92 protein-coding genes and 2 pseudogenes (1 of these 94 running past the window's edge) are annotated in these 115,343 nt (G+C 49.6%); 24 read left to right on the top strand and 70 right to left on the bottom strand.

The annotated features are described in order from the left end of the window. Together HII30_RS02030 and HII30_RS02035 are read left to right on the top strand one after the other, a co-directional pair. Positions 1 to 848, top strand: a pseudogene (locus tag HII30_RS02030) (IS30 family transposase); the annotation flags it as partial. Positions 849 to 983: 135 nt separating this feature from the next. Continuing rightward, a pseudogene (locus HII30_RS02035) lies at positions 984 to 1,130 on the top strand (IS30 family transposase); the annotation flags it as partial. A gap of 147 nt (positions 1,131 to 1,277) precedes the next feature. Here the strand turns inward: HII30_RS02035 and HII30_RS02040 are convergent. From HII30_RS02040 to HII30_RS02060, 5 genes are all read right to left on the bottom strand, one after another. Next, a complete protein-coding gene (locus tag HII30_RS02040; protein WP_169503277.1) occupies positions 1,278 to 2,009 on the bottom strand; it encodes a hypothetical protein in 732 nt (243 codons plus the stop codon). A 167-nt stretch (positions 2,010 to 2,176) separates the two neighbouring features. Next, on the bottom strand, positions 2,177 to 2,506 hold the full coding sequence (locus HII30_RS02045; protein WP_169503278.1) for a winged helix-turn-helix transcriptional regulator: 330 nt from the start codon (positions 2,504 to 2,506) through the stop codon (positions 2,177 to 2,179). A 191-nt stretch (positions 2,507 to 2,697) separates the two neighbouring features. Then, entirely contained in the window at positions 2,698 to 3,426 is a 729-nt protein-coding gene (locus HII30_RS02050) for a ThuA domain-containing protein (protein WP_169503279.1), read from the bottom strand. 45 nt (positions 3,427 to 3,471) lie between these two features. After that, positions 3,472 to 4,440 carry a sugar phosphate isomerase/epimerase family protein gene (locus tag HII30_RS02055; RefSeq protein WP_169503280.1) on the bottom strand — a complete coding sequence of 323 codons (969 nt, stop codon included), beginning with the start codon at positions 4,438 to 4,440 and terminating at the stop codon, positions 3,472 to 3,474. Between the two features lie 287 nt (positions 4,441 to 4,727). Then, positions 4,728 to 5,831 (bottom strand): Gfo/Idh/MocA family protein, encoded by a 1,104-nt coding sequence (locus HII30_RS02060; RefSeq protein ID WP_169503281.1) that lies wholly within the window; start codon positions 5,829 to 5,831, stop codon positions 4,728 to 4,730. Positions 5,832 to 5,968: 137 nt separating this feature from the next. Between HII30_RS02060 and HII30_RS02065 the strand changes: the two genes are divergently transcribed. Next, positions 5,969 to 6,793 carry an AraC family transcriptional regulator gene (locus HII30_RS02065; RefSeq protein WP_169503282.1) on the top strand — a complete coding sequence of 275 codons (825 nt, stop codon included), beginning with the start codon at positions 5,969 to 5,971 and terminating at the stop codon, positions 6,791 to 6,793. Between the two features lie 65 nt (positions 6,794 to 6,858). On the opposite strand, the gene HII30_RS02070 is transcribed toward HII30_RS02065, so the two are convergent. Further along, positions 6,859 to 7,173 carry a hypothetical protein gene (locus HII30_RS02070; protein WP_169503283.1) on the bottom strand — a complete coding sequence of 105 codons (315 nt, stop codon included), beginning with the start codon at positions 7,171 to 7,173 and terminating at the stop codon, positions 6,859 to 6,861. Positions 7,174 to 7,197: 24 nt separating this feature from the next. Then, entirely contained in the window at positions 7,198 to 7,896 is a 699-nt protein-coding gene (locus HII30_RS02075; protein WP_169503284.1) for a TerC family protein, read from the bottom strand. 376 nt (positions 7,897 to 8,272) lie between these two features. Here HII30_RS02075 and HII30_RS02080 point away from each other — a divergent pair, with 376 nt between their 5' ends. From HII30_RS02080 to HII30_RS02090, 3 genes are all read left to right on the top strand, one after another. Next, complete coding sequence (locus HII30_RS02080) at positions 8,273 to 8,797, top strand: VTT domain-containing protein (protein WP_169503285.1); 525 nt, start codon at positions 8,273 to 8,275, stop codon at positions 8,795 to 8,797. A gap of 98 nt (positions 8,798 to 8,895) precedes the next feature. Next, positions 8,896 to 9,864, top strand: a complete 969-nt coding sequence (gene msrA / locus HII30_RS02085) for a peptide-methionine (S)-S-oxide reductase MsrA (protein ID WP_169503286.1) — start codon at positions 8,896 to 8,898, stop codon at positions 9,862 to 9,864. A gap of 19 nt (positions 9,865 to 9,883) precedes the next feature. After that, the gene (locus tag HII30_RS02090; protein ID WP_169503287.1) at positions 9,884 to 10,075 is read left to right on the top strand and encodes a DUF2188 domain-containing protein; all 192 of its coding nucleotides are present in this window, start codon (positions 9,884 to 9,886) and stop codon (positions 10,073 to 10,075) included. 82 nt (positions 10,076 to 10,157) lie between these two features. On the opposite strand, the gene HII30_RS02095 is transcribed toward HII30_RS02090, so the two are convergent. Next, positions 10,158 to 10,841, bottom strand: a complete 684-nt coding sequence (locus HII30_RS02095) for a YitT family protein (protein ID WP_169503288.1) — start codon at positions 10,839 to 10,841, stop codon at positions 10,158 to 10,160. A gap of 458 nt (positions 10,842 to 11,299) precedes the next feature. On the opposite strand from HII30_RS02095, the gene hmpA reads away from it, so the two are divergent. After that, entirely contained in the window at positions 11,300 to 12,505 is a 1,206-nt protein-coding gene (gene hmpA / locus HII30_RS02100) for an NO-inducible flavohemoprotein (RefSeq protein WP_169503289.1), read from the top strand. Here hmpA and HII30_RS02105 read toward each other — a convergent pair. Beyond that, entirely contained in the window at positions 12,502 to 12,999 is a 498-nt protein-coding gene (locus HII30_RS02105) for a Crp/Fnr family transcriptional regulator (protein ID WP_211184388.1), read from the bottom strand. The genes hmpA and HII30_RS02105 overlap by 4 nt on opposite strands. Before the next feature lie 150 nt (positions 13,000 to 13,149). Here HII30_RS02105 and HII30_RS02110 point away from each other — a divergent pair, with 150 nt between their 5' ends. After that, entirely contained in the window at positions 13,150 to 13,542 is a 393-nt protein-coding gene (locus HII30_RS02110) for a YhjD family protein (protein WP_169503290.1), read from the top strand. Between the two features lie 44 nt (positions 13,543 to 13,586). On the opposite strand, the gene HII30_RS02115 is transcribed toward HII30_RS02110, so the two are convergent. The 7 genes from HII30_RS02115 to HII30_RS02145 all read right to left on the bottom strand — a co-directional run bounded on the left by HII30_RS02115 (position 13,587) and on the right by HII30_RS02145 (position 24,053). Next, complete coding sequence (locus HII30_RS02115; RefSeq protein ID WP_246245957.1) at positions 13,587 to 14,534, bottom strand: hypothetical protein; 948 nt, start codon at positions 14,532 to 14,534, stop codon at positions 13,587 to 13,589. 3 nt (positions 14,535 to 14,537) lie between these two features. Further along, entirely contained in the window at positions 14,538 to 15,899 is a 1,362-nt protein-coding gene (locus HII30_RS02120) for a nucleotide sugar dehydrogenase (RefSeq protein WP_169503291.1), read from the bottom strand. Positions 15,900 to 15,958: 59 nt separating this feature from the next. Continuing rightward, positions 15,959 to 16,756 carry a response regulator transcription factor gene (locus HII30_RS02125; protein ID WP_169503292.1) on the bottom strand — a complete coding sequence of 266 codons (798 nt, stop codon included), beginning with the start codon at positions 16,754 to 16,756 and terminating at the stop codon, positions 15,959 to 15,961. A 33-nt stretch (positions 16,757 to 16,789) separates the two neighbouring features. Then, a complete protein-coding gene (locus tag HII30_RS02130; protein WP_211184403.1) occupies positions 16,790 to 18,157 on the bottom strand; it encodes a glycosyltransferase family 2 protein in 1,368 nt (455 codons plus the stop codon). Positions 18,158 to 18,200: 43 nt separating this feature from the next. Next, on the bottom strand, positions 18,201 to 19,391 hold the full coding sequence (locus HII30_RS02135) for a HEAT repeat domain-containing protein (RefSeq protein WP_169503293.1): 1,191 nt from the start codon (positions 19,389 to 19,391) through the stop codon (positions 18,201 to 18,203). An 18-nt stretch (positions 19,392 to 19,409) separates the two neighbouring features. Further along, positions 19,410 to 21,683, bottom strand: a complete 2,274-nt coding sequence (locus HII30_RS02140; protein WP_169503294.1) for a hypothetical protein — start codon at positions 21,681 to 21,683, stop codon at positions 19,410 to 19,412. A 600-nt stretch (positions 21,684 to 22,283) separates the two neighbouring features. Beyond that, entirely contained in the window at positions 22,284 to 24,053 is a 1,770-nt protein-coding gene (locus tag HII30_RS02145; protein ID WP_169503295.1) for a glycoside hydrolase family 35 protein, read from the bottom strand. 199 nt (positions 24,054 to 24,252) lie between these two features. Between HII30_RS02145 and HII30_RS02150 the strand changes: the two genes are divergently transcribed. Beyond that, a complete protein-coding gene (locus HII30_RS02150; protein ID WP_169503296.1) occupies positions 24,253 to 25,119 on the top strand; it encodes an AraC family transcriptional regulator in 867 nt (288 codons plus the stop codon). A 111-nt stretch (positions 25,120 to 25,230) separates the two neighbouring features. Here HII30_RS02150 and HII30_RS02155 read toward each other — a convergent pair whose 3' ends face one another. Next, positions 25,231 to 26,250: a Gfo/Idh/MocA family protein gene (locus HII30_RS02155; protein WP_169503297.1), complete on the bottom strand. Its 1,020-nt coding sequence runs from the start codon at positions 26,248 to 26,250 to the stop codon at positions 25,231 to 25,233. 268 nt (positions 26,251 to 26,518) lie between these two features. Here HII30_RS02155 and HII30_RS02160 point away from each other — a divergent pair, with 268 nt between their 5' ends. The 4 genes from HII30_RS02160 to HII30_RS02175 all read left to right on the top strand — a co-directional run bounded on the left by HII30_RS02160 (position 26,519) and on the right by HII30_RS02175 (position 29,457). Beyond that, positions 26,519 to 27,082 carry a class I SAM-dependent methyltransferase gene (locus tag HII30_RS02160; RefSeq protein ID WP_169503298.1) on the top strand — a complete coding sequence of 188 codons (564 nt, stop codon included), beginning with the start codon at positions 26,519 to 26,521 and terminating at the stop codon, positions 27,080 to 27,082. Further along, positions 27,079 to 27,693 carry a VTT domain-containing protein gene (locus HII30_RS02165; RefSeq protein WP_169503299.1) on the top strand — a complete coding sequence of 205 codons (615 nt, stop codon included), beginning with the start codon at positions 27,079 to 27,081 and terminating at the stop codon, positions 27,691 to 27,693. Before HII30_RS02160 ends, HII30_RS02165 begins: the two co-directional genes overlap by 4 nt. After that, positions 27,693 to 28,388, top strand: a complete 696-nt coding sequence (locus HII30_RS02170) for a response regulator transcription factor (RefSeq protein WP_169503300.1) — start codon at positions 27,693 to 27,695, stop codon at positions 28,386 to 28,388. The genes HII30_RS02165 and HII30_RS02170 overlap by 1 nt, the downstream gene beginning before the upstream one ends. 181 nt (positions 28,389 to 28,569) lie before the next feature. Next, positions 28,570 to 29,457 carry a sensor histidine kinase gene (locus HII30_RS02175; protein ID WP_343045057.1) on the top strand — a complete coding sequence of 296 codons (888 nt, stop codon included), beginning with the start codon at positions 28,570 to 28,572 and terminating at the stop codon, positions 29,455 to 29,457. A gap of 90 nt (positions 29,458 to 29,547) precedes the next feature. Here HII30_RS02175 and HII30_RS02180 read toward each other — a convergent pair whose 3' ends face one another. From HII30_RS02180 to HII30_RS02200, 5 genes are all read right to left on the bottom strand, one after another. Beyond that, positions 29,548 to 30,630 carry a Gfo/Idh/MocA family protein gene (locus HII30_RS02180; protein ID WP_343045058.1) on the bottom strand — a complete coding sequence of 361 codons (1,083 nt, stop codon included), beginning with the start codon at positions 30,628 to 30,630 and terminating at the stop codon, positions 29,548 to 29,550. A gap of 27 nt (positions 30,631 to 30,657) precedes the next feature. Beyond that, positions 30,658 to 31,746, bottom strand: a complete 1,089-nt coding sequence (locus HII30_RS02185; RefSeq protein WP_169503303.1) for a Gfo/Idh/MocA family protein — start codon at positions 31,744 to 31,746, stop codon at positions 30,658 to 30,660. Continuing rightward, a complete protein-coding gene (locus HII30_RS02190; protein ID WP_246245960.1) occupies positions 31,739 to 32,659 on the bottom strand; it encodes a helix-turn-helix domain-containing protein in 921 nt (306 codons plus the stop codon). Before HII30_RS02190 ends, HII30_RS02185 begins: the two co-directional genes overlap by 8 nt. Before the next feature lie 49 nt (positions 32,660 to 32,708). After that, positions 32,709 to 33,710, bottom strand: coding sequence for a Gfo/Idh/MocA family protein (locus HII30_RS02195; RefSeq protein WP_169503305.1), 1,002 nt, complete (start codon positions 33,708 to 33,710; stop codon positions 32,709 to 32,711). A 171-nt stretch (positions 33,711 to 33,881) separates the two neighbouring features. After that, positions 33,882 to 34,202 (bottom strand): hypothetical protein, encoded by a 321-nt coding sequence (locus tag HII30_RS02200; protein WP_169503306.1) that lies wholly within the window; start codon positions 34,200 to 34,202, stop codon positions 33,882 to 33,884. Between HII30_RS02200 and HII30_RS02205 the strand changes: the two genes are divergently transcribed. After that, complete coding sequence (locus tag HII30_RS02205; protein WP_169503307.1) at positions 34,190 to 35,008, top strand: exosporium glycoprotein BclB-related protein; 819 nt, start codon at positions 34,190 to 34,192, stop codon at positions 35,006 to 35,008. The two genes, HII30_RS02200 and HII30_RS02205, sit on opposite strands and share 13 nt — an antisense overlap. Positions 35,009 to 35,112: 104 nt before the next feature. Here HII30_RS02205 and HII30_RS02210 read toward each other — a convergent pair whose 3' ends face one another. The 8 genes from HII30_RS02210 to HII30_RS02245 form a co-directional block, all read right to left on the bottom strand. After that, the gene (locus HII30_RS02210) at positions 35,113 to 37,080 is read right to left on the bottom strand and encodes a PTS fructose transporter subunit IIABC (protein ID WP_169503308.1); all 1,968 of its coding nucleotides are present in this window, start codon (positions 37,078 to 37,080) and stop codon (positions 35,113 to 35,115) included. Between the two features lie 29 nt (positions 37,081 to 37,109). Next, positions 37,110 to 38,024: a 1-phosphofructokinase gene (gene pfkB, locus HII30_RS02215; protein WP_169503309.1), complete on the bottom strand. Its 915-nt coding sequence runs from the start codon at positions 38,022 to 38,024 to the stop codon at positions 37,110 to 37,112. Then, positions 38,021 to 38,773, bottom strand: coding sequence for a DeoR/GlpR family DNA-binding transcription regulator (locus HII30_RS02220; protein WP_169503310.1), 753 nt, complete (start codon positions 38,771 to 38,773; stop codon positions 38,021 to 38,023). The genes pfkB and HII30_RS02220 overlap by 4 nt, the downstream gene beginning before the upstream one ends. Before the next feature lie 165 nt (positions 38,774 to 38,938). Beyond that, on the bottom strand, positions 38,939 to 40,651 hold the full coding sequence (locus tag HII30_RS02225) for a cellulase family glycosylhydrolase (protein ID WP_211184389.1): 1,713 nt from the start codon (positions 40,649 to 40,651) through the stop codon (positions 38,939 to 38,941). Positions 40,652 to 40,879: 228 nt separating this feature from the next. After that, positions 40,880 to 42,733, bottom strand: a complete 1,854-nt coding sequence (locus tag HII30_RS02230) for an ABC transporter ATP-binding protein (RefSeq protein ID WP_169503311.1) — start codon at positions 42,731 to 42,733, stop codon at positions 40,880 to 40,882. Next, complete coding sequence (locus tag HII30_RS02235; RefSeq protein WP_169503312.1) at positions 42,717 to 44,492, bottom strand: ABC transporter ATP-binding protein; 1,776 nt, start codon at positions 44,490 to 44,492, stop codon at positions 42,717 to 42,719. The genes HII30_RS02230 and HII30_RS02235 overlap by 17 nt, the downstream gene beginning before the upstream one ends. Before the next feature lie 163 nt (positions 44,493 to 44,655). After that, on the bottom strand, positions 44,656 to 45,597 hold the full coding sequence (locus tag HII30_RS02240; RefSeq protein WP_169503313.1) for an ADP-ribosylglycohydrolase family protein: 942 nt from the start codon (positions 45,595 to 45,597) through the stop codon (positions 44,656 to 44,658). Positions 45,598 to 45,693: 96 nt separating this feature from the next. Then, positions 45,694 to 47,178 (bottom strand): alpha-L-fucosidase, encoded by a 1,485-nt coding sequence (locus tag HII30_RS02245; protein WP_169503314.1) that lies wholly within the window; start codon positions 47,176 to 47,178, stop codon positions 45,694 to 45,696. A gap of 125 nt (positions 47,179 to 47,303) precedes the next feature. Between HII30_RS02245 and HII30_RS02250 the strand changes: the two genes are divergently transcribed. From HII30_RS02250 to HII30_RS02265, 4 genes are all read left to right on the top strand, one after another. Further along, the gene (locus HII30_RS02250) at positions 47,304 to 48,149 is read left to right on the top strand and encodes an AraC family transcriptional regulator (RefSeq protein ID WP_169503315.1); all 846 of its coding nucleotides are present in this window, start codon (positions 47,304 to 47,306) and stop codon (positions 48,147 to 48,149) included. 604 nt (positions 48,150 to 48,753) lie between these two features. Continuing rightward, positions 48,754 to 49,116, top strand: a complete 363-nt coding sequence (locus HII30_RS02255) for a YhjD family protein (RefSeq protein ID WP_169503316.1) — start codon at positions 48,754 to 48,756, stop codon at positions 49,114 to 49,116. A gap of 15 nt (positions 49,117 to 49,131) precedes the next feature. Next, complete coding sequence (locus tag HII30_RS02260; RefSeq protein ID WP_246245962.1) at positions 49,132 to 50,394, top strand: DNA polymerase IV; 1,263 nt, start codon at positions 49,132 to 49,134, stop codon at positions 50,392 to 50,394. Continuing rightward, positions 50,391 to 50,738: a YolD-like family protein gene (locus HII30_RS02265; RefSeq protein ID WP_169503318.1), complete on the top strand. Its 348-nt coding sequence runs from the start codon at positions 50,391 to 50,393 to the stop codon at positions 50,736 to 50,738. The genes HII30_RS02260 and HII30_RS02265 overlap by 4 nt, the downstream gene beginning before the upstream one ends. Before the next feature lie 133 nt (positions 50,739 to 50,871). Here HII30_RS02265 and HII30_RS02270 read toward each other — a convergent pair whose 3' ends face one another. The 15 genes from HII30_RS02270 to HII30_RS02340 form a co-directional block, all read right to left on the bottom strand. Then, positions 50,872 to 56,454, bottom strand: coding sequence for a pectinesterase family protein (locus HII30_RS02270; RefSeq protein WP_343045050.1), 5,583 nt, complete (start codon positions 56,452 to 56,454; stop codon positions 50,872 to 50,874). Positions 56,455 to 56,542: 88 nt separating this feature from the next. Next, positions 56,543 to 58,114, bottom strand: coding sequence for a glycoside hydrolase family 28 protein (locus tag HII30_RS02275; protein ID WP_169503320.1), 1,572 nt, complete (start codon positions 58,112 to 58,114; stop codon positions 56,543 to 56,545). 15 nt (positions 58,115 to 58,129) lie between these two features. Further along, positions 58,130 to 60,454, bottom strand: a complete 2,325-nt coding sequence (locus HII30_RS02280) for a glycoside hydrolase family 95 protein (RefSeq protein ID WP_169503321.1) — start codon at positions 60,452 to 60,454, stop codon at positions 58,130 to 58,132. Between the two features lie 188 nt (positions 60,455 to 60,642). Next, positions 60,643 to 62,025, bottom strand: coding sequence for an ABC transporter substrate-binding protein (locus tag HII30_RS02285; RefSeq protein ID WP_169503322.1), 1,383 nt, complete (start codon positions 62,023 to 62,025; stop codon positions 60,643 to 60,645). A gap of 132 nt (positions 62,026 to 62,157) precedes the next feature. Then, positions 62,158 to 64,512: a hypothetical protein gene (locus HII30_RS02290; RefSeq protein WP_169503323.1), complete on the bottom strand. Its 2,355-nt coding sequence runs from the start codon at positions 64,510 to 64,512 to the stop codon at positions 62,158 to 62,160. Between the two features lie 24 nt (positions 64,513 to 64,536). Then, on the bottom strand, positions 64,537 to 65,913 hold the full coding sequence (locus HII30_RS02295; protein ID WP_246245964.1) for a sensor histidine kinase: 1,377 nt from the start codon (positions 65,911 to 65,913) through the stop codon (positions 64,537 to 64,539). Then, complete coding sequence (locus HII30_RS02300) at positions 65,910 to 66,602, bottom strand: response regulator transcription factor (RefSeq protein ID WP_169503324.1); 693 nt, start codon at positions 66,600 to 66,602, stop codon at positions 65,910 to 65,912. Before HII30_RS02300 ends, HII30_RS02295 begins: the two co-directional genes overlap by 4 nt. A gap of 75 nt (positions 66,603 to 66,677) precedes the next feature. Further along, on the bottom strand, positions 66,678 to 67,646 hold the full coding sequence (locus HII30_RS02305) for a carbohydrate ABC transporter permease (protein ID WP_246245966.1): 969 nt from the start codon (positions 67,644 to 67,646) through the stop codon (positions 66,678 to 66,680). 21 nt (positions 67,647 to 67,667) lie between these two features. Continuing rightward, positions 67,668 to 68,534, bottom strand: a complete 867-nt coding sequence (locus HII30_RS02310) for a carbohydrate ABC transporter permease (protein ID WP_169503325.1) — start codon at positions 68,532 to 68,534, stop codon at positions 67,668 to 67,670. Further along, positions 68,521 to 70,782, bottom strand: a complete 2,262-nt coding sequence (locus HII30_RS02315) for a DUF5696 domain-containing protein (RefSeq protein ID WP_169503326.1) — start codon at positions 70,780 to 70,782, stop codon at positions 68,521 to 68,523. Before HII30_RS02315 ends, HII30_RS02310 begins: the two co-directional genes overlap by 14 nt. Continuing rightward, on the bottom strand, positions 70,779 to 72,938 hold the full coding sequence (locus HII30_RS02320) for a YIP1 family protein (RefSeq protein ID WP_246245968.1): 2,160 nt from the start codon (positions 72,936 to 72,938) through the stop codon (positions 70,779 to 70,781). The genes HII30_RS02315 and HII30_RS02320 overlap by 4 nt, the downstream gene beginning before the upstream one ends. 18 nt (positions 72,939 to 72,956) lie before the next feature. After that, a complete protein-coding gene (locus HII30_RS02325; protein ID WP_169503327.1) occupies positions 72,957 to 73,853 on the bottom strand; it encodes a carbohydrate ABC transporter permease in 897 nt (298 codons plus the stop codon). Next, positions 73,853 to 74,821 (bottom strand): carbohydrate ABC transporter permease, encoded by a 969-nt coding sequence (locus HII30_RS02330; protein WP_169503328.1) that lies wholly within the window; start codon positions 74,819 to 74,821, stop codon positions 73,853 to 73,855. Before HII30_RS02330 ends, HII30_RS02325 begins: the two co-directional genes overlap by 1 nt. Beyond that, positions 74,811 to 77,804, bottom strand: a complete 2,994-nt coding sequence (locus tag HII30_RS02335; protein WP_169503329.1) for an extracellular solute-binding protein — start codon at positions 77,802 to 77,804, stop codon at positions 74,811 to 74,813. The genes HII30_RS02330 and HII30_RS02335 overlap by 11 nt, the downstream gene beginning before the upstream one ends. A gap of 29 nt (positions 77,805 to 77,833) precedes the next feature. Next, positions 77,834 to 78,961: an ABC transporter ATP-binding protein gene (locus HII30_RS02340; RefSeq protein WP_169503330.1), complete on the bottom strand. Its 1,128-nt coding sequence runs from the start codon at positions 78,959 to 78,961 to the stop codon at positions 77,834 to 77,836. Between the two features lie 287 nt (positions 78,962 to 79,248). Between HII30_RS02340 and HII30_RS02345 the strand changes: the two genes are divergently transcribed. Next, the gene (locus HII30_RS02345) at positions 79,249 to 80,094 is read left to right on the top strand and encodes a helix-turn-helix transcriptional regulator (protein ID WP_169503331.1); all 846 of its coding nucleotides are present in this window, start codon (positions 79,249 to 79,251) and stop codon (positions 80,092 to 80,094) included. Positions 80,095 to 80,150: 56 nt separating this feature from the next. On the opposite strand, the gene HII30_RS02350 is transcribed toward HII30_RS02345, so the two are convergent. Together HII30_RS02350 and HII30_RS02355 are read right to left on the bottom strand one after the other, a co-directional pair. Next, complete coding sequence (locus HII30_RS02350) at positions 80,151 to 81,740, bottom strand: glycoside hydrolase family 43 protein (RefSeq protein WP_211184391.1); 1,590 nt, start codon at positions 81,738 to 81,740, stop codon at positions 80,151 to 80,153. Beyond that, entirely contained in the window at positions 81,740 to 82,861 is a 1,122-nt protein-coding gene (locus HII30_RS02355; protein ID WP_169503333.1) for a glycoside hydrolase family 88/105 protein, read from the bottom strand. Before HII30_RS02355 ends, HII30_RS02350 begins: the two co-directional genes overlap by 1 nt. A 282-nt stretch (positions 82,862 to 83,143) precedes the next feature. Here HII30_RS02355 and HII30_RS02360 point away from each other — a divergent pair, with 282 nt between their 5' ends. Together HII30_RS02360 and HII30_RS02365 are read left to right on the top strand one after the other, a co-directional pair. Beyond that, positions 83,144 to 84,073, top strand: coding sequence for a pectinesterase family protein (locus tag HII30_RS02360; protein ID WP_169503334.1), 930 nt, complete (start codon positions 83,144 to 83,146; stop codon positions 84,071 to 84,073). Between the two features lie 5 nt (positions 84,074 to 84,078). Further along, positions 84,079 to 85,503 (top strand): serine hydrolase domain-containing protein, encoded by a 1,425-nt coding sequence (locus HII30_RS02365; protein WP_169503335.1) that lies wholly within the window; start codon positions 84,079 to 84,081, stop codon positions 85,501 to 85,503. A gap of 78 nt (positions 85,504 to 85,581) precedes the next feature. On the opposite strand, the gene HII30_RS02370 is transcribed toward HII30_RS02365, so the two are convergent. The 7 genes from HII30_RS02370 to HII30_RS02400 form a co-directional block, all read right to left on the bottom strand. Then, entirely contained in the window at positions 85,582 to 87,078 is a 1,497-nt protein-coding gene (locus tag HII30_RS02370) for an extracellular solute-binding protein (RefSeq protein ID WP_169503336.1), read from the bottom strand. 68 nt (positions 87,079 to 87,146) lie between these two features. After that, a complete protein-coding gene (locus HII30_RS02375; protein WP_169503337.1) occupies positions 87,147 to 88,019 on the bottom strand; it encodes an ABC transporter permease subunit in 873 nt (290 codons plus the stop codon). 40 nt (positions 88,020 to 88,059) lie between these two features. Continuing rightward, the gene (locus HII30_RS02380) at positions 88,060 to 89,037 is read right to left on the bottom strand and encodes an ABC transporter permease (RefSeq protein ID WP_169503338.1); all 978 of its coding nucleotides are present in this window, start codon (positions 89,035 to 89,037) and stop codon (positions 88,060 to 88,062) included. 366 nt (positions 89,038 to 89,403) lie between these two features. Further along, entirely contained in the window at positions 89,404 to 91,596 is a 2,193-nt protein-coding gene (locus tag HII30_RS02385; RefSeq protein ID WP_246245970.1) for a helix-turn-helix domain-containing protein, read from the bottom strand. Positions 91,597 to 92,060: 464 nt separating this feature from the next. Beyond that, entirely contained in the window at positions 92,061 to 92,471 is a 411-nt protein-coding gene (locus tag HII30_RS02390; RefSeq protein ID WP_169503340.1) for a hypothetical protein, read from the bottom strand. Positions 92,472 to 92,494: 23 nt separating this feature from the next. Further along, complete coding sequence (locus HII30_RS02395) at positions 92,495 to 93,874, bottom strand: sensor histidine kinase (RefSeq protein ID WP_169503341.1); 1,380 nt, start codon at positions 93,872 to 93,874, stop codon at positions 92,495 to 92,497. After that, the gene (locus HII30_RS02400) at positions 93,871 to 94,545 is read right to left on the bottom strand and encodes a response regulator transcription factor (protein ID WP_169503342.1); all 675 of its coding nucleotides are present in this window, start codon (positions 94,543 to 94,545) and stop codon (positions 93,871 to 93,873) included. Before HII30_RS02400 ends, HII30_RS02395 begins: the two co-directional genes overlap by 4 nt. A gap of 158 nt (positions 94,546 to 94,703) precedes the next feature. On the opposite strand from HII30_RS02400, the gene HII30_RS02405 reads away from it, so the two are divergent. Further along, the gene (locus tag HII30_RS02405; protein ID WP_169503343.1) at positions 94,704 to 94,901 is read left to right on the top strand and encodes a hypothetical protein; all 198 of its coding nucleotides are present in this window, start codon (positions 94,704 to 94,706) and stop codon (positions 94,899 to 94,901) included. Between the two features lie 88 nt (positions 94,902 to 94,989). Here the strand turns inward: HII30_RS02405 and HII30_RS02410 are convergent, their stop codons facing one another. Beyond that, entirely contained in the window at positions 94,990 to 96,288 is a 1,299-nt protein-coding gene (locus HII30_RS02410; protein WP_169503344.1) for a solute carrier family 23 protein, read from the bottom strand. A gap of 152 nt (positions 96,289 to 96,440) precedes the next feature. Between HII30_RS02410 and HII30_RS02415 the strand changes: the two genes are divergently transcribed. Next, positions 96,441 to 97,118: an SOS response-associated peptidase gene (locus tag HII30_RS02415; protein WP_169503345.1), complete on the top strand. Its 678-nt coding sequence runs from the start codon at positions 96,441 to 96,443 to the stop codon at positions 97,116 to 97,118. A gap of 125 nt (positions 97,119 to 97,243) precedes the next feature. On the opposite strand, the gene HII30_RS02420 is transcribed toward HII30_RS02415, so the two are convergent. From HII30_RS02420 to HII30_RS02435, 4 genes are all read right to left on the bottom strand, one after another. After that, positions 97,244 to 97,531, bottom strand: a complete 288-nt coding sequence (locus HII30_RS02420) for a stage VI sporulation protein F (protein ID WP_169503676.1) — start codon at positions 97,529 to 97,531, stop codon at positions 97,244 to 97,246. A gap of 73 nt (positions 97,532 to 97,604) precedes the next feature. Then, positions 97,605 to 99,656 (bottom strand): ATP-dependent DNA helicase RecG, encoded by a 2,052-nt coding sequence (recG, locus tag HII30_RS02425; RefSeq protein WP_169503346.1) that lies wholly within the window; start codon positions 99,654 to 99,656, stop codon positions 97,605 to 97,607. Between the two features lie 13 nt (positions 99,657 to 99,669). Next, a complete protein-coding gene (locus HII30_RS02430; RefSeq protein ID WP_169503347.1) occupies positions 99,670 to 100,533 on the bottom strand; it encodes a DegV family protein in 864 nt (287 codons plus the stop codon). A gap of 48 nt (positions 100,534 to 100,581) precedes the next feature. Beyond that, a complete protein-coding gene (locus HII30_RS02435) occupies positions 100,582 to 102,363 on the bottom strand; it encodes a DAK2 domain-containing protein (RefSeq protein WP_169503348.1) in 1,782 nt (593 codons plus the stop codon). 321 nt (positions 102,364 to 102,684) lie between these two features. Between HII30_RS02435 and rpmB the strand changes: the two genes are divergently transcribed. Then, positions 102,685 to 102,873: a 50S ribosomal protein L28 gene (rpmB, locus tag HII30_RS02440; protein WP_046680294.1), complete on the top strand. Its 189-nt coding sequence runs from the start codon at positions 102,685 to 102,687 to the stop codon at positions 102,871 to 102,873. A gap of 264 nt (positions 102,874 to 103,137) precedes the next feature. Here rpmB and spoVM read toward each other — a convergent pair whose 3' ends face one another. The 11 genes from spoVM to coaBC all read right to left on the bottom strand — a co-directional run. Beyond that, positions 103,138 to 103,218, bottom strand: a complete 81-nt coding sequence (gene spoVM / locus HII30_RS02445) for a stage V sporulation protein SpoVM (protein ID WP_095263314.1) — start codon at positions 103,216 to 103,218, stop codon at positions 103,138 to 103,140. A gap of 162 nt (positions 103,219 to 103,380) precedes the next feature. Continuing rightward, positions 103,381 to 104,040 carry a ribulose-phosphate 3-epimerase gene (gene rpe, locus HII30_RS02450; protein ID WP_169503349.1) on the bottom strand — a complete coding sequence of 220 codons (660 nt, stop codon included), beginning with the start codon at positions 104,038 to 104,040 and terminating at the stop codon, positions 103,381 to 103,383. A gap of 3 nt (positions 104,041 to 104,043) precedes the next feature. Beyond that, positions 104,044 to 104,949, bottom strand: a complete 906-nt coding sequence (gene rsgA, locus HII30_RS02455; protein WP_169503350.1) for a ribosome small subunit-dependent GTPase A — start codon at positions 104,947 to 104,949, stop codon at positions 104,044 to 104,046. 17 nt (positions 104,950 to 104,966) lie between these two features. Next, positions 104,967 to 107,210 carry a Stk1 family PASTA domain-containing Ser/Thr kinase gene (gene pknB / locus HII30_RS02460; protein ID WP_169503351.1) on the bottom strand — a complete coding sequence of 748 codons (2,244 nt, stop codon included), beginning with the start codon at positions 107,208 to 107,210 and terminating at the stop codon, positions 104,967 to 104,969. Then, positions 107,197 to 107,982, bottom strand: coding sequence for a Stp1/IreP family PP2C-type Ser/Thr phosphatase (locus tag HII30_RS02465; protein WP_169503352.1), 786 nt, complete (start codon positions 107,980 to 107,982; stop codon positions 107,197 to 107,199). Before HII30_RS02465 ends, pknB begins: the two co-directional genes overlap by 14 nt. A gap of 7 nt (positions 107,983 to 107,989) precedes the next feature. Continuing rightward, positions 107,990 to 109,030, bottom strand: coding sequence for a dual-specificity RNA methyltransferase RlmN (gene rlmN / locus HII30_RS02470; protein ID WP_169503353.1), 1,041 nt, complete (start codon positions 109,028 to 109,030; stop codon positions 107,990 to 107,992). A 139-nt stretch (positions 109,031 to 109,169) separates the two neighbouring features. Next, the gene (gene rsmB / locus HII30_RS02475) at positions 109,170 to 110,495 is read right to left on the bottom strand and encodes a 16S rRNA (cytosine(967)-C(5))-methyltransferase RsmB (RefSeq protein ID WP_211184409.1); all 1,326 of its coding nucleotides are present in this window, start codon (positions 110,493 to 110,495) and stop codon (positions 109,170 to 109,172) included. A gap of 44 nt (positions 110,496 to 110,539) precedes the next feature. Next, positions 110,540 to 111,478, bottom strand: coding sequence for a methionyl-tRNA formyltransferase (fmt, locus tag HII30_RS02480; protein ID WP_169503355.1), 939 nt, complete (start codon positions 111,476 to 111,478; stop codon positions 110,540 to 110,542). Next, positions 111,475 to 111,972 (bottom strand): peptide deformylase, encoded by a 498-nt coding sequence (gene def / locus HII30_RS02485; RefSeq protein WP_169503356.1) that lies wholly within the window; start codon positions 111,970 to 111,972, stop codon positions 111,475 to 111,477. Before def ends, fmt begins: the two co-directional genes overlap by 4 nt. Before the next feature lie 41 nt (positions 111,973 to 112,013). Continuing rightward, on the bottom strand, positions 112,014 to 114,545 hold the full coding sequence (gene priA, locus HII30_RS02490) for a primosomal protein N' (RefSeq protein WP_169503357.1): 2,532 nt from the start codon (positions 114,543 to 114,545) through the stop codon (positions 112,014 to 112,016). Next, positions 114,545 to 115,343: the 3' portion of a bifunctional phosphopantothenoylcysteine decarboxylase/phosphopantothenate--cysteine ligase CoaBC gene (gene coaBC, locus HII30_RS02495; RefSeq protein WP_169503358.1), read on the bottom strand. 449 nt of this gene lie beyond the right edge of the window; only the last 799 of its 1,248 coding nucleotides appear in the window; its start codon lies off the right edge, out of view; it ends in the stop codon at positions 114,545 to 114,547. Before coaBC ends, priA begins: the two co-directional genes overlap by 1 nt.

Consider the following 115,343-nt stretch of genomic DNA (forward strand, 5'->3'; position numbering starts at 1 on the left):
TGAGTTACACTCATCTTAGCATAAACGAACGCAGCCAACTAGAACTATTGTTACGGTTGGGATGGTCGAACCGTGCCATCGGAAAAGAGTTGGGCCGGCATCATTCTGCCATCGCGAGAGAACGGATACGTGGAGGCGCAGATGGAACGTATAGGGCGGAGCAGGCCCAAACGGCTTACATGGAACGCCGGTTGTCTTGTAAACCTGCGGGAAAGCTGACTTCGGAGCTGGCTCAAGAGCTCGAAGCAAAGCTTGCGCTAACCTGGTCCCCGGAGCAAATCGCCGAAGAGCGCCGCATGAGCGGAAAGCCCTTCGTTTGCTTCAAGACGATCTATCGATGGTTGTATGCCGACCACATTGCCGCCGGTGAAGTAAAGGTATTGCGGCACAAAGGGAAGCGTCGTAGGCCCATGGAGACACGCGGACGCTTTCTCGTAGGGAATCCGATTAGCCAGCGACCCAAAGAGATCCGCAAGCGTGAGTCGTTTGGTCACTGGGAACTCGACACCGTGGTATCGAGCCGTGGGAACAGCCGCGCCTGTGCCGCAACGTTCGTCGAGCGTAAGACAAGGCTCTATGTTGCTGTTAAGATGCCGGACCGTACAGCGCATTCCATGGAGATCGCTTTTGGCGTTGTAGCCGGTCAGTACCCGTTGGGGACCTTTCAAACGGCTACGACAGACCGTGGGAAAGAGTTCGCTTGCTACAAGCAACTGGAAACTTTTCATGGCGTGGATGTCTACTTCGCCGATCCTTACTCGTCGTGGCAACGTGGCTCCAATGAAAACAGCAACGGACTTCTTCGGGAATTCTTCCCGAAGGGACATGATTTTGCAACGGTTAAAGATGCCGGACCGTACAGCGCATTCCATGGAGATCGCTTTTGGCGTTGTAGCCGGTCAGTACCCGTTGGGGACCTTTCAAACGGCTACTCGTCGTGGCAACGTGGCTCCAATGAAAACAGCAACGGACTTCTTCGGGAATTCTTCCCGAAGGGACATGATTTTGCAACGGTTACCGATGAAGAACTGGCTCATGCCCTCCATCTCATCAACAACCGCCCTAGGAAATGCCTCGGCTGGAAGTCTTCTCACCAATCGTTCATGGACGAGGTGTCGCGCTTAGCTTGACAATCTGTCACAACAAAAAAAACATGGCGGGGGATTATTCCCTGATTACACCATGTCTTCATATTTTGGAAAATTCCAAGTATTTTGGATGCAATAGCGGTCGTAAGAACACTTGCCATCGCAGCATTTATAAAGGTAACTCTCAAACTACACGATCTGGGCCTTCATATACGTTCGTTCACCTTTTGGCACTTTCAAATATGGACGCAATCCTGCAAATCCGCCTTCATTTACATGAACGCCCGTCATCCACACGCCAGATAATCTGCCGTTTTCGGCATCCATGACAAGGGGAGGTGCTGGGATCTTCTCTTGATAGAGAGGGATGCCGGAGGCCAGATGCTTGATCTTGAATTCCTTCCCCAGCTCCTTCAAAGGGTGCGGACTTAAATATGTAGGCACCAGATAGGTCGAAACCGTCTCCATCTCCTCATTTGTAAAGAAGGGCTCTCCGCCAAGAAACGGATGAAGCAGTGTTATCTTCTCAAACTGGGACCAGATAATCATCTGCAGCATTCTCCCTGCTGTCACCGGCTCCAGTCCCGGAGGCTGGCTGCTGTTATGAAAGGACAACATGTTCAACGGAGACGGAGGTTCATCTGACGGCATAGAGAGTTCCATACCTACACATTTCCAGCCATTTGGACCCTTGATCCACTTTTGGAAGATCATTTGTCTCTCCAGTTTCAAGTTATCATCAATGACGCCAGCGCATCGTTTTAGACCTGTCAGCGAAGTCCACATGGATTCCGGCATAAAGGTATTGAGCAGATGCATGGTTTTGTCAAAAATATGCTGAATGAGCACCGATGCTTTTTCCAGCTCAGCCGCTTCTTTTTGTTCGTACTGAATGTGAGGAACGCTCACCTTCTTGTCCACGTTAGTTCGCCTCCTCCACCCTGTTACAGGGCTGATGATTATTTATTGTATTCAAGCCTCTCATGAAGGTGCATGTCTGCCTTAAACTTACTGCCTTCGCTAACATTCCCGGTACAGCAAAGGCCCTGAAATTACATCATATGTAATTCAGGACCCAGCCGTTTCTTTTATTCACATTTGATCTTGACCCACTGCCCTGCCCATGCCGAAACCTCATTCATTACAGGCTGCAGTGCTCTACCTTTATCAGTCAGCTCGTATTCGATTCGCACAGGCGTTTCCGGATACACATGCCTTACTAAAATCCCTTCGCTCTCCAGATCCTTCATTCGTTCTGACAACATTTTATCACTCATCGACGGAATGAGATTTGAAATATCCTTGAATCGTTTCGGTCCGCTCATAAGGGATTGAATAATCAGTCCGTTCCAGCGTTTGCCCAACAGTGCAAAAGCCGTTTCAAAATAGGGACACAACCCGGTTTTTGCAGCTTCCATATGCTTTCACCTCTTCACAGAGCATCGCAGCATGATCAATGCTTACATTTAGTTAGTAAATATATAGTACCACACTTTCATACAACTGAAAACCTTTACTTCTTTTTTTTGACATCCTTATAGCTGCTCTTATTCTTTATTACACAAATACGGCTGCCTTGAAGGCAGCCGTATTATTGCTTACTAAGATATTACACAAGCACTTCCAACGAACGGAGAGGCTGACTGTTGCCGAATACAGGCTTTGCTGCATAGGCATTCGTCGCTGCCCAGTGAATCCCGTTCGAGATCACTTTCAGTATTTCCGGATTGTAGTATGTCGGATATGTTTCATGACCCGGACGGAAGTAAAAAATGTTTCCTTGACCGCGTTTGAAAGTACATCCGCTGCGGAATACTTCCCCGCCTTCGAAGTTGCTGACGAAGATCAGCTCATCGGGTGTCGGAATGTCGAAAAACTCACCATACATCTCTTCATGATCCAAAACAATCTGGCTGTTCACACCAGAGCATATTGGGTGGGAAGGATTCACAGACCACAAAATTTCCTGCTCTCCGACCTCACGCCATTTCAGATCACAGCTGGTACCCATTAACGCTTTGAATGGTTTGGAGAAGTGTCCCGAGTGCAGAACGATCAGACCCATGCCTTCCTGAACCCGTTTCACAACCTTGCTGACGACCGCATCATCGACACGGTCATGAGCCATATGCCCCCACCACAGCAGGACATCGGTCAGGTTCAGTACGGCATCCGTTAAACCATGTTCCTGTTCATCCAATGTCGCTGTTCGAATATGAAATTCCGGACTTTGCAGTCCGTCTGCAAGCGCCTTATGAATGCCTTCTGGATACACAGCCTTCACTTCGTCATGTATCTTCTCATGAACGAATTCATTCCAAATGGTTACATTAAGCATAATTGCTGAATCCCCCTAATTATTGCAAATCCGCCTGTTCAGCGGTTAGACCCACCACATCTCACCCAGCGGCTCTTCAATCAATACCTGCTGCAAGTTTGATACCGCTTTGGAGAAACCTTCTTCTACGGACATCAAACCGTCTTCATGTTCAATACTTACAACATAATCATATCCAACCAGACGCAGTGCACTCATCATATCAGCCCACTCTTTGACATCATGACCGTAGCCCACACTGCGGAACTGCCATGCGCGGTCCATCATGTTTGCATAAGACTGCATATCTGTAACACCGTGCTTATTCACGTTCACAGGATCAATGGTCGTATCTTTGGCGTGGAAGTGATGAATAGCTCCTTCACGGCCCAGAATATGAATCGCCTGAACCGGATCAATTCCCTGCCACCACATATGGCTCGGATCCAGATTGGCGCCAATGACTTCCCCTGCCGCTTCACGAAGACGAAGCAGTGTTGCCGGTGTGTGAACAGAGAAACCGCCATGCAGCTCAAGACCGACTTTTACGTTATGGTCAGCCGCAAACTTTCCCCATTCCGTCCAGTACGGAATGACTTTGTTTTCCCACTGCCAATCCAAAATTTCTTTATAATCATTAGGCCACGGAGCAACAGGCCAGTTCGGATATTTGGCATCTTCATGATCGCCCGGACACCCTGAAAATGTGTTAACAACCGGTACTTCGAGTTTTTGTGCAAGCTCTACCGTCTTCACATATGCATCATGGAATTCTTTAGCGATCTGTTTCTGAGGATGAAGCGGGTTACCGTGACAGCTCAATGCACTGATCATCAGTCCGCGGGATTCCACAGCATTCTTGAAGTTGTTCAATGCCGTTTCATTCTCCAGCAGTTCCGCCGGATTACAGTGTGCATTACCCGGATAGCCTCCGGTTCCGATCTCCACAGCTTTCAATCCTTTTGAAGCTACATAATCCAGTGCATCCTCCAGTTTACGGCCGCCAAGCAGCACCATAAATACTCCCAGTTTCATAGAAACCCTCCTGATTCGTTGTTTGGTAAGTACAAAGTGATATGACAATTGCTTCATGTTGCCTGAGTCTCTAACACTACATCACATTATCCGGCCCGATAACTACTTACGTACAGTGTCACCATTGCTTCACCACATCATGCGAGGAAATGAACTTCCGCACGCAGCTATCCTACTTCCGTGACAATCCGACAGCGAAACTAAACCGCTTCTTTATAATTGTAGCATCGTTCTCCATAGTAATAAAACCATATACACAGGCTTCAACCCCAAATTAGGCTGTAACCTTAATTTTTAACGGACTCAGCAAGTTTAGGTGCGGGAAGCTGACCGAAACGGTACGTGCTCTGCAGAACAATATGGCGCCCTTCGAGCGAAGACTGCTGAAATGATTGCATAATCTCCAGGACATGGTACGCCATCCGGGCACTCGCGCGATGATCGCGATTTTCAGATATGGCCTCTGCCATATCATTCACACCCAGTCCTCGTTCGTTCTTGCCGCACTCGAATACCGGATCAAGGGTCTTCCACTCCTGAGATCCGTGAGCACGGATTTTGACGTCACCGTTGAAATAGTTCGGATCCGACAAACTTAAAGTTCCCTGCGTCCCATAAATCTCAATCCACGGCAGTTCAGACCCGCCAAAAATATCAAAGCTCGTGATCATGCTGACAATTGCACCGTTTTCAAAATCAACCGTACCTGCCAAATGAGTGGGCGTCTGAACCGTAATCGGCTTCCCGCTGTTTGGTCCGGAACCAACATTACGGTCCGGGATTTGAATATTGGCGGAGGCGCTGACTCTGCGGGCAGGTCCTAACAATTCCACCAGCGCCGAGATGTAATACGGACCCATATCCATCATCGGTCCGCCGCCGGCAGCATAAAAGAAGTCCGGATTATGGTGCCATGATTCCGGACCTTTACCCATATTGAACGCGGTGGCAGCAATAGGACGGCCAATCAGGCCTTGATGTATCGCCTGTTTAGCGGTTTGTACCGCAGATCCCAGAAAAGTATCCGGCGCACATCCGGCGCGCAGCCCTCTTCTGTCCGCTACCGTCAATACCTGACTTCCCTCTTCCAAGGTAATCGCCAGCGGCTTCTCACTATATACGTGCTTGCCAGCCTCCAGGGCGGCGATATCGACATTGGCATGACTAGCCGGGATGGTTAAATTAATGACCAGTTCAATTTCCGGGCTGGCCAGAAGTTCTTCAACTGTATAAACATAAGGGATGTTATACTCATCGGCGCGCTCTTTAGCACGTTCCGGCACCAGATCCGCACAGGCCACAACTTCAACCCATTGGCTGTCTTTCAGATTCTGAAAGTAAATACCGCTAATGTTTCCACATCCGATAATTCCCGTTTTCATTTTCTGCATGGGTGTCACTCCTTGAGACATATGCTCGTTATTCTAGTTACATGGTATTCCGAATCATTTTCATTTAAAATGAAGTATATGATCAAAACATGAACTATCTGGTCATTATTTTCCTTAATTCAAAAGGGGACTTTCCTATGCAGGAGACTTTGAACAGCCGCGTGCTCTCCGCCAATTTCTCGTTTCATCGAAAGCCTTTTATCATGGCCAAGCCGAACGGATTTGACCACTATCTGCTTCGCCTTCAAACGGATGGCCGCTGCCGTGCAGTGATTGACGGAAAGCTTTCATTGATCGGTCCCGGTGATCTGCTCTTATTTAATCCCGGAAGGCCTTATGAGCTCAAGATCGAGGATGAAGTGAATGCTCAAGGTGAGAGCATGGTGGAAAGCGGTGATTATAATATTTTTTTTCGTGGCCGCTGGGTGGATGAGTGGTGGAATTCCCAGAAACGTCCAACCCGAATGCGTGTGCCGCTGGATGATCGTTATTTAGGGCTGTTCCGGCAGCTGGTATTGGAAAAGAGAAGGTTAACTCATACGTATCCGGAAATTTCGGAGTACACGCTGCGTATTTTGTGCCTGGAGATTGACCGGCTTCTGTCAGAGCAGCCCTCCACAACTCCCAAGGCATATCTTGCTCACCGTATGAAATATTATATTGAAGAGAACGCCTCCTCCCTGTTCAAGCTGGACGATGTCGCATCACATGTCGGTATCAGCGTATCCCGGGCCGTTCACTTGTTTAAAGAAACGTTCGGGACAAGTATCATGCAATACACATTGGACGTCCGCTTGGATATGGCCAGGGAACGAATCATCTTCAGCCCGATGTCACTGGAGGATGTGGCGGAAACCTCCGGATTTGCAAGCTACACCTATTTTCACCGGGTTTTCCGTTCCCGATTCGGTGTTTCTCCTAAACAGTTCCGTGCACAGAGCCGAACATCTGAACTGAACTGATGTATAGACAAAAATGAGGGCATTCCCGGTATTGAAAACCGTGAGAATGCCCTCATTATTGTAATTCATGTACGATTGTGATCCCGGCGAGTAATGGCTTCGGCCACGACTGCGCCCAGATCATCATTGCCGAACAGAGAAAGCACGCCGAGTACCGTCGTATCCGGGATGTCCCCCGCTTCCTCCTTCGGTACGGTCAGTTCCAGTACACGGTTCAGCCGTTCATTGGCGGACTGATCCGGGTAAGCCTCCATATACAAATCTGCAGGGCTCAGACCTTCGTTGACACACCACTGGGCAAAAACGAGAATCATCATATCTTCATCCTGCCTGTAGCTTTCCACGATCTGCTCTTCCATCGATTTGTCCGAAGATGACATGGCAATCCTCCTCCTCATCATGTATTATTGCATTTTTATGTGAACGGGATTGCGCTTGGCCTGCTCTTCGATCTTCTTCTTCATCCATGTGCCAAAACCGATAATGGCGATAACCACAATGATTTCAAAACCGTATTTCACGATTGAGTTGGCGAACCAGTCATGAATTAGCGGCTCATCCACCAGCATCTTGGTCGCGGTCCAGGCCAGAATAGCGGCACCAAATGTAATAACGATCGGAAAACGGTCGGTCAGCTTCAGAATCACCGTACTTCCCCACACCATAATCGGCACAGAGATGGCCAGGCCGATCACGACAAGCGCGAAATCCTCTCCCGCTGCACCGGCTACAGCCAGTACATTATCAAGTCCCATCATGGCGTCGGCAATGATGATCGTGCGGATTGCCGCCCACATCTGGCTGCCGGCAGATATTTCATGATCTTTGTTATCAACCAGCAGTTTGTAAGCGATCCACAGCAGGGCCAGCCCGCCGATCAGCCGGAGCCCCGGAATCATCAGCAGCTTCACGACCAGCAGTGTCGCTACAACACGAATAATAATGGCCCCTACGGTCCCCCACAATATAACTTTCTTCTGATCTTCTTTCTGCACATTACGGGCCGCCAAACCAATGACGATCGCATTGTCTCCTGCAAGAACCAGGTCAATGACAATAATGGACAGCAGCGCTGCCCAAAAGTCCGGTGACATAAAATCCATGCTTTCTTCCGCCTTCTTTCGTTAATCTGATATATTCTCATTTGTCCCGGCGTTCCATGAATCAATGAAAAACGCCGCCACCTTAAACAAGGTAAACGGCGCACTTTTTATAATCATATAAAAAGACCTTTACCTCATAAAAGTACCAGGCAAAGGTCTCGCTAGCAGCATGATGCTGCCCGTAAAGCCGGGGACTGGATCATAATCCCGTAATGACGACCTTACAGCGTTATAGCTACTCCCCTTTGGGAACTATTCGATTGGACACATTATATCACATGGTGCTCCGGGTGGCTAAACATTTTTACCCCCATCAAACTTTCATTTTTTTGTTATGATAGATCTGCGTCGCAGAACATCTCGAAAGGGTTTATACATGAAAACATGGCTGACTCCGATCCTATACCTCACCATATTGTGCTTGATGTACTACTATCGAATTGAAATCTTTAACTGGCTGGAGCAGGACACCTCACTTCTGCCCGTCTTGGCCTTGAGCACTTTATTCGCGGTGTTTCCCATTGTGCCTTACAAAGCAGTCATCGCGGTGCTGGGTTATGTTTACGGCGGAACAGGCGGCGCAGCAGCCGCCTGGTTCGGTACTACAGCTGCGGCCGTAATTGTATATGCAGCAGCATCCCTGTACAAAGAGCCTGGCAGACGTCTGCTTGCGCGTTACCGAATTCTGGACTCTTTTTCAAAAAAAGCGGAACGCCATCCCTTCATCACCATCCTGCTTGCCCGCATGATTCCTGTCATCCCCCAAATGGGTATCAATATTTATGCCGGCGTGACCTCTATGCCTTTCTGGCTCTACTTCGCTGCAACGGGCCTGGGCAAAATTCCGTCCCTCTTTCTGTATGCCTATCTGGGCAGCGCATTCGCCGGGAAGTTCCTTTGAAACAAAACCGGACATTCTGTTGCTTTTTTGGTCTGCGGGGTAAAATAAACTATAATAGTAGATATGCATATACTATACCCCGATGATGGAGGGATAACATGAATCAATCACAACCTTACACCACAGAACTGGCGACCTTTGCAGGCGGATGCTTCTGGTGCATGGTGTCTCCGTTTGATGAAATGCCCGGTATTGAAAAGATCGTCTCAGGATATACCGGCGGACATACACAAAATCCGACGTATGAAGAAGTCTGCTCGGATACTACCGGCCATTACGAAGCCGTACAGATTACATTTCAGCCGGACATTTTCCCATATGAAAAACTGCTGACACTTTTCTGGCAGCAGATTGATCCGACTGATCCGGGCGGCCAATTCCATGACCGCGGCGATTCATACCGTACTGCAATCTTTTATCATTCCGAACAGCAGCGGCAGCTGGCCGAGAAGTCCAAGCAGGAACTTGCCGCCAGCGGACGGTTTGATCAGCCGATTGTGACCGAAATTCTGCCGGCTGCGCCTTTCTATGAAGCTGAGGAGTACCATCAGGGCTATTACAAGAAAAATCCGGGCCACTACAAACGTTATCGCAAAGGCTCAGGACGCGAAGACTTTATCGAGAAAAACTGGTCTGCTAAAGTAGACAAAACCGAGCTCCGCAGCCGCCTGACTCCTATTCAATATGAAGTCACCCAGAACAGCGCTACCGAGCCTCCTTTCCAGAATGAATTCTGGGATCATCATGGTGAAGGCATTTATGTGGACATCGTCTCGGGTGAACCTCTGTTCAGCTCCCTGGACAAGTATGATGCCGGCTGCGGCTGGCCGAGCTTTACGCGTCCCATCCGGGAATATCATATTAAAGAGAAGACCGATCTCACTCACATGATGATCCGGACGGAGGTTCGAAGCAAACAAGGCGACTCTCATCTGGGACATGTGTTCGATGACGGCCCCGGTCCGGAAGGACTTCGCTACTGTATTAACTCCGCCTCGCTCCGGTTCGTTCCAAAAGAAGATATGGAGCAGGAAGGTTACGGAGAATTCCTACAGCTGTTTAAATAAAATCAGAGGAGGAACACTTATGCCTTGGACTAAAAATGACTACCCTGCATCTATGAAAAATCTTGAGCCCCGTGTTCGGAATAAAGCCGTTGAAATCGCCAACGCACTGCTGGATGAAGGCAGTGAAGAAGGCCGCGCGATTGCCATTGCGACAGCCAAAGCCGAGGAATGGGCTGAAAACCACCCCAAGGACGAAGATGATAAGTCATAACACTGCAGACGGGTGTTCCCTATGATTTCTTGTTCCGCCATAATAAAGAAGCTCGCCCTGACCCGGGCGAGCTTCTCGTATTTTATAAGGTCTGCCCTTTCACGGCAGAAGGCTGTGCAGCTCGGGGTGTCCGGCTGCGCGGCAGCGTAACAGGTTTCTTCTCAATTCGGAAGCTCGTCGTCAGCGTAATAACTTGGCCGGCGATGGAAACCGCAAGAATGGTATACAGGGTTTCAGCCATCGGAAGATAAAACAGTGACAGCAGCAGCACCACAGCATCCATCAGGAAGAATACCGTACCTACCTTGAGTCCGCTCCATTCACTGATCAAGACTGAAATCGCATCGTCTCCGCCTGTAGCCCCGCCGTACCGCAGTACAATTCCGGCACCGAATCCGGTTGCCAGACCCGATATGACAGCTGCAGCAAGCAGATTGTCGCTCAGATCGATCACCAGAGATGAATAACGTTCCATCATCGCATAGAATACCGTAAACATTCCCGCAGAAATCATTGTATTGATAATGAATTTACGGCCTTTGACAAACAAGGCAATGATCAATATCGGAATATCCAGCAGAATCATACTTAATGCGGGTGGAATATCCCACATATATTTGCCCAGCAGCGCCAGACCTACAAATCCACCCTCAGATAAATGGTTCTGAAAGTTAATATGGTAATAGGTGAAGGCAAGCAAAAACGTTCCGAACATCATAGCTGACATGGTAATAATCACTGAAATAATATCTTGTTTTGTCCTCATACAGGCTCCCTCTAATCGTAGTGAATGGGTCAAACACAGACCCAATCTCTACGTCAGGCAGCCCGGAGGAGATCATCCTTCGCATTCAAGCTTCCTTCCTTTCGTATGAGACGGTCTATGTCTTGTGACATGATGACACTGCTCTACGAAAGGCGCTATGTGTATGAGAGATCATAACGTTTCCAAATCGTCCTTTGGGGATTCGTCCTTCGGGGACACATGGTATCCTGATCCTTTCTATCTTAGATGGTACTTATGATATATTATAACACACTTACCTTGTTAACTAAACAGAATGGAATAATTTGTAAATCAAACCTCCTCTATTATCACTGTATGTTCACAAACCTGAAATATTCCCTGTGACGCAAATCACAATTTCCCTCTTCAGCCCTCATTATACTGATAGTGCAAGGATTAAACGCTTATCTATCCTGATCCAGAGAGGGTTGAAATTCATGTTAAAACAACAAACCATTCATTTGATTAAAAATACCATACCAGTGCTGGAAACTCATGGTGCCGAGATTACCCAAATATTTTACCGCAGGCTTTTCCAGCAGCACCCCGAGCTCTTGAACATCTTTAACCATGCCAATCAGCGTCAGGGCAAACAGCAGAATGCCTTGGCCAATGCCGTTTATGCAGCAGCCGTGCATATCGATCATCTGGAAAATATTCTTCCGGTCGTGAAACAGATCGCGCAGAAGCACCGTGCTCTTCAGGTCCGGCCTGAGCACTATCCTGTTGTCGGCCAAACTTTGCTGGATGCGATGAAAGAAGTGCTGGGCGATGCGGCATCCCCTGAAATTTTGGAGGCCTGGGCAGAAGCTTACGGAGTCATTGCAGACGTGTTTATCAATGTGGAAAAAGAACAATATGCTGCCGCCGAAGCTGCGCCTGGCGGCTGGGAAGGTTTCCGGCGCTTTGTCATTGAACGTAAGGTGGAGGAGAGCTGTGTAATTACTTCCTTTTATTTAATTCCGGAAGACGGCCTTCCGATCGCTTCCTATGAGCCGGGACAGTATATTACCCTGCGCGTGCAGCCTGACGGCCAGGATTACAAGCAGCTTCGGCATTATAGCCTTTCAGCGGCTCCTGGAAATCCCTATTATAAAATCAGTGTCAAGCGAGAAGATGCCGCATCGGGCAGACCGGCCGGGACCATTTCCACATGGCTGCACGACAACGCTGTACCTGGCACCGTGATAGAGGTCAGCGCACCCGCCGGGTCATTTGTGCTGGATGGTTCCTCTGATGCTCCGCTTGTTCTCATCAGCGGAGGCGTCGGCCTGACTCCGATGGTCAGCATGCTTGAAACCGCCCTGAACCGCCAGCCAGCTCGTTCTGTGACCTACATCCATGCCGCTGTAAACGGCCGTCATCATGCCATGAAGGAACATATCCAAGACTTGACAGCAAAGCACGCGCAGCTGTCTTCCTACTTCATCTATGAGTCCCCTCAGGCTGACGAGATTTGTGACCAGTCCGGCTATATCAACACGGACTTTCTGCAGCATCATACGAATCCTAACTCCGATTTTTATTTTTGCGGGCCACAGCCCTTTATGGCTTCCGTGTATCGGTCTTTGAAGCAGCTTGGCGTCACTGACCCACGGATCCGCTACGAGTTTTTCGGGCCGGCCGGTTCCCTGGAAGCTTAAATTTCCCGGAGCAGACGGTTGACGGTTTCACGGCGGACGCCAATCAGCTGACCGATTTCTTCCTGATTCAGCATCTCTGTTAACGGCATGCCTTGTGAATAATCATCCAGCCAGCTCATAAGCAGTCTCAGTCGCTCGACCGGCGTACCAACGGTAAGGTGGTCGAGCCGCTGCTGCATAAAACGCACCTTTTCCTGAAGCAGCGCAGCCACTTCCAGTGGTTTATCCGGATCCTCCTTCAACTGGCGGTACCATTCCCCGGCAGGGATCCGCTCGACCTCGCTACGGATGACAGCGGTTGCCGTCCCATGTATTTCCTTAGGGCTGATTAAGGAATGGTGGGGAACAATTTCCCCGGAGTATAAAATATTGAACAGCACGACATTGCCGTTCTTATGCAGCCTGGTCACCTTGAACAAACCGCTGCGGATATGATACAAAAACTCTCCTCGGTCTCCCTGACGGAACAAAACCTCTCCCTTATGCAGTATCAACAGTACTTCCCTCCCTTTACCTTCATGATATATAAGAAACAATGTACACAGCATAACTTCCTTCATTTCCTGCTTGTCAGCCGGTATCATCTTCCGTTAAGATGGGTAAATATAAGAACATATGTTTTTATACTGTAAGGAAGTGACATGATGAGTATGCGCCGTTTGACGCCCCCGCCCCCTTCTGATGAGGATGAACAGCTGATCACCTCTCATGTGGTGTTCATGATCATACAGCATATCCTGAAACGAAACATGGAGATCCTGCCGCCTCTGTCTCTTCATATGTCACGACTGTATCTTCTGGATCTTGCCGGGATCGAGAAAGAAACACGTGACCAGCTCTGGACGGTTCGTCAGCATTTGCGTGTCCATGGAATCCGTATCCTGAAACAAGAACGTGTACCGGAGGGTATCCTGATCTCCTTCCAATGCCGCGGCTATCACAGACATCAGACTGTGAATTGGGAAGAAGTCCGCAGAGGTCTGCTATGTTCTATCCGGGAAACACATGCTGCACCTTCCCTATCCCTGAAATTTTAACATGAAAAACAGCAGTACCCCAGGGCACTGCTGTTTCAAGAAATTCAGGAATGTTCCTTAACAGGTTTATCGTTAGACTGCCCCTGCTTGTCATCCAGAACATTCATTTTATGATGCCAAGCTTCATAGTGATGCACAGCCAGACCGGCAAATGAGGAATGGCCTGTTCCCAGTGATGCGGCCCGAAGGGCTTCCTCATTCACTTGGGACTGACTTTTGCCGTAAAACGTCAAATGCTCCCCTTCCTCTGTGTCCGCCAACTCCATTCCGATCCATACGGACGTTCCCAGCTCATCGGCCTGCTCCAGCTCCTGCCGGGCCAGCTCATACATCTGCTCGCCGTCATCCCGGTAAGACATAACAGCTACCGAATCGGTCCGCTCCTGTATCCAATAGCCGAAATTGCGGGAGCCGTCCGGTGATGGAACGTTGTCCAGCCAGAAAGGCACAGCAGCGCTGAAGTGCAGTTCCTGTCTGTCCGCCTCCTGACTCCAGATTTCCATGTTCTCGCTCCACTCCGTAACTACCTGCTGTTCTTCCCGTTCCCATCTCTTCAGCACATAAGGCTCCACATCAAGCTGGAGACCCTGGAACTGCTCATCAGGTGCCGCTGCAGCATTGTACTGCTCAACCCAGGACAAGATCCTTACACCTTTGTCCTGATGTTCAATGTAGGCCCATTCCGGCTGACCGTCCAGCGCATGCACCTGAATGCCAGCCTGATGTGCCAAAGCGTTAAAACGGCGGTAATCCTCTTCCCGAACTTCCGACTGGATTTGCAGAAAAATAGTGGTAACCCCTTCTTTCCTGCTGAATGCCACAATATCTTCAGGGTCGTTCTTGATAATTCCGGCATCCCAGAGCCAGGTTGCCTTATCCTGTTTCACGGATTTGGGGGACAGTGACCAGACAAGTCCCAGGATCGCAAGAATGACCACTGCTCCGATCATCCATCGAATTTTCCATGATGTATTTCTAATGATGCGCAGCAATGGTTATACCAGGACAGCCTCTCCAGGCTCCTTCACATGCTGTACAGAATGACCGATCTTGTAAATATGCGGCTCTGCAAACGAACGGAAGGCATTACGTGTATCCAGAATCGGTACGCCCAGGGATGCGATCCCGCTGTAGTCCAGAGAGCTGTGGTTCGTGACCAGCACCATGCAGTCATATTGACTGAACTGGGTCAGATCGTATTTCACACTATGAACGGTCTCCCCCTGCTTGTCCATAAAACTGTGGGCATGAGGATCATAATAGCTTATATTTGCTCCGTTTTCCTTGTACAGATCATAGATTTCTAGTCCCGGAGATTCGCGCAGATCACTGATATCCGGCTTGTACGACATGCCCAGGATGAGAATGTTGGAACGTTTAATCGATTTAGCATATTCATTCAGGATCGTGGCTGTTTTGTTAATGACGTAGTAAGGCATGTTGTCATTAGTAGACTGGGCCAGCTCAATAAATTTGCTGTAGAAGCGGAAACCCTTCGCTTTCCAGGACAGATACATCGGATCCAGCGGGATGCAGTGCCCGCCAATGCCAGGGCCTGGATAAAACGGCATAAACCCGAATGGTTTCGTGGCTGCGGCATCGATTACCTCCCAGACGTCAATGCCCATGCGGTCACACATCATGGCCATCTCGTTGACAAAAGCAATGTTTACACTCCGGAATGTGTTCTCCAGCAGCTTGGACATCTCTGCAACCTTCGGTGAGCTGACCGGAACTACATTATCGACATACTGTTTATACAGCGCCTCACCCAGATTGAGGCAAGCCTCCGTGGTACCGCCAATGACCTTCGGTGTATTACGGGTGTTATAGCGGACGTTCGACGGATCCACGCGCTCAGGAGAGAAGCACAGGAAGAAATCCTTGCCGGCCGTATAACCAAGCTTCTCGATTTCGGCCTGAATCAGTTCTTCTGTCGTACCTGGATACGTAGTGCTTTCCAATGTAATCAAGAGACGCGGTTTCATGAAACGTTTGACCTGATCCACGACCATCGTAATAAAGGACGTATCCGGATCCTGATTTTCACTCAGCGGTGTTGGAACACAGATGCTGATGGCATCGATCACGGCGATCATGCTGTAGTCTGTTGTCGGCTTAAACCGCCCTGTTGCAATGCAGCTTGCCAGTTCTTCGTCTGAGATATCGGAGATATAGGATTCTCCGCGGTAAATACGTTCGATTTTGTCAGAATCCAGATCGATGCCAACCACGGTGAAACCCTGTTTTACCATTTCCACAGCCAGGGGAAGGCCAACGTAGCCAAGTCCAACAACCCCCAATACTGCTTTCTTCTCTTCGATTGCATGCAACAGTGTTTCGTATTCGTGGTTCATGTCATCTACCTCCGTTATGTTAGTCGAATTATTCTATCGTTTCTTGCATTATTACAAAATTAATGAAGGCAGCGGCGGATGCGGGCATCCAGCTCTACCGGTGAAAAAGGCTTGGTTACATAATCGTCTACGCCATTCTGAAAACATTGGCTGATCGTCTGCTCCACGCGCTTTTCGCTCAGCACGACGATTTTAGGCGGTGCCTTTACGTCCAGCTGATGAATGTGATGGATAAAAGGAAGACCATCGATACCATACAGATTGATTTCTGTCAGGACCAGATCGGGTTCCCACATCGGAATCATCTTCAAGGCTTCCAGTCCGTCCACCGCTTCCAAGGTCTCGTATCCCTGCATCGCTAAGCGGATCTGCAAAAATTCACGGACCGACTCGTCATGATCCACGATCAGGATGCGGCTGGCGTTCTCGGCCTGGTCATCAGTAAAAATTTGAATATCTGTAGTCACACTGAGACGAGCCGACTCAGCCAATGTTTTCAGCATTTGGGAGGACGGTACCTGGGACACAGACGTTAATGTCATTTTCGGGTCTGCATCAGGCTTGATATCCAGCAGATGCTGTTTCAGAAGCAGGGATTGATAATGAGCTGCATCCAATGCCAGTCCTGGAAACAGAACAGCCAGCGTTTGCGTGGTCTCATCCTTCCGAATCTCGCTGTTCACACCGGATAGGGTTTGAAGAAACCGATTGACATGACCTTCAAGATCAGGCAGGTTACCGGCACAATAGAGATACAATAATCCGCATGTGCTGTTTGGAAGCTTCCGTACCTCTTGCTCAATAAGGCTGCGGATATCACCTTGCTGTTTCCTTTGTAACGTTGCAGTTGGAGACATGATTCATTCCACCTTTTTCACATATTTTATATTTCAGGCTGCCTTATTCTTGTCTTTCCAGCTCTGCCGAGTCATGGTTCCCCATGAATTGTTGTTCTGAAGATATTGGATATGCCCCTGCACCCGCCATAAGACGCCCAGCTGATGATAGCCGACAAATTTGAGGGCCGAGAAGAACAGCATTTTGACGAGATCGGACAGCTTGGTGTACCGGCGGAATGCCAGTTCCTCCAGGATCAGCGCGCCCACGCTGAGGAGATATCCACTGGCCAGATTGACCAATCCAAAAACAAGCAGAATGTGCCAGTTCGTCATATCCAGCAGGACATATCCGATCAGAGCCAGAAGGCCTGTGATTCTGAAGTAAGGGTTTAAAGCTTCAAAAATAACGTTATACGGCATGGTCAGCATGCCCATCGTCTTGAATCGGGGGTTAAAGACCATATCCCTGTTCTCGATCATGTTCTTTAGATTTCCGCGTCCCCAGCGCTTGCGCTGATTAGATAAAATGCTGTAGCTGTCCGGAGCCTGTGTCCAGCATACGGCTTCCGGGCAGAAGGCAATGCGGTATTTCAGCTTGTTTTCCAGCATATACCGGTGAAGCTTGATAATGATGTTCATATCCTCACCGGGATAACCACCACGATAACCGCCGACAGCGATAACATAGTCCTTGCGGAACAGGCCGAATGCGCCGGAAACAATAATCAAACCGTTAATGCGGCTCCAGCCGATCCGCCCGCCCAGAAAGGCCTTCAAATATTCAATCGACTGAAACATCGGCCATATTCTCTTCGGCAGGGACACATCCTTGACCGCCCCATTTTCAATGACACAGCCGTTTGCGATCCGGACATCTCCGCCAATGGCGACGGTCTCTTCCGGATTCTCCATATACATCCGCGCCATGCGGATCAGAGCATCCTTCTCCAGCAGGGAGTCGGCATCGATGGATGAGATCAGCGGATAACGGGACATATTGATGCCGGCATTCAGCGAATCGGCCTTGCCTCCATTGTCCTTGTCGATGACCAGCAAATGCGGATATTTTTCATTGTGGTACACACATCGCACGTTCTTGGTTGGTATGGACCCTCGCACCTCCGGATTTGTCAGAGGCACCAGTTCGTATTCCTTGATCAGAACATCCATCGTACTGTCAGAAGATCCGTCATTAATGACAATCACTTCATAGGTCGGATAGTTTAGTGTCATCAGACAGCGAACATTTTCAATGATGGTTAATTCTTCGTTAAAGGACGGCACCAGCAGCGAAACGGACGGCACCAGTTCTGATCCGGACAAGGTATTGTATTTTGAAAATGACGCCCGTCTGAAAATATTCCGGATATCCTTGAAAGAAAACAACATAATTGCAAAATACAGCACGTTGACGAACATCACATAGTAGATGGCCACCATGCCATAAGTAAGTAAAATATCTCTAAGCAGAATAATCGCCTCCCACACCCGCGATCTGGACCGCTACTTTTTTCGGAGTCATCCCGAAGTAGCTTTCATAGATCAGCTTTTTCTTGTTAAACGACACAATCTGCTCCACTGCTTCATGTTCTTTCTCCTTCGCCATGACCTGCTCGATCCGGGAAAGTGCAATATCGCGTGCAGCTCCCGTGGACAAGGCCGCCTGGCACAGCTGTTCAAATCCTTGTTCACCCAATCGGGACAAGCTTTCCGCACTGCTATGGCGCACATGCCAATTTTCATCATGAAGGCCTGCTGTCAGCAGCGGGATACTGCCCGCCGCATGCAGGCGTCCCAGCGCCTTGGCTGTTGCTGCCCGTACTTCCCATTCCTCGTCCTTCATCAGCTGGGCGATCGTGTCATCCTTCATGACAGGGTTGGAAGCCAGATACAGCTTGACCGCCTCTGCGCGGACATCTTTCTGCTCACTGCCCACCAGACGATCCAGTGCGGGCACAGCAGCAGGAACAGCTTGTCCCCACATCGCAACCAGAGCAACCTTTACCAGTCCGGGATCGGAATCTTCCAGCAGCTTATGGAGCAGCGCTGCCGAGTCCAGCCGGGTTTCCAGCAGGATGTCTGCCGCCAGATGATGAATCGGTTTTCCAGAGGCCAGCAGTTTTGTCAGCATCATCCGGATTTGATCCGGACGGTCAGCGCTCTTGGCAATGGCTCTGGCGAAAATGATACTCTGCGGACCGTATGACGAGCTGTCCATCAGCTCTTCAAGAGCCGGGACGGCCTCCTCTGCCCGCATTCCGCCAAGCCTGTAGGCTGCTTCGATGCGGCGGCCGGCAAACAAGCTTTCAAGCAGTTTCATCTCTGCGGCTACAAAGCCCGATTGTTTGCAAAGCGAAACCAGCTTCGTTCGGCTCTCGCCCTTAAACTGTTCAATCCAATCGATCAGTTTATCCTCAATCACCCGGCGTTCCAGTTTCTTTAAAGGTCCCGGAGGCAGTTTGAGCTCAACATCGTCATACAAGTGGGATTGAATATAAACAAAATAATCCCGATGTTTTTCACGATAGGCTTCCATTTGTTTTTGTTCGGCATTGTGCTTAATTTTCATATGAAACAGCAGAATGATGCCGGCGGCAATCAGGCCAATGCACACATAAATGAATACGTAGGCCAGCGCAATATTTGAAAACATATCTCCACTCTTCCTCCCTTAGTTCGGTGTATTGGTTGTGCTGGATGTATCTGAATTTGGAAAATCAGGCACTTTCATGAAAAATTCCTGCATAGCATAATAGCTTTTTTTCAGACGTTCGCTGTACTGCACGGCTTCCCAATACTCCCACGTATACGGCGGGATCTGGTCTAAAGACAAGTTCATGCTGCTTGCGGACCCATTGCTGTCAGGCTTTGTATCCCGCTCATCCAGCCATGGGAGAAACCGAATGCCTTCTGACGCCACCGTCTTGAACGATCTGCGGTCCTCTAAAGCCGAGTAGTCAATAACCTGATGGGAACTGGGATCACCGAACCCGAGCAGCATCCAGGGAATACGCATTTCAACAACATTTCCTTGGGTTTCCCAAGCTGCCAGGGAGTTGAACTCTGATGATTTCACATCATTCGTTCCCCGGACCAGCTGACCTACCGTTTCATCCACAAATGGATGGGCAAACCGCGTATCCGGAGGAGACATCAGCAGGCTGATGCCCAGCTTCCAGGGCTCAAAGCTGGCCTTACTCCCTGAATCCGAATCTTTCTCTTCCTCTTCAGGGAGCATCCAGTACCCGTCCTTGCCATACAGCCGCTTGTGAAAGTTATAGGACGGGGCGATCTTCACTTGAGCATCTTCATCGGTGCCCAGCTGGATCAGAGTCTCGAATCCTCCCCCGGTGACACGTCTTCCTTTCAACGCTTCAAGCGGAAGGTCGCCGCCAGGCAGTGTATCGGATCCGATATACAGCCGCTGCTGTGCCGGGTCAAAATCTTGTTCCAGCTCCATTGCGATGTACACGTAGGCTTCATCATGTGTTAACCGCATACGCTTTACCCCTTCGGCACGGCCTGCCCAATCCTCTGCTTCGCCTTCAGGCAGCTTATCCCAATCTGATAGATCACCATCGATGACAAGCTGTTCTTCTTTGCCTGGCAGCATGGCGAGCACGCCGAACATTTTTTCATTCGTGAGCACGTTCAGCCAAAAGGCTCTGCGGTCTGCCGGAAGTTCCAGCGGCATCGTATTCCAGGTTTTCTTGAACCATTCATCCTGCCACATAAACAGGATCGCTCCTGCGTACCCTTCATCATAAATATCCTGTGTCAGCGAGACATTGATCTCTCCCTGCTCGTCTTCGTTATGTCCGCCCTGATCACGCCCTCCGGGTCCATGATGGGATATTCCTGTCGAGGATGGAACACCGTACTCTGTCACCATCAGCGGCATATCAGGAAACTTATTTTTCAATTTACGCAAATACGCTTTATACGTGTTGTAGCCTCCCTTTCCGTCCGAAATCGTCTGCAGGCTCTCATCGGTTCGGAAAAAGTCAGGATAGTACGGATATACATGATAGGCTGCGAAGTACCCGGCCTCCCAGTTCGTCGGCTCAACATGTCGGGCATCTACAGAAACCATATCTTCTTCGAAAAGCGGTTCACCGGGATGCTCCAGCACATCGGTCGTTACCCAGTTGGTGAATGTCATCGGATGCTGCCAGCCATACTGACTCTCCTGAACAGCCGTGTAATCAATTAGTCCTGCCAGCCAGCTCTCAAAAGGGCTTGCCTCTTTACTTGCTGAGAAATACTCGCCCTTGTACAGAGGAACATCTTTGTGCATATCATTCGTATTGCTTACCATCTCCGGGTCCCATTCCGTACCAAGATGCCAGGCCATCAAGTATTTTCCCGCATTGCTCGTAAATTTTCCGCTTGCCGATCCATGTTTGACTTCTACGGTTATGTCTCCGTAAACGGCGGATACTGCTTTTTGAATTTCTTCTTCAAAAGCTTGGTGGATGTTCTCGGCATAAGCATCCTGCTGCTCGATGAGCTGCTCTTCCGGAGACCAGATGCCCTGCATGAAGTAAAGCGGATCTTCAGGGCGGTCACGATTGAACTTGACGAGCGCGGAGTAAAACACGGGCTTATGTACTGTGTACAGACGGATGACATTTGCGCCCATTTCGTCCACTTGTTGAAACCACCGCAGATAGTCTTCTTCTGAAGCAGGAAGTTCTCCAGGGAAATGCCCAGGCACGGTTGCACCCAGATTCACGCCCTTCACGAACATTTCATGCCACTGGCCGTCTTCCCCATATTGCAGAAAGCCCGTCCCCTGTGTTTTAAACTTCAACGTGATGCCGTTTCCGTTATCGAAAGTTTTCATATCCGGCCTTGTAAACCCCATGATTGCAGCAGCTCCTCCGCAAAGGAGTATGAACGACACTGCTGTGGCCAGAATCCATTTTTTCTGTTTCCTCTTCATTCTTTTCTTCTCACCTTCTTTTGGATTGTTCTTGCCATCAATCCTCGAAGCGTCCACAGGAGTCATTCTATATCCGGTGTGTCCAATTCGCCATGCACCCAATTTACCAACTTTTGAGATAGGTATATTGGATATTTCAAGCGGCCTCAGGACACAATGAACGCATTCGAGGTCATCCTTGTTAAGCATCTTGATTCACAGAATTCACTTAAGAGAACCCGTTTCTTTTTCCAGTACATTGCTTCATGATTTGGCTGCAGACGCGCGGTACGCATCACATTGTCGTTCGAGCAGGCATGAAAAAACTGGGAAATAAAACAGGCGTTTTCAGAAACATTTCGTGAACAGATAGGTTAAACGCATAAAAATTGCTAAAGTTTCGCTCTCTTTTACATTCTTATCCATAGTTATTACAAAACTGATACCAAAGTATGACGCCTGAATGGCCTTAACCTCGTAACAACAAGGATTGTTAAAAATCGACAAATGACAAAAATAAGAAGAGAGTCCCGACTCGGGACTCTCTTCTTCTGTAATTTTATGACATAAATAGAATAATAGTTAGCTGAGACTATTTTTATGCTACTTCTTCACTGTTTGTCAGCCTAAATCAGGAGCATCGGTCAGCTCGATCTCAAGCTTATTTGTGTGATGAAGTTCCAAAATAATGAGTTCATTTGTTCCTTTACGCAGCAGAGGACCCGGTATATACAAGGTTTGCTGAGGTCCAGCGTTCCAATAACGGCCCAAATTAAAGCCATTCAGCCAGACTACCCCCTTCTCCCAGCCATCCAAACGCAGAAAAGTATCTGCAGTTTCATCCACTTCAAATCCGCCGCGATACATGCTTGGGCGGTCATGACGCGCTGCTGCTAACGACGCCTGTTCACTCCATGGAATGCTGCTCAGATCCTTAAATGGGAGAGGAGTTATCGTCCAGTCGTATAAGAACTGATTATCCAGCCGCACTCCTTCCGTAATCCCTTTGGGGTCTTTTAACCGAGGGCCGTAATTCACCCTGCCCATGTTTTCCACGAACAGATCGAGCCTGCCTCCGCCTTCCGGAATATTCAGCGGCAGCGACTGGGGATCCCAGCGTTCGACACATCCCTGATACACGCCATCCAGGAAGACCTGGGCACGGTCGTGCACCTCCTGGATGTGCAGGTTCTCTGACCGGGGGCCGGTTAGCGTTGTGGAATAGATGATAAAACCGTAATCCTGGCCCAGGCTTTCCATCGTCATCGTAAACGGAGACTGGACAGAAGCACCAAGATGATCCAAGTGATGTAAAAGGTCACTTTGTTCGCTCATTGTGACTTTGCCGTAATTTTTTTTCACAGAGTCAGAAGGGAGATCGGGCAGAGGTGGAGCCTTCGGGTCCCTGTAACGCGCGATGACTTCACGAAATGCACGGTATTTCTCAGTCACATCCCCACATTCGGATAAGGGCGCGTCATAATCGTAGCTGGTAATCGTCGGTTCGTAAACCTCCTGATTATTAGCCCCATTATAGAAGCCAAAATTCGTTCCGCCATGGAACATATACAGGTTGACAGAAGCCCCCGCTTTCAACATATCTTCGAGCACCTCAGCTGCACTGGATGCCGTGCGGGTATGATGTTCTTTTCTCCAATGATCAAACCAGCCGTTCCAGAATTCCATACACATCAGGGGATCTGACGGCCGATAGGTTTTAAACATGGTAAAAGCTCCGGCTGCATCTGAACCAAAGTTTACCGTTGCTGTGACATCCGGAATCGTGCCTCCCTGCAGCATACCGTCTGTTGGCCCGTCTGATGTAAACAGGAGGACATCGACTCCACGCCGAACCAACCCTTTCTGCAGATACGCCAGATAATTGGTGTCATTTCCGAAACTGCCGTATTCATTCTCGATCTGTACCGCAATAACAGGCCCTCCGTTCGTACTCAGCAGCGGAACCAGACGGGGGATCAGCTCGTCGTAGTAGCGGTCAACCTTAGCCAGATAAGCCGGATCACTGCAGCGAAGCTGAAGTCCCGGTTCACGCAGCAGCCAGGCAGGAAGTCCGCCGAATTCCCATTCTGCACAAATGTAAGGACTGGGTCTCAGAATGACATGCAGACCCATTTCTCCTGCCAAAGTCACAAATCGTTCCACATCTGCCATGCCCTCAAAACAAAACTTTCCTTCCTCGGGCTCATGCAAATTCCAGGGCAGATAGGTTTCCACGGTATTCAAGCCGCATGCTTTCAGCTTCAGCAGCCGGTCTTCCCAGTACTCCGGGACTACCCTGAAGTAATGGAGCGCACCGGACAAGATTTGAAAAGGCTTGCCATCCCAATGATAGTCACCGTCAATTACTTCAAGTTTTTTATAATGTGTCATGTTTGTTTCGCCCTCCAGTTACTCTGTTCTCATGCCCTTTGATCATCCGCGAAAAAGAGTCAAGTTTCCATCTCCAAATGGAGCGTCTTTCATCCCTTTTGTGCGGCGCTGAGCGCATGGTATACTGGTAATGGTTTTTTAAACCGATGATGTACACGCCTGCGCGGATGATGTGCTTGAGAGGAGTCTACCATTCGATATGTACAAATTCCCTAAAATGATGAATACACTTCAAGTTAGCGGTTGTCACTTTGACACCAAGCCGTCTGGCTGGCATTATCCAAGGCATCATCATCCCCTGTTCGAGTTGGTATGCTGTCTGGAAGGGGACGTTCAGCACGTGATACAGCGGGATACAATCACCCTAAAGCCTGGCGATTGGCTGCTGATCCGAACCGGCGTCAGACATGAGTCCAGCAATTCAGCAAATAAACCGTATAGATATTTTAATATCCACTTTGACCTGGATGATTTGAATATCCGCCGGATCTTGTCGTTGCAATCCTATCGTGTAGTCCGTGCCGATCAGGCGGAGAACACCCGGCTGCCGGCTTGCATCAAGGAGTTATCCGCCATTATATCCCGAAGCCAGCCTCCTGCACCAGGCGATGATGAACAGAAACTGAACTTTGAAGACCAGATTTTGCTGCAATCTACAACACTGTTGATCCTTCATGAAGTACTTCACCTTTTGAAGCACGCACCTGATAAAGAGGCTACTCCTTCGACGGATCCGGCTGGAGCGCTATCCGCAGCTAATCTCGCTCATACAATAGAAGAACGCTTAACTCAACAGATAGACGAACGCGTCCTCATCGCCGAAACTGCACGTGACCTCAGTATCAGCCGCAGCCAGTGTACCCGTTTGTTCTCCAAGGTATATGGCCTTTCTCCCCGGCAGTATATAAGCCGCTATAAGCTGAATGCCGCCAAAGAAATGCTCAGCACCTCCAATCTCACCGTCACGGAAATCGCCGATCGACTGGGCTTTCGTTCCCCCAGCCATTTCTCAAGACAGTATCGCCGTTGGACGGGGCAATCGCCGACAGAGTATAGGTCCAAATAGTAGAGCTCATTACAAAAAAACCGCAGACCTCGTGGTTAATCCACGAAATCTGCGGGTCGGGTTTCCTCATGCATCACGTTTATCATGTGTCATGTTTATCATGTATTCGTCTTACAGTTTTACAATCGATCCGGTATCCTGGGATTCAAATGCGCCCAGAATGACTTTGAGTGAGCGAAGTCCTTCTTCACCAGAAATGGTCGGAGGTGTTTTGGTGATAATGGATTGGACAAAATCATCGATGACGCCACTAGGTACCTGCTTCTCATTTGTAGCCATGGCGCCTACTTTGTAAGTTTCCACTGTACCGTTTGTCAGCTCCACTATCACTTCATCGCCTTGCCCCGTACCGATTTTAACAACCCCGTTCTCACACCAGAGAACCGTTCCGTTGTCGCCGCCCTTATAATGCGTCCAGCTGGCCATCAGTGTTCCAATAGCACCGCTCTTCATACGAACGATGCAGGTTGCATTATCGTCCACATCGGTATCTTCTTTATGGATCGTACCGATGAATCCGGCAACCTCCACCACTTCATCATTCAGCAGGTAGCGGATAAAGTCCGACTTGTGGACACCAAGATCACCCATCGCTCCCATCAAAGCTTCATCCTTACGGAAGAACCAGCTGTCTCGTCCATCGAGGCTCCAGCCTTCCGGACCAGGATGACCGAAGGAAGTACGGAATGTCAAAACTCTGCCCAAACGGCCGGATTCCAAAATCTCCTTCGCTTTCACATGTGGGGGCATTAGACGCTGGTTGTGGCCTACCATCAGGTATACATTGTTCTTGGCCGCAGCTTCAATCATCTGCTCGCCTTCTTCGGCGGTAACCGCCATCGGCTTCTCAACAAGAACATGCAAGCCAGCATTCGCTGCTGCAATCGTCATTGGAGCATGCAGATAGTTTGGTGTACATACGCTGACCGCATCAAGCTTCTCATTCTTCAGAATATCCTCATAGTTTTCGTACGCTTTGCCGCCATATTCGGCTGCTACCTCTTCGGCTCTTTGCTTATTAGGGTCCGCGAAAGCGACCAGTTCCACGTTGGGATTGGAAGCATACTCCGGAATATGTCTGCGCTGGGCAATAGCACCGCAGCCAAAAACTGCTACTCTAATTTTGCTCATCGGATTCGTAATCTCCTTTTTAATGTACTGAATTTAAACTGCATTTCCTGCCTAATCTGATCCTATCATACACGGAATTCAGTGATAAAGAACATACCCTAAATGCTTAAAACATGAACTATCTGACTGAGTTTTTGTTAGCACACCCACATTGATTTCTTAAGAAATTCTTTAGAATTATACTACCGGAAAGTAAAGAATTAACCTCTACACTATGATCATAAACACCAATACGACATATCAGATCATACTTAGGAGGATTACCATGATGTTTACGCATAGATGGATGTTTGCAAAAACATTTTTCAACCACCCTGGACAGATCGGGAGTATTACACCGAGTTCCCGTTTTCTCGCCCGTCTCATAATGAAATCTGTTCCTTGGGAACAGGTATCTTCGATTGCTGAGTTAGGCTCCGGTACAGGTGCATTGACTAACAGCATTCTGGAACACATCAATCCGGACACCCGCATGATTCTTTTTGAAAAAGATTCACGGATGCAGCAAAACCTTACCCGTACTTTCCCGGGGATCCCGGCCTACTCCGATGCCCTTCAACTCAATCGGAACATCCAACAAGAAGGCATCTCGAATCTGGACTGTGTGATCAGCGGACTGCCCTTTTTCAATTTCCCGGAGACTGTCCGTACACAGATCCTGGATGAAATTGTTCAATCTTTAAGACCTGGCGGTTATTTTGTAGCTTTTCAATATTCTTTACAGATGCGAAAAGAGCTGAACAAGAGATTTCATATCGAAAAAATCCGGTTCACGCCGCTAAATGTCCCGCCTGCTTTTGTTTATGTGTGCCGAAAAGAGGCAGCGCTGTGAACACGGAACAATTATTACAACTCATCGAGCACTTTGGATATGCTGCCCTGTTCTTTTCCTTGTGGCTCGGCATTGTCGGCATGCCGCTTCCGGATGAGGTGATCGTGATGACAGGCGGAGCCGTAACCGGATTGGGTTACTTGGCTCCGGTGCCCGCCTTTATTCTGACCTATCTTGGTGTAATTAGCGGATTGAGCCTTGGCTATGTACTTGGCAGGTCTGTCGGAGCGCCTATCCTGACGAAGCTAGGCAACAAACGAGGAATGACCCGGCATATTGCCAAATCAGAAGGGCTGATTCGAAAGTACGGCGGCTTCGCATTATGCATCAGTTATTTTTTCCCGATTGTCAGACATGTCATTCCTTATCTGGTTGGCATTAATAAAATGCCGTTCCATCGTTATGCAACCATCTCCTATCTCACAGGTCTGGTTTGGACGGCCATTTTCTTCTCACTGGGAAGTTACTCATCGGCAGCAGCTGCTGAACTGGGTTCCACCATCTACAACAGCAGCCTGAAAGTATTGGGCATCGTCTTGATTGCCGGTACTATAATTGCTGTATACTATAAACTCAGAGGTTATAAAAAGAAAGAAGGAGCTTCTTCATAATGCAATCAACACCCGTCGTACTCATCGCTGATGATGAGGCAGAAATTCGTGACGTCCTGCATGTTTACTTACGTAATGAGGGTTATATGGTGCTGGAGGCCGAGAACGGTCTGGAAGTCCTGCAAACCCTGGAACAAGAAAAACCGGATGTCATTATTATGGATGTGATGATGCCTCAAATGGACGGTATAACTACATGTATCAAAATCCGGGAGCACTCTAACATACCTATTATCATTCTCTCCGCTAAAGAAACACAGCTCGATAAAATTACGGGATTGTCTATCGGTGCAGATGATTACGTTACCAAGCCGTTTCATCCACTGGAGCTGATGGCCCGGGTAAAAGTACAGCTAAGGCGGCACAGCGACAAGAAGGATGACCAGAAAAGTACAGATATACTGCGTATCGGAGAACTGATGATCGACATCCCGCAGCATGAAGTGAGTATACAAGACCGCCAAATCAAACTGACACCGCTGGAATTCTCCATTCTCAAGCTGCTGGCAAGCCACCGGGGACAGGTATTCAGTGTGGATCGAATCTACGAATCGGTATGGAAGGAACCTGCGAGCTCCTCCGAGCAGACGGTAATGGTTCACATCCGAAACCTGAGGGAGAAGCTTGAAGTGGATCCGAGGCATCCGAAATATATTAAAACCGTATGGGGAGTAGGTTATAAAATTGAGAAATAAGTTCAGCTGGCTGAGGTTTAGCCGCCGCAGCATTCGGCTCCAGTTAATCTGGAGTTTTATTCTAAGCAGCACAGTGGCCAGTATATTAACGCCTGCTGCTGCACACATCCTGAACTCTAGTGGGCAATTCCATTTTTTTTATTCATATATTCCTATCATTGTTTATATTGTGAGCTTTACCGTGTGCATCTTTTTGACGACGCAAAGCAGCTTAAAGTATATTATACATTTGTCGGAAACATTAAATTCTATGTCCAAAGGGAATCTGCAGCAGCGAGCATTAGAGACACGTGAAGACGAGCTCGGCAGCATTGCTTACAGTATTAACCGCATGGCCCAACAGCTGGATGAGCAGATTCGCAAGGAACGTGAACTGCAGCAGGGCCGCATGGACTGGATCGCAGGATTATCTCATGATATTCGTACACCGTTAACCAGCATGATGGGGTATATCGGACTTCTTAAAACTGGCGCTTATGAGAATGAAGACGAGCAGCAGCGTTTTATCGACAACACGTACAATAAGGTCGTTCAGTTAAAAAGCTTGACCGATGAATTGTTTGAATACTCCCGGTTAACCGGAAGCTCCATTACGCTGGATTTGAGACAAATCGATATCAAAAACCTGTTATCTCAAATGCTGGTAGAATTTGAACCGCTTGCCCGCAAGCATGAGCTGGATCTTGAAACCGTAATCCCTGACGAGCCGCTGCTGCTGATGCTTGATCCTGATATGATTGTAAGAGCGCTGGACAACCTGTTCATGAATACTCTTAAATATTCTGTGAAACCCGGCACTGTAAAAATAACCCTGGCCTATGATCAGGATCAGGTCCGTATAGAGATTGAGAACAGAGGCGGTCCCCTGCTTCCGGAGTCTGTCAGCCGGCTGTTTGATCAATTCTACAAAGCCGATTCATCACGCTCTTCCGACTTGATTCAAACCGGAGCCGGCCTGGGCTTGTCCATCACCCGTACGATTGTAGAGATGCACGGAGGATCAGCGGATTTACATTATGAAGATGGGACATTTATTTTTAGCATTAATTTGCCTCAATCGGAAGCTTGAGGATTCACCTGATCAGCAGAAACAAAAAGGTCAAAAACAAAGTCCGTGGACTTGTTTTTGACCTTTTTTTGTTACTTGGGAATATGTTCTTTAGTTTTTGGTAGGGGCTGGCGGCGAGTACAAGTCAAAATCTTTAAGCGTCTCGCCTGTACGTGCTGACTCGAAAACGGCCTCAATCAGATTCAGCACACGCAGCACTTCATCATTTTTAACGATCGGCTCTGCTTCACCTTCAATTACGGCTGCAAAGTTATCAAAGAAGCTGCTCGGCTGACGGAACGGATCCGGCAGTGTACCTGTAATCGTCGCTTCTTCCGATGGCGGAGCCATCGTCTTGGTCAAACCTACGCCGGCTTGAATAGGCTTAGGCTCGACGTGCTCTGCATCCTGATTACGGGTAACCGTTCGGCCGCTTAACGACCAGTCATCAATCATACCGGTCCCTTCTGTCCCTTTGACATACCATCGAGGCAGTGTAATAAAGTTGGTCGTACCCACTTCAATTAAAGCCGATACGCCGTTCTCGAACGTAAGTACAGCCTCGAAACCGTCATCCACATCATTACCCAGAATATAGCTCAAACGGCTGTTCAGGCTCACAATGCGGCTGTCCACCATACTCAGAATCTGGTCCAGCAGATGTACACCCCAGTCGAGCAGCATTCCGCCGCCAAACGCCTTCATATGCCTCCAGTCACCCGGAATCCCGTTCGCACCGTGAACTCTGGATTCAATCCGGAACAATTCGCCGATGGTGCGTTCATTGTACATCTGCTTGATAGTGAGGAAGTCCTCATCCCAGCGGCGGTTCTGATGAACCATCAATACGCGGCCCGCTTCATCGGCAGCAGCCGTCATCAACTTAAAATCACCGACTGAGAGCGTGACCGGCTTTTCGCAAATGACATGCTTGCCCGCTTGAAAAGCCTGAACCGCCAAATCTTTATGCACATCATTAGGGGTTGCAATCAGAACGACGTCGACCGAATCGTCCTGAAGCACCTTGTCATAGCTGTCATAAACGGCATATCCATCTTCCACAGACACCTTTCGGCGTTCTTCCGAAGGATCGAACGTGCCCGTCACCTCAAGATAAGGATTGCCCTTGATCAGCTTCGCGTGGTAGCTTCCCATGCCTCCATATCCAATGATAACGATACTGTGTTTTCGGATTGTCATGTTTAACAGCTCCTTAAGAGATTAATTCTGATTCATATATACCGCTTTACCCGTCCGTGATGATTCATAAATAGCTTCCAGAATTTCCGATACGACACAAGCCTGCTCTGGCGTTACGACCGGCTCCAGATCTTGATCGATGGCTTCAATCCATCTTCTCATCTCGATATCGGCATCACTTTCCTGTTTGCCCGCATAGAAAGCAACGCCGCCTGCTTTCAGGTCGACTTCATTCGTATACAACCGGCTGTACTTCTCTCCGTTTATACGCAGTCCTCCCTTCATGTCCGCACCTGCCTCCGTGCCGCTCAAGCTGCACTTCGCCTCGTCCACTTCCAGGGAATTCAGCGCCCAGCTGGCTTCCAGTGTTACGGTTGCACCGTTCTCCATCACGATCATGCCAAAAGCGGAGTCTTCCACGGTGAATTTTTCCGGATCCCACGGTCCCCATGCATTCGCGGCATTCTCTTTCTTGGAAAGCTCATGATATTTCGTTCCTAAAACCACTCTTGGTTTATAATTATTCATCATCCATAGCGTCAAATCAAGTGCATGGGTTCCGATGTCGATCAAAGGACCACCGCCCTGCTTTTCTTCATCCAAGAATACGCCCCATGTAGGTACTGCTCTTCTGCGGATTGCATGTGCTTTTGCATAATAAATATCCCCAAGTTCGCCTTCTTCACACAGCTTTTTCAGGTACAGGCTGTCCGGTCTGTAACGGTTGTTGTAACCGATGGTCAGCTTCTTGCCGCTTTTCTTGGCAGCTTCCACCATTTCACGTGCGTCGGCAGCTGTTTTAGCCATCGGCTTTTCACACATCACATGCTTATCTGCTTCCAGGGATGCAATGGAAATTTCGGCATGAGAATCATTGGGTGTGAGTACATGAACAATGTCAATACTGCTGTCCTTCAACAATTCGTGATAGTCACTGTAGACTTTAGCCTCAGCACTGCCAAACTTGGATGCAGCTTCCTCTGCGCGGCTTTCCACGATATCGCAAAACGCGACCAGTTCAACGTTATCCAGCTTGCTTAAGCTTGGCAGATGTTTTCCGTTCGCGATTCCGCCACAGCCGATAATTCCGATACGATATACTTTACTCATGTTGATCATCCTCACTTTTTATAGGTTTAGTTTTATAGTTGCGATACGCTCCGGGTGTCATCCCGAACCGTTTACGAAACACAGCATGCAAATATGTCGCATTCGTGAAGCCTTCCAGTGCAGCAATCTGATCAATCGGCATGAGACTGTCCTCAAGTCGTTGACAGACGGCTTCCAGGCGAATGTCTTCCAATACCTTGCTGAAGGAGCTTTCGGGATTCATTTGCCGGAACACCCGCTGCAGCTGGCGGGGGCTGATGCTCAGCTTCTCTGCTACATTATCCAGCGTCAGGCTGGCCGCGTGATTCGCCTTCATATAATGAACCGCGTATTGATAGCGATATGAGAGCATATCCCGCACCGGTGCCTCTACACGAATGCCGTCGGAATCGTAAGCTCGGGCCGTTCGAAGCAAAATGTTGATCACCTGATGCTTGATCGACGTATAGTAGCCTGTATATTTTCCATCACAAACCTTATAGGCCTCCAGAAAACAAGCCATTGCACTATGAGTATCATACGCCGGCTTGAGCGGCAGGTTAGTCAGTTTCTCCATGCATTCTTCCGCTTCCGCAGCTTCCCAGGGATCGGCATCTTCGTTAGATGCTTTCGTGATGTCTACGTGCAGGCACAGCTCATCCATAGCTTCCCGATCATCTGCTTCCTGATAGTGCATCACCCCAGGACCGGTCAAATACATCATACCTTCTGACAGCGTATACGCCCGGTCTTCCAGAATCACTTTGCCCTTGCCCCGCGGAATATAGTGAAATTCGAATTCGGCGTGGTTATGGAAATCCATAATGCGGCCCGGCGGAAACGAAGTCAGATGAAATCGAAGCACATGGATCTCATAGTTTCCCCATCGTATCCGAATGTCGAGCCTCTCCAGCATATCCTGCTTCTCAAACATGATACTGTATGGAAACGAAGCCCCCTGTTTCAGATGCTCCATGGAATCATTAAACGCTCAGCTCGGTTAATGTGACTACACGCTTTTCAGCAGCTGAGATGTTGGAAGCTTCCATTAAGCGGGTCAGCTCAACCGCAGCGTCTACGTTTTCGGTAGCGTCTGTCCCACGCTGTACGTGCCCCACCCACTGGTGGAATGCACTTTCACGGTTCTCAGGAAGTGATACTTCCTTCCACTCGGAGTACTCTTCGCTGAGATTGCTTTTCAGCAGCAGTTTACTCTCAGGCGTCCCGTAAAGCAGAGTGCCATCTGTGCCGTGAACTTCCACGGTAAACGGAGAATGGCTGTTCACAAAACCTGCTTCAACTACACCGACCGCACCGGATCCGGTTTGGAGTGTTACTGCAGCGTTATCTTCCACCTCTTTGCCTGTAACATAGCCGAAGCTGGCGCTGACACCGGTAATGGATTCACCCAGGAACAGACGGGTCAAGTACATTGGATGGCATCCCAGGTCAATCAATGCACCGCCTTGACATTCTTCCAGACTGAAGAAGTGATCCGGGAGCCAGCCAGCAATTCCACCATTATGGGACAAGCGGGCTCTAACGTATGTAATTTTTCCGAGCAGACCTTGCTGCAGCACGTCCTGGATGGCCAGTGTGTAGCCGTCATTCAGCCGTGGTAAAGAAACTGTGAGCTTTACACCCTGCTCTGCAATCACGGAGAGGATTTCGTTTACCTCTGCCAGTGTGGATGCAATCACTTTTTCCGTGAAAATATGTTTGCCTGCACGTGCCGCAGCGATCATAACATCCTTGTGCATGTTCGTTGGTGCATCGACAATAACACCCTGTATCTCTTTGAGAGCCAGCATGTCGTCCAGGTTTTCGTAAAAAGGTACGCCCTGCTTTTCTGCAGCTTGTCGGCCGCGCTCCGGATTTTCATCCCAGACAGCCGCAATTTCTGTATCCGTATGCTCCTGTGCCTGCTTCGTATAGTCCCATGCATGTACGTGCCAATAGCTGATTTTACCGATTTTAATGGTCAATGAATTGGACCTCCATTACTATAAATTCGTGACAACCACTTATAAGGTATCACATCATTCATTATTTTTTTAGTAGAACTATGCGACAACATCTATATAATATCACGACATCCATGAATGTTTATTTGAAACTAAATAGAAAGCGGATGAAAACATTTCACCGGCGTGATGCTAAACATTTGGATGAATCACCCAATCGAATACGCTGCTGCCTCGATATGATATATAAGTTCCATGAAAAGGGAGGCTGACGATTGAATCGTTCAATAAGAAAATCAGACCATAATCGCTGGAAGTCCAAACGGGACGGGAGCCATAAAGATATTGAAGCTCGGGAACCTCTGTGTAGAGCATCACGAAAGGATAAAAAAGAAAATAAAAAAACTCGTAAACGGCCTCATTCTTCACGACCAGATTGCAGACTCCCCAAGGGACAAGCTGGAATTCCCGGTGTCCAACAGCCGGCCGGACCTTCAGCTTTGCCTGGACCACCAGGGCTGGCTGGACCGCAAGGTCTGCAGGGCATTATGGGCAGCCGCGGATTAACAGGCGAACCCGGACCGCAGGGATCTAATGGCCTAACGGGCCCACCGGGAGCAGATGGTCCTGCGGGACCTCCCGGGCCGCCGGGGGCAGATGGTCCTGCGGGACCTCCCGGGCCGCCGGGGGCAGATGGTCCTGCCGGACCTTCCGGACCGCCGGGAGCAGATGGTGCTGCTGGACCTTCTGGGCCGCCGGGAGCAGATGGTGCTGCCGGGCCTGCTGGTCCAACGGGACCAGCAGGTCTCAATGGAGCCGGGGCCATCATTCCCTTTGCTTCCGGCTTCCCTCCGGTGCTATTCACCCTTGCAAATGGATTACCCGATACCGTAGCCATCTCAGGTTTCGGTTTTTCCAGCCCTCTTGTGCTCCAAGGTGGTCTCGTAGTGCTTCTAAACTCGGGGTTTCAATTCGCTTTTAATATCCCGCGTGCGGGTACCATTACAGATATTTCTGCTTCATTTAGTGTCGCAGAAAATATTGCGCTAGATGGAGCGATTGTGTCCATCACCGCACGGTTATATCGCGGACTGCCAGACAGCAACACATTCTCACCCGATCCAATTGCGTTTACCATACTCGGGCCGCTGACCGGTGATGTAACTCTAGGCACCGTTGTTACCGGGAGCACGAATGGGATTGTTGTTCCAACTACTGTCAATGAGAGGCTTCTTATGGTGTTTTCAATCAGCGCAGTGGAATCAGAAGATGTTATTTCATTAGCTGGTTTCGCAAGTGCAGGGATCAATATCAATTAACTAAATGGACTGTAATATGCAAAAAGAGAGCCGTTATTATGACGGCTCCCTTTCATACTGTGACTGCCCCGGAATAGCCTGAACAGTTTGTCGTACATTCTAAATTATAACTTCGCTTCAACCGGCTTTTTCCACAAGCCCAGCACCAGACCCGATACAATCGAACCGATAAGGACAGCAAGCAGGAAGAGCAGCGCGTGGTTAGCCAAAGCAGCTACAAAAATCCCGCCATGCGGTGCGGGCACATTGATGCTCCACAGCTGCGTCAACCCGCCGGCAACAGCCGAACCTAGAATACAGGAGGTGAGCACACGCAGCGGATCTGCGGCCGCAAACGGAATCGCACCTTCTGTAATGAATGAAAGCCCCATCACATAGTTTGTAATCCCGGACTTTTGTTCCTGTTCCGTAAATTTGTTCTTAAAGAATGTGGTTGACAGTGCAATCGCCAGCGGAGGAACCATACCGCCTGCCATAACCGCTGCCATCCAGGCACCATCTGTGTTCCCGCTGGACGTAAAGACACCGATCGCAAAAGTATATGCCGCCTTGTTAAAAGGGCCGCCCATATCGATGGCCATCATTCCGCCCAGAACGAGACCCAGAAGAATCGCATTCCCTGTTCCAAGATTGTTCAGAACATCGATCAAGCCGGTATTGATCCAGCTGAAGAACGGTCCAAAGAGATAAAACATTACCGCACCGGTAATCAATAGACCAAGTACCGGGTACAACAGAATCGGCTTCAAGCCGTCCAGCGCTTTCGGCAGGCCTTTAAGAGCCCTGCGCAGGAAGATCACAACATAACCGGCAAGGAAACCGGCAGCCAGACCGCCAAGGAAACCCGAATTGGAGTTCAGCGCCAGCAAACCGCCGACCATACCAGGCATTAATGCAGGCCGATCACCAATACTCAGTGCGATAAAACCGGCCAGGACCGGAATGAGGAAATGAAAAGCTCCGTCTCCGCCGCCAATCGTCTGCAGCAGCTGCACGATAGGATGATCCGTTCCAGCAATCTGCTCCAGCAGAAAAGAAACGGCCAGCAGGATGCCGCCGCCTACCACGAATGGCAGCATGTGTGAGATCCCGCTCATCAGATCCTTATAGATCTTGCTTCCGACACTGCCCTTTCCTTCTGCCTTATCTGAAGAACCTGCTCCACCTTGACTGCGGTAAATAGGTGCATCTCCAGCCGCCGCTTTCGTGATCAGTTCTTCGGATTTACGGATGCCGTCACTTACAGGACGCTGCAGAACAGGCTTGCCGTCAAACCGTGCCATTTCGACGTTTTTGTCTGCTGCTACGATGACACCAGCTGCACGCCGGATTTCATCCTCGGTCAGGACATTGCTCGCCCCTTCCGATCCGTTCGTCTCCACCCGGATATCAACGCCCATGGCCTGTGCTTTTTTCTTCAGGGCATCTTCAGCCATAAAGGTATGGGCAATACCGGTAGGACATGCTGTAATGGCTACGACAAAAGGCTTCTCCTTACTTCCTGCTGCAGCCCCATCCCGTGATGAAGCTTCTGCAGAAGATACAGTTTGTTCTCCTGCCTTCTGTGCTGCTTTGGCCTGCTTGGCAGCCTCTTTCTTCCGCTTCGCTTCTTCTTCCTCTTCCTGCTTGGCATCAAATAATGCCGTAACCTCCTGCGGTGTTCTGGTATCCATCAGCTTCTGGATAAAGTCTGCATCAATCAAAAGACGGGAAAGCGCAGCAAGTGTCTTCATATGCATGCTGCCTGCCCCTTCCGGTGCTGCGATCATGAAGAACAGGTACGCAGGCTCCTCGTCCAGTGCTTCAAAATCAACGCCTTTGCTGCTTTTGGCAAAAACGACGGTCGGCTCATTCACGGCTCCGGTTTTCGCATGAGGCATCGCGATACCTCCACCAATACCCGTACTGGATTCACCTTCCCGCTTCCATATCATTTCTTTAAATAATTCAGGGTCATTGATTCGTCCACTGGCTGACAGACTCTCAATTAACTCGTTGATGGCTCCATCCTTCGTCACGGCCTGCAGATCCATGATCATGACATCCTGGATCATCAAATCTGTAATTCTCATTGCTGACACTCCTTTATTATCATTCTGTACTATAGCTCCTGAATGGATACCTGCGGCAGCAGTCTCTGGATCTGCTCCCGGCTTGCCAGATCATCGGCGAATGCCGTCGCACTTCCGCAAGCAACACCGGTGCTGAACGCTTCCAGCAGATCACCGGTCAGTGCCAGACTTCCGACAAATCCGCCAACCATTGAGTCACCTGCACCAACCGAGTTCCTCACCTTGCCTTTAGGAACAGAGGCATGGTATACCTTATCGCCGGTAAGCAGCAGAGCACCTTCGCCTGCCATCGATATCAGTACATGCTGAGCTCCCTGCTCCATTAGCTTCTGTCCGTACATAATCAGATGCTCCCGGGACTCAATGACGACGTCAAACAACTCCGCCAGCTCATGATGATTCGGTTTGATCAGCAAAGGCTTGCTGGGCAGCGCGTTCAGCAGTGCCTGTCCTGTCGTATCCATGACGAACTGCGCACCCTTGGCACGGCAGATGCCAATACAGCGGCTGTAGAAATCCGTGCCCAGAGAAGGCGGGGCACTTCCTGACAGCACCACAATATCTTCCGGTGTCAGCAGTACCGAGAGTTTATCCAGCAGCTGCTTTGCTTCTTCATCGCTGATCTCGGGACCCTGTCCGTTAATTTCGGTTTCATCACCGTGTTTTAATTTGATGTTAATACGTGTATCCTGCTGGATCCCAACAAAATCGGTTGTCATATCTTCTTCCTTCAGCCGGTCCTCAATAAACCGTCCAGTGAATCCGCCCAGGAAACCAATGGCGGTATTGTCCGCACCAAGCTGATGGAGAATCCGGGATACGTTAATACCTTTACCTCCCGGAAACTTCATATCCCGCTTCATTCGGTTCAGTCCACCAAGCTGAATATCCTCGACCTCCACGATATAGTCGATGGAAGGGTTTAGGGTTACTGTATATATCATTTGGATCCCTCAATTATTTTAGTTTTAGATGATAACTGTTCCAGCCACAGCTCTGTTAATGACTCTGTAATGAGCACCGCCTCATGCAGATCCAGAAGTTTGGCAAAAGCAACCTCACCGAATTTGCTGGAATCTGCCAGTACATAACTGACACTGGACAGCTGATGAGCCCGTCTTTTAACAAGTGCTTCTTCCGGGTCTGGAGTAGTATACCCCATTTCGGCATCTACACCATTGCTTCCCAGAAAACAGCGGTCAAAACGAAAGTTATCCATATTTTGAAGCGCAATGCTGCCAATGACAGCACGAGTACGAATCTTCATCTTTCCACCCAGCAGATAGCTGTTAATCTGCTTACTGACCAATGCTTCAATATGGGACAGACCGTTGGTCACCACGGTAACATGTCTGGCTTGTATAAAAGGAATCATTGCCAGCGTTGTGGTACCTGCATCAAGATAGATGTTCTCCCCATCCTGCACCTGTTCTGCTGCCAGACGGGCAATCCTGTTCTTTTCCTGAACGTTTTTTAATGTTTTTTCTTCCAAGCCAGGCTCCTGTGCTTTCTCCCCAGGCAGTGATGCCCCGCCATGAATCCGTCTTAACAGACCCTGCTCTTCGAGATCAACCAGGTCACGACGAACGGTAGATTCCGAAGCTCCCAGCAGTTCAACCAGTTCCTGCAGCTTTACTACCCCGCGCATTTGTAAGCGCTCTATTATTAATCGGTATCGTTCTTCTGTCAGCATTGAAATCGCCTCCACCATTATGTTACCACAAAATCATTCAAAAACAATCATTTTTAATCAAAAACTTTCAAAATTTCAATGATGCAGACGCAAAAAAACCGCTGTTTACACAGCGGTTCAGATTGCCGGATCATCGGACAAGCCGTTTCTTTCGTTACAATGTAACTATCTATTTTCGACGTTCGGCAGAGAACCAGTTATAGAAGTTCCTTCTTTCGTAATGAGGTATTCCATAATTTCTCCGCTCCAAAAATGAAACTTCAGCTGGACCGTTCCTTCCTCAAGCTCATCAAGAAATGCTCTAGTAAGTTTAATCTTCTGGGTCTCATATAGCGGTACGAAACAATGGCCGAACTCTTTGTATGAGGTCCAGTCACTCGGCCCTGCATGCCTTCCATCTGAATACATGGCTTTCATAGTCGCAAGGACATCGCCATTAAATTCGGTTGGTATGAGAAGCTCCTCAATAGATCCGGGAGCCTGTTGCAATTCCGGCGGATCATAGGATATGATGTGAAACTTCCAGTCTGCTCCACTGCTGAATTTTGCAGTCAAGACGGCTTGTTCCCCGTAGGAATCCTGCTGGACTCGCTGCAGCAGTTCGGCCTTGATGGTGAGCATACTACCCTCCAAAGCATAGTCTTTCCCCTCTTTAAGTGCAGCACCATCAAGATTCAGACTCTGGAACCTGCTGCCGTTTAGATGAAGGTTAATCAGCGAATCCTGTATTTTCTCATCTTTCCGAATAAAAATATTGTCGGTTTCGGCGTTTGCAGATCTCCCCTTAAAACCTGCTTTTATCACGGCATATAGATCTTCATCAGCCCACTTCAAGCCCCGTCTATCCAAATGCTGTCCGTTATCCCACAGCATCATCGTAAACCGCTTTTCATTGGCATAATGATTCACAAATTCAAAATACTTCAGCTTCTCCCCCTGCTGAATCGTCCCCAGAAATTTATCAAATCCCAGCAGCCCGTACTCTCCAACAATGACCGGAATTCCGTCGGCTTCAAACCGCTTATATGTACGGTCAAAGGTCTCTGTCACATCCCTTCGTACCGTATCATCGAAGGTTGTGCTTCCAAGATTCACACTGAACGGATAGTAACCGTAATAATGGATCGTAGCGATCAGCTTGTTATCATTCAGCTTTTTGATATTATCGTACAATGCGTCTAATCTCGCCTGAGATGCGGAAGCTGTTATGCCCGGAATTACGAGAGGTCTCATGGTGTTGTTACCGCCAGAACGGCGGACTATCTGATGGAATGAAGTATTCAGTTCCTCCAGCATGGTGAAATACTGTGGTTGGTCCCTGTTCCAATCTTCATCAAAACGGGGCTCATTAATACTTTCAAACATCAGCTTACTGGAGTGGTTCTTGAAATGGCCGGAAATCTGGGTCCACAGCGCCTGATATCGAGCCATCACCTCATCATGATTGCTTTCCATATGTTTGATCCATTCACCTGAATCATGATGCAAATTGATCATTACATATAAACCTTCATCCAATGACCAGTCTACGACCTCTTCAATCCGATCCAGAAAGACCGGGTCAATGAGGTAATCCGGTGCATTTCCGACCCGATGGTCCCAGGTGACGGGAATTCGAATGCTTTTAAATCCCTGGCCTGCAATGTGATGGATCAGTTCACGGGTGGTGGCCGGATTTCCCCATGATGTTTCCCCACCTGTCGCATCAAAGGTATTCCCCAAATTCCATCCAGGCTGCATATCTTCAACATAGGCCTGTATATCCAGTTCCTCTGTCGGTTGGGCAGATAACCAGGACGATACAATCAAAGCACCCACGATTAGAACGACAGCCAGCGCAGACAAGGAGACCATCCATCGTATTCTAGTTTTATACATAACATTCTCCTAACATTATATTCCTTTTTCAATTAGTATAATTTAACTTTTTTATTCCATCTATAACAAATTTCAAGTTTCATGCTCAAAAATTACACCTAATGAGAGGGCACTTCGTCATCGCTGTTCGAAAATCACGGTCCAAAAGCATGCATCACTTAAAATGGGCCGTCCCAAAAGATCCTTGATCTTGAGGGGCGGCCCATTTTTGCTTGTTGTGAGTCTATTTTACTTGCTATGTGAAAACGAATGACTATGCTCTTTTCGTTCCTGCTTCTGACCTTGAGAGTGTAAATACAATTCCTGATAAACGCCTCCCCGTTCGATGAGATGCTCATGCGTCCCCTGCTCCACAATACGGCCTTTGCTCATGACCAGAATCCGGTCTGCGTCCATAATCGTGGAGAGCCGATGTGCGATAACCAGTGTTGTGCGTCCTTCGGAAACAAGCTGAAGGGCATTTTGGATTAGCTGCTCGGTATGGGAATCGAGATTGGCTGTCGCCTCGTCGAGAATAAGGATTTTAGGCTGGAACACAATAATTCTGGCAAAAGAAATCAGCTGCCGTTCCCCGGCGGACAATCCGCTTCCCCGTTCTGACAGCAGGGTATCATAGCCATCACTCATCTTCTGGATTAAAGGATCTGCGCCAATAAATTCACAAGCCTGGATCACGCTCTCTCGTGATATGGTCTCATCAAACATTCGTACATTATCCAGTACGCTCCCCGAATAAAGATATGGTTCCTGCTGAACAAGACCGACGATACGGTTTAGATCAGCTTGTGCCAAACTCCTGATATCATGTCCGTCCAGCTCAATATTTCCCTGCTGAACATCATAAAACCGGCACAGCAGACTAATGAGTGAGCTTTTACCCGCTCCCGTCGTCCCGACAATACCAATCCATTCACCGGGGCGGATATGCAGATCCAGATCCTTGATCACAGGCTGTCCGGCAGCATAGCCAAAAGTCACGCTGTTGAAGTCAACACGCCCCTTAACCTCGGAAGGCTTGAGATGTTCCGGTTTTGAAGAATCCTGAATTTCAGGCTGGATCGCAAAAATATTCCAGATTCTATTGATGGCCACCGTCGCAGACTGCAGTGTATTCCACTGCTGGGTAATCGTATTGATCGGCTGAAAAAACAGTCGGATATACGTAATAAATGCATACAGTACGCCAAATTCCAGGGTTGTGCCCAATACCGCCTGTCCTCCCAGCCATGTGACAAATGCAATCGCCAGGTTATTTAAAATTTCAAACGACCGGTTAAACAGGACATTGGTCCGAACTTCACGGATATTGGCACGGAAATAAGAGTCATTCTTCTCCCGAAATTGCCGCTTCTGCTCTGCCTGCTGATGAAATACCTGAATCAGGTTCATGCCCGATAAATTTTCAGCGGTAAAGGCTACCAGCCGGGAAAGACGTGTCCGGGCCATCTGATACGTGCGGCGCATATAGGATCGGAAAGCAATCGTGATCCCGGCAATGATCGGCAGCAGGAGAAGACAGTACCATGTCAGCTCAGCATCCAGCTGAAACATCAAAAACAAAATAAAGATCAGTGTGAATCCATCCCGGAACAAGCTCAGTATGACCTGATTGAAAAACTGGCTGATCGCTTCCGTGTCACTGGATACATGCGTAATCAGGCTGCCGCTCGGCACACGGTCGAAATAAGACATCGACAATTTGGAAATGTGAGCGAACAAGCGCTTGCGGATACTCGCGACAATGCTTTGTCCTGCTTTTTGAAGCAAATTATTCTGGAGATACGTAAAAAACATGCTGGACAGCGACAATACAAAATAAATTCCACAAATCACAAGCAGACCGCGGTAATCATTTACACCTGCGAGCAGATTATCATCGATTGCGACTTTTACCAGATAAGGCTGCATCAGCTCTGCCGTGATGGCCATGAGGGTACACCCGATAAATGCCGCGAACGTCAGCCGGTGCTCCTTCATATAACTCGACAATGCTTTAAATGTAGATATATATTTGGGCTTGCTTTGAGGTTCGTTCAGATCAGCCTTTTGGTCCATCTCCCAATTTCTAATGGCTTGTGCCATGCTGACGCCTCCCCTCTTCCTGAATATCATGCAGTGTCCGGTAAAGTCCTTCTTCGGACAGCAGCTCATCATGTGTTCCTGACTGAACAATTTCTCCCTCGTCCATCACGATGATCCGGTCGGCATGCTTCAGGGCACTGATCCGGTGGGCAATCATAATTGTCGTTTTCCCTTGCCGTATTTCTCGTACTGTTTCCATAATCTCGGTTTCAGTCACGGCATCCACCGCACTTACACTGTCATCCAGAATCAGAATCGGTGCGTCTTTAATGATACCTCTGGCCAAGCTGGTGCGCTGACGCTGACCGCCGGAAAGCGTAACGCCCCGTTCACCTAAACGCGTCTCAAACTGATCCGGAAAATCAATAATATTATCGTAGACGCGGGCCTGCTTTGCGGCTTCCTCTACCTCATTCAACTCTGAATCCCGTTTATAAAAAGCGATATTCTCACGAATCGTGGAGCTGAACAAGAACCCGTCCTGGGGAACATAGGCAATGCTTTCCCTGAGGCTTTCCAAAGACAGGCTGACAATATCTTTCCCGTTAATTTTTATCGTGCCTTCTGGCGGATTATAGGTTCTCAGAAGCAGCTTCATGAGCGTTGTTTTGCCGCTCCCGGTTCGCCCGATGATACCGAGCGTCGTTCCATACGGTACCTGGAAACTGATATCCCGAAGCGCATACCTTGTTTTTTCCGCGGTTCTTCCCTCTTTTTCATAAGAAAAAGAAAGATGCCTCACTGTGATGTCAGCCCGGGAAAAGTCTGGCTCGGCGGGATGTTCCACTTCCTTGATATCCGGCTCCTCTCCCAGCAGCGCATTTAACCGGTCAAGCGACGCGCGTGCCCGCTGCACGACATTAATCACGTTTCCGATCTGCTGCAGCGGGTTCATCAGCATGCGGACATACAGCGTCAAGGCCACAAAGCTGCCCACGGTAATCTGCCCCTGGATCGTAAGATATCCGCCAAAAGCCAGCGCGATGATCAGGGAAGATGCGCCCAAGAAAGGAATCAGTGCCTGAAAAAAAGAGGAGACCCTGACCAGATGAAGCTGCTTGTCTCGAATCATTTCTACCTTTTGAGCAAAACGTTTCTTCATCACTTCTTCTACCGCGAATTTTTTCGTGACTCGAATTCCGCCGAACTGTTCTTCGGCCGATTCCGTCATCGCGCCCAGCGCTTCTTGAACCTGCTTGGAACGTTTCCGAATAACGGGGCCAAGCCACACGACAATGACAGGAATAAGCAGCAGCGGAGCGATACACGAGATAACAAGCACCAGCGGAACCTGGCTCAGCAAAAGCATGACCACGGTAGACACCAGCAGAATCGTAGCATTCGCCGTCTGATTGACCCCCATGGAGATCGATTCCCTGACCGTTGTCACATCATTCATAAAGTAGCTGAGCAGCTTGCCTACACCGTTGCGGGAGTAATATCGTTCACTTAACCCTGTAAAATGAGTAAACAGCCTCCGGCGATTCATGAATTCAAAATACCTTCCTGTATACATGACCAAATACTGCCCCACGCCGCCGATCACCGCAAAACCGACACCGATCGCAAGCAGAATCCAGCTGTACTGAAGAATATCATCCGATGACAGCACTCCATCTTTCAGCTCATCTGTGAACTGGCCAAGCACACGAGGAAAATTCACATGGATGATATTAGCGATGAAATGACAGCTTATTGACAGCACATAAAACACCCAGGTTTTCCTGAAAAAATCTTTCAATATTCGCTGATTATCCAACCGACCTATCACTTCCTATACGGGATTATTCAGGATGGCTTCGTAAACCCCGCTCCTTCCAGTTCTCTATCTATGCTGCACGCTATCTATTAAACATTCGGTCTTTATCCTCTGCTTCCTACCATTTTTGAAAATTTTTATAATCTTACAAACCTCTAACTACTCATCCCTTGTTCAATGAAGCTCGATATAACCCTTCTGCCAGCTGTCTGATGGTTTGATACCCGTGGAGCTTTTCCAGCCACTCCTGTGGTACGCCCGCTGCACCATAAAATGCGCCGGCAAGCTGTCCATACACTGCGCCTGTCGTATCGGCATCATCACCCAGATTGACAGCAAGCAGCGCACCTTCCCGGAAGGAAGAAGATTTGGCGAACGCCCATAGTGCGGCTTCCAGTGATTTTACAACATAACCGCTACCCTGGATTTCCGGGGGCTCGCTTTCCAGATACGATCCGTCTGCAATTTCCTGAATCCGCGAGGACAGCGGGTCATTTCCAAGCCAATCTGTAAATGCATCCCGCCCCAGAATCTGCTCCTTTTCCCACCCCAGCAGCGCACCCAGGATCATGGCACCGAACAAACGGCAGGCGTCCAGACATTCTATCGATGCATGCGTCGTTCTGGAGCTCAGAACACTGTAACGTACCACTTCAGCCGGGTTTGAGGCAAAATACATCGGTATGGGAGCAAGCCGCATAATGGACCCGTTGCCGGCAGCCATCTTACTTTCGCTTCCGCAGTATCTTTCCCCCGTTCGCTCGAAGTGCAGGATAGCCTCACGGGTTGCATTCCCGATATCAAAGCAGGTTCCCGTGCTGCTCATGTATCCTTCTCGAAACCACCGGGAATAGCGCTTCATCTGATCCTCTGGATCAAATCCGGGAGCCGACAGCAGACTGTCGGCTAAACACAGCGCCATGGAGGTGTCATCCGTCCACTGTCCTGCCTGCAGATGAAACACACCTCCGCCCGTCATGTCCGCTACCGGTTCAAACGTTCCCGGCGGACTGAACTCCACCGTCGTCCCGAGCGCGTCCCCTGCTGCCAGGCCGAACAGACAGCCGTAATAACGGTCCAATCTCTGCTTCGATTCCTCTAACATCTGCGATCCTCCTCTACTTCATCTGATATACCATTATATATGTAATAAAGCATCACGAGTCAAAAAATGACACGAGATGCTTCGATTCCCATACTATTACTCTGCCAGCTCGATTGCGAGCACATGTACATCATGGTTCCCTTTCGATTCCGGAAGATCCACAATTAGTGTCCCAAACGGCTGCTCGAATGACACCTCACCTGCGCCAAGCAGTGTCACCGATCGGACTTGATCTCCCGGCGTTAAAGAGCGGATAATAGCACGATGATCCTCAGGCCAGCGCATTTGGAAGGCATACAGTGTGTTGCCGCGCTGGGTGAACCGGTAATCGGAGGAGGTCCAGGACACCTGATCCTCTTTAAAATGGTCAATGACGACGCTGGAGGGCCCTTCTCCCGAAACGCGGAAAGGTCTAGTGCCGTATACGGCTTCGCCATTAATCTTGATCCACTTGGCCATCTCTTTCAAGATATGGGTGCATTCGTCATCCAGCGTTCCATCCGGCTTCTGCGGGATATTCAGCAGCAGATTGCCGTTCTTCGCAATAATATCCACTAAAATTTCAATCACATGCCCCGGTTTTTTGTATACCGTACGGACATTATAAAACCAATCTCCGACACATGTATCCGTCTGCCATGGCTGCGGCTTGATATCCGGCTCCTGACTGCGCTCAATATCCAGAATCCCGACGGAATAGATTTCTTGGCGACGATCTTTTTGATTGTATACAGCCTGGTTCTTCCCGTTATGCCGCTTTGCGCTTAGATTGTATAGATGGGCTACCGCGTGGAGACCTGCTTCAAAGCTGCCATCCGCCTCGGAGCTCTCATGCAGCCTGCCGAAGGGCAAAGCGCCATCTGAATACAGCAGATCCGGTTCGTACAAATCAATAACTTCCTTGATAATGTCGAACCACCGCTGATGCCATTCTGAATTCGTACTGTACCATGGGTCCAGATCCCAGTAGGCTTTATTTTCATTATAATGCTCCTGGTTGGCCAGATAGAGGTCCTGGAATGCAGGGTCATTGCCGTCATAAGGGATATTAGCGTACGGTCCTTCCTTGTCATGGCCTTTGTTAAGTGCATACCAGCTGAAAGTTGCTCCCAGATGCTCGGTCAGCCCGAACGGAAGTCCTCTTTTGACGGCGGCAGCTTTCCACAGGCCTACAATATCTTTTTTCGGACCCATGTTGACCGAATTCCAGCGATGAAGCTTGGAGTCATAGTTGAAGAAATTATCATGGTGCATGGCCTGGGCGACAAAATACTTGGCGCCTGCATCTACATATAAATCCATCAGGCCTTCGGGATCGAAATTTTCCGCTTTCCATAGCTGCACTATATCCTTATATCCAAATGTCGAGGGGGGTCCGTAATGACGGGTGTGGTAACGATATTGATCCGAACCCTCATGATAGATTCCCCGCGCGTACCAGTCACCGTACATTGGTACGGATTGAGCACCCCAGTGAGACCAGATGCCCAGCTTGGCATCCCTGAACCAGTCAGGACATTCGTAAGTTCTTAACGATTCAAACGTCGGCTTAAAGGGTCCCTCTGCAATATGTACTTTCATCATCATCGCACCTTTCATTAATAGAATGAACTTACACTTATGGTAACAATATCGTGTTATGCTCTAACATAGATAAACCTAACCGGTATTTGTAGAATACTAACCTCTTATGATCGGGTGATCCTATGGATAAAGAAAAAACTCGCAGTCAGTTAATTGAAATGTACCTTGCCAGCCTGAACGTTAATGTCACCGCTATGGGCTTTAATCGGGTTGGCCAGGATTGGCGGGAAATGAATTACCGGCCAGATTACAATAAGTTTTATCTGATCATGGACGGGGAAGGCTGGCTTCAAATTGGAGACCAGGAATTGTGTCCCAAGCCTGGACAGATGGTGCTGATGCCTGAAGGCATCACCCAGTCCTATTCCACGACAGTAGCACAGGATTATACGAAATACTGGTGCCACTTCACCGCCAAGGTGGGAAGCCTGAACCTGTTTGATCTCATTCAGATTCCATGGCTGCTTGATCTCGGGGATGATCTGGATAAACCGGTGAGCTTTTTTCAAGATATGCTTCAGGAACAGCGCAGCAAGCACTTATCTGCGTCCCTGAATATGAAATCCAGCCTTTTGCGGCTAATTGGCTGCTATCTGGATCGCGCCAGCCAGGTAAAACTCCAAAATCCTCACTCAGAAACATCAACCATCCTGCAGGCAACACTCTCTTACATTGATGATCATTACCACCGGAACATTACGGTGCTGGAGCTGGCAGAGCTCAGTCATCTACACCCCAACTCCCTGATTCGGCTCTTCAAAAAACACTTGGGTACATCGCCCATTCAGTATGTTAACCGCAAACGAGTACAACAGATTAAATGGCTGTTAGCCACGACGGATTTGTCCTTGGCCGAAATCGGAGAACAGTCCGGTATTCCCGATGTCTCTTACCTCTCTAAAGCATTTAAATCTGCAACGGGATTTTCTCCTACAGCTTATAAGATGATGCTTCAAACCGCTGAATAAAACGGCGTCAGACCAAAATCAAAGAAGTGGTGGTACAGGGCAGGACCCTGAATACCACCACTTCTTTGTGTTATCTCGTAATTTTTATTACCAGTATCTTCTGCATTTACGCTTTCTGAGCATCCACCCATGCGGTTTGTAATGCGGCTTTCTGTGTGGTTTCTTGTAGCAGTATCCCATATCAATCATCTCCTTTTCGTTTATATAATGCAGTTTATTCATTCTCTTATATTGAAGTGTGGATGATTGAGAAGGTTTCAAAGATTCCACTTATCGACCTCTGCCGGCCATACAGTCCCCTCTGTAATTTGACATGTGCGTATTGCTGTTTATTTTGTTAGTTCCTTAGCCTTGATGTTTAAAAACTGGTGATCAAGCTTTGTATACAAATCGAAGGGTCAATGCCATGATTATTGGAATTAGCGTTGTGGTCTTTTTTCTTTCACTCTGGCTGGTTCAATTATACGTATGGTTTTTTTGTCCGCGCTGTTTGTTGGAAATAAGTTCAGCAACTAAACGTTATTTACCACTTGCATATAGAACACATGTTCGGTATATAATGAATGAAGAAATGATGAACTACCGACAGGAGGCGGATGTAGCCATGAAGACTTCACCGCTGCAGACGGAAGAAGAGCTCCTGCTGGTCAAGGCATGTGCCGTTCTGCCGGTGCTGCTGGATAGCCTGGAACAGGATCTCCGCAGCATGCAGGCTGCCGGGGTGAACAGCCTTTACATAGAACGCTTGAAGGACCTTCAGAAATCCATCATCACCCGCCTGACCCAGCTTAAGAAAAACAGCCGCGCCCGCAGCATCATCATTATGGAGACCCGGCGCAAGGAACATTCCCTGCAGATTATATATCAGTGCCGCGGATATCAGCACCAGATGGAGCTGCAGTGGGATTTTGTAAAAGCCGATATGGAGCGGCGTCTGGCCGGAGCGCTTCATCTGAATCTGGAATAAAAGGAGATGCTTTCTATGCCGAAACCGCAGCGTGTTATCTTTCTGGCCGACTGCCAATCCTTTTATGCTTCTGTGGAGAAGTCGGCCCATCCCGGCTATGAGCACAAGCCGCTTGTTGTCTCCGGGGATCCCTCCCGGCGCAGCGGCATTATTCTCGCTGCATGCCCGCTCGCGAAGGCTTACGGCGTGACGACCGCGGAGCCGCTGTGGCAGGCGCAGCAGAAATGCCCGGATGTCATCGTCACAAAGCCGCGCATGAGCGCCTATATCCGGGTATCACTGCAGATCATGAGCATCCTGGAATCCTATTCCGATCTGGTCGAGCCGTTCAGCATCGATGAACAATTCGTGGACGTTACGGCGAGCCTCTCCCACTTTGGCTGCACGCCGGTGGAGCTGGCTCGCCATATCCAGATGCGGGTTCGAGAGGAGACGGGCGTGTATACGAGAGTCGGGATCGGCCGCAACAAGATTCTCGCCAAGATGGCCTGCGACAACTTCGCCAAGAAGAACGAGACCGGGATTTATGAGCTGAACGAGAAGCATATGGATGCACTCTGGGCCTGCCCCGCGAACAAGATGTTCGGAATCGGCTCCCGCACCATGCGGCATCTGGCCCGTCTCGGGATTCATACGATCGGGGATCTTGCGCACACCCCCCTGGGTGAGCTGAAGCGAAAGATGAAGCGATATATGAAAAAAAACTGCGATATCTGGAGCGAGGTGCTGTGGCGCACAGCCAACGGGATGGACGATTCTCCCGTTACTCCGGATGCATTCGACGGGCAGAAAGGCATCGGACGGCAGACTACACTGCCGGTGGATTACCACGCCCGCGAAGATATTGACGTCGTGCTGAATGAATTGTCCATGCTGATCTGTGAGCGTGCCCGGGCCAAAGGGTATATGGGCACCGTGGTGCATGCCGGCGCACAGGGGGCAGACTTCGACCGCCCGGTGGGCTTTTCACGGCAGATGAAGCTCCCGGAGCCCAGCCAGATTTCCCGGGAGGTATACAGCGCAGCCAAGCAGCTGTTTGACACTCACTGGGACGGCGGTCCGGTGCGCAAAATCTGGATCTCTCTCGGCGAGCTGCAGGACGATGATGTTTACCAGCCCTCCCTGTTCGGGAACAGGGATAAGCTCCGGCATCTGGAGCATACCATGGATGGGATTCGCAGCATGTTTGGGCCGGCCTCCGTCTACTTCGGTTCTTCTTTGAGAAATACGAGCCAGCTGAAGTTTTTAAACACGAAGATTGGAGGACACTATAAATGAAGAAGCTGACAGGCAACGGATTATGGGAATCCAGCCGCATGATGCTGTTTGAGCACAAGGATGCCATTATATCCAAGCAGGAACACAAGCAGATCCAGAAACGCCCCGTACTTGACGAACAGCAGACCGAGCGGATTGCGGAGAAGCTCAGTCAAGCTTACCGCAGCAAACAGCAGGTACAGGTGCTGGTATTTGGGGATTACGGCAGCAGCCGGATGCGGGGGATGATCTCCCGTATTGATCCGCAGCTGCAGCGCATACGCCTCGGGAACACCTGGATTTCACTCTCTGATATCCTGGATGTTTCCGGGGAGAACGAGCGATTCGCATCCGAGACTGATTAATCCTGCCGGTCTCTTTAATCTCTCCTACAGCAGGAGGCAATTCTGCGCACCAAAAAACCGACACCCGAAAGGGCGTCGGTTTTTCATGATGATACGCAGTATGAGTAAACTCAAACATTAACAGCACACAGACTTACCTTCCAGACAGTGCTTCCGCATGCCGCAGCAGTACGTCCGCTGCCATTTCCGACAGATGCTTGCCACGCTGCGCACGGACCTGATTTTTGAAGCTCTTTGTATTTCCGTTCTCCAGCTTTTTCGTTAAGCTGTTTGCGATGCCTGCATTGCGGATCTCTCCATCATTCCAAAACTGTTTAACTAGCAGGATCATGGTATTCAAGCTGGTGATCGTGCGGAATGAGATTTCCTTCACAGCGGTATTCCCCGCAAGGTCAGCTCCTTCCACAGTGAAGACATGCTCTCCAAGCGCAAGCAGATGCAGCGGGATGGACTCACCAGGCTGAATCACATTCCCGTCAAGCTTGATGGCCGTCCGGCTATGATCCGGACCCGATACGACATCGTTCACATGAATAACCGGTGTCCATTTGCCGAAGGCATTCCATTCATCTCCCTGCTCTGGCATTTCTACCATGATCTCCGGTCCGGACCGGTCGATAGAAACAGAAAGCGACTGAATGCTTTCTTCCTGCCCCGCAGCGTTGGTGGAACGGTAGTACAAGCTGACCGCTTCCCCTTCCTGATCCAGCATGATCGGCCCAGAGTACGGGAACCAGGATGTGCCGTCATAGCTGTAGACGGTTTCGGTTACTGGTGAGCCTTCACTCTCCGCTGTTAATGTTACCGTAACAGGCGCCGTATACCAGCCGTTCTGTCCATCAGGCTGTTCCGGGGATAACTTGGAGGTCGTCTGCGGCAGCTCGGCATCATCCTCCCGACCTGGCTTAGGGAGAGCCGGCATCATGGTCGGATCCCAGTTATCTGATCCCTTCATCATCAGTGGAATCGTATACAGATTCGCTTCTTCCGGTGTAAGCTGCTTCGACCAGTTCACGCGGTCTTCAGCAGCCGCGCCAGGCCCGCTATTATTGAACTCATAATATCTGGCGGTCTTCTCGTTATCCGGTCTTCCCCAGTTGTGCCAGCCTTTCTTGTGTATGATTTCTTCCATGTCTGTATTCATAAACAGTACCTGGGCAAACGGCCTCCATGGACGTCCAAGGTACACGTCACCGATTCCATCGATACCGGTGATCTTGCTGTTGATAAACAAGAAGCCATAAGCCTGACTTTCCGGAGTGCTTGCAGCGGTAATATATCCGCCTGAGCGCACATTATGAATAATGCTTCGGTCAAAAACGGCAATACCCGGTCCATAGATGAAATCCACGGCTCCCTCGATATAGCTGTTCTCCACGTATACCCGCTTGCCGGTATTGTTCACAAAGAACGTATCCTGATAACCGATCATACGGACATTGTTGAAATAGGCGCGATCTCCCTGAAGATCCAGCGCAACTGCCACACCTTGTGCACCCGCACCATTCGCAAACGTGATATTTTCAGCGGTAAAATCATCGGATTCCACAGCGGTAGCCCGCTCATTGAATCCGGTGCCGGTAATCCGGGTATACGTAATGATCGTGTCTTCCTTGTTTTCTCCAATGAAACTAATGGCATGTTTCGTTCGCGGAACGGTCACCTGCTCCTCATAAATGCCGCTGCGGATGTAGATTATGGTCCGGTCTTTATTTCCCTCCGGAATGGAATCCACCGCCGCCTGGACACTGCTGAACATTCCCGTACCGTCTTTAGCGACTACAATGATCTTGGCAGGCGATGCTCCCTGCGGATAAGACCCGACTCCCGGACCGTTCTCATTCACCGACTGAACCGAATAATAATACGTTTTACCGGTGACGACATCGGTATCTGTAAACTCCGGCCGATTGAGATCCGAAGCAATGACCCTGCTGGCCCCGTCCCTTGATTCCGAACGCTGAACCTGGTAAGAAGAAGCCCCCTCCACGGCCGGCCAGGACAGTTTGACATGGTCCTTTCCGGGGGACAATTGAAGTTGATCCGGTGCAGGCACCGAACTGGCCGGATACGGAATGACCCGTACGGCATTGGAATTCGCACTGGAAGCTGTACTGTCTTTGGCAGAAACTACATAGTAGTAGACCTTTCCATTCTCCAGTCCACTGTCCTCATAACGGGTATCTGTTACCTGATCGGCGATCACCGTATAAGGACCCCCGTTCGATGTGCTTCGCTTCACCTGGTAACTGGAGGCATTCCCGGCAGCATGCCAAGAAATAACTGCCGAAGCATCTCCCGCACTTCCTGTAATGCCTTCAGGAGCCGGAAGCGGGGCTTCGGGGCGTACCGTGATCACATCAGATTCCTCGCTTTCTCCTGCAACACTGGTAGCTGTCACCACATAATAGTAGCTTTTTCCGTTTACAAGACCCATATCGCGGTAAAATGGTTCTGCTGTCTTCCCTGCATTGATATAAGGCCCTTCTTCTTTTTCGCTCCGCTTCACCGTATAGGTTACCGCATGCTCTACCGGCTCCCAGGAAAGGTCTGCCTGAGTATGGCGTCCCAGTCCCTGCAGTCCGCTCGGAGCCTGCGGCTTTACAGCGTTCACAGAAGGCATGACGCGGACCTGATTGGAAGGGTCGCTTTCTCCCAATTCACTGACGGCGGTGACCACATAATAATAGGTAGTCTCATTAACCACACTCGTATCGGTGTACGTTGACTCCGCTGCACTTATATCCGCCGCCACGGTCTCATATGGCCCGCCACTTGTTGTACTTCTTTTGACGGTATAGGTAGAGGCGCCGAGAGTGGAGTCCCAATCCAGCTGGACCTTTCCGTTCCCTGGAATCGCCCGCAAGCCCTTGGGTGCAGGTGCAGGCTCGATGTAAATCTTAAGATTGTCAAAATAATACGTCCCTTTGCCGGTACCCGGCGTTCTGCCGAACAGAACACTGCCGAGTCCCAGGGTACTCATATCATCTCTCAGTTCAACTCCCGTGGCGGCAAGTACGTTGTTCATATAAATATCCATGGTGTTCGATGCTGCGCTTGCAATTACCTTCACATTATGCCAGCGGTTATCTGCCGGCAGGTCTGTCAGTTTCACATCCTGACCGTTCTTGTTCTTGTACACCAGGGCATACTCATCTTCCTGGACCGGCAGCTGAGGCTTGCGCACTTCCAGCGAAATCGGCGTCTTCTTCTCTTCCGGATCCTTGACCTGCAGCAGAATCGACGTCCCGGGCAGTGCAGGGGACATAAAATCCGTCTCTACGACAACCGTGCCGGTCTGCAGAGGGAAATCCACCATAAAGCCCGTGCTGCCCACGGCATTATCGTATACTTTCAGCACCTTCTTCGAATCATTGCCTGTAGATTCTCCAGGCACTTCCACTACGGTTACCGTATGATCGGCATCCTGCGGATCTGGAATAACCCGATATCCGTCAGGCACCGAGCCAAGCTCAAGGTCCTCATAATGATCGTTAACGTAATATACCGTCTTGGGGTCATTGTCGGTAACAGCCGTAATATTTACATTAGAGAAGGTTGATGTATTGTACTTCTCCGTCTCGTTGTTAGCCTTCGAGGCGTCCGCCACGAGACCGACATACGCTTTGTCCGGCAGATCGACGTTCACTGTCCCCACAGATGTCCACTGGTTACCGTCCGGAGAGATCATGGAAGTGAACGAGCTTCCCTCACGCACAAGCTTAATCCAGTATGGCAGCTGAAATTCCTGCTCCGGCTGAATCCTTGCAGCCTGTTCTCCCACAGCCGAACGACTCAGCGTCACGCCTCTTTTGCCTGTTCGGATGTATGGGACGACGAGCGATGCAAATGGGACATCCTCACTCAGACTCTCACGGAACATGATTCCGGCTTCCGCTTCGGAATTTGTAGCGGTAACGCTTTCAATTTTGGCGGTGATCTCAGCATCCCCGGTAATTTCCTGGTAAGCAAAATGAAAAGCATCCTTGGCTCCGCCAATATCACCCGCCGACTTGACTGTGATATTTCCAGGATCTTCGCCAAGCTGGGTATGTCCCGGAATTCCGGGGCTGCCTACATCGGCGGATGCCCAAGGCTCAATGCTGCCTTCCTTGTTTACATGAACAACAACATTGGTGGAGAACGCGGCAGTGCCTGTATCATCTATCGCTTTAACAGCCCAGTAATGGGTTCCATCCTCAGCATCGCTCCATTCGAAGGAAAACGGCAGACTGTCATCCTCCCCGACCTTCTCTCCGTTCCGGTAGAACTCCACCTTCGATACGGCTCCGTCTTCATCGGATACGGATGTTTCGATACGGACGTTGGAACCGGCCTTGACCACGGCATTGTTTGCTGGTGCGGTAATCCATGCAGAAGGATTGGCGGAACCGTTTCCTGTAATGGAATTCAAATACAGCTCCAGGTTCGTATATCCTTCTTCATTGACCTCATTGCGGTCGCTCGGATCATTCGGATCAAGCCCATGTGAAATTTCCCATTCATTCGGCATCCCGTCATGATCGTCATCGGCAAGTGTAGATACGACCGGCTCAATCACCGGATAACCTCCTACCTCATTTTGCGAGTTGATATGAGTTCCGGTGCGATGAATCACATCAGAGATAATCCTCGCATCAACAGCATCCCGCTTCGGAAGCGTAGCTCCGGCGTCCTGCATCACGGCTTCGTATGCCTCTTCGGCGGATTTGTCCGGCAGACGATTAGCGAAGACAGCGGGTTCTTCCAGCTTCACGTAATCCGGGTACTTATGTACACCGGCCCAATTGTCTTTCGTGTACTCCGGATATCCGTCCATTACATTTCCATCAATATAATAGCTTCCCGTCGTCTCCGCATTCATAAACCGGATGACCTCGGTTTCCGGACCGGGTTTGTAATAGTTGTTAATCAGATTGGTAACCGCCCCTTTGCCTCCGTAGGAAGCAAAGTATCCCCAGTTGTAGACCACATTGTTGCGGAAATCGTGAGAGTTGCCGACCGTGCTGTCGAAGGCAGGGTTACGGCTGGAATTGTGTGCAATCAAATTATGATGGAAGCTCGTGTTTTTGCCGCCCCAGATCCCGCCGTACCCATGTCTTCCCTTGACATGACGGCTGATATGCATGGCATCGGCGATCACGGACCACTGCACCGTCACGTTTTCATTCCCGTAAGGACTAAGCACCTCGTCAACAGACCAGCTGAACGAGGAATGATCGATGATAATATCCTTCTTGTACCGTCCGCCAAAGGCATCTGCCTCGGTCTCATTCATATCTCCAAGCCGGAAACGCATGTAGCGGAGAATCAGATTATTTCCCTCAAAGGATGCTGGATACCCGATGACCGTGATGCCATCCCCCGGAGCCGTCTGGCCTGCAATAGTAAGATTGTCGCCCCTGATCTTTAAGGGTGATTTCAGTTCGATAACACCGCCGACCTTGAAGACCACAGTCCGGTTTCCCATGCTGACTGCATCCCGAAGCGATCCGGGACCGGAATCGGCCAGTGTCGTCACCTCATATACATCGCCGCCTCTGCCGCCAGTGGTATACTTCCCTCCTCCTTCAGCCCCCGGAAATGCAGGCGTTTGAGAAACATTCATCGGCTTTACCGGTTCAGGACTCTCCTCAGCATAAGCCGCTCCCCCGGAAAAGCTGGTGCACAGCATGGCAGCGACAAGAACCTGTTTCAACCATTTAGCTGCTCTCACATTCATACCTCCCTATGATTTTAAGTAACCTTGCAGCTGAATATAAATATAATTGAATCACCCCCTTTCCTTGTTGTGTTACAACTAGCTAACTGATAATGACCTCCTTCGGATTCACTTCAGAGGAGATCATAATTTGATGGCCCTGACCGGCTTTCAGATCACTGCATTCAATTTGGCGGGACCGTTCTCCTGTAACCACCAGCAGGCGGTCATCCGGCGCGGATCCTTCCCCCCGGACATTTGCTGCTCGGATATTCTGGCTCTGGTGAAACGTAAGCAGCGGCGTCTCTTGAGTCTGGAGCACAATATCCTGCAGAATCAGGTTCTTGGCGTTACGGCATACAATCCCTTCATTACTTGTGATATTGAGCTGCTTCACTGTTACATTCTCCACAGGCATTTCCGGCAGACCATTGATAAGCAGCGCGTTCTCTGCACCGGTACATACAATGTCATGGATCATGATATCCCGGAACACCGGAGTTTCAAGAGTTACCGGCAGGATGGATTCCTCCTGGTACTCTCCTGAGCCGGCTTTGCCCTCATAATACAAGTTGAACGAGATCGCATCGCCTGCGATATGCCACATCCGGATCCGTTCAATATGGATATTTCCTACTACTCCGCCGCGTCCGCGGCAGCTTTTGAAGCGAATACCGATGTCGGTCCCGATAAAGGTACAGTCCGAAACGTAAACATCCTTGACTCCGCCCGACATTTCACTGCCCACGACAATGCCGCCGTGACCATGGTATACTGTGCAGTTTCGTATAGAGATCCGTTCACTCGGTTTACCGAGCATACGTCCCGCTTCGTTTTTACCGGACTTGAGACAGATTGCATCATCTCCGACATCGAACGAACAGTCGTCTACGGTCACGTATTTGCAGGAATCAATATCCAAGCCGTCTCCATTCTGGGCATACCACGGATTACGTACGGTAATGTTACGTATCGTAATCTGCTCCGATGCCCATGGATGCAGGCACCAGGCAGCAGAGTTTTGGAAGGTAGGGCCGCTCAGGAGTATTCGCTTACAATTTCTCAGGCTGAGCAGGCAGGGCCTCAGGTAATCTCTCGCCGGTTCATAATCTTGTGGAAGATCACTGCCGGTTTCTTCAATCCGGGCTACCATCTCCTGCCCATCCCGGGCAGCCGTGGTAGGCCACCAGGTGCCCTTCTCATCCACCACCCCGCCGGATTCAGTCAGCTGTTTCCACTGCTGATCAGTCAGCTTGCCTTTCTTGGCGGGTCTCCAGGCTTCGCCGTTTCCATCAAAGATACCGCTGCCTGTAATTGCAATATCCTCTAATCCTTCACCATCCAAGGGGGATTGGCAGCGGAACATCTGCCGTCCCTCATAGGTGGACATCAGGATGGGATAGTCTTCAAATTTCCGGCTGAATACAATAAGCGCACCCGCGGAAGCGTGCAGCTCGATCCGGCTCTGCAGCGTTAACGGACCGGTGAGCCAGATCCCTGCAGGAATGATGACCTTTCCCCCGCCTGCCTTGGTACAAGCTTCAATCGCCTGGTGAAATGCTGCGGTATTATCGGTTACACCGTCCCCCGCTGCGCCAAAATCGGAGATCGTGACCGAATGGTCCGGAATCAAAGGCAGGTCGGGGCTGATTGTTTCTTCTGTTAAGTTAAACATAAGTACCTCCATGGATTATGAGATCACAGCATCGACTTTAGCGGGAATAATGGTATATACTTCGCCTTTTTGAGCTGTGATTTCCGTAATAGAACCACGACGCTCGACTGGGACTTCTTTGCCCTGGGCATTTACAACCCTCACAGGCTGCTCTGTATAGAGACGGCATTTCTGACCTTTCTCCGAGATCACGACCGCTTCAGTGAGACAGCCGCCGTTCCACTTCATGTCGATCCGGAAGCCGCCTCTGGCACGCAGTCCCTGTACATTCCCATCCGGCCAAGCCGCAGGCAGTGCAGGAAGAAGTCGAACATGATCCAGGTGACTCTGTATCAGCATTTCGGCAATTCCTGCCGTTCCGCCGAAATTACCGTCAATCTGGAATGGAGGGTGATTGTCGAACAGGTTCGGAAGCGTCGATTTGGCCAGCAGCTGCTTCGTGTGTTCATACGCCTCTTCTCCATCTAACAATCGGGCCCAGAAATTAATGATCCATGCCCGGCTCCAGCCCGTATGTCCTCCGCCATTAGCTAGGCGCCGCTGCAGTGTGATTCGGGCGGCCTCCGCTAAGTCAGGTGCAGCATCCGGACTGATCGTCGTACCCGGATGAAGAGCGAACAAATGCGAGATGTGCCGATGCCCCGGGTCCTTTTCTTCATAATCCTCCAGCCATTCCTGCAGCTGGCCATGTCTTCCGATCTTCATCTTGGGCATCTGCTTCAGTGTTTCCATCCATTCTTGACGTGCATCCTCATCCAGGCCCAGCTCTTGACTTGCCTGGATACAAGCATCAAAGAGCTCGGTCAGGATCTGGGTATCCATGGATGGGCCGTAGCACAGCGTTCCGGATTCTCCGTTCGGCAGCTTATACCGGTTCTCCGGGGAAACGGATGGATTCGTCACGAGATACCCTTCCGGGCTCTCCACCAGAAAGTCCGTAAAGAAGAGTGCTGACTCCTTCATCGTCTCGTAAGCTCTCTTTAAGAACTCCGGATCGGGATTGAATCGGTAGTGCTCCCAAAGATGGAGTGCAAGCCATGCTCCGCCCATAACCCACTGTGTCGCAGGCGGATAAATATCCTGCGGTGCGGTGTCTGCCCATATGTCTGTGTTATGATGAGCGACAAATCCCCGGCATCCGTACATTTTTTGTGCCGTGATCCGGCCGTTATCCCTCATGCGTTCCAGAAGCTCAAAGAGCGGTTCATGACATTCAGCCAGATTGCAGCTCTCTGCAGGCCAGTAATTCATCTGGATATTAATGTTGATCGTATATTTGCTGTCCCAAGGCGGAGACATGGAATCATTCCAGATACCCTGCAGGTTGGCGGGTAAAGATCCCGGTCTGCTGCAGGAAATGAGCAGATATCTCCCAAAGTGAAAGTACAGTGTATATAATCCGGCATCGTCATCTCCCGCCTGAACACGTTCCAGCCGCTCATTTGCAGGCAGGGCGCTGCAGTCACCTTTCGAGGAATCTCCAAGCCCCAGCTTCACCCGGTGGAACAGTTTCTGATAATCCGTAGTGTGATCGTCTCTCAGAACGCTGTAGTCCCGGGCTGAGGCCTGTTCAAGCAGCTTGCAGCAGTGCTGCTCGGGATCATTGACACGGAACGTGCTGGCTGCCGCAAGAATAAACACAACCTCGTCAGCCTGATCCACCAGCAGATGCTCACCGATGACACGGACCGATCCGCTGGCGGTGATCGCCTTTGCTGCAGCGCTGTAAGTTAATCCGTCTTTTCCTCCGCAATCATTACTCATGATGATGGTGTCATCGCCATGCCGATGTGAAGCATCCATATGCTTTCCTTTTTTTCGTTCAAATCTTGAAACAAGACTCAATGCACCGGGACGGTCGGCCTGCAGCCGGATGACCATCACCTGGTCCGGATAGCTGCAAAATACTTCCCTGCGGAAGGCAACGCCTCCGTATTGATAGGTTGTGACCACCATTGCTTTATCTAGGTCCAGTTCTCTGCGGTAATCAGTCAGCTCTCCTTCCGGATGATCAACCTGGATGCAAAAATCCCCCGCGGTCAAATAATGTCTCTGGCTCCGGGGCGTCCCGGAAAAAGCCGTCTCCGACAGCCGATGCGCCTCCTTCAGCCTTCCTTCAAACAACAGCTGGCGAATGAGAGGCAGGTTCTGTAGAGCATCGGGGTTATTCCGGTCTCTCGGACCGCCATACCACACCGTATCTTCATTAAACTGAATTTTCTCCTGCTCGACCGTGCCGAACACCATCCCGCCCAATCTTCCATTTCCGATAGGCAGCGCTTCGTTCCAGTTCTGTGCCGGCTTGTCATACCACATTGATGTTTCTGAAGTTAGTGACATTGCGTCCTCCTGTTTATATGAATTAGAAATGACTTCGTTCTCAGTATAAAGGTGTAATATTACTCATTTCTTTAGATAAGGATGCTAAAATTGATATTAATTTTGCTTTATATGTCATTCTCCACTTACAGAAAGGGAGTGACTCTCAAAGCGGCACTTTAAGAATCACTCCCTTGTTTTCATGAATGTTATTGCTTTTTCTCGGCGATCTTCTTATCTCCCTGTTCTTTAGCCTGCCGGAGGGCCGTGTTGATATCCATATTGCCAAGTGCCAGATCTGTAATGAACTGGGTAGAGGCTTTCTCTACATCATTATCGTAAATCGTCTTGTACATGACCGGAGCGAATTCATTAAAGAATGCCGCCTCCAGATTCTTTCCTTGGTATTCCGCCGTACCGTACACTTTCTGTACCTCCGGGTTAGACAGTACCGGCATGACACCAGCTTTGGAGGCTTCCATCTGGAATTCGTCAGAGATTAAATACTTGATGATTTTCATCGCCGCATCCTTATTCTTGGCAAAGGAAGGAATCGCGAGATATGTTGGATAAGCCTGACTGCCTACACCCGGGTTTTCCTTATAAGTCGGGTAGGATACCATATCCCAATTGAAGTCTGCTCTTTGAAAGTTCGGATTGCCGGTATGATGCTGAATGCTTCCAAGCATGGCCGCTTTGCCATCATAGAAATCCTGAGAATCCGCAACCAGGTTTTCTTTCTTGGCCATAAACGCGCGGTAGCCTGGATCCTGAGCCGGTGTGTACAATACGTCGAAGACCGATTTCCATTTCTCATCATCATACGTTGATAATTGAGTTTCCGGATCTACATACGACAGACCGAAATTGTTGAGCTTAATGTGATGATGTCCTGAAAGGGCAAGCCCCACATAATCCGCGCCGTCACGGGTTTGGTTAAATTGTTTGGCGAGATCATACATCTCTTCCCACGTCATACCGTTGGTCGGGTAATCTACCCCGAATTTATCAAATATATCTTTGTTGTAGTAAATCACCAGGTTGGTGTTCTGGAATGGAACGCCCCACAGCTCTCCATTCGCATTTGCTTTCATGGAATCGATCATCGACGGATCAATTCGGCTTAGGTCGACATCATACTTCTCCACCAGCTCCGTTAAATCGTACTGAAAGTCATTAACGGGTACGGTATTGAAAAAGCCGCCGATCGATTGGACGAACAAGTCAATGTTCTCACCATCAAGAATCAAATGCTCGATTCTGCGTTCCGATGTCACACCTTTATATTCGATCGTCACATTCGGAAACTTTTCGCGAATAGCATTCCCGAAGGTAGCATCATTCTGCTCGTTGCTCGATCCTCCGCCATTGGTGATAACAATGGTAACCGGCTCGTCAATCGTATCCGTTGCCGCCGCTTCCCCGCCGGAGTTTCCAGGAGCCGGATCGGACTTCGTATTATTGTTTCCTTCAGCAGCTTTGCCTCCGTCTGCAGGTGCAGATCCGGATCCTGTACATCCGGTCAACAGCGCAAATACCAGAACGATAACAAATGAAAGCAAACCCATTTTCTTCATATGCGTCTTCTTCATTTTACAAACCCCCTCATATCATTTGATAACGCTTACACTGGCGGATAAGAACTTGATTCCTCGACACCACCCTTCCCGTTTCATACATTTATAGTAAAAACATCCACGTACTTTTTCTATGCTGTTTATTGCTCACTTCCTCCCGGAAATTTGCATTCTATGCTCCTTGCATTTCAGAATAAGTGCAGGAATCCGTATGCCGAAGCAGTAGGTTTGCCCTAGATCTTTCCCATTCCGGGAGGGGATGTGTTCACTGTATGTAAATGCCTGAAGCGCTTTGTCCAGCAGCTCCTCATCTCCCGAAAAAAGATAAGCATACAGCACACCGGGCGTCACCATTTTGTCCGTTTTGGCGTTATGAATCCGATCCTGCCCGGACAGCATGGAATGCGTATATTCCCATGCCCCGATATCCTCCAGCCAGTTTAATCTGGCCAGGCGGCGTGCAATGGCTACGACCGCATGGCGGGCGCGTTCGTCATTCGTCGTCTGCACATACATGATCAAGGATTCCATCACGGGCGAACCGATCACAAATGTTCCCCAGCGGTCTTTGGTGGTAGGACGATCCATGGAACCTGTGAAATTTCCTTCAACAGGATCCTGCATGTCAAGTACCTGATCAACGAGCTTTGCCGCGGCCTCTAAATACCGGGCTCGGGGAAACGTATGATACATCGCCAGCATGGAAATGACCGGCCAGGTCATCCCTCTTTCCGTCGATTCCAGCTTTTCCCCACTCAAAATGTCCTGAGACCAGCGATCCGCGATCATGACAGCAGTATCTCTTGCAAATCCATCACCGGTGAAGCAGTAATACTCCGTCAGTCCCCGGATCCAGGCATGGGAGCCCAGCTTGGGAGCTTCCGAATTATGCTTCTCTGTGTGCTGATGTACTTTTCCAAGGCCCGGACCTGCCCCGCAGACATCGATATCCATCATGTGATGAATGTAGGGCATAGCGACCTGGTCGAACCATGACACGCCGGCTCCCCTTAAAAAATGAAGCATTCCCACATGCCCATAATCATACTCTCCGTTGTTCCACGATCCCGGCCCGGTGTACTGGTCATCCCCGAAGTTGCGGTCCCCGTATAGATGCATCGTTTCTCTCCGCTGCAGGTAGACGGCAAGTGATTCATCCACCGCTTGTTCATACTTAGCAAATTGGTCAGTCCGCGGGAGCAGATCGCCTAAGGCTCCGCTGTCCGCATACCAGCTCCATGGTGCTAAAGCGTGCATCGGTGAATGAAAGGAAACAGCCTGTTTGCGCAGGAAATCGGCAGAGACTTTTGCCCGATCAAATGACAGTAGAAACTCATGTGTTCTGGACTCCCCTTGCCGAAGCACATAATAATCCTCCCGCTGGTCTGCAGGCAGAAAGGAATCCCGGTCCTCATTCCAGCCAGGCAGAAGACCGATCCGCAGCCATGCAGACGCAGCTTCCAGGCTCTTCGGATATTTTTCGGTAAAATGCTTTACGGTAGTCATCACCGTGACCCGCGGAGTACGCGCAGCCATCCACCAGACCACGCCTTCCTCTCGAGCTGGAGGCAGAGTCGCAGATTCCCTCACTCCATCACGGGTCTCCTGCTCTGCCAGCTGTCTTTTACCCATTCGGGTTTCCTGCTCCGACAGCTGATACACACCTAGAGCCTCTGCTGGTAATATGGATTCACTCTCGCTGACAGCTCCATTTTCATTCCCCGCAGCACACCCGAATTCCCTGGCCTCTGTGAATGGAACCTCAAACGACAAATCCTCAACATCCACATGTCCTAAAGAAGCCAGCAGGCGATGGGTAATCCTCAGCTCAGAGCGCCTGTGGTAAGCTTCCAGACGAATATCATAGGTCAAACCTGAAGGGACCTGTTTACCGGTAAGATCGGTAAGATCCTTATCGATTTCATCCTTAACGATATAGTCTCCCTGCAGCCGGATTATGGCCGAGAGAGGACCATTCCGTTCGATCTCCATCTGTTGGGGGCGGCCGGGTACACACACTCTGCCGCCGGCAAGCTTCAGTTGAAATGATGGCGCACTGGACGGGGAGGCAGCAGGCTCCCATCCTCCGTCACGATATATCTCAATCATATCCAGTATGCGTCCCCCTCCTACCTGGCAGCGCCAGACGCCCGTATCGATCCTAACGCTCCCTTCCGGATGGAGTGAGGCAATACACGTATTCTGCTGCTCTTCAGGTTTATGAGCCTGGATGCCGTACAGCAGTTCATACTTCGATGAGCCTTTAATCCCGGTATCAGCAAGAAATTGAACCAGCACCCATTTGATGCTGACTCCATCCTGCCACCAGGCCAGCGGCGTGAATTGGGCGATGATTGATTTTCCAGATGCATCTTGCACCTGTAGTCCGGACAGATCCTGCAGCCCGCATTCTTCAGGAATTGGCACACCCGAGGCGACTGGTTCTTGTTTACGCTCCACTGGCAGCATGTTGGAGACGGTCAGTGGTATTCGCTGCTGCACATTCACCCACTCCTTTACTTCGAGTTACCCCGCTCTGTACTGGACCGGAATCCGCACGGTAAATACCGTTCCTTGACCCGGCGTGCTGTCCACATAAATCTTTCCTTCATGGGCCTCTACAAGAGCTTTTGCGATACTTAAACCCAGTCCGACTCCACCTGTAAACCGGGAACGGGATTTGTCAGCACGGTACAGCCGATTAAAAATGTAAGGCAAATCCTCCGGGCTGATCCCAATTCCGTTATCCGAGCATTCAATAAACACCTCCTCCGCACGGCATGACGCGCGCAATGTCACCTCCCCTCCGGGCGGGGTATACTTAATCGCATTGGAAAGCAAATTCGTCACAACCTGAAGCATTTTGTCCTGATCGATATCCGCATAACACGGCGTGTTGTCCGGATCATAGGTAAGCTTGATTCCATTTTTGGCGGCAAGAATCTGGAAATTCATACAAGCCTTGCGGCACAGCTTCAGAATGTCTTTTTTCTTCATCCGCAATCCAAACTGCGCACCTTCAGCTTCTGACAAGCGCTGCAAATCACTGAGAAGCCTCGATAACCGTTCCAGCTCCTCATACATTTTCTCAAGCCTCTCCTCACTGGCTTCGTACACTCCGTCCATAATGGCCTCCAGCTTTGTCATCAGCGAAGTAATGGGGGTCCTCAGCTCATGTGTAATATCCTCCATTAAGTTTTTTCGCCACGCTTCCTGCTTTTGCAGCTCGGATGAAATTTCGCGGAGTGTGACCGCCAGGCGCCGGATTTCTTCCGGCCCTTTCTCCGGGATTCCTCCGCCCCACTTCCCCAGTCGAATGCTTTGGGCATATTGATCCAGTCTCTTCAAATGCTTGGTCAGCATCACCGCAAGCAGATAGCTGATCGACAGAGACAGCAGCAGCATGAGTACGAACAAAGACTTTGAACGGCTGTCCAGCGTTTCACGAAAATCAACCATCGCGGGGCTTAATTCCTTGGATGCTTCCAGATAAGCCAATTGAATTACCCCGTGCTGCTGACCGTCGATGATATAAGGCACCTCTTCAACCGTGGGGAGGCTGTTTCGGGTTTCCAGATCCACCGAATCGTAAAGCACCTGCCCTCTATTGTCGGCATAACGAACCAAGACGCCGTACAGTCTTGTGATCCGGTCCAGCCACTGTTCTTCTTCATCCGTTAACTGCCGATCAGCAATCCCCCTCTCCCTCATATCATCCAGCAGTTTATAGCCTTGATTCCGAATCATCTGCTCATGATAATCGGAAAACATACTGTCCCAGTGAATGTTGTAAAAGACCGAAATCAGCAGAATAAACAGCAGAGAAAATAGAAAGAACGCAGTGAGCAGCAGCACATGCATCCGGCGAAAGAGAGCAGCAAGAGACCGGAGCAAGCCCCTCATGTGTCCGGCTGAACCGCAAACCGGTATCCCATACCTATAACGGTCTCAACATACTTCGGACGGCGGCTGTCTTTTTCAATCTTTTTACGCAGGTTCTTTACATGGACATCCAGCGAGATCCGGCCATCCTCCTGCGCCCTATACCCCAGTGCTTTATACATCAGCTCACTGCGGCTGTATACCTTCAGCGGCTCTTTCATCAGCACACTGAGAAGCTTAAACTCTGTATTGGTCAGCTTTACCCGGCGGCCTTCCACCACGGCCTCGGCACAGGAAAAATCAATTTTCAGAGCTCCATTGTCAAAGCTGACCACAGGAGAAGCTTCTTTAGCAGAAACTCTTCTTGCGACTGCCTTCACCCTGGCTACCACCTCTTTCACGCGAAACGGCTTGACGACATAATCATCCGCACCGAGATTAAAGCCGTGAATGATGTCACTCTCCAGCGACTTTGAGGTCAGCATAATCACCGGCACGTTGGATTTTTCACGGATCATAGTGCAGACCTTTTCACCTTCCAGCCCCTCCAGCTTCAAATCCAGAATCACAAGATCATGCTTTTTATAGTCGTATTTCTGAAGTGCCTCATGTCCGTTGCCTGTGGTATCGACTTCCCATCCTTCCCTTGCAAAATAAACATCCAGCACATTACGGATTTCGGTATCATCTTCTGCAATCAGAATCTGCATCACATCATCACCTTCCCATTCATGATCTGACTTTAGGAAGCAAATCCAGAGAAGTCAAAGTAACACATACAGCCGCTACTCCACCAACCCGGTGCGTTCGACTCCTTCCACAAACTTTCTCTGTGTAAACATATACAAAATCAGCAGCGGCAGGATCATCAGGAAGCCTGTGGCCATCTTGATCGAATCCTGGAACACGCTCGGTCCGCTCAACTCAGCCTCCGCCTCCAGCTGCTGGGAAATCGCTGAAATGCCTTGGGATAACGGCTGAACTTCACTGTTGTACAGATACATGCTCGGCAAATAATAGTCATTCCAGGTCCAGACGAAGGAAAACAGGAATACCACCACCATCGCCGGCCGGGCCAGCGGAAACATGACTTTAAAAAACACTTTAAATATATGGGCGCCGTCAATCTTCGCAGCTTCCTCGAGTTCCTTCGGCTGAGTCAGGAAAAACTGGCGGTAAATGATCACGAACAGGGCTCCCTTTAACCCGTGCCCGAATAAGGCGGGAAGAATAATAGGAATAGCGGTCTGCATAATTCCGAAGTGATTCGCTGCGATTATATTGGGAAGAATGGTGATCTGCGGCGGAACAATAAACGTAAGCAGCAGGCAGAAGAACCAAAAGTTTTTGAACGGGATTTTCAATCTCGCAAACGCGTAGCCGGCCACAGCGCATGACAAGGTCTGCAGCAGCGCTACCGTCGTGGACATGAGGGCACTAATAAGGAAACCCTTACTGTAATTCAGCATGTCCCAAGCCTCCTGGAGAACGCCGAGATAAATCTCATTCGGAATCCAGATGACCGACGGATTGGTCAAATCCTCCGCATTCTTGATCATGGTCGTAACCATGGTGAAAATGGGATTTAAATAAATGAATGCCGTATCGATCAGAAGCACGTAAAGGAACAGCTTGAACAATAAGCCTTTATCCACCTCAAGACCGAAGAGTACATGCTTCGTTTTCAGAAGGGGATTTTGCCAGCTGCTCTGCAGCAGGGAGCCGGTGCGTGTCCGGTTCATGTTCTTTTCCATCGTTATCCCTCCTTTCTTTCATTATTTCGTAAGCTGATAGGCTCTCGTGAACCGATGAAATCCAAAAAAGACGATCAGCAGAAACAGCAGAATGATGCCGAAGTATATCCAGACCAGGGCGCTGGATAACCCGTAATCGGATGTGGTTACCCGCTCCATAATCGGATTCCAGGGAAACGTAAACAAGTCGACGACCGTGTAGATCGTATTCAGGAATATAAACGGCACCATAGCTGGCAGTGTGATTTTCCAGAAAGACTCCCAGGGACTTGCGCCGTCAATCCGGGCAGCTTCATAGACCGATGCCGGTATGGTCTGTCTGCCGGCAAGACAGATCAGAATCTGCACGCCGGAATACCAAAGAATCAAAATAAACGAGTCCAGCACGCCCGAGATCGTAGATGACCATGCCGGAGGAAGTACAACACTGAGATAGGAATTCAGGTCGTACTGCTCCAGAAATCCCAGAGATCCTTCTCCCTGATCGTAGAATGTCTGAATCACTTCCCCCGTAGAAAAGATGACAGGCAGAAAGAATATCGTCCGGAATAAAGTTCTTCCCGGAAATTTGTAATTCAGCATGATAGCGACCAGCAGCGCAAAAATGACTATAATCGGAATCATGAACATTGCCTGCCGTAAAAATGGGATCAGGTCATTGTATAGAATGCTTCCATGCTCAAACAAAATCGTCTTATAATAACTGAGTCCCCGGTATTGAACATTCAGCCCGGCAGGAGTGATGCGGATCTGATGGAAGCTCATATAGAGTGAGAAAGCCAGCGGAAATGCCATGAAGACAAAGAATCCGATCAGCCAGGGTGATAGAAATAACAGACCTTCCAGCTTGTTTAAGGTTGTAGAACGAATTCTTTTATTTCTGAGCATTGACTTTCCCCCCTTTAATGACGGCATAATCCATGGCGGGAACTTGAATATTTCCCGATTCATAAGCCTCATCGTTATAGTTGACGATCACTCTTGTGCCGCCTTCGTATTCTGTTTCCATAACTCCGCTCTTGATCTGCCTGTGGCCGATGATAAACCGATCCTGAATATCGGCGAACACCTCGTTATACCTCTGATACTGCTCGACAGCCTCTACCTTCCAATCCTGAAAATGAGAACTCACCGGAGCATACCAGTACACGCCTCCCAAATTCGATGTCTCCGTCATTGTGAAATCAAAAGAAGGATATGCCCCGTGTTCAATGTCCTTAAGAAAATCCATACGATACTGGCTGCGGCCGTTCTCTGGAGTCGATGTATACGTTACCAGGCCGTGCAGTGCAATCTGGGCAAAGGGAACTGCCCTGGATGAAAACAAGTCGTAAGAATAATCATCGACCAGATCATAGATATGCTGCACGGATGACAATGCGTAGAAGCCAGGGTTTCTCAACTGAACGCCGCCGATCTGATCACGGACCGTCTGAAGCGCCTGCTGATCGACATGTGCCGCTTCGGATCGCGTACCGCCATAACGGGAATTGTAATCTGTGCTTATAAAGCGTCCGATTCCTTCCATCAATAAACCGTCAATCCCGAGCTTTGCGAAGTCAGCCATATCATCTTGGATGGAATCCACCATGAAGGTCCGGCTTACCATCGTAATATCATCACCACTCTGATGCGAGAAACGCATCAATGTGCCGGACAGGTCCCGGACTCCGTGATGCCGCGGCCGAAATCCATTGACCTTGGTATTGTTCATCCCGTAGTTCACTTCAAGATAAACCGGAATGTCCAGAGAATGGGCGTAATCCACAAAGTGTTTTAATCCCTTCGCTCCTCCGATACGTTCATCTACCGGGAGGTAGCCTCCAAGGGCGCTATAGCCCCCTTTTTGCCATCCAAGGTATGTGACCTTTATGTTCTGCACACCGAGTCCATACAGTTCCTGTACTATCTGCATCGCTCCGGAAGCTGTGGTTGCTTGGATATACCGATCTGTAAAAACTCCCTTTTCCCGATCGGCTCCAAGCATCGTCAGAAAGAACGGCGCATCCTGATGGTCCGGCGTCAGACGCTTAAGCTCCTGCTCCTTCACGAGATACTCCCGGTATTTGGAGGCCATCCCGGCATAATCCGCCTGTTTCTCATCAAGCAGATAGTAGCGGGTAACCCGGTCATCGCGGAACCGTTCTCCTTTTGTGTAGGTTTCAAAGCTGCGGTTTGCCGATTCGTTCGTGACCTGGGTGTAACGCATACGATAATTCTGCTGGGTACCGATCCAGTGATAGTTGCTCAGCACACCGGCAGGTGAAGCTATAATATCGCTGTATGGTGCCCCTTCGTGGATGACGGCTATAAAGGCTTGATCGCCGGCCTTCATCCCGTAAACAGGCATGACAACATTATTGCGGCTCGATGGAGACGAAATGAATGAGCCGTCCGCGCCATAGACCCGTTCCTGATACATTTGTTTGATGGTTGAACGTTTATCCTGGAAGGAGACCAGCGCACCGGAGCCATCCGGAATAAACAGATAACCGTCTTCCTCTCTTGCCTGTACTGCCGAGAAGAACGGGTACGCTCTTAACCACAGCAGCTGGTCTTTTCCCGTTTCCACCAATTCTTCATCCTGTACCGACGTTTCCACATAATCGTCTTCGACCCGGATGCTCACCGGAATTTTGAAGCCTGCTGAAGGAACATCAAAGACAAATTCCACACCGCCATCGATAAGCTGGACATTCTCAACTTTTCCCTCATCCCGGGTAAAACTGGACTCCTTCGGATTTGCGTTAGGATTGCTCATATCGATATGCTGGTACATCAGTGGAGATACCAGATGGGATGCCCAAGCGCCACCCACGCCGGCCTGTTCCCACTCTTCAGGGTCTGGATAGGAGCGGAAGATGTGTCCGTTTCGTTTATCTTCCACCATAAAATGCCCTGTCGCTTCATGAAACTTTAATCGAAGCGTTTCGGTTTCCGCAGCAAGCTGAAACCCGCCTGCATCCGGGAGAACCGCTCCTCCTTCACCTGAGGGCTGAGCAGAGGCCGCGCCTGCTGCTTCAGCGCCACCTTCGGAATCTCTGAAGGTGATCTTTGCTTGGCTGATGAACACGATAACGAGCAGAATGGCTGCAGTATATCCCAGCCACTTTTTATATCTCCATATCCATCTCATCGCAGCATCACCTCCTGATACAATTCATATAAGAAGACTCTGATTTCATTTGTCAGTCCCACCAGGATAAAAGCCAGCACTGCCATTACCGCAATTGCGAAAATCGTCAGCAGAATATTGACTAACGTCTCTCCAACACTGTAATTGTGAAGCGATTGTACCTTCCAGAAAAACAGGAACCCGATCCACACCAGCATTGCATTGCGGATATAATAGTACAGCGGAGCTTCCGACAGGGTCAGCACATTGGAAATAAGAGCCAGTGGAATCCCTACAATAATGAGGGGGACCAGAGCATAGGCACAGCCTATAAATACATCCCTGAACCGGCCCTCGCCGCGGTAGATTGCACTGATCAAGTAATTGCATATCACCCAAGCCAACACGAAAATGACAAACTGAAGGAAAATCATGTAGATGTTGACCTGCTGGATCAGAATCTTATTAAAAGAGAAACTTGTGTAAAGCTTGGAGAGTGAAATTGCAGCATAAGCTCCAAGCAGGATGATAAAGGCACCGATATAGCTTCCTTTTCCTTCAAATCGCAGCGCCGTGAATCCGTCGATCGGATGCTTTAACAGATAGAATACATGGCGCACATGCTGCAGCCAGGCTTCCGCTCTGCTGCGCGGGGAGACTGCTTTACTGCCGCTTCGTTTGGACAGCAGTCTGGACCAAAGCCGGCGCACCACCATGGATCCAAAGATCAGGACTAACAGCCCTGTTGCGAAGACCGCAAAATTCTTCTGCATCCATTGCAGCCGGATCTGCCAGAAAGATTCGGAGTAACCAATCTCATTGCCGGCTTGGCGGTAGTAAACTGCTGCCTGATTATAGTCTCCTTTTTTGTATGCTGCTTTAGCTAATCCGCTCAAGGCGGGCGTGTAAAATGCATTCAGTTTCAGAACTTCACTCCAGTACTGTTCACTTTCCTCGTATTTGCCCGCCATGGTCAGGCCATTCGCATGATAGACCAGCGCTCCGAACTCAGATAAACGAAACTGCTGCAGCACATTTTCCTGATTGTCCAAAATAAACAACTCCTGCTGAGAGTTCATATCAATGGACACCGGACTTTTGATCAATCCAAGCTGTGTGATACCGTTCGCGGATTGTCCGCCCCAGAAAAACAGCAGTTCCCCGTTCGCATCATACTGGCTGACATTGTTGAAAGTCTTGTCAATTACAGTGAAATTGCCTTCACTGTCTACGGCTGCATCGGCAATACTCGGAACTGCCTCAGGCTGTCTCCGAAGATTCTGCGGTGTGAATTCTCCGTACGAGTTGTTGACTGAAGACAGATCGCTGGATTTCGCCAGAAGATTCTGACCTTCGAAATTCAGTTTTTTGATTTGTTCACTGGTAACGTCTTTGCCGCTCGTTACGGTATAAATGAAACCGTTATCGTCAATGGTCATATTGTTGATGGCCGGCGGCACTTTATTGAGCTCATTAGCATACATGTCGCGTGTATACAAGGCTCTTTTTACAGCATCTATCGCAGAGAAAGGAGCTTTGTTCGCGCCGTAGAATTTGCTGAAGTTGCCTTCAGGATCGAGCTGGATCGCGCCGTAATAGCCGCCTAATGTTGCGATGTAAATATATCCTCTCTTGTCGACAATCACCTTAATCGGATCAAATACAAGATCCTTGGGCATAAATTCAGAATCCGGTTTGCCGAATTCCTGAAGCAGCTTCCCGTCCGGGTCCATGACGATGACACGCTTGTTTCCCGTATCCGCTACATAGATGTTTCCATCCTCTGTCACAAATACGGAATGCGGGTTGTTCAGCGGACTGTCTTCAGGTGTAATATACCGTTTAAAAGAGCCGTTTTTGTGAAAATGAACAATCCGGTTGTTCCCACTGTCCGCAACGTAGATCTCATCCTTATTATCAATGTAGACATCCTGCGGATTACGCAGCGGCGATGGCTGCATGACTTCAGGATTCTGTTCGTCAGACACATATAAATCATGTCCAATGATTTTTGCTGGCGCATACGCTGGCTGTGTCCCCCACACCAGCCGGCCGAAACCGTCACGCGTAAACGTGTTATACATCACATCCGCATCTGCTGTATGGGTCAGAACGGGGACTGTGAGCATTAGTACGGCCAGCAGCAGCTTAAACCGCTTTAAATTCCACATGGTCATTTGAAACCCCCGTTTCACCTATTTGATCCCTGAATGAGCCATCGTCGAGATGACCTTTCGCTGAAATACAAGAAATACAATTAAGGTAGGCAGAAACATGATCAGCGCTGCTGCGGCGGCAGCCCCCTGCCGTGCTACCTGGTTCGCCAGATTATTCGTAATGGTGCTTAAGAAGTAAGGAAATGTTTTCATGGCATCATTCTGCATAAACAGAACAGATGTGGAAGCATCATTCCAAATGGATTGGAACGTCAATATCGCAGATGTAGCGACGGCCGGCATACAGATGGGCATCACAATCCTGTAAAACACCGTCCATTCCCTCGCTCCATCCAGCTTGCCCGCTTCAAGCAATTCGGTCGGAACCTGGTCCATAAACTGCTTCATCAAAAACACACTGACAGGTGCGGCAATGTGAGGAAGAATATGTCCCCAATAAGTATCCATAATGCCGAGACGAGCCACGACCACATACCTTGGAATCTGCATCGCCTCCGGTACGAACATCAATGAGAGGATAATAATCGAGAACGCGATCTTGTGACCGGGAAACCGATGCTTGGCAAGGGGATACGCACACAATGAACTGACAATGATCACCATAAAGGTTCCGATTCCGGTCACGATCAGGCTGTTAAACAAGAAACGGGTGATGGGGATGGTGGAATCCCGCAGAACCACGAAAAATTCGGTGAAATTAGATAGTGTCGGCTCCTGTACAAATATCCTTGGAGGGAACAGAAAGAGTTCCGAATACGGCTTTAATGCATGATTGAATATGTAGACCAGCGGCAGAATCATAAAAACGCCGCCCGCCGTAAGCAGGATCATCAATGTTATTTGAGTTCGGTCCATCCGAAACAGCTTGAATGAACGGCGAACCCGAAGTCTTTTTAGACTGTTTGTGACATTCATCATTCATCCCCCTTTGAACCGAACAGACGCCAGCTTAAGCGGTTAAAGCCATAGATCATCAGCAGCAGAACTACTGACAACGCAGCCGCATAGCCCATTTCGTATCGGATCAGGCCAAAATCTGATATATGATTGTGAATAGTGTGACCGGCATACTCCGGGGTCGGTTTAAGTCCCGAGAGCTGCTCACCGATATCTCCTGCTTTGAAAGCACCCACGATCGCCATCACAGAAGCAAACAGCATTTGCGGTTTCATGTAAGGGATGGTAATGTACCAGATTTCCTGCAGCCTGCTCTTGATCCCATCGATTCTGGCAGCTTCGTACAGTTGGCGGTCCACATTGAGAATGCCGGCCAGCATGGCCAGGAACCCGACACCCATACTGGACCACATCGTAACAAGCACCATGGACATCATGAGATATTTAGGGTCCAGCACCCACAGCTGGGGCTCATCAATCCACCCCATCTTCAGCAGAAAGCTGTTCAAATAACCGATGCGGTCACCTGAAAGCATGGGCTGCCAAATAATATTCATAACCACGGCCCCCGCCAGGGAAGGCGCATAAAAGGCAAGGACAAACCATATCCGGACACGGTCCGGGATCTGGGCAATCAGCCAGGCCAGAAGAAAGGATGCAATGTATCCCCCAGGTCCTACAAGCAGAGCAAAGGTCAAGGTGTTGGGAAGTGCGTGCTTCAGCAGCAGCACATCCTGAGACAGCATGAACTGGTAATTATCCCAGCCTGAGAAACGCGGCGTCTCAATGGTATTGAAATACGTGAAGCTCAACCCGACAGCCGCCATCACCGGAACCAGAATAAACAGGAAGAACGAAACGGCGAACGGAGCCATAAACAAATAGCTTAGACGATACTTCCATATTTCCCTGAACAAGCCCGCCAATCGGCTCTTCACGGCCGAATCCGGAACAGGAATATGAGCTGGTTTGATCTCACTTTGCATATTTGTCCGCTCCTTCCCAAGGGGTATCAATAATTGGTGGGCTATAGGTTCTCAGGACTTTCCCGTCCTCATCGATATAATCGAATTCGATCGCTTTCCGCCTGAATTCCCGATTGATATTCAGCACCGCCTCCTCCAGCGAAGAGCGGTAATTCTGCCCATCCAGCACGGTTCGGTTCCAGGCATTATTCAGCTCTCTCGGGACGAGATAAGATCCCGGGATATGTGCCATGTCTTTATACCATCTCCACTGTTCCAGAAATACGTTCAGTTCCTCCGTCTGCCAAGGTAGCCTGCTGAATGCTTCGATATTTGCTGTATTCCAGCGGAAGGTAATGCCGTAGAAACCTTCAAGATCAGATCCGAATCTCTCCTGAGTTGCTGCGGACATCCACCACTGCATGAACTTCCAGGCCTCATCTTGGTTTTTGGATTTCTTGAATATCATGGCAGCCTGCTGACCTCCGCCAGACCAGCGTGCAATCGTACCATCTTCTTGTTCAATTCCTGGCAGCGGTGCTATGCCCCACCACCCGCTAAGTTCAGGAGCAGCCACAGAAAGCTGGAGGAACATGTTGAAGTCTCCCAATCCAATCGGCATTCTGCCGTCACGGAAATGCTGATAGAAGCTGGGCACCTGCTTCTCTACACCGTATAAGGAGTAAAAATCCGTGTACTGCTTGAAAGCTTTAAATCCTTCCGGACTGTCAAGGGCCGTCGTCATACCGTCCTTGTTGTAAAATTCTGCTCCGTTCTGATAGATAAACGTCAAATAATCCTGTGGAATATTAAAGTCGTAGCCGTTCTGCTGCAGGGTTGGCAGCATTTCCATCACATCGTCCCAAGTATCTGGAACCGATAATCCAAGCTCAGCCAAAATATCCTTCCGGTAGAACAGCACATTGAACTTCTGGGTTTCCGGCAGTGCATAGTACTCGCCATCATAGTAATACGGCAGCAGCGCTCCCGGAGCAAATTGCGACGCTACCTGGTCGAAGTCAGGATACTGGCTCAAATCCAGTGCCGCCCCCCGGATCGCCATTTCTACCGGTCTACCTTCCGTGAGACCGATTGCAATGTCCGGCACCTTGCCGGCTGCATTTGCCATCACCAGCAGATCCTCTTGCGGAAGAAGATCTACCCGGACAGGGATACCTGTCTCCGGAGTGAAATACTGATCCGCCAAATCCTGCATTACGTTCACATAATCTCGGCCATAATTCATCCAGACATTGACTACTTTTTCGTCACCTGCGGTGAGCTGGTCCCGGGGATCAAAGGATAGCGCAAACTGCTCGGCTCCATTCGTTGACCGTTCCCAAAAGTTTGCTGTCATCCGGGGAGCCTTGCTTCCGACAGGAACGACATACATCTTATCGAGCATAAGCGGCGCCTGGGTTAACGGCTGCTGGATTGAGGAGAGCTTCTGCTGGACGGCCGCCACACGGTCACGCTTATAAGGAATATCATTCGGAAACTCCAGCATATCTTCTAAATCGCGGATGGAGGCTCTAATTGACTGTGAGTGGTTATCTTCCTTTCCGTTAACAGCTATTAAATCGCCCTCCATGATTTGCAGATGTTTGGACACTAGAGAAATTCTTTTCGGGAATTCAGGAAATTGATTCTCGATATCCCAGGTCCGGTTGGTATCCTCTTCACCGCCGGTTAAGGCATGCAGGTCTCGGGATAATTGATTTAGAACATCAAGAGCTTCCTGTAAATCCTTTAAAACCGGGTTAAACGGCGCATAGGTCGCTGTCATGGATATCGTGTGTTTGCCGGACTCGAGATAAATCTCATAGGGCTGCCCGTCAGGCCCTGCAAGCTCCACTCCCTGCCAAGCGGAAGAGTAGGCGAACGGATATGCGCTCAGTTCCTGAAATGGAACTTTTCCATCTACAGAGATGGTGCGGAAGACTCTCTTATTCGACTGGTATCCCTGTAAAGCACGAACAGCAATGTTATAAAGACCGCTTGCCGGAACATCGAAGCTCCAGGTGATCTCCTCACCGCCCTGCTCCCACCTGGTGCCCCCTACTGCATTAAATATTTGCTTTCCTTTGGACTTGGGCGTGACAAGCGAATCGTGATCGACAGCCATTTGGAGCGACACATCATTTTTGGAATCCATGAGCTCCGCTTCGATCGTGATCACTTCTGTAGAGCCAGAGTTGTTCGATGGATAAGCATTGCGAACCTGTTCATAACTTTCAAGCTCAGTGGGAGGCTTAAGCTGTATGGAATCCATCACAATCGAATCAAAGGATTGAAGACGAATTTTGTGAGTGCCTTGCTCAAGATACCAGAGAAGAGGATCGGTATATGCTCCCTCGCTATCCTGAAACGGCATTTCCATCCAGCCTGTAATTTCCTCAGGTCTGGGCCTGATATCGTCACCGTATTGATCCTGCTTCAGAGGCAGCTGGTCACGGAACCGCTTGGGAAAACTTACCGCTCTTGCTTCCCGAAAAGGAAATTCACCGTTCAGCTGAACCGCCATGACAGAAGGTCTGTAGTTTTGTGTCTCGGTGTCAGAATTCTGAAATGAATGATAGGTCATGGACAGTTCGTAGAGACCCGGTGAATCGACTTGAATCTCATATTCCAGCCAATGGCTTGATTCGTTATTCCAGATCAATACATCGTCTCTGCCCCCATAGGAACCAATGCTGTAACCGGCACCTTTAGAAGACCGTGCAACGTCCGCTGCCGGGATCTCTATCGTTTCCGATCCATTGCCAGCCCCGGAAGCCTTCCATTCCGACAGCCGCTGCATATAATAAGGTTCAAAGGTCTGCCTCTTTACTTTCGTTAACTCTTGCTCCCAATCTGTACGGATGACATCAGCAGAAAAGCTGAGTGCCGGTGTAGAGTCCGGTCCTGTACAGCCGGACAGCAGAACAGTGAACAGAAGCATGGATGAAAGGATTCGATAGTTGTTCCTACGGCGGCAGGTACGGTGACTTATGTAGTGAAGCATCTTGTTTCCTCCTCTTTCAGCAATTCAGTCTAGACGTAAGATGTCGCTAGTCTTTCTCCGCTGTTCTGATCGAAAAAGAGCACTTTGTTCATATCCATCACCAGCTGGATATTCTGGTCATAATCATAGTGATATCTCGGATTCGTCCGGACAATTAGGTCTTGACCGGAACCGATGTCCACATACAGATAGCGGTCAGCACCCATCAGCTCGTTAAATTTATGCAGACCGCTGAATACCGCGCCCGGAAATCCTTCAAACATAATTGGCTCCACACTGATATTTTCGGGCCGAATACCAAAGGTCACGGAACGATTGAGATACTTATTCTCCAGCAGCATGCTGCTTTTACCCCTGGGTACTTCAAGCCGAAGCCTCTTCGTTTCGAAAAACAGCTTATCATCTCTTTCTGTCAATTTACCGTCGATGAAATTCATCGGCGGCGATCCTACGAATCCCGCGACAAAGCGGTTGGCGGGAGAATTGTAGACGACTTCCGGAGTATCCACCTGCTGGATAATGCCATCCTTCATCACCACGATTCGATCCCCCATGGTCATGGCTTCGGTCTGATCATGCGTCACATAGATGGTGGTAACTCCCAGCTGCTTCTGCAGCCGGATAATTTCTGTGCGCATCTGTACCCGGAGTTTGGCATCGAGATTGGATAGCGGCTCATCCATCAAAAACACCTGCGGTTCTCTAACGATCGCTCTTCCGAGCGCTACCCGCTGCCGCTGTCCGCCTGAGAGCTGACGCGGCTTACGATCCAGGAAATTCTCAATCTCAAGCACACGTGCAGCTTTCTTCACGGCCCGGTCGATATCGCTCTTGGGCATTTTACGCAGCCGAAGCCCGAAGGCGATGTTTTCGTAGTTGCTCATATTGGGATACAGCGCATAATTTTGAAAGACCATTGCAATATCCCGATCCTTGGGGGGAAGATCATTGACCTTCTGGTCATTGATGAATATTTCCCCTTCGCTGATATCTTCCAGACCGGCAATCATCCGCAGCGTCGTCGATTTTCCACAACCGGACGGACCGACAAATACAATGAACTCCTTATCCTCCACATGGAGATTAAAATCCTTGACCACAGCATGTTTGTCTCGGCCGTATGTCTTATAAATATGGTTAAAAAGGATACGCGACATGTTGCTTCCTCCCCGAATCAATCTAAATTAAGGTAAAATGAAATCGCTTACTTTTTTTAGATTATAGAATGAGCTATGTAAACATGGTGTAAAGAATACAGAAGCGGCGACTATCACAAATAGTACAACTCCATGACATATGTAAGCGCTTGTAAAAATAAAGAGGAATAAGGATTGAAACACTTGAAGAACTTCAGCAGGCATGATATATAATTTTCTACGATCACATTCGGTAAGACGGGCACCATGCACCAGCGGATTTCCATGCGGAAAGGAGTGAATGAGAAATGAACGACCGAATGCAGCCAAAGTATCACATTGGGGAACAGGACTTCTCCATCCAGTACATGTCGCGGAATGGTTCCAGCAGTATGCGCCGCCCGCATGAGCATCCCTTTTATGAGCTGTATTATTTGCTTGACGGAGAACGTGTGTATTTTATGGACGATAAAGTTTTTACAGTTAAAAAAGGAGACATGATGATCGTAAGACCCTATGATCTTCATTCCACTGCCAGCTCTGACAAGCTGAGCTTCGAGCGGGTGCTGATCAGCTTCTCCCAAAGCTTTATTGAGCAGGGAGACGGCGGTGGCTCCGGACTCCTGGATCACGGAACATCCAGACTGCTGCGCATTCCCTTGAAGAATCAGCCTGAAATCGAGCGTCTTCTGCACTCCATGCTCGAAGAATGCAAAACAGAACAGCCTCATTACACTTCACTGGTCCGCTCATTTATGAATGAGCTGCTCATCCGCCTTCACCGGATTGAACTCTCGCTTCAGTCTCAATCGGCACATGAATATGAGCATCCGATGCATCAGAAAATTTCAGAAATCGCGCAGTATATGAAATCCAATTATCGTGAAAAGCTCACCCTTGAGCAGGTGGCCAAGCAGTTTTATATCAGTCCTTCTTACCTCAGCCGGGTATTTACCAAGCTGACCGGTTTCCACTTCCGTGAGTATCTTCAAGTTATACGTATTCGTGAGGCCCAAAAGATGCTGACGAACAGCCGGGAATCAGTACAGATTATTTCCGAGCAAGCCGGGTTTGAGCACATTGCTCACTTTAATAAAACGTTCAAAAAAATTACTGGCACCACCCCGCTCCAGTTCCGCAAACGCAGCGGGTAGAATCAGAGCTGTCCCATTGCTGAGATCACAGCAGTGGAACAGCTCTTTGGTTTATTTTAAATCGTTCCTTTTTTAACCCTGAACCAGTCGATATCTACATAGCCTCTCTCATCGTCATTCGAAGGGCTGGCTGCTGCAAACACCCCGAGCTTAGCACCCACCCAGTGGCCCTTCTCTGCCTGAAATTCTATATTTCCGCAGGGCAGCAGCGGACCGTTACCTGCGATATAATGGAAGCGGCACTTGGCTCCGGCATGGACCGTAACCCGAAGGGTGACCGATCCTTCTGCAAGCTCACCTGACCAAACTACATTCTCTTCCGCATCGGTACCTGCAGCTTGAATGATGTCCACACCCGAACCATCGGCCTTCATTTGTACAGCAGTATAAGCAAATTTACGTCCGAAAATGATCAGGCCAGCCCGTTCGCCAGGTTTCAAAGTCATAAAATCCAATTTTGCCTCTGCTTGGAACACCTCAGCAGGAAACTTCTGCATGAGCAGATGAGGAGCATAATACAGGGATTTGGAAGGCTGATTCTCAGGCACCGGGAAGGAAAATAGTCTAAGGTAACTATCCCTATCAAGCGAATACCAGAGCGGATTCGGATTGGCCTGCCACTGCCATTGAAGACCCAGCCTGCTGCCTTCGAATTCATCTGAATCGTCCGGAACCTCCACTCTGTATTCACCACCGACATTCGGTTTCGGATAGCGCAGGACCGGTTCGCCGATCCCGTCTCCATCCGTGTCTGAACCCATCAGCGGCCAATCGTCTACCCATCGGACAGGCTGCAGATGTGCAATGCGTCCATAAGGTCCTTTGTCTTGAAAGTGCATGAACCACGATTCGCCCGACTCCAGTTCTACCCAGCCGCCCTGATGTGGACCGTTCACCGGGCTGTTTCCCTGATGAAGTACAATTTTGTCTTCGTATGGTCCAAAGACAGAGGTCGACCGAAGCACAGTCTGCCAGCCCGTCGAGACCCCTCCGGCAGGTGTGAAGATATAATAGTATCCATTGCGTTTATACATCTTTGGACCTTCCATCGTTGGGTGATGCTCGGTGCCGTCATAGATGATTTCTCCTTCATCCAGAAGGCGCATTCCATCCGGTGACATCCGGCACAGCCTTAACAGATGCTTGATACCGCAGCGGCTCTTGGCAAACGCATGCACCAGATAAGCCTGACCATCATCGTCCCAGAAAGGACACGGATCAATCAGCCCCTTGCCCTCCTGTACCAGATGCAGCGGCGTCCACTCACCGGCGGGATCTTCCGTAGTACTCATGAAGATACCAACATCCGGATCTCCGTAGAATACCCAGTATCTGCCGTCATGGAAGCGGAGGGCCGGAGCCCAAACCCCGTTACCATGCTGAGGCACCTCATAACCTGGAAGATCCATACGAGGCAGTACATGGTTGATCAGCTTCCAGTTAATCAGATCCTTGGAGTGAAGGATCGGCAGTCCGGGAAGATGCCCAAAGCTTGATGCCGTCATATAAAAGTCTTCTCCAACGCGGATGACATCCGGATCTGAATAATCTGCATGCAGCACCGGATTTATAAATGTCCCGTCTCCTTGATCCGATACCCACGGTTTTTTCTGCAAGGCTTGCATGTTTGACGTTGAAACCATCATTAGACCCTCCCTTGATCTTGTAAACGCTCGATCTCCAGACTTGCCAGTATAAATGGAGCTACACCAATCTGCGCATCAGACACCTTCTGTTCGCTGATATAATATTCATAGGACCCGTTCCGGTCATCGCTAAGACCCGCTCCAAGACACATGGAGTGAACATGTACTCCAGCGTTGTCAGTATTCACAAATCGCTGAATCAAGCCATCATAAGCACGTTCAGCAACCGATCTGGACGGTTTTTCAAGATATTGGAGACGGACTCCTTTGGCTAAAGAATAAATAAACATGGAGGAACCTGAGGTTTCAAGATAATTCCCTTCCCGGAAACCCTGATCCAGCACCTGGAACCATAAACCACTCTCTTCTTCCTGCCAGCGGGCTAGCGCACGGCTTAAGCGTTCGAAGATACCCATCAGCGTACCCCGTTTCGGATGATCTGACGGAAAATGCTCCAGACTGTCTACAAGCGCCATCGCATACCAGCCCAAGGCCCGGCTCCAAAAATGTGGGGATAGTCCGCTGTCCGGATCGGCCCATACCTGCTCTCTGGCTTCGTCCCAGCCGTGATAAAGCAGCCCCGTCTTGGGATCACGGGTTCTGCGTTCCACAAGCAGAAGCTGGTGGGCTACCTCGTCCAATAGTTCAGGACGACTGTAGGTTACCGCATACTGCGCCAGATAAGGCGACGACATGTACAGCCCATCCAGCCACATCTGGAATGGATATACCTTTTTATGCCAGAACCCGCCTTCCGCTGTCCGCGGATGGCTAATCAGCTGATCGGCAAGTATATGGGAAGCCCTTTCATAACGAGAATCGTCAAATTTTCTGCTTAAATCGAACAGATTCTTGCCCTGATTGATCTGATCCAGATTGTATTCTTCAATGCGATAGCCACGAAGTTCTCCATTCTCTTGTACAAACTCGTCCATATGCCGTTTCATAAAATCAAAATAAGCCTCATTGTTGTAATATTCGCCTGTTTTGGCGATCGCCATCAGCATCATTCCGGGTACATACGCCCAGCGGCGGGCAATTTCCGAATGAATCCCTCCGCTGTCTGCTTGACTGAGGATGGTGTCCGCCGTCCTGACGGACCATCTGCTTTTCTGATTCAAACCGCTTCACCTCTTTCATTTGTTGAGAGTTCAAGCTCAAATCTCATTATAAAGAATTAAAAGCCTTAAAATTTTGAATAATTTGCTGAATTACCTCCAAAATTTGCATTGTTTGCTCATTTGAGAAAGTTAGAGCTTCTCAAAGAGAGAGTTCCTCTCATTTTGCTGCAAACCAGGCAAAAAAAGCAAAGAATGAATTCATTTAAGCATCAGAAGCGTTTTTATATCAATCTGTTGTCCGGTAACATAAATGAAAAACTCAGCGAAGGAGTGTATTTTATCATGAAGATTACAGTAGATTTGAGCGGACAGGGAGACTTTACAACCGTTCAGTCTGCCATAGACTCCATTCCAGACACTTGCGATACAACGGTCCTTATTGAAATCAAAAAGGGCGTATACCGTGAAAAAATCAGCATCCCTTCCAGCAAACCATCGATCCGTTTGGTCGGTGAAGGCACCGACGAGACGGTTCTTGTCTATTCCGATAACGCGCACACTCTCGGAGATGACGGCGAACCGCTCGGAACCTTCCGGAGTGGAAGCTTTTATGTTTACGCCGACGATTTCAGTGCTGAACAGCTGACGATCCGTAATGACTCCGGTCCGAGAACGGGCCAGGCTGTAGCCGCCTTTATCGATGCAGACCGGATATCCTTTCAGCATGTTCGGTTTGAAGGTGACCAGGATACACTGTATGCAGCCGGAGGCCGTCATTACTTTGCAGAGTGCCATATTGAAGGCGATGTGGATTTTATATTTGGACCGGCCACGGCTGTGTTTGACCGCTGCACCATCCACTGCAAACGTACAGGAGGGTATCTGACAGCAGCCAACACGCCGGAAGACGAACCGTTCGGTTATGTCTTTATGGACTGCACTATCTCCGGAGATCCTGGTGTGGAGAATGTATATCTTGGCCGTCCATGGCGCGCATTCGCCAATGTGGTGTTCCTTCGTTCCGAGATGGATCAATCAGTACATCCAGTAGGCTGGCATAATTGGAATCAGCCGGAACGTGAAGAGACTTCACGTTATGCCGAATTTGGCAGCCGCGGTCCTGGGGGAGACACTTCAGCACGTGTCTCCTGGTCCAGGCAGCTGTCCGAAGCGGAGGCAGAACAGTATACGATTGAAACGGTACTTGGCGGCACAGATGGCTGGCATCCGCTTTACGCTAACGGCGCTCCCGTTAAAGCGGCAAAGGACTGATCGAGATGAATCCGCTTCAAAGAGTACGACCGGAAGAGACCGGTATCCCTCCTTCTGCCATCCTTCGTTTCATAGAAGATATGGCAGAAAGAAACATGAACCTGCACAGCTATATGCTGCTGCGGCATGGAAAAGTTGCTGCTGAGGGTTATTTTTCTCCTTTTCAGCGAGACATGAGACATCCGGTCTTTTCTGTCAGTAAAAGCTTCACCTCCGCTGCCATCGGCATCGCCATAGGAGAAGGATTACTGTCTCTTGATGACAAGGTCATTCGTTTTTTTCCGGATAAGCATCCGGAACAAGTGCATCCTTATACCGCAGACATGAGCATCCGGCATCTTCTGAGCATGCAGACCGTTCATCGGAAGTCCACGAACAAGGATGCTGGAGACATTGTATATGAGTACCTTCATACACCTCCAAGCTATCCTCCGGGTAATGTCTTCGCCTATGACACAACAGGTACACATACGCTGTGTGCCATTTTGCAGAGGGTCACGGGAATCACAGTGCACGAATATCTCGATTCACGGCTGTTTCAGCCTCTCGGCATGCAGGAGATCGAGTGGGAAACCTGTCCGATGGGAATCAACCAGGGCGGCAGCGGAGCCTACTGCACAACCGAGGATATGGCCAAGTTCGGTCAGCTGTACCTGCAGGACGGAGTATGGAATGGAATCCGTATTCTGCCGGAAGGCTGGGTACAGCAGAGCACGTCCAAGGCTGTCGACAATTCCAGTGCCGGTATTCTGCTGGAAGGGCGAAGAGGGTATGGATATCAGTTCTGGTGTGGAAGACATCACTCTTATTGTGCTTTTGGCGCCGGAGGACAGCTGATTCTCGTTATGCCAGAACAGGATGCTGTGTTCGTCTCGACAGCCAACACCATGCTGAACCGGGATGAGCACCAGGGCATCCTGGACAGCGTCTGGACCTGGATCGTTCCTTCCATGCAGGAGTCATGTGAACGGGATGATGCCCATTACCTGAAGATGAAGCAGGATCTTGACCTCTTAAAGCTTCATCTGCCTGAAGGGTCTTCAAATTCTCCTGCTGCCCGGGAAATTTCAGGTATTATCTATACCCTGGAGCCTAATGAGTCTGGATGGAATGCCTGCTCTTTTCATTTTCACGAGGAATGCGAGATGACCTTATTCAAAGACACTGGATCCCATACATTGTCATGCCCTTGGAACGGCTGGCATGTCCGCCCTGATCTCTTCTTCGGGATGTCCTCAGCATGCGGAGCTGTGTGGGTTGACGAGTTCACTTGCTTGATTCATATCCAGCTCCTGGAGCAGCAGCAGATGTTCATCCTGACCTGCCGGTTCAGCGGTCGTGAACTGGTCATGCAGATCAAACCTTGCGGAGCGTTCCGGACGAGCCATCTTGATATCGTGCTGGTCGGGCAAGCATTAGGACCAATTTAATAAAAGAGACAAGAGCAGGGTACGCACTGAATCTAGTGTGACTTGTCTGCTCTGTCTCTTTTTTATATGTTGACAGCGTTACTTCTGGCTTTCATAAGACTCTTTATATTCGGCAGCCATTTGATCCCCGCCGCTTTTTCTCCATCTCTCCACTTCTGCTTTCCATCCGTCTTCGTCAATCTGGCCCATGATAAACTTGGTCTGTGCATCGGTGATGATCTGCTCCAGCTCTCCGCCGCGCTCGTTATAGGTGTCCGACTTCAGAGTCAGCGCCGGGTTCGGGACGATATAATTTTCATTGTCATAAACGATTTGTTTATTTTTAGAGTACAAGTCTGTTCCTTTCGCTTTCTTCTCCATGTTGTACAGTTCTCCACGCTGCGGCAGGGAATCGCGGTAAGGCTTTACTTCCTGGACATCCTTGTCAGGATCAATTGTAACGGTGAAGTCACCTTCAACCTCATAATGAACGCCCTCGATCCCTTTATTAATGAGATATACCATTTCGGGCTCCAGCAGTTTGTCAACAAAAGTCAACACTTTATCCAGCTCTTCTTCAGATTTCACTGTCGATTTCGGAATGGCCAGGAAGCCGGTATTGCCGCTCTCTCCCGGTACACGAATGCCATCAGGACCTTGAAGCGGTGACACGTCAACAACAGCTTCCGGAACGACCTTCTCCAGCTTGGTCTGCAGTGACTGACCATTACCACCAGAGATACGGATATTGGCACGTCCCGACTCGTACACCTTGTTTAATTCAGAGGAATCCACCACAGCAAAATCCTGATTGATCAGCTTCTCCTCATACAATCTTTTGAACAGCTTCATAACCTCGAAGAATTCCCCGGATTCAAATTCAGGATAGAAATTCCCTTGATCATCGATTCCCCATTTGTTGGGCGCACCCTGTGAGACCGCAAGCCGGGTTAACGTGGATGCAGTACCCTGGTTATACGCTTTATCCAGCATCATTCCATAGGTATCTCTCTTACCGTTGCCATCCGGATCCTCTTCCGTACTGTAACGGATGATTTCATACCAATCGTCCAGTGTGACCGGTTCTTTCAGGCCTGCAGCATCAAGCCAGTCTTTACGATAACTGACAATCGCCCGGCCCATATCCCGGAACAGCGGAATTCCGTAGACCTTGCCATTCACACTGATGTTGTCGTAGTACTGCTGAGGTTGGGCAGCAAGGTTAGAATAATTTTTCAGTTGGGATGTGATGTCCCAGAACAAGTCGGCTTCGAGCGAGCTGATGGTGGTCGGCGTGTAATTCAGCTTCATCAGCTTGGGAAGCTCATTAGAAGCGATCATAACGTTGATTTTTTCATCATAAGCTGAGTACGGAATCCACTGAATACGGAGATCCGTGTTCGTGAATTCACGAATTTTTTCCTCAATCGGATTCTTCGGATCGGGGATCTCACCGACCTGATTAATAACCATGGACAGCGGATAAGGTCCATCACCCAGGGCCTCACTGCCGCCGCTTTTGTCTCCGCAGGCTGTGACGACCATCATGCCTGCAAGTACCGTCAGAAATGTCTTCATCCATTTTTTCTTGTTCATGTTTACCCCTCCGTAAATGAATTTATTTCTATAATGAACTCCCTCTTAAGGAAGAAGAACCCGCGCCCTCAGCCTTTAACTGATCCCAGCATGACACCTTTCGCAAAATGCTTCTGTAAAAATGGATACACCAGCAGGATGGGCACTGTAGCAAACACAATGACGGCCATGCGGATCGTTAATGGCTGCACATCCATCTCATCAAAACTGGAATCCCCCACCCGGCTTTGTGCGAGAATGACGATTTCTCTAAGCAGAACCTGAATCGGCCATTTATCGTTATCATTGATGTACAGAATAGCATTAAAGAACGTGTTCCAATGAGCCACTGCATAAAATAAACCGAATGTTGCCATCGCCGGCAGTGACAACGGAAGGACGATGCGAATGAGAACCCCCATATCATTGCAGCCATCGATCTTGGCCGAGTCCTCCAGTCCGTCAGGAATCTGCTGAAAGAAATTCTTCAGCACAATCAGATTAAAAGCGCTGATCGCACTCGGTATCATCAGAGACCAGAGTGTATTGGTCATATTTAAAGCGTTGACAACAAAGTAGGTTGGGATCATCCCCCCGCTAAACAGCATGGTAATCAGTACCCCGAGCAATATAGGATTTCTCCCTCTGAGATGGGGCTTGGACAGCGGATAAGCCATAAGCGATGTAAATGCGAGATTGATGAATGTTCCTACCACCGTAATATAGATAGATACGAGCAGGCTCCTCGGAAGCGTATCGGATGAAAAAATATACTGGTATGATACAAGCGACCATTCCTTCGGCCATAAAATCAGTCCGCCCTTGGCGACTTCAGCCGGACTGGCGAAGGAAACCGCCAGTACATAGATGAATGGCATCACGCAAAGTATTGCGACTATGAACAATATCGAATGGTTAATGATATCAAACAGGCGATTGCCCCAGGTTTGATCTTGACGCACATGGATTCCCTCCTGTCATATTCCAAGCAGGCTTCATAATTTAGTACACGCCTTCTTCTCCGAACCGTTTGGCCATCCAGTTGGAGCCAAGAACCAGAATCAGTCCGACGAAGGATTTGAACAAGCCGACTGCTGCGCTGTAACTATACTGCGCCTGCGTCATCCCCTTGGTGTACACGTACGTATCGAACACTTCACTCACTTCCCGGTTCGTCGGTGTAATCATAAGGAAGATTTGTTCAAAGCCAGAGTCCAGGAAGTTCCCCAGCCGCAGGATGAGCAGGATAATAATCGTGCTGCGAATGGCAGGAAGGGTAATATGCCATAGCTGACGCCAGCGTCCCGCTCCATCAATCCGGGCAGCCTCATACTGCTGCAGGTCTACTCCAGCCAAAGCTGCAAGGAAGATAACCGTTCCCCAGCCAACTTCCTTCCAAATGGACTGGGATACGATCATGGTTCTGAACCAGTCCTTTTCCAGCAGAAACGCGATTTTTTCTCCCGTAATTTGATAGATAATTTCGTTTAGAATCCCGTTCTCCGTCGTAAACAAAATATAGAAGATACCCACGACGACAACCCAGGAAACAAAGTGTGGAATGTAAATCAGTGTTTGGACAAATCGCTTGAATCGCTCCCTCCGCAATTCATTCAGCATCAGTGCCAAAATAATCGGCAGTGGAAAGAAAAAAATTAAATTGTATAAAGCCAAAACAATGGTATTGCGAAACAGCATCCAAAACTGAGGTTCGCTGAAAAAACGCTCAAAATGTTTGAAACCGACCCATGGGCTTCCGAAAAATCCAGTGTACGGTTTGTAGTCCTGAAATGCCATGCTCACACCATACATTGGCACATATTTAAATATGACAAAGTACAGCACACCGGGCAGCAGCATCAGATACATCCACCTGTCCCTGACCAGATCACGAAGTAATTGCCTTCTCTTCTGCATACGCAGCTCCCTCTTCGTCTGCGGGACTGCATTTGCTTCTGTTGGAGCTTGATTTGTTTCCATAGCACCTCTCCCCCTGCATTGAATGAACAAGCATTCATGCCCTGTTGTATGCGTTTTCTTGTCCCCAATTATGAATCAGCAGATGGATACCAGGCTATACTCCGTTTATGACTTCAAGGACTGTGATCGGAAAAACATTGTACCTGTAAGGATTTCTAGGAATTCGTGTCCCTTCTGGTATGCCGGATTGCACCACGAATATGCAGCATTTGACCTGGTGCAGCACTCATTAAGATACAGAAGATGATCTGGCTATTCTTAAAAAAGTACAAAGCAAAAGCCGAACGACAGCGTTCGGCTTTTTGCTCTTTAGATATAAAACATGCAGCTGCAATCTTTGGCCTAGAACCCTTTCTAAGCCGTTAACTATCTTTTCTCATTATGCTTCTGATCACGGTACTGGCCCGGAGTGATGCCAAATGTTCGCCGGAATGTTCGAATGAAAGCACTGATGTTGGTGTAGCTTACCTTTTTACCGATTTCGGATACTTTCATTTCAGTAGTGTCTAACAAATTTTTGGCCACATTCATACGATACTGGCTTAGATATTCGCTAAAAGATACGTCCATTTCTTTTTTGAACACACGGCTGACATAGGCAGGGTTGAAGTTTAAAATCGCCGCACAGTATTCAAGTGAAATATCTTTCTCGTAATGGTCATGCACAATCTCTAGAATACGGCGGGTAATGTTCACAAACTGCTTGTCCGCCATATCTTCCAAAATACTGATTACCGGCTTAAATAACCGATGTTGAAACCAGCCTGCAATTTCATTTCGCGTCTGCATGCGAAGCAGATGATTCAGCTCATCTTCACCATCCCAGACCTGCTTCATGGAATATCCCTGCTCCTGGAGCATGCTTAAGGTTCTGGAGGCCAGCTGGAGCAGCAGCATGTGGTGCTCTTGATGAAATCCATCCTTGCATAGCAGTTCATCCAGATATTGCTCGAACTGCTGCTCAGCCTTTTCTGTCTGACGCTCTTCCAGAGCAAGCAAAATTTGGTCTTCAATCCGCTTTAGTTTAATGTAAGCATTCTTTTCTATACTGCCTTGATCCTCAATGTCAGCATAGCATACGATGATGTTGGGTCCGAGAACAAAGCGCATTTTGAGTGCTGCCAGACTTTCATGATAGGCCCGTTTCGTATCCGATAACCGCTTGAACGGATGGCTGATACCGATGCTGCATTCAAGCCCCAGATATTCTTCAACCTTAGCCTTGATTTCCCGGGCGGTTTCATTAAACAACTCCTGTCCGGCTTCGATACGCTCCTCTTTACATGTCAGCAGGGTAACCTGCGAATGATTGAGAACGATCGGACTGAAGCGGGCTTCCTCAGGCAGTATTTCTGAAACAATGTTGTTAACCGCAAACAGAAGCAGTTCTCTGTCCTGTTCCTGGAACCGTGTCTGCTGAAGGTTATCCAGCTCAAGTGTCAGTACCCCGAGACTGGCCCATCCGCAAGGAAATCCATATCTTTCCGAAGCGTACGGATCATCTGCACCCGGCATCTGCTCGGTAAACAGCTTTAAAACATAGAATTCCCGCAAGTGAATGGTTTGGGACTTCATTTGTCTGTCGAGCTCATTTCGGGATACAGCCAAGGAATTCAGACTGTCCTGGATATACTCAAACTCATCCTTGCGTTCTTGTCCGATTCTCTGCGGCTGGACATTAGCAGCAAATTCCTGAAGTCTCCGGATTGGGGAATACATTCGCTGACTCCCGAGAAGGGAAACAATCAACACGGTCAAAATGATGCCGAAACAGGCGGCAGCTGTAATCAGTGCTATCTTGCCTGTCTGATCCGTAACCTTGTCTAATGAGACGACGGAGACATAGGTCCAGCCATTGTAATCCGATTTGGAATACAGCACACTAACCTTGTTTCCTTTACTTTCAGCGTGGAAAGCTCCGTTTGAAATTCCGTTTTGCTGCACTTTTCCAAAGACCTGTCTGTTAATGGATTGATATGCTTCTCTGTCAGCTGCCGGTGATAAAAAGGCATTCCCCTGTTCATCCAAGATATATTGGGCAGCTCTAAGATTGACAGGCTCCAGCATACTGCGGATATCCTTAGCTGTAATTTGGAGAATCAGGATCCCCAAGGGAGCCGTGTTTCTGGTAAGCAGAGGTATTTTATTTACTAATCTGAGGGTAGTATTCGTCTCCTTGTTACTGTTCCAGCCCTCCATTTCTGGATGATCTGCAGTTTTAGAAATTTCTTCTGAACCCGTTACCCAGAAAATACTGTCTTTATGATCCAGATAACGATTTAATTCGGTGCTGTTCATTCCTTCCAAAGATTTTAACGAATTTAAATCCACCACCCAGCCATGCTTTAGATTGATTACATAAACCTGATTTAGAATAGTCTGGGTCTGCAGGTTAAACATCTCTTTCATCAGCTCTCGGACCTGAATGAAGTCCTGGCCGCTTAGCCTGCTGTTCATGACAGATGATAGCAGCGAGGAATTCTCGAACTGCAGTGCGGTACGCTGCATAGAATCAAGCACCTGCTCCACCCTCATCCGGGTTTGGTTCAGCAGATGCATATTTCCCTCGTTCACCTTCTCCTCTACATCTTTAGCTGCAATAAAATATGAAAAGAAGCCGATTAGAATGGTAGGAAAAGAGCCCAGCAACAAACTGTATATGAGTATCTTTGATTTGAATTTTCCCAATATAGCTTGCTCCCCTAATACAATTTGGATTGTAGACGATCCGAACAGAGCCGCCAAGTGAGTCTGTGAACAGACAACACCATTTACAGCTGATTGTTAACGTTTGCAAAAAAATCCTGTTTTAAGAGAATAACACATAAGTACATTATTTTTAGCATATTATGTGCTGGTTTGTCAGCTTTTTTATAAAAATATGTTCTGTTTTTTCAGGAAAACAAAAAAACAGATTTCTCCATAAGTGTGAAGAAACCTGTCTTAACGATCATACATATCATCATTTATCCGAAATCGAAGTACATTCCCAGTGTCTCAGCAGGCAAGCTTTAGTGATCTCATTAAAGTGTGCGCGCCTTCTCCTCCGGCCGTTCTACAAACCATGTGATCAGTACAAACAGCAAAAATGCCAGCAGCAGCAGACTGCCCCCTACGATGAAGAAAATCAATACAAACGTCTCATTCAGGTTAAACGGGTTAAAGTTATACATCCACATGCCGACAGTTAATCCAATCGACCCGACAATCGAGAGTATGCCGTGCACGGCCACCATTTTCTTATATTTGATCGTATATACCTTGTAGAAAATCCCCCATGCAAAAACGGACAGCCACCCGGCAAGCAAAATATGAGCATGAATCGGGCGCATGGCATAATCCATTTCCCCCGCCATCTGGGAACCGATAAAGGTTCCGATAAATCCAAAAATCGCAGCCAATCGAATCAGCCGGATACTCCATATTTTTTCCATAACATAACAACCTCGCTTCATGATCATTTCAGGGGCAGCGTAACGGTAAATACACTGCCTCGGCCAGCTTCACTTTGCACCGTCACGGACCCCTGATGAAGATTTACAATTTGCTGGACGATCGACAGACCAAGGCCTGCACCGTCCATTTTTCTCGACTCATCGACACGGAAAAACCGCTCAAACACTTCTTCTGCCGCCTCTTCAGGAATACCCACACCTGTATCCTTGAACATTACCCTCGCCTTATCGCCATCCTGTGCAAGCTCGATATAGATGCTGCCCCTATGCCGGTTATATTTGATCGCATTGGTGAGCAGATTATCCCATACATTCGCTAGCAGCTCTGAATCTCCCTTGATGGCCACCGGCTCCATCTTGTACGTCAGCTCAATGTCCTGCTCCTCCAGGCGCCAGCGGTATCGCTTCAGCGTCATCTTCAGCTGCCGATCCAGGGATACCTCTCCATATTTGACCGGATAGGAAGCCTGATCCAGCGAGGTCAGCAGCAGCAGCTGCTTGGTAAGATTGGACAGCCGTCTCGACTCCTGATCGATAATATTCAGATACTCCAGACGTTCCTGATCGTTCAGATCCGGTGATTTCAATACCTCCGCATAGCCCTGGATATTCATAAGCGGAGACTGGAAGTCATGGGACACATCACTGATAAAAGCTTTTCGGGCGGTATCATTGTGCTGCAGCTGCTTCTGCATCCGGTTAAAACTTTGAGCCAGCTGGCCGATCTCATCCTGCCGGTCGATATGCAGCGGATAGCTGAAATTCTCTTTGGTGATTTCTTGCGTCGCTTTCGTCAGCTCGACAATCGGCTTCAGCAGCTGTCTTGCCAGCCATACCATGCCGATGATGCTGACCAGCGCAATAGCCATGACAAATCCGGCAAGCACCGTATGGACATCCGAGAACAGCAGCCGCCGATCCGGTCTTAGAAATAACCCATATGACTCCCCATTGAATTGAAACGGAACACCCACTGTGTTCTTCAGCTCATTTGCAAAATGCCCCATCATAAACGTCTGTTTCGGAAAATCATTCATACCGTGATAAATATCCTGATGGGTAATGACCCGCCGGGCAGCTGCAGGCAGTGCTGTATCCTTGAACGGCTCGCCAAAATAGTACTCCTGCCCATCTGCACCCAGCACATACATCTGATATCCCAGCTTTCCAATCGATTTCAAATACGCCTCAAAGCCGTCAGGAGAGCTGTGCATATGTTCAAGCACATCAACAATCTCGGTGGCGATGGCTGTATTCTGCAGATCATTTTCCTTCTTGGTGACGGTCATATACACAAAGTTGGCGAGTCCGAAAGCAATCAGAATGCTGACGACCAAAATACATAAGGTGGCCACAATGAATTGCCGGTTCAGGGTCTTCATACTTCGAGTACCTCCAGCTTGTACCCGATGCCGCGAATCGTATGAATCTCAACATTGGCATGTGATCGCTTAAGCCGGTCACGGATGCGGTTGATGTGCGTGTTCAGGGTCAGCTCATTGCCTTCATAATCAAAGCCCCAGGCCTGCTCGATCAGCGCACTGCGTGTCGTAATCCGTGATGCCCGCGAGATGAGCAAACTAAGCAGCTCGAACTCCTTCAAGGGGAGGATCAGCGTCTCATCATTCACCGTCACTTCATAATGTCTGCGATCCATATACACATTACCTGCCTGCAGCGTGGACTGGATGGAACGTTCATGCCTGCGAAGCACAACAGCCACCCGAAACAGAAGCTCCTTGGGCTCAAAAGGCTTTACGATATAATCTTCCGTCCCGGATAAAAAGCCCTCTTCTTTATCCTCCAGCTGTCCCTTGGCGGTGAGCAGAATGACCGGAATGGACATGTCCTGGGTCAACAGCCGTGTCAGTTCAAAGCCGTTCATACCAGGCATCATCACATCGACAATCGCAAGATCCGCATGCTGTCCTTCAAGCAAATCAAGTGCTTCGTGTCCGCTGCCAGCCTGCAAAGTGCTGTAGCCTTCCCGTTCAAGGTGAATGGAGACCAGCTGACGGATATAGGCATCGTCATCCACCACAAGTATCTTCATGCCATCTCCTCCTGTTCAGGCCTATCGGTATTGTACATGAGTAATATAAATTGAATATGAACAAAGCTTGTCATTCATAGAATCAAGGACATTGGATTAAACTACCTTAACGCTGAACGGATTGCTAACTCATGTTCTGCGGATGAGGAGAGTGATGAATGATGAGCCGACTGGAACATTGGCTGAGCCAGGAGAGCCATAATTATATGCTGATCGCTGCAGCCGCCATTCTGTTTTTTGCTGTCAAAGCTGTAATTGGATACTACACCTTTCGCCACTATAACCGGCAGCTCAAAGAGCTCCAGGCCAAAATAGAACTGCTGCTCCAGCAGGAGCAGCATAACACATCCAAGTAAAATAAGCTGAAAGTCTGCCCTGCGGATAAGGAGCAGACTTTCAGCTTATTTGCGGAAACATAAGCCGCTGTGGAGCAAACATTTCAGATCAATGCGGCACGAACAGCAGCTGCAGGATAAACAGCACCGCAAAAAAGTACATCAGCGGATGCACCGCACGGAATTTACCGCTTACGACCTTCATTAGAGGGTAAGCAATAAATCCGAGGGCGATGCCCGTGGCAATACTGGAAGTCAGCGGCATCGTCAGAATGACGATAAACGCCGGGAATGCTTCATCGAAGTCATTCCACTCAATGCCCCGCACATTACCCAGCATGAGACAGCCTACAACGATCAAAGACGGGGCCGTAATAGCCGACAAGCCGGAGACCGCTCCGATAACCGGACCGAAAAAGGCCGCAACGGCAAACAATACCGCTACAACGACAGCCGTCAGTCCTGTACGCCCCCCGGCCCCAACACCTGCCGCAGACTCAATGTAGGCTGTGGTCGGACTGGTACCTACCATGGATCCGGCGACCGTAGCGACAGAATCGGAAAGCATGGCGCGCTCGGATCGCGGCAGCTTGTTATCCTTCATCAAACCGGCCTGCTGGGCTACACCGACGACGGTACCTGTCGTATCGAATAAAGTAACAAGCAGGAACGAAAATACAACCGCATAGAGACTGTGAGAAATCACATCCCCTGCTGCTTCAATCGGGTTCCAGACCAGAATACCTTCAGGCAGTGTCGGTACAGATACAATGCCGTTAAAGGTCAGCATTCCTGCGAAATAGGCAATAGCTCCCGTCAGTATCATTCCGATAAACAACGCACCTTTGATCTTCCGTGCCAGCAGGATCAAGGTAATAGCAAGCCCCGTCAGAGCTAGAATCGCAGAGGGCTGATGCAGATCTCCCAAGGCGACGAGGTTTTCCGGATGAGCCGTAATAATCCCGCTCATTCTCAAACCGATAAAAGCAATAAATAATCCGATGCCCGCTGAGATGGCATGCTTCAGGTTATGAGGAATAATCTGAATCAAGCGGCTGCGCAGCGGGGTCAGCGACAGCAGCAGGAACAGGATACCCGCGATAAAGACGGCGGAGAACGCTTCGAGATAGGACAGGTTCTCATGTCCCTGAACGACCGAATATGTAAAATAGGCATTCAATCCCATACCCGGAGCGACCGCAATCGGATATTTGGCCACCAGTCCCATTAGCAGTGTACCAATGACCGCTGCAATGACGGTTGCTGTAAAGCTCTGTTCAAACGGAACGCCCGCCCCGGAAAGAATCAATGGATTGACAACCATGATATAGGCCATTGTAAAAAAAGTCGTCGCCCCGGCAATGATCTCGGTTTTTACCGACGTACCGTTGGCTTTTAAATCAAACACTGGACTTCCCCCTGTTGTTCAAGTTAAATATCTGATGATGCTATAGGCAGAAAAACATACTTTCCTATTATAGGGGACATCCCCGTTTTCGCCAACCCGATTTAACATGTATACTTCTTTATATAGATTATCCCGGAAAGGAGTGTCCATGCATGTGCGGCAGATTTACTTTAACCGTAACCTGGGAAGAGCTCATGAATCACTTCCTGATTGACGCCGAATCTCTTCCGCCTTTTCACACTCCAAAATACAATGTCGCCCCGACCCAGATGGTAGCCGCAGTCATCCATGACGGCCGCAGCCGCCGGATCGGCCAGCTCCGCTGGGGCTTGATTCCCTCTTGGGCTAAAGATGCTTCCGCAGCAGCGAAAATGATCAATGCCAGGAGTGAGACGCTAGAGAACAAGCCTGCTTACAAAACCCCTTTTCTGAGAAAAAGATGCCTGATCCCGGCCGACAGCTTCTACGAATGGAAGAAACAGGATGCCTTGAAAATCCCGTATCGGATATGCAGAAAGGACGGCGGCATCTTCAGCATGGCCGGACTGTATGACATCTGGACTGCTCCAGACGGAAGCCGGGTGAGTTCCTGCACCGTCATCACCACGACACCCAACCAGCTCATGGAACCCATTCATAACCGGATGCCGGTCATTCTGGACCGTGAGCATGAGGATCTGTGGCTGAACCGGAATGCATCTGCGGATGAGTTAAAATCTCTGCTCATTCCATATCCGGATGATGACATGCAGGCCGTTCGCGTCAGTATGACCGTCAACTCTGTACGCAATGACAGCCCGGAATGCATCCAGTCGGTAACCGAGGAATAACCGGCGCGTTTGACATCGAAAAATAAGCACAAATAAACGGCAGCTCGCAGATCCAAGCTGGCGTTTATTTGTGTTACATATTGCTGCTAGTACGTCCCTATCTCCGATTCATCCGAAAGCGATCGTTAACGGAACATGCCCCACAGCTTGATCAAATGAAACGTGTTCTTGGGATCGATCCGCTGTGCAATGACAAACTGAACAATTTGCTGTTCCTCTGTGGGGCTCAGCTTCTCACCCAGAATGCCAGCACATGTCCGGACCACCTGATATACCTTTGTACTGTTTTGAAGATCACTGCGGGATAACCCCTGCACAACCCCTTTGATCCGTTCTTTGATCGCAGGGTTCTTCATCTTGGACTTGATCCGCTCCACAAGCTGGGGATTGATCCCATACTGCTGATAACTCAATGGCATTCACACCTCCCGTATATTCCCATCATGGTGAGTATATGATGTAAGCCTGTCCATTGTGCCGGAAAAATCAGTCAATCAAGTCCCCTTGAAAAATCTGTTCCTGCCGTAAATATTCCCTGAGTGCTGTAAAGGCTGGTGAGGTCCAGAACGACGCCTCGCCGACCAGTGCCGCGGCATCATCTCTGGCCTTCTCCACAACTTCATAATCTGCCACCATATCAGCGATACGGAACTCCGGCAATCCGCTTTGTTTGGTGCCGAAGAAATCACCCGGTCCGCGCAGATCCAGGTCACGGCGCGCCACCTCAAATCCGTCCTCGGTCTCTGTCATAACCTCCATACGCTCCCGGCCGACCTCGCTTTTAGGATCCGCGATCAGGATACAATAGGAGGCGTGCGCGCCCCGTCCTACCCGGCCCCGAAGCTGATGCAGCTGAGAGAGGCCGAAGCGGTCTGCATCCATAATGATCATCAGCGTTGCGTTAGGAACATCGACACCGACCTCTACTACGGTAGTTGAGATCAGAAGCTGCAGCTCATTGCTGTAAAAGCCCCGCATGACTTCGTCCTTCTCACCCGGTGTCATCCGCCCGTGCAGCAGACCTACCGCATAATCAGGAAAAGCCTGCTGCATCTGCACATGAAGATCAATGGCATTCTGCACATCCAGCTTGTCCGACTCTTCAATCAGCGGACAGATCAGATATGCCTGCCGGCCCTGTTCTACCTCCCGACGGATAAAGCCTAATACACGGTCCATCAGATCATGCTTGACCCAATGTGTAGTTATCGGGATGCGTCCCTTGGGCCGCTCCGACAGTGTCGATACATCCATATCGCCAAATGCCGTAATGGCCATAGTCCGCGGTATAGGCGTCGCTGTCATCGTCAGCACATCCGGGTTATATCCTTTACGGCGCAGAACACTGCGCTGATTCACACCGAACCGGTGCTGCTCGTCCGTTACCACAAGCCCAAGCTGACGGAAAAAGACATCCTCCTGGATCAGGGCATGCGTACCTACAATAATATCCGTAAGCCCCATTTGCAGGGATGCCAGCAGCTCCTTTCGCCTCTTGCCTGTCACACTCCCTGTCAGCAGACCCACGCTTACACCGAAGGGCTCAAACATCTTCTGGAGAGAGCGCATATGCTGCTCAGCCAGAATCTCAGTAGGCACCATCAGCGCACCCTGGCATCCTGATCGGACCGTCGTGTACAGCGCAATGGCGGCCACGACGGTTTTCCCGGACCCTACATCGCCCTGAAGCAGTCGGTTCATACAGTAAGGCGAACGCATGTCATGCAAAATTTCGAGCTCTACTTTTTTCTGGGCATCGGTCAATTCAAACGGCAGGCTCCGGACAAATTCGCGGATTGTCGCGTTGTCGGCGGTGTGCACGACCCCGTCCATTTTCTCGTGATTGATCGCACGATATGCCTGCATCTTGAGTTGAAACATAAACAGCTCTTCATACACCATACGCTTTCTGGCCTGCTGTCCTTCGCCCGTATCAGAAGGCTGATGAAGAGCTGCAATCGCCTGTTTGCGGGGCATAAGATCATATTTATGAAGCAGCGCCGGCGGAAGAATCTCCGGAATCATCTCGCCATACTGCTGAAGTGCTTGTGTCATCGTTTTGCGGATCCAGGATTGTGTGATTTTCCCGCCGATCGAGTATACAGGCTGCAGTGTACCGCTCCGCACTGCACCTTTATCCGGGAACTCGGATTCTGTCACCGTCAGCTGCAGGCGCCGCTGATCCCATTTCCCGGTAAGCACAATTTCTCTTCCAGCAGTAAGCTGATCCTTCAGAAAATGCCGGTTGAACCAAGTCGCTGTGAACATCCAGTTTTCGGCGAGCATTTTGCAGGACAGCCGTGACTTCTTTCCATACCGCTGCAGCACAGGCATGCCCGCAATTTTAGCCTGAATGGTGATGCGGTCTCCATCCTTGACTTCACTTAACGAACGGAGCCGGTAATCCTCGTACCGGAACGGGTAGTATTCCAACAGATCTTTAACCGTAGAGACGCCAAAGGCGTGAAGCTCCCCTTCTTTCAGGGCGCTCACGCCGTTGATCTTCCTCACGGATATTTGGTCCAGATCGAGACTCATTCTTTTCCCCCAATCAAGCCGGCCAGATATACGCGGCGATGGTTCCAGGACCAACATGGGTGCCGACAACTGCCCCGATATCAGAGTATGTCGTCTCTTCTATCGTAAACACAGCCGAAAGCTGCTCCAGAAAATCATGGACTGAAGCAGGATCTGCTGTAGTCCCCACCGCTACCTTAATATGTGTAACGCCTGGCAGATCACGCTGAAACACTTCAATGATCCGTGACGTTGCTTTCTTGCGTCCTCTTACTTTGTCGACCGGATAAATAACCCCTTCCCGGTCGATGGATAAAATCGGTTTAATGTTCAGCAGCGTGCCTAATACAGCAGAAGCCTTCCCAATCCGTCCGCCCTTCTGCAAATACTCCAGCGTATCCACCAGAAAATACAGCTGACGCTTGCTGCGCAGCTCCTCGGTCGATGCTACGATCTCTTCCAGCGTGCGGCCTTCAGAAGATAGCTTCGCTGCATGAACTACAAACATGCCAAACCCGTACGAAGCCGATTTGGAATCCCAAACCGTCACCTGGCCCTGCAGGTTCTCTTGTATCAAATCAGTAGCAAGCCTGGCCGATTGATAGGTTCCGCTCATTTCGGATGACAGGTGCATCGACAGAATTCTGCAGTCCGGGTATTTATTAAAAATGTCTTCATACGCGGCCACAAAATCTGCAGGCGAAGGCTGGGAAGTGGTAGGGAGCTGGCTTGACTCCACGAGACGCTTGTAAAACTGTGACGCCGTAATATCTTTTCCGTCCAGATAAGCATCACCGCCAAACAAAACGCGCAGCGGAACAATGGTTATATTATATTGCTCCACCAGATCCACCGGAATGTCCGATGTACTATCGGTTACAATCACCGTTTTACTCACGCAGTACCCCTCCTGTAATGACCCTCATATTCTAGCTTAATTTAGAGACTAAGCTTCGACAGAGAACAGGTATGCATAAATCGGCTGTCCCCCGTAATGCACTTCCACTTCCGTATCCGGATACTGCTCTTCGAGCCATCCTGTCAAGCTTTCTGTAATTTCTTCTGTCGCATCTTCACCTGTGAGCAGGGTAATAATTTCATCACCGGAATGCAGCATTTTCTCAAGCAGCTCCTGACAGGCTGTCTTCAGATCGGCTGCAGCTGCCACGATCTTGGAGTTCTGTATACCGATAAATTCTCCGGCCTTGATCTCCAGTCCGTCGATCAGCGTGTCCCGGACCGCATACGTGACTTGTCCGGACTGCACACGGGAAACGGCCTCCAGCATGTTCTCGGTGTTGGTTTCAATGCTCTCATCCTCCTGGAATTCAAACGCAGCGGCCATCCCCTGAGGAATCGTCTTGCTCGGAATTACCGTAACATTGCGTTCACCCTCAAGCAGTTCTCTTGCCTGCTGGGCAGCAAGCACAATGTTGGAGTTGTTAGGCAGAATGAAAATCTGCTGTGCTGATATGGTAGAAATCGCATTCACAAAATCCTCTGTGCTCGGATTCATCGTCTGTCCGCCGGACAGAACAACATCTACGCCAAGACTTTTAAAGATATTGGAGATCCCTTCACCGGAAGACACAGCGATAAATCCATAAGGGGCCAGTTCATCTGCAGGCGGAACGGCCGGAGCTTCCGGTGTCTTCTCTTCTGCCGGAATATCGGCAAACAGTTCCGGCATTGGTGCAATATCCATCCCGGTTGTCAGAAGATCCCGGTGCTGCTCTCTCATGTTCAAAATATGGATTTGTGTAATTTCACCATACAGCAGAGCGAGATTCAACACTTCACCCGGCGCTTTGGAGTGAACATGTACTTTGATCGTTTCATCATCTGCTATCACAATGATGGAATCCCCGTTCACGGCAAGCGAATTACGGAACTTGTCTTCATTGAATTCAGCTGCAGGGCTTCCACCCAGCTGGCGATTGATAAAAAACTCCATATCATATAAAAACTCAATATCTTCGGTAGAGATTTTGGACTGTGCCGATGTAGGCACCTGAACACCTGCATGCTCCAAAGTAGCTAATGCGCTGGCTGAGGCCTTGGTCTGTTCTTCCGTACGCGCTGACGATGTGACAGGCGACTCGGATCGATCCTCATTTTTCAGCGCTCTCAAAAAGCCCTCGTAAATATAAACGAGTCCTTGTCCACCAGAGTCCACGACACCAACCTGCTTCAATACCGGCAGCAGCTCCGGCGTGTGGGACAGTGCCTCCTTCGCTTTGGCAAGCACCTGCTCCATGAGCTCCACAATATCCGTGCTTCGGCGCGAATAGTATACAGCATGCTTGGCCGCTTCCTTGGCTACCGTCAGAATTGTACCTTCTACCGGTTTAACAACGGCCTTATACGCTGCGTCCACACCGGTTTGAAGAGCAGCAGCAAACTGACTGCTGTTCAGTTCGTTAAAGCTCGCAGAATAACGGCTGAATCCTCGGAACAACTGAGACAGGATTACACCGGAGTTCCCCCGGGCACCCATCAGCAGACCCTTGGAAAGCACACCGGCACTATGTCCGATCGACTCCGAATATTTGCTTTTTAATTCAGCTACTCCAGCGGTCATCGTCAAATTCATATTGGTTCCCGTGTCACCATCCGGCACCGGAAATACATTCAGGGCATTGACGTGTTCTGCATGCAGCTGCAGTTGTTCCGCTCCGGCTAGTACCATTGCGGTAAATTCTGTTCCATTCAAAGAACGCTTACTCAATGAGAATTCCCCTTCCTGGCATCATACAAAAAACGCTTCAAATGTAAATTTAGATGAAATAAAATTTCCGATACCTGAGGTTATGAACCCTCTGGCAGCGGGTCAAGGCAAACGGCTGACCGGCCTTATATTGATACATAAGCATGATCATAAAAACACATCCATATCGTACCATTCCAAAATATTATGGACTAAACAGTATTGTACTATAAGAATAAAGAGAAATAAATGTTTTTAGGATAGTTGACGCCGCAATTTTTACTGTGATATTATATTTAAGTATTGTTTTATACAGGGTTATGAAACAAGGAGGTGTAATCTATGTCTCGCAAATGTTATGTGACAGGCAAGAAACCAAGCAGTGGTAACCACGTTTCTCACGCCAACAACCACAACAAACGTTCTTGGGGTGTAAACGTTCAGAAGGTTCGTATTCTCGTGGACGGCAAGCCAAAACGTGTATACGTCAGCACTCGTGCTTTGAAATCCGGTAAAGTGACTCGCGTATAACTGTTAAAGAAAAACTTCTTTTACCTACAGCTTGCTAAGCTGTATGGGATAAGGAGTTTTTCTTGCTGTTGAATACATATGTAAGGTTAAAAAGCACCTGCTGCATACAGGGTGCTTTTTTTGTGCGTTGTATGATCATCTGACTTTAGCTTGACACGGTCTGGCAGCCAAGAGTTACGGCGGATCGCCGTTATGTTACGCTTCCATTCTCGTTTCCCCGTGCTGCCGTACCGTGCGGAGGTTTGTCTATGCCTATACAAGCGGTCAGCCTTTATGAAATGTGTTTAATATGGCCTTCACAAAACCTCCCAGAAACTTCGGCAGCTTGAACGTATAAAATTTCATGTCTCACCCTCCCCATCATTCTCATAACCCTGCTGTTATTTTATGCACCAAGCCCAGCGATGTGAACAATAACAAAAAAGGCTACACGAGAACCCAGCTCATGTAACCATATTTATGCAGTGAGACACTGCCCTATGCATCTATCGCCAAAGTGGATAAGGCTTAGACTTGTACGCTTTTTCGGATTTCTTCAATCGCAGCCGCCCGGTCGGCAGTTCCAAATACGGCACTGCCAGCGACCAGAACGTCGGCTCCGGCACGGGTGACCAGCGGTGCTGTCTCTGCCGTAATGCCGCCGTCCACCTCAATGTGGGTCTCGGGGCGGCTCCCCTGTGAAATCCACTCACGAAGCTGCTTGATTTTCTGAACCGTCCGGCCGATGAATTGCTGTCCTCCAAATCCAGGATTGACGGTCATGACCAGTACCAGATCCAGATCAGGAAGCACTTCCTGCAGCACATGAGCCGGGGTTCCCGGATTGATGGCAGCTCCGGCCTTCACGCCGTGCTCCTTAATCAGATGAATGACACGATGGAGATGCTGACACGTTTCCGCGTGAACCGTGATATAGTCGGCTCCCGCCTTGGCAAAATCGGCGATATAACGCTCCGGCTGCTCAATCATCAGATGAACATCCAGCGGCAGGGTAGTATGGGGACGAATTGCTTGTACGATCGGCGGTCCCAGTGTCAGGTTGGGCACAAAATGGCCGTCCATAACATCCACATGAATCCAGTCTGCTCCGCCCGACTGAGCCTCGGCAATTTCTGCTCCCAGCTTGGCAAAATCCGCTGATAGAATAGATGGTGCAATTTTGATCATCCGCTAATACCTCCGTTTCATGTCTTTTATTTCCGTAAAAAACTCCAGGTAATGCCGGTACCGGCTCTCTGCCACTTTGCCCTCTTCCTTGGCTTGCAGAACCCGGCATCCCGGCTCATGCGTGTGGCTGCAGCCCCGGAACTTGCATTCCTCGGCATAAGCGGTGAATTCCCGAAAGCAGCCTGTCAGCTCTTCGATGCCCAGCTCCATAAAATCCAGCTGGCTGAATCCTGGTGTATCTGCGACGAATCCGCCGTTATCCAGTTCAATCAGCTCCACATGCCGGGTTGTATGACGTCCCCTGCCCAGCCGCATACTGATTTCGCTGGTTTCCAGCGTCAGCCCAGGCACCAGCGCATTCAATAAAGAGGACTTGCCAACTCCCGATTGTCCCGAAAAGACGCTGATTTCCCCGGCCAGCCTTTGCTTCACTTCTTCTGTGCCAGTTCCCAGCAGAGAGCTGGTAATAATCACTTGATATCCAATGGATTCATATAATTCCTTAACCCGCTCTGCCGAATGGTCTTCACTGCCCGCAAGGTCCTGCTTGGTGATCAAAATCAGAGCATCCAGGCCTGCATGCTCAATATGTACAAGAAACTTATCCAGCAGCAGCAGATTCATATCCGGTTCCCGAACCGAAAACAGTAAAACCGCCAATCCGACATTAGCGACTTGAGGACGAATTAATTGGGAAGACCGTGGAAGTATTTCATCCACGGTCCCTTCCCCATTCTCTGTCAATGAATATCGGACACGGTCCCCGACCAGCGGGGACTCGCCTCTTTTTTTGAAAATGCCGCGGCCTCTGCATTGAACCGATGGTTCCTTACCGGAAATCAGGCCTTCTCTCAGAGGTTTTACATAGTAATAGCCGCTAAGCGCCTTGACGATCAGTCCTTCCAGCATGCACACGCCTCACTTTCCTATTCTTCATCCGCAGGTGCCGGAACTTCCGGGACCTCCTCATTGTTTTCGTTATCTTTATCTTTACCTTTACCTTTGTCTTTACCATTACCGTTACCCTGGCCTCGATTATTACCTGGTCCCGCCGGAGGTTCATTGTCCTCTCCGTTACTCTCAGGGGTCACCTCATCATCATTGCCCTCTCCGCCATCTTCTGGCGGATCCGTAATGACAGGCTCATCAGGCACAGCCGGCTGCGGAGGATCAATTGTCGGCTCGGTAACAGTGCCGTTCTTGGCATCTGTATAAGACACAACGAACGTATCGAGTGCACGGCCATCTCTATAAATCGAAACGGTACCGTCCTTGTCCGGAGACAACACCATCTCGACCGGAACGATCTCTGTCGTGCTGACTTCACGGTTTGCAGCTTCCTGGTTGTCTCCACGTGCATCCGAGTAAACAACCCGGATTTTACTCGCCTGTCCTTCTACTACAGGTGCGACGGGTACTTTAAATGTGTAATTCAGTGCATCCGATGGATACCCGGAACTGACGACGATATTTTGCTCTGTTCCAGGTGTCGCCATCGAATCCGGATCCCAAGGCCACTGGGACAGCACTTTCCCTCGCTCTACAGTGAAACTTGGCTCGTCTTTGACAGTACCGACTCTCAAACCGAGAGACTCGATCCTGCTCTGAGCCTCACTGCGTGTCATGCCCGTGAGATCAGGCATCTTCACTTCGGCTTTGCCCTTGCTGACCACGAGCTCTACTTTTACAGTGTCAGGATCAAATTCAGTACCGTTTGCCGGAACTTGGGAAATCAAGGTGCCGGCAGGAATCGTATCATGATTCTCTTCTGACGTTTCAATGGCATCCTCATTCACTTTTTGTTCATTTAAAAGTGACAATGCCTCGTCCAGGGTAGCATCGGAAAGATCCGGCATCGTGCTGAGCGGCTTCACCGCTCCGACAGAAAGCTGGACGATCGCCCCCTCTTTGACAATGGCTCCTTCAGCCCTGCTTTGCGCAAATACAATTCCTTCTTCTACACCCTGCTTGTATTCCCGGATAACTTCTTCATCCACGACCAAACCGACCTCTTGTAATTTTCGGACAGCCTCTTCTTCGGTCAATGTAATGACACTTGGAACCGTCACATCTTTTACTTCCAGCATTTGACCTACGAAAAAGACGATACCCGCAATGATGCCCAAAAACAGCAGGCTTAAACCAACAATCAGCGCCGGCTTCTTTTTATTCTTTTTGGCCGGTTTCTCCGAAGTTTCCTCTTTCATAGGAGGTACAGGTCCGTCATCATCATCATCATCATTCGAAACGACTGGTGCAGCATTCCCGCTTCGCTGCATGCTTTTGATGGCAGGCATGACCATCGTCTGATCTTCATCATCCTCGAAATCCAGCTTCGGCTCATCACGCCGGATCGGCAGAAGACAAGTATCCAGATCGACCATCATCTCATCCGCAGACTGATAGCGCTCCTGCGGGTTTTTACGCATGGATTTCAAAATAATGTTTTCCACACTTTGAGGAATCAGCGGATTGACTTCTCTAGGCTCTTCAAATTCCTCTTGAAGATGCTTCAGCGCAACACTGATCGGGCTTTCTCCCAGAAAAGGAAGGCGGCCGGTCAACATTTGATACATCACAATACCCAAGGAGTACAGATCCGACTTCTCGCCAGTAGCCACACCTTTGGCATGTTCCGGAGAGAAATAATGAACCGAACCGACCACAGAACCCGTTTGAGTGATGGTGGTTGATGTAACTGCACGTGCAATTCCAAAATCTGTAACTTTAACACGGCCGTTGCGTCCGATCAAAATATTATGCGGCTTAATATCCCTGTGAATAATCTGGTTTTGATGGGCATGCTCCAGCGCATCACAAATCTGGGATGCAATGCGAACCGCTTCATCCACCTGCAAGGGAGCCCGTTCCTTAATAATCTCATTCAAATTATTACCGTCGATACACTCCATGACGATGTAATGAATATCGTCCTCTTGGCCCACATCGTAAATGCTGACTACATTCGGATGTGACAATGATGCCGCAGATTGAGCTTCTCGCCGAAACCGGCGGATAAACTCTTCGTCATGCACAAACTGCTGGCGCAGCACTTTGATCGCTACATTCCGGTTGAGCAGAATATCCTGGGCCTTGTAGACCAATGCCATTCCGCCGCCGCCGATTCGCTCAATAACCTTGTAACGACCAGCCAATTCATGTCCGATCATGAATTCCACCCCTTTGTACGCTGCTGGCCGTTTCTCCTTGATGCTGCAGCAGGGCGACAGTAATATTGTCATCGCCCCCGGCAAGAAGAGCCAGTTGAAGCAAACGGTCTGCTTTTTCTTCCAGAGGAAGATCCGCCGCGCCGACAATTTGACCAATCGACTCACGGCTGACGAGATTGCTGAGTCCGTCGCTGCATAGAAGCAGGGCCTCCCCTGCCCCCAGCCCGACAGAATTCAGCTCGACATTCACTTTGGAATCCGTGCCAAGAGCACGAATTAAAACATTTCTCCGTGGATGTGTCTTCAGCTCTTCCTCGGTAATTTGACCGTTTTTAAACAATTCATTCACCAGCGTGTGATCTTCTGTAAGGAGCTCTACCTTGCTGCCTGAGACTTTGTAAGCCCGGCTGTCTCCAATATGACCAATATAGCCTTCATCATTCCGCAGGAGTACGGCCACAATGGTAGTTCCCATGTTGTAAAGCCGCTCATCTCCGGACGCTTCACGGTAAATCACCTCATTCGCATGAAGAATGGCTTCCATCAGCAGTACCCGCAGCTCGTTCATGGATAAATCAGAAACCAGACTATTCAAGTCTTCAGCCACCGTCTGAACTGCAAGCCTGCTGGCTGTATCGCCAGCAAGGTGTCCCCCCATACCGTCGGCAACAATGCCGAGTGTATAGCCATGCTCCAAATGACGGACCAGCACCGAGTCTTCATTGACCTGGCGCACCCGACCCACATGACTTACATGAACCGTATTGATCAAGTTCTTCTCACCCCAACTCCATATGCTTGGCCCGAAGCTGACCGCAGGCGGCAGCAATATCATGGCCTTGTTCACGGCGAATCGTCACATTAACGCCTTTATCCGACAGTGCACGCTGAAATTTAAAAATATCGCTGCGCGAAGTCCGAACATACTTCCGTTCCGGCACGTGGTTCACCGGAATCAAGTTAACATGGCAGTTCATATCCTTGATGACATCTGCCAATTCCTCGGCATGCTCAACCTGATCATTAACACCGCCGATCAAAGCGTATTCGAATGTTATGCGGCGGCCTGTTTTGGCCTGGTAGTACCGAAGCGAATCAATCACATCATCAAACGGAAAACGACGGTTAACCGGCATCAGCTTCGAACGAAGCTTATCGTTCGGTGCGTGAATGGAAATGGCCAGGTTAATCTGGGTGTTCTCATCCGCAAACTGATAGATATTTGGCACAATGCCGCTTGTGGACACCGTAATATGACGCTGCCCGATGTTCAGTCCTTTTTCGTGAATCATGGTCCGCAGAAATTTCATCGTCTCATCATAATTCTCAAAAGGCTCGCCTGAGCCCATGATGACGATACTGCTGACACGCTCCCCTTTCGGATCGAGCATTTTCTGTGCCTGTACTACCTGAGCAGTGATCTCACCCGCTGTCAGATTACGCTTCAGTCCGCCCAGTGTCGATGCACAGAACGTACAGCCAATCCGGCATCCCACCTGGGTAGTTACACAAATACTGTTACCGTAGTTATGCTTCATGATGACCGTCTCAATAGCATGATCATCATGCAGGCCGAACAAAAATTTAACTGTACCGTCTTTGGACTCAAAGCGGGTAATCTCATTCAATGTCACAAAGCTGAATTGTTCAGTCAGCTTGGCGCGCAGCTCTTTGGACAGATTGCTCATCTCTTCAAAGGAGTCTACGCGTTTCACGTAGAGCCATTCATAAATCTGTGTGCCGCGAAAGGCAGCTTCACCATTTTCCTGTGCCCATTGCTGAAGCTCTTCCAGGGACAAATCATATATAAAAGGGTTCATCTCACCACACCTGTCTTTTTCATGTAAAGTCATTTCTTTTTTCATTCTTACTATATTACCATAAATAAAAGAGACCGTAAAAGAGAAAACCCGCCAATTAGGCGGGCCGTGACTATAGTCTTAGAGCAAATTCATCATATTACAAAATCCGTCTCAATCTTGCAATGAAGAAGCCGTCACTGTGAAAATGCTGCGGCAGGATCTGTATCCCGCCTCCGCGCGACAGTGCCCTCTCCCTTATCACTTCTGAAAAATGCTCCGGATCCGGCTCAATGGCATAATCGCTGCGGGAAGCAAGAAACGCTTCGATGATTCCTTCATTCTCCCGGGATTCCATGGTACATGTGCTGTACACCAGCAAGCCGCCAGGCTTGACCAGCCCCGCTGCAGCATGGATCAGCTTTGCTTGAAGTTCCGCAATAGCACCAGCATCTTCTGGAGTTTTGACCCATTTCAGGTCCGGCTTACGGCGGATGACACCCAGACCGGAGCAAGGCGCATCCAGCAGCACCCGGTCAAAGGAGTTGTCTTCGTATATGTTGGGAAGGTCCAGTGCATTTCCGGTAACGGAAGTAATGCTGGAAAGTCCCAGACGCTCTGCCTGATCTGCAATCAGCTTCTGCTTATGGGAATGCAGGTCATTCGCAATAATGCGGCCTTCATCCTTCATCAGCTCTCCGATATGAGACGTTTTGCCGCCCGGCGCAGCGCAGCAGTCAAGCACCGTCATCCCCGGATGCGGCTCCACCATTTCTGCCACCAGCATGGAGCTCTCATCCTGAATCGAAATCATACCTTCACGGTACCATTCCGTATAGGCCATGTTTCCGCCGCTTTGGACCACAATGCCATAAGGACTTACTTCAGAAGGAACCGCAGTGTGGCCGGCTTCCATCATCTCGTTCAGCATCTGATCCCGTGAAATCATGGTTGTGTTTACCCGGACACTTACGGGAGGAGGCGCATTGTTCGCAGCGCATATATCTTCCGTCGCCTCCTCGCCATACTGCTTGACCCATCGCTTCACCATCCATAATGGATGGGAGTGCTGGAGTGAAATCCGCTCTGCCGGAGGCAGATCATCGGGAACCAAGAGCTGGCTTCTCTCTCGCAGCACACTGCGAAGAACACCATTGACCATGCCGGAGATGCCCTGATGTCCTCTTTTTTTGCTTAAGTTCACCGCTTCGCTCACAACAGCATGCTCCGGAATCCGGTCCAGATAAAGAATCTGGTACAAACTGAGCCGGAGCAGACTGCGCACCCACGGCTGGAGCTTGGCCAATCCCTTTTTGACAAACCGGTCCAGAAAATAATCCAGTGTGTTCATGCGTGCGATCGTTCCGTACACAAGCTCTGTAGCGAGACCGGCGTCTCCTTTTTCCAATACTGCCTTGTTCAGGGCGCTGTTGAGCAGTAAGTTGCTGTATGCCCCTTCCTGTTCAACCTGGGTCAGTACATCCATCGCCAATTCTCTGGCTGTCACTTTCTTTGTTCCACCGCGACGGCTCACGACAGTACCGTCCCTGGCTTCATGCTCGTGCCGCGGACAAACTGACTGACTTCCAGCGCTTTCTTACCACTGGGCTGAACCGTCAGCAGGTTCAACACCCCGGTCCCTGTCTGAACGAGTATACCGCTCTCACGGAGTTCAAGCACGGTCCCCGGCACAGCTGTACCCCGGCTGCCTGATTCATCAGATACCTCTGCGGACCAGACTTTGAACACATCACCCTCCCAAAGGGTAAAGGCGCCGGAGAACGGCACAAGCCCCCGGATCTGGTTAAAGATCTGCCGTGCAGAGCAGTTCCAGTCGATTTTTTCATCCTCGCGTTTCAGGTTAGGAGCATAGGTTGCCTCTGCCTCATTCTGAACCTCTGCCTGAACAACGCCCTGAACCAGCCGCGGCAGCTGATCCTTCAGCAGATTCGCACCGATCTCGCTCAGCTTCTCAAACATCGACCCGGCCGTGTCCTGCTCCGTAATCGGCACTTCCGCCTTGGCAATCATATCTCCGGTGTCCAGACCTTCAGCCATATACATCAAGGTTACGCCTGTAATCGACTCTCCATTAATAATGCAGCGCTGAATCGGAGCTCCGCCGCGATATTTGGGAAGAAGTGAGCCGTGGACATTCAGGCACCCCAGCGGTGCCATTTCAAGCACCGCTTTGGGAAGAATCTGGCCGTATGCGGCGGTAACAATCATATCGGGTTTATACTGCGCCAGCTCCGCTGCGGCTTCCGGATTCCGGAGACGCTGCGGCTGCAGCACAGGTATTCCGTGACGGAGAGCCGCCTCCTTCACAGGTGTAGGTGTCAAAACCTTCTTACGGCCCTGAGGCCGGTCCGGCTGCGTCACGACAGCCGAAACCGTATATCCTTCCTGGATGAGCATTTCCAGGCTGGGCACCGCGAAAGCCGGTGTTCCCATAAATACAATATTCATCGGTTCTCCAACTCCCTCCGGGGAGGCTGGTTCGGGTCATATTCATACACACGTTCCGCAATATCTGTGAACAGAACACCGTTCAAGTGATCAATCTCATGCTGGAAAGCACGCGAGAGCAAACCGGTTGCCGTAACGAGCAGCTCATTGCCTTCACGGTCGAGTCCCTTGACTTTGACCTGTTCAGACCGGCGGACATCACCATTCCAGCCAGGAATACTGAGACATCCTTCCGGCCCCAGCTGTTCCCCTTCGCTTTCTACTATTTCGGGGTTAATCATTTTGATCAGACCATGTTCATCCCCGGCATCCACCACAATCAGTCGCTTCAAAATACCGACCTGAGGCGCCGCAAGACCAACACCGTCAGCGTCGTACATCGTATCTGCCATGTCATCGAGAAGCTTTTGTACATTGGGTGTGATTTTGGTCACTTCCTTGGCGACTTTGTGCAGCACCTCATCCGGTTCTTTAACAATAATACGAATTGCCATAACGACACCATCCTCATGCTTTTCTTTCAATATATGTTCATTTACATTAACATTTGCGGGTCCACGTCAATGCTGATTTGCAGTTTCGTGTCTCGCACAGAATCCTGGAGCTCTTCTGCTACCTGGCGGGCGAGCGAGACAGCGTCCATGTCACCCCGCCATTTTATCATACATTGGAATCTGTATCTATTTTTAAGCCGGGGAATAGGTGATGCGACAGGCCCCAGCACATCCAGTGCTTCCGCAGCAAAACGGTCGAGACTCCCAAACCAGCCGCGCCGGTCTGCTCTTCTCTTGAGATCTGAAGCATAGTTCTCTGCAACCCGAACCAGGAGCGGCAGCTGTTCATGTGACAATGTCACCAGGATCAGCCGGCAGTATGGAGGGTAATGCAGTGCTTTTCGATGCTTGAGTTCATCTTTGACAAAAGATAAATAATCATGGCCGCTGGCATGAATAATGGAATAGTGCTCCGGCGTATAGGATTGAATGAACACCTCACCAGGGAGGTGATGCCGGCCGGCGCGTCCGGCAACCTGGGTCAGCAGCTGAAACGTTTTCTCTGCTGCCCTGAAATCCGGCAGGTTCAGCGCCGAATCAGCTGTAATGACACCCACCAGGGTCACATCCGGGAAATCCAAGCCTTTCGCCACCATTTGGGTGCCGAGCAGCAGGTCTGCCTTTTTGTCCCGGAACTGCTTCAGAAGCTTCTCATGAGATCCCTTCTCGGTGGTCGTATCCACATCCATGCGAATGACCCGGATGCCGGGAAACAGCTTGGCGAGCTCTTCTTCTACCCTTTGTGTCCCTGTGCCAAAATATCGAATGTGTTCACTGCCGCAGTCAGGGCAAACTTCCGGTGCCTGTACAGCATAACCGCAGTAATGACATCGTAAATTGTTCGACTTCTGATGGTATGTCAGCGAGATATCACACTCCGGACACTGGGCAACATAGCCGCAGCTCCGGCACATGACAAACGTCGAATATCCGCGCCGGTTCAGCAGAAGTACGATCTGTTCCTTCCGCTCCAGCCGGGCAGTAATCGCCTCATGCAGCGGTCTGCTGAACATGGAACGGTTCCCTTCCTTCAGCTCCTCGCGCATATCAATGATTCTGACTTCCGGCAGCCGGTTGCCCAACGCTCGGCTCGGCATCTCCAGCAGCTCAGGCTCAAATTCACTGCTGGAGCGGGATCTCGCTGCATGATAGCTTTCCAGCGACGGTGTCGCCGAGCCCAGGATAACAACAGCACCGGCCTGGGAAGCCCGGCGGATCGCCACATCTCTTGCATGATATTTCGGTGTTTCTTCCTGCTTGTACGATGTTTCGTGTTCTTCGTCCATGATGATCAGTCCCAGTGAGGTAAACGGCGCAAACACCGCCGAGCGGGCACCGACCACGACCGACGCCCGGCCTTCGTGAATTTTTCGCCATTCATCATAACGCTCTCCACTCGATAAACGGCTGTGCATGACAGCCACCCTGTCCCCGAAACGTCCTTTAAAGCGTTCGACCATCTGCGGAGTGAGTGCAATCTCCGGGACCAGAACCACTGCCTCACGTTCCTGCTCCAGACAGCGCTGGATGATTTGCAGGTAAATTTCGGTCTTGCCGCTTCCGGTCACCCCATGCAGAAGGAAGACACCATGATTTCGCTCATCCAGCTGGTGGATGATCCGGCTGTACACCTGCTTTTGTTCTGATGTGAGCGCAAGCGGCTCGGTCGGCTCAAAATTCCTGCCTTTATATGGGTCACGGAATACCTCCATGTCCTCAATCACAATATATCCTTTATCCGCAAGCCCCTTCACAGTCCCCGCTGTCACTCCAACGGTTGTCAGTACTTCTTTCAGCGAGAGCGGCAGAAAAGGCTCCATCTCCACAATATAGGCGAGCACATCCTTCTGGCGCTGCGCTTTCGCCGGAAAGTTGTTCAGTGCTTCCTGCGCCTCCTCTAATGAGACAGCCAGCTCAAGGGCTTTCATCGTTTTCTTCGAGAGCTTGTCCTTGATCTGCTGATACTCTCGAAGCAGCCCTCTTGCTAATAAAGCCTTCACGCTGGCGGATTCCTCCGGGAAAGCACGGTTCAACTGCTCCAGTGAGACCTCCCCTCGCTGACGCACAAAGGCCAAAACATTCTGCTCTCCCTCCGTTTCAGGCTGAACCGAGAACAGAACCCCTTCTCTCGAACCCTGTTCTCGTTCTGAAGGATCTGCCAGCGTAATGTACCTTTCGGCTTTTCCTTTGAGGGCGGTAGGCAGCATCGACTGCAGGGCGGTAATCTGCCGGCAGGCGTATCGCTCCTTCATCCAGACACTCAAATCCACCAAATCCGGAGAAAGCGGCGGCGCAAAATCGAGCACCGACTGAATCGGCTTAATTCTGGCTGAATCGATGTCTGAACGGGGATGCAGGGAGACGACATATCCCTGCATGGTACGGTTACCGAAGGGAACACCGACACGGCTGCCTACCTCAACCCATGGTCTCAGCCGGTCCGGAATCAAATAATCAAACGGCCGGTCGGTGTCTTTAGACGGCACGTCCACAATCACTTTTGCCACGTCCATCAATCTTCCTCCTTCACAAGCCGTTCAGCCGCCAGAGACAGCAGCTGCCGGGCGACCTCCTCCTTTGACATGAGCGGAAGATCCAGAACAAGACCTTGCGAATCAAACACACGCACTTCGTTGCTGTCACTGCGAAATCCTGCACCTGCTGTTGTCACATCATTCGCCACGATGAGGTCACATTTTTTCCTGCGCAGCTTGTCTGTCGCATACGCTTCAACATGATCTGTTTCTGCAGCAAATCCGATCAAAAACTGGGTTGTTTTTTGCTGGCCGAGCGATTCGAGAATATCGGTTGTCTTGACCAGATCGAGTGTCATGGTGTCGCCTTTTTTCTTAAGCTTGGAACCCGCAGACTGTGCCGGACGGTAATCCGCTACAGCTGCTGCCTTGATCACAATGTCGCTGTCTGGAAATTGCCGCATGACAGCCTCATACATATCCTGAGCGGATTCCACACTCTCTACGGAAATGCCTTCCGGTGGAGATACATCCGTGCGTGCCGTAATCAGTCTGACATCTGCACCCATTGCATGCGCTGCTTTTGCGAGGGCAAAACCCATTTTGCCGGAGGAATCATTGGTAATATAACGCACCGGATCTATACGCTCTACGGTCCCCCCCGCCGTCACAACGACCTTTTTACCTGCCAGCAGTCCTGGTTTGGCCGCAGCTGAGGCAGGAGCATGATTTGAACGCTCACGCTGTTGAAAGAAATCCTCTACCACCTGTACAATACTCTCCGGCTCTTCCATTCTGCCTTTGCCAACATACCCGCAGGCAAGCAGCCCTTCACCG

The sequence above is a fragment of the Paenibacillus lemnae genome (assembly GCF_012933385.1).
Taxonomy (GTDB): Bacteria; Bacillota; Bacilli; order Paenibacillales; family Paenibacillaceae; genus Paenibacillus_AQ; species Paenibacillus_AQ lemnae.

Coding starts and splice junctions, on each gene's coding strand:
- HII30_RS02065 (WP_169503282.1), top strand. CDS start 5,969: ATGCAGGAGACTTTGAACAGCCGCGTGCTCTCCGCCAATTTCTCGTTT.
- HII30_RS02365 (WP_169503335.1), top strand. CDS start 84,079: ATGAATCCGCTTCAAAGAGTACGACCGGAAGAGACCGGTATCCCTCCT.
- HII30_RS02090 (WP_169503287.1), top strand. CDS start 9,884: ATGCCTTGGACTAAAAATGACTACCCTGCATCTATGAAAAATCTTGAG.
- HII30_RS02325 (WP_169503327.1), bottom strand. CDS start 73,853: ATGAATGTCACAAACAGTCTAAAAAGACTTCGGGTTCGCCGTTCATTC.
- HII30_RS02050 (WP_169503279.1), bottom strand. CDS start 3,426: ATGCTTAATGTAACCATTTGGAATGAATTCGTTCATGAGAAGATACAT.
- priA (WP_169503357.1), bottom strand. CDS start 114,545: ATGGACGTGGCAAAAGTGATTGTGGACGTGCCGTCTAAAGACACCGAC.
- HII30_RS02265 (WP_169503318.1), top strand. CDS start 50,391: ATGAAGAAGCTGACAGGCAACGGATTATGGGAATCCAGCCGCATGATG.
- HII30_RS02300 (WP_169503324.1), bottom strand. CDS start 66,602: ATGCAGATTCTGATTGCAGAAGATGATACCGAAATCCGTAATGTGCTG.
- HII30_RS02285 (WP_169503322.1), bottom strand. CDS start 62,025: ATGAAGAAGACGCATATGAAGAAAATGGGTTTGCTTTCATTTGTTATC.
- HII30_RS02340 (WP_169503330.1), bottom strand. CDS start 78,961: ATGTCGCGTATCCTTTTTAACCATATTTATAAGACATACGGCCGAGAC.
- HII30_RS02240 (WP_169503313.1), bottom strand. CDS start 45,597: ATGTTAGAGGAATCGAAGCAGAGATTGGACCGTTATTACGGCTGTCTG.
- recG (WP_169503346.1), bottom strand. CDS start 99,656: ATGAGTCTCGATCTGGACCAAATATCCGTGAGGAAGATCAACGGCGTG.
- HII30_RS02170 (WP_169503300.1), top strand. CDS start 27,693: ATGCAATCAACACCCGTCGTACTCATCGCTGATGATGAGGCAGAAATT.
- HII30_RS02110 (WP_169503290.1), top strand. CDS start 13,150: ATGAGTATGCGCCGTTTGACGCCCCCGCCCCCTTCTGATGAGGATGAA.
- HII30_RS02070 (WP_169503283.1), bottom strand. CDS start 7,173: ATGTCATCTTCGGACAAATCGATGGAAGAGCAGATCGTGGAAAGCTAC.
- HII30_RS02260 (WP_246245962.1), top strand. CDS start 49,132: ATGCCGAAACCGCAGCGTGTTATCTTTCTGGCCGACTGCCAATCCTTT.
- HII30_RS02095 (WP_169503288.1), bottom strand. CDS start 10,841: ATGAGGACAAAACAAGATATTATTTCAGTGATTATTACCATGTCAGCT.
- HII30_RS02345 (WP_169503331.1), top strand. CDS start 79,249: ATGAACGACCGAATGCAGCCAAAGTATCACATTGGGGAACAGGACTTC.
- HII30_RS02315 (WP_169503326.1), bottom strand. CDS start 70,782: ATGAGATGGATATGGAGATATAAAAAGTGGCTGGGATATACTGCAGCC.
- HII30_RS02230 (WP_169503311.1), bottom strand. CDS start 42,733: ATGGCACAAGCCATTAGAAATTGGGAGATGGACCAAAAGGCTGATCTG.
- HII30_RS02160 (WP_169503298.1), top strand. CDS start 26,519: ATGTTTACGCATAGATGGATGTTTGCAAAAACATTTTTCAACCACCCT.
- hmpA (WP_169503289.1), top strand. CDS start 11,300: ATGTTAAAACAACAAACCATTCATTTGATTAAAAATACCATACCAGTG.
- HII30_RS02380 (WP_169503338.1), bottom strand. CDS start 89,037: ATGGAAACAAATCAAGCTCCAACAGAAGCAAATGCAGTCCCGCAGACG.
- rsgA (WP_169503350.1), bottom strand. CDS start 104,949: ATGCTGGAAGGACTGATCGTCAAGGCGCTTAGCGGCTATTACTATGTA.
- rpe (WP_169503349.1), bottom strand. CDS start 104,040: ATGATCAAAATTGCACCATCTATTCTATCAGCGGATTTTGCCAAGCTG.
- HII30_RS02250 (WP_169503315.1), top strand. CDS start 47,304: ATGGATAAAGAAAAAACTCGCAGTCAGTTAATTGAAATGTACCTTGCC.
- HII30_RS02120 (WP_169503291.1), bottom strand. CDS start 15,899: ATGAACCACGAATACGAAACACTGTTGCATGCAATCGAAGAGAAGAAA.
- HII30_RS02255 (WP_169503316.1), top strand. CDS start 48,754: ATGAAGACTTCACCGCTGCAGACGGAAGAAGAGCTCCTGCTGGTCAAG.
- HII30_RS02405 (WP_169503343.1), top strand. CDS start 94,704: ATGATGAGCCGACTGGAACATTGGCTGAGCCAGGAGAGCCATAATTAT.
- HII30_RS02055 (WP_169503280.1), bottom strand. CDS start 4,440: ATGAAACTGGGAGTATTTATGGTGCTGCTTGGCGGCCGTAAACTGGAG.
- HII30_RS02385 (WP_246245970.1), bottom strand. CDS start 91,596: ATGCATCTGCTGAACCAAACCCGGATGAGGGTGGAGCAGGTGCTTGAT.
- rsmB (WP_211184409.1), bottom strand. CDS start 110,495: ATGGATGTACTGACCCAGGTTGAACAGGAAGGGGCATACAGCAACTTA.
- HII30_RS02310 (WP_169503325.1), bottom strand. CDS start 68,534: ATGCTCAGAAATAAAAGAATTCGTTCTACAACCTTAAACAAGCTGGAA.
- HII30_RS02145 (WP_169503295.1), bottom strand. CDS start 24,053: ATGACACATTATAAAAAACTTGAAGTAATTGACGGTGACTATCATTGG.
- HII30_RS02225 (WP_211184389.1), bottom strand. CDS start 40,651: ATGTATAAAACTAGAATACGATGGATGGTCTCCTTGTCTGCGCTGGCT.
- HII30_RS02045 (WP_169503278.1), bottom strand. CDS start 2,506: ATGGAAGCTGCAAAAACCGGGTTGTGTCCCTATTTTGAAACGGCTTTT.
- HII30_RS02080 (WP_169503285.1), top strand. CDS start 8,273: ATGAAAACATGGCTGACTCCGATCCTATACCTCACCATATTGTGCTTG.
- msrA (WP_169503286.1), top strand. CDS start 8,896: ATGAATCAATCACAACCTTACACCACAGAACTGGCGACCTTTGCAGGC.
- HII30_RS02275 (WP_169503320.1), bottom strand. CDS start 58,114: ATGTTTAACTTAACAGAAGAAACAATCAGCCCCGACCTGCCTTTGATT.
- HII30_RS02320 (WP_246245968.1), bottom strand. CDS start 72,938: ATGACCATGTGGAATTTAAAGCGGTTTAAGCTGCTGCTGGCCGTACTA.
- HII30_RS02350 (WP_211184391.1), bottom strand. CDS start 81,740: ATGATGGTTTCAACGTCAAACATGCAAGCCTTGCAGAAAAAACCGTGG.
- rlmN (WP_169503353.1), bottom strand. CDS start 109,030: ATGAACCCTTTTATATATGATTTGTCCCTGGAAGAGCTTCAGCAATGG.
- HII30_RS02060 (WP_169503281.1), bottom strand. CDS start 5,831: ATGCAGAAAATGAAAACGGGAATTATCGGATGTGGAAACATTAGCGGT.
- HII30_RS02140 (WP_169503294.1), bottom strand. CDS start 21,683: ATGAAGAGGAAACAGAAAAAATGGATTCTGGCCACAGCAGTGTCGTTC.
- fmt (WP_169503355.1), bottom strand. CDS start 111,478: ATGAATATTGTATTTATGGGAACACCGGCTTTCGCGGTGCCCAGCCTG.
- HII30_RS02390 (WP_169503340.1), bottom strand. CDS start 92,471: ATGGAAAAAATATGGAGTATCCGGCTGATTCGATTGGCTGCGATTTTT.
- rpmB (WP_046680294.1), top strand. CDS start 102,685: ATGTCTCGCAAATGTTATGTGACAGGCAAGAAACCAAGCAGTGGTAAC.
- HII30_RS02130 (WP_211184403.1), bottom strand. CDS start 18,157: ATGTTCGTCAACGTGCTGTATTTTGCAATTATGTTGTTTTCTTTCAAG.
- HII30_RS02075 (WP_169503284.1), bottom strand. CDS start 7,896: ATGGATTTTATGTCACCGGACTTTTGGGCAGCGCTGCTGTCCATTATT.
- def (WP_169503356.1), bottom strand. CDS start 111,972: ATGGCAATTCGTATTATTGTTAAAGAACCGGATGAGGTGCTGCACAAA.
- HII30_RS02135 (WP_169503293.1), bottom strand. CDS start 19,391: ATGTTTTCAAATATTGCGCTGGCCTACGTATTCATTTATGTGTGCATT.
- HII30_RS02185 (WP_169503303.1), bottom strand. CDS start 31,746: ATGAGTAAAGTATATCGTATCGGAATTATCGGCTGTGGCGGAATCGCG.
- HII30_RS02220 (WP_169503310.1), bottom strand. CDS start 38,773: ATGCTGACAGAAGAACGATACCGATTAATAATAGAGCGCTTACAAATG.
- HII30_RS02295 (WP_246245964.1), bottom strand. CDS start 65,913: ATGAGGGGCTTGCTCCGGTCTCTTGCTGCTCTCTTTCGCCGGATGCAT.
- HII30_RS02330 (WP_169503328.1), bottom strand. CDS start 74,821: ATGCAAAGTGAGATCAAACCAGCTCATATTCCTGTTCCGGATTCGGCC.
- HII30_RS02150 (WP_169503296.1), top strand. CDS start 24,253: ATGTACAAATTCCCTAAAATGATGAATACACTTCAAGTTAGCGGTTGT.
- HII30_RS02360 (WP_169503334.1), top strand. CDS start 83,144: ATGAAGATTACAGTAGATTTGAGCGGACAGGGAGACTTTACAACCGTT.
- HII30_RS02280 (WP_169503321.1), bottom strand. CDS start 60,454: ATGTCACTAACTTCAGAAACATCAATGTGGTATGACAAGCCGGCACAG.
- pfkB (WP_169503309.1), bottom strand. CDS start 38,024: ATGATATATACAGTAACCCTAAACCCTTCCATCGACTATATCGTGGAG.
- pknB (WP_169503351.1), bottom strand. CDS start 107,210: ATGATCGGACATGAATTGGCTGGTCGTTACAAGGTTATTGAGCGAATC.
- HII30_RS02210 (WP_169503308.1), bottom strand. CDS start 37,080: ATGAGAATTACAGATTTGATGATCCAGGATGTCATGATCATGGATCTG.
- HII30_RS02190 (WP_246245960.1), bottom strand. CDS start 32,659: ATGTTTGAGAAGCAGGATATGCTGGAGAGGCTCGACATTCGGATACGA.
- spoVM (WP_095263314.1), bottom strand. CDS start 103,218: ATGAAATTTTATACGTTCAAGCTGCCGAAGTTTCTGGGAGGTTTTGTG.
- HII30_RS02395 (WP_169503341.1), bottom strand. CDS start 93,874: ATGAAGACCCTGAACCGGCAATTCATTGTGGCCACCTTATGTATTTTG.
- HII30_RS02335 (WP_169503329.1), bottom strand. CDS start 77,804: ATGCTTCACTACATAAGTCACCGTACCTGCCGCCGTAGGAACAACTAT.
- HII30_RS02305 (WP_246245966.1), bottom strand. CDS start 67,646: ATGGAAAAGAACATGAACCGGACACGCACCGGCTCCCTGCTGCAGAGC.
- HII30_RS02155 (WP_169503297.1), bottom strand. CDS start 26,250: ATGAGCAAAATTAGAGTAGCAGTTTTTGGCTGCGGTGCTATTGCCCAG.
- HII30_RS02125 (WP_169503292.1), bottom strand. CDS start 16,756: ATGTCTCCAACTGCAACGTTACAAAGGAAACAGCAAGGTGATATCCGC.
- HII30_RS02370 (WP_169503336.1), bottom strand. CDS start 87,078: ATGAACAAGAAAAAATGGATGAAGACATTTCTGACGGTACTTGCAGGC.
- HII30_RS02415 (WP_169503345.1), top strand. CDS start 96,441: ATGTGCGGCAGATTTACTTTAACCGTAACCTGGGAAGAGCTCATGAAT.
- HII30_RS02400 (WP_169503342.1), bottom strand. CDS start 94,545: ATGAAGATACTTGTGGTGGATGACGATGCCTATATCCGTCAGCTGGTC.
- HII30_RS02245 (WP_169503314.1), bottom strand. CDS start 47,178: ATGAAAGTACATATTGCAGAGGGACCCTTTAAGCCGACGTTTGAATCG.